Genomic DNA, 112,527 nt, shown 5'->3' with positions numbered 1-112,527 from the left:
ATCAGCACCGCCGTCGCCGCCGCCTGGATGACCACCGCGGCACTGCCGCCGAGGAAGGTCGAGATGAGGATGGCGAGGATCACCACGAGGGCGAGCTGCCAGGGCCCGGTGCCCAGGAAGTAGATGAGCACGTCCCCGATGAACACCCCGATCGCCACTCCGACGATCAACTCGACTGTCCGGCGCAGCCGCTGGCCGACCGAGGCGGCCAGGGTGCCGACCGCCGAGATCGGCGCGAAGACCGGTTCGGGATTACCGAGCAGTTCGTGCGCGGCCAGCCAGGCGAGCGCCGCCGCCAGCCCCGCCTGCACCGCGAGCATCGCCACGCTGCGCAGCCGGTGGAACCGGTCCCGCAGGGTGGCCCGGCCCCGGTTCCGCAGTTCGGCCACCGCCCCGGCGATCCGGGCGCTGTCGACGTCGATCAGCCCGTTCCGCAGCCGCTCCGAGCGGTGCCACAGCGCTCGGCGACGGTTACGGGCAACAGCCATGGGCCGGACTACCCGCGCCGGGACGGGTGAATCCTGCCCATCCCGCCACCGACGGGTGGCCGCGTTCGCGGTGTCGCCCGCCGCCGACGCCAGCGGCCGGCACCGGGGGACGACGTAGGGCAGACTGCGTCCGTGGAGACGCTGGTGCGACGGTGGCGGGCAGCGGCCCGCGCGGCGGGTGCCCCGGACACGGACGCGCTGACCCGGGCCGGGGAGGGGTTGCTCGCCCGGTGGCGGGAACCGCACCGGCACTACCACACCGTCGCGCACCTGACCGCCGTGCTGGACGTCATCGACGCGTACGCCGGGCACGCGGACCGGCCCGACCTGGTGCGACTCGCCGCCTGGTGCCACGACGCGGTCTACGATCCGCGTGCCACCGGGGACGCCAACGAGCGCGACAGCGCGGCGCTGGCCGGCACCCTGCTCACCACGCTGGGGACCCCCGCCGGGGCGGTGGCCGAGGTCCGCCGGCTGGTGCTGCTCACCGCCGGCCACGCGGTCGCCGACGACGACCGCGACGGGGCCCTGCTCTGCGATGCCGACCTGGCCGTCCTCGGAGCCGACCCGCAGCGGTACGACGACTACGCCGCCCGCGTCCGCCGGGAGTACGCGCACGTGCCCGAGCCGGCGTTCCGGGCCGGTCGGGCCGGGGTGCTGGCCGGGCTGCTCGCCCTGCCGACGCTGTTCCGGCTCCCCGCACCGGCCGCCCGGTGGGAGGCCCCGGCGCGGGCGAACCTGACCCGGGAGCTGGCCGTGCTGCGGTCCCTCGGATAGCCGTCGCACGCCCCGGCGGGGGGACCGGTTCCCGCGCCCCGCCACCGGCGACGGCGAGCGGGACTGCCACCGGCGACGGGAGCTGCGCCCGGCGAACCGGAACTGCCGCTCTGTGGTCACCTGGGCGGGGCGCGGCTACCCTCTCCTGCATGTCCGCCACCCCCCTCCTCGACGAACTGCGCGCCGCGCTCGGTGCGACCGCCGTGCTGACCGACCCGGACCTGCTGCGCATGCACCAGCGGGACGAGGCCGACCTCTGCGCGGCCGGCATGCCGCTGGTCGTGGTCCGCCCCCGCGACACCGCCGGGGTGGTCGCGGTGGTCCGCGCGGCGGCCCGGCACGGCGTACCGGTGGTGCCGCAGGGCGCGCGGACCGGGCTGGCCGGTGCGGCGAACGCGGTGGACGGCGCGGTGGTGCTGAGCACCTCGGCGATGGACGCGATCCTGGAGATCGATCCGGTCAGCCGGATCGCCGTGGTGCAGCCCGGCGTGGTCAACGCGATCCTGGCCGGCGCGGTGCGCCGGGAGGGGCTCTACTACCCGCCCGACCCGGGCTCGTGGGAGTCGTCGACCATCGGCGGCAACGTGGCCACCAACGCCGGCGGCATGTGCTGCGTCAAGTACGGCGTGACCACGGAGTACGTGCTCGGCCTGGAGGTGGTGCTCGCCTCCGGCGAGGTGCTGCGCACCGGGCGGCGGACCGCCAAGGGCGTCGCCGGTTACGACCTGACCCGGCTCTTCGTCGGCTCGGAGGGGACCCTCGGGATCGTCACCGAGGTGACCCTGGCGCTGCGCCCCGCCCCGGAGGAGTCGCTGACCCTGGTCGCGGTCTTCGACTCCACCACCGACGCGGGCACGGCGGTGGCCGGGATCGCCGCGCAGGGGTTGAGCCCCAGCCTGCTGGAACTGCTGGACCGGACCCACCTCGAGGCGATCGAGGCGTATCAGCCGATGGGGCTGCGCACCGACGCCGAGGCGCTGCTGCTCGCGGCGTCCGACACCGGGCCCCGGGCCGCCGAGGACCTGGCCCGGCTGGAGAAGGTCTGCGCGGCGGCCGGCGCGTCCGAGGTGTACGTCGCCACGGACGCCGTGGAGGCGGCGGCGCTGCTCCAGGCCCGCCGGTTGGCGCACCCGGCGATGGAGGCGTTCGCCGCCCGGACGTACCCGCAGGGCAACGGCGGGCTGGTGATCGACGACGTGGCGGTGCCGCGCGGCGCGCTCGCCGCACTGCTCGACGGGGTGGCCCGGATCGCCGCCGAGTGCGACGTGCCGATCGGGGTGGTGGGGCACGCCGGGGACGGCAACATGCACCCCAACATCGTGGTCGACCGGGCCGACCCGGCCAGCCTGGAACGGGGCCGCCGGGCCTTCGACGAGATCATGCGGCTCGGCCTGGAGCTGGGCGGCACCTGCACCGGCGAGCACGGGGTGGGCCTGCTCAAGCGGGAGTGGCTGGCCCGCGAGATCGGCCCGGTCGGCGTCCGGGTGCACCACGCGATCAAGGCGGCGCTGGACCCGGACGGCCTGTTCAACCCGGGCAAGGTGCTCTGACCGCCGGGGCCCGGGGCCCCCGGCGGGATCAGTACGGGGCGGGCAGCCCGCTCAGGTCGCTGTCCGTACCCCGGTCGGCGGCGAATCCCCGGACGTCGGGCGCGCCGAGCCGGGCCGCGTCGGCGGTGGCGTCGTCCGGCATCCGCTGCGACTGCCGTTCCGCCTCCACCCGGGCCCGGTAGTGGGCGACCTCGCGGGCCCGCACGTCGGCGTCCCAGCCCAGCACCGCGCCCATCAGCTCGGCCGTGTGCTCCGCCGACTCGAGTCCCCGGTGGCTCGTCTCGAAGGAGATCCGGGTACGCCGGGTGAGCACGTCCTCCAGGTGCAGCGCGCCCTCCGCCCGCGCCGCGTAGGTGACCTCGGCGGCCAGGTACTCGGGGGCACCGGCGAGCGGGGCGGCGAGCAGGGGGTCCGCCGCGATCAGGGCGAGCAGGTCCAGGGTGAGGCTGCCGTACCGCTCCAGCAGGTGCTCCACCACACCGACCGGCACCTCGTGCCGGCGGGCCAGGTCGGCCCGGTCCCGCCACATCGCCGCGTACCCGTCCGCGCCGAGCAGCGGCAGGTCGGCGGTGCGGGACGGACGGACGTTGCCGAGCCGGCGGGCCGCCCGGTCGACCACGTCCCCGGCCATCACCCGGTACGTCGTGTACTTCCCGCCGGCCACCAGGAGCAGCCCCAGCATCGGCTCGACCACCGCGTGCTCCCGGGAGAGCTTCGAGGTGGAGTCCGCCTCGCCGGAGAGCAGCGGGCGCAGCCCGGCGTAGACGCCCTCGATGTCGGCGGTGGTCAACGGCTTGTCCAGCACCAGGTTGACCTGTTCCAGCAGGTAGTCGATGTCCCGCGCGGAGGCGGCCGGGTGGGACCGGTCCAGCCGCCAGTCGGTGTCGGTGGTGCCGATGATCCAGTGCCCGCCCCACGGGATGACGAAGAGCACCGAGGTCGCCGTCCGCAGGATCAGCCCGGTCTCGCCGGTGATCGCCGACCGGGGCACCACCAGGTGCACCCCCTTGGAGGCGCGGACCCGCACCCCGGGACGGAGTCCCACGTCGTTCAGCATCCGGGACATGTCGTCGCTCCACACCCCGGTGGCCGCGATCACCGTCCGGGCGTGCACCTCGAACTCCGCGTCCGGTGAGCCGGGGGGTGCCTCCAGGTCGCGGACCCGCACCCCGGTCACCTCCCGGGCCTGCCGGATCAGGCCGACCGCGCGGGCGCTGGTCACCATGGTCGCGCCGAGGCTCGCCGCGGTGCGGGCCAGGGTGACCACCAGACGGGCGTCGTCCACCTGCCCGTCGAAGTAGCGGATCGCGCCGGCCAGCTTGTCCGGGCGGAGGCTGGGGAAGGCCCGCCGGGCGCCCTCCCGGGTCAGGTGCCGGTGCAGCGGCATCCCCCGGCCGCCGCCGAAGATGCCGGCGAAGGCGTCGTACGCGGCCACGCCGGTGCCGTAGTAGGCCCGCCGCCAGGCACGGGCCGGCAGGGCGCGCACCCCGCCGTCGTCGGGCAGCGGCACCAGGATCGGCACCGGACGGACCAGGTGCGGCGCGAGCCGGGTGGCGAGCAGCCCCCGCTCGGTGAGCGCCTCGTGCACCAGGCCGAACTCCAGCTGCTCCAGGTAGCGCAGACCACCGTGGATCAGCTTGCTGGAGCGGCTGGAGGTGCCGGCGGCGAAGTCCCGCGCCTCGACCAGGGCCACCTTGAGGCCCCGGGACGCGGCGTCCAGGGCGGTGCCCGCACCGGTCACCCCGCCCCCGATGACCAGGACGTCGAATCGCTCGGCCCGGAGCCGGCGCAGGTCGGCGGCCCGCCTGATCGGCGAGAGCTGACCGGCGACCGTACGGGAGATGTTGGGGTCACGCACCTGTTCACGGTAACGGGACCGGCGGTCGGCGGCACACCCCGAGCCTGCCTGCGTACCGTACGGGCATGCAGCCCGTGTACCCGTCCGGTCCTCCCGTACCCCCGCCGGCGGTGGCCCCGTCCGGCCCACTGGCGGTGGTCGGAGCCGTCCTTGCCGGTTGCTGGACGGTCGCGGTGGTGCTGTTCCCCCAGCTCGTCGGCTGGACCGCCGAGCAGGCGCTGCTCGCCAGCGGACTCCACCGGCCGGTCTGGCTCTGGCCGGTGGTCTCCCTGGTCACCGTCGTCGCGGTCGGGGTGCCCGCGCTGCTGCTGGCCCTGCTGCCGCGCTCCGGTGCGGTCCGCGCCAGCGGGCGGGCCTGGCTGGCCGGGGCCGTGGCGGCCGGGCTGCTCGGGCTGCTCCGGATGATCCCGGCGGTGCACCACGAGGCGTACCTCGCCGCGCTCGCCCTGGTCGCCGCCCTGGCCGCCGTGGTCGTCACCCGCCTGCCCCCCACCGACCCCCGCTCCCCCACCGACCGTCCGACGCACGGCGGCCCGACGACGGCAGGCCCGGTCGGGGGCACGCGACCGGCACGCGATGCCGGCGAGCGGGGCGCCACCGCCGGGGTCACCCCGCTCGCGGTCGCCGCCGGACTGGTCCTGCTCCTGCCCTGGCTCTGGTGGGGCGCGCTCGGCGGGCTGCTGGAGACGGTGCTCGCCGCACTGGCCGCCGCAGCGGTCGGTCTCCTCGCCGGAGCCCTGCTCGACGTCGGGTTCTGGGCCCGATTCGGTGCCGGCCGACCCACCCGCCCGGCGCTGCTGGTGCTGGTCGGCGGCCTGGTGGCCGGGGTGACGCTGCTGCTGCTCGCCGCCGGCACCGGGCACTCCGGTGCGCAGCTCGCCGCGCTGCTGACCCTCCCGCCGGCCGGTTTCGTGCTCGCGGCTCTCCAGGTCCCGACCGATCCGGGCGGACGGCCGACCGGCCGCGCTCCGGTGCGCTGGCTGGTCGGGCTGGGCGTGTTCGGGCCCCTGGCCTTCACCGATCCGGAGGAGGTCAGCCTGCTGCTGAGCACCACCCGGGACGTGCCGTTCTGGGTGCTGGTCACCGCCGGGGCCGGACTGGTCGTCGCGCTCGGGCTCTCCGTCGGGTACGGCGTACTGCTGCCGCGACGCGTGCCGGGGCGACGGTTCGCCACGGCGGCCGTGGCCGTCCTGCTGGTCGCGGGCGCCCTGGTGTACGCCGGCCCCGGCCAGCCGGGACTGCACGGCGAACGCCTGCTGGTGGTGTTGCGGCAGCAGGCCGACCTGCGCGACGTCCCGACCACGCCGGGGGCGGCCGGACGGGACGCCCGGGTCCGCGAGGTCTACCGCCGGCTGGTCGACACCGCCGACCGCACCCAGGCCGGCCTGCGCCGGGAGCTGGGCCGGCTGCGGCTGCCGCACACCCCGTACTACCTGGTCAACGCGATCGAGGTGGACGGCGGCCCGGCGGTACGGGCCTGGTTGTCGGGTCGCCCCGAGGTGGACCGGGTGCTGGTCAGCCAACGGTTGCGACCGCTGCCCGCGCCGGCCGGCACCACCCGGGGCGACGCGCCCCCGCCCGCCGGCCCCGAGTGGAACATCCGCATGATCGGAGCGGACCGGGTCTGGTCGGAGCTGGACGTGAACGGTTCCGGCATCACCGTCGGCAGTTCCGACTCCGGCGTGGACGCCGGCCACCCGACGCTGGCGGCCGGCTTCCGGGGCGGCGACGACTCCTGGTACGACCCGTGGGAGGGCAGTCGCTCCCCGCGCGACAGGGGCGGGCACGGCACCCACACGATGGGCAGCGCGGTGGGCCGGGACGGCATCGGGGTGGCGCCCGGCGCGACCTGGACCGGCTGCGTGAACCTCGACCGCAACCTCGGCAACCCGGCACGCTACCTGGACTGCCTCCAGTTCATGCTGGCCCCCTTCCCGCCCGGCGGTGACCCGTTCACCGACGGTCGGCCCGAGCGGGCCCCGCACGTGCTGACGAACTCGTGGGGCTGCCCGACGATCGAGGGCTGCGATCCCCGGGTGCTGCGCCCGGCCACCGCCGCCTTCGACGCGGCCGGGGTGTTCGTGGTGGCGGCGGCGGGCAACACCGGCCCGCACTGCGCCTCGATCGACGACCCGCCGGCCCCGTACCCGGACGTGTTCACCGTCGGCGCGGTGGACCGGGCCCGCCGGGTGACCGACTTCTCCAGCCGGGGGCCGGTGCCCGGGGTCACCAAACCGGACCTGGTCGCGCCCGGCGCGGCCGTGCGCTCGGCGATGCCCGGGGGCGGTTACTCCGTGCTGGACGGCACCTCGATGGCGACGCCGCAGGTGGCCGGCGTGGTGGCGCTGATGTGGTCGGCCGAGCCGACGCTCGTCGGCGACCTGGACCGCACCCGGAGCATCCTGCGGGAGACCGCCACCCCGGTCGAGACGTCGCCGCCACCGGGCGGGGAGACTCCGCCGTCGTGCGGCGGCACCGCCGACGTCGCCGGGGCCGGCCTGGTCGACGCCTACGCCGCGGTCCGCGCCGCCCGGGGGTGAGCAGGGGTTCCCCGGTCACCGCTCGGGCCCTCGGCGACCACCTCTACCCCGGCGACCAAGCCGGGTGTGGCCTAGGGTCGGCGACCATGGACGACGAGCGGATCAGCGTGACCGAGCTGACCACCGAGCGGCTGCCCGAGGTGGTCGACCTCTGCCGCCGGGGGCTGGACCTGACCGAGGACGCCGCCGAGGCCGACGCCATCGTCGACACCGTGTACCGGCGGGCCCGGGTGGACCGGCCGGTGGTCGGGCTGCTGGCCGTACGGGGGACGACGCCGGTCGGCGTGCTGGTCTGCTCCCTTCCCGAGCGGCCGGATCCGCCCGGTGCCGCGTACGGGTGCGTGGACCTGGTGGTGGTCGCGCCGCAGGAGCGGCGACGCGGCGTGGGGCGGACGCTGCTGGCGCACGCCGAACGGTGGCTCGCCGGGCGCGGCGCACGGGAGGTGCTGCTCGCCGGGAACCCGCCGTACTACGCCTGGCCCGGCATCGACGTGCGCTACACCCCGGCGGTCTGTGCCGCGCTGGCGCTCGGCTACCACCAGGACCGGACCGCCTGGAACATGACCGCCGACCTGTCGTACGACGGGTCGCCGGCGTTGCGTTCCACGGCGGAGGCGGAGCGGCGGCTGGCAGCAGCGGGCGTGACGGTACGCCGGGCGGAGCCGGGTGACCTGCCGGCGCTGACCGCGTTCGCCCGCGACACCTTCGGCGGCACCTGGGACGGCGAACTGGTCGGCTCGGTGGGGCGTACCGGAGCGGGGTGTGAGGTGGCGTGGCGCGACGGGGCGGTGGTCGGTTTCGCCGCCTGGGGGTCGTCCCGCCCGAGCTGGTTCGGACCGATGGGCACCGCTCCGGCGGCGGCCGGTTCGGGGATCGGTGGGGTACTGCTGCGGCGGTGCCTGCGGAGCCAGCGGGACGCCGGGATCGTACGTGCCCAGATCGGCTGGGTGGGCCCGGTGCCGTTCTACGCGGGCAGCGCCGGGGCCCGGATCGAGCGGGTCTTCCTGCTCCACCGGAAGGACATCAGCCCCACGGGTACCCAGACCGGGCAGGAACCTGAATAGTCCCGTTCCACCCCGGCCCCCGCCGTGGATCTCCTACCGTTTCGGCAGGAGGAGGCAGTCATGAGGATGGACGACGAACCCGTCGACGACACCGCGCCCCTCGCCTGGGCACCCGTCGGCGACCTGCCCGGCCAGTTGCCGATCGACTGGCTGGACTACGGCGACGCCGAACAACTGGTGGAGATGTCGACCGGCACCGAGCCGACAGCCAACGAACCGCTGGAGATGGTGGACTCGCCCGTCGGCACCGATCCGCCGGAGCATCGTCCGGGCCGGCGACGCCCCCTGCCGACCTGATCGGGCCGAATCCCGGATGGAGACGCCCGAAGGGGCGGACCGCTGACGCGGCCCGCCCCTTCGGCGTGTGTCGGAACCGGACTCAGAAGTCCATGTCCCCGCCACCCGGGCCAGCCGGGGCGGCCGGGGTCTTCTCCGGCTTGTCCGCCACGACGGCCTCGGTGGTGAGGAAGAGCGCCGCGATCGAGGCGGCGTTCTGCAGCGCCGACCGGGTCACCTTGGCCGGGTCGATGATGCCCGCGGCCAGCAGGTCGACGTACTCGCCGGTCGCGGCGTTGAGGCCGTGACCCGCGTCGAGGTTGCGGACCCGCTCGACGACGACGCCACCCTCGAGGCCGGCGTTGACGGCGATCTGCCGCAGCGGGGCGTCCAGCGCGATCTTGACGATCTGCGCGCCGGTCGCCTCGTCACCGACGAGGTCCAGCTTGTCGAAGGCGGTCTTGCCGGCCTGCACCAGCGCGACGCCACCACCCGGGACGATGCCCTCCTCGACGGCGGCCTTCGCGTTGCGGACGGCGTCCTCGATGCGGTGCTTGCGCTCCTTCAGCTCGACCTCGGTGGCCGCGCCGACCTTGATCACCGCAACGCCACCGGCCAGCTTGGCCAGCCGCTCCTGCAGCTTCTCGCGGTCGTAGTCGGAGTCGCTCTTGTCGATCTCGGCCCGGATCTGGTTGACCCGGCCCTGGATCTGCTCGGCGTCGCCGGCACCGTCGACGATGGTGGTCTCGTCCTTGGTCACGACGACCTTGCGGGCGCGGCCCAGCATCTCGACGCCGACGGCGTCCAGCTTGAGGCCGACCTCCTCGCTGATGACCTGGCCACCGGTGAGGATGGCGATGTCGCCCAGCATGGCCTTGCGGCGGTCACCGAAGCCCGGCGCCTTGACGGCGACCGACTTGAAGGTGCCCCGGACCTTGTTGACGACCAGGGTGGCGAGCGCCTCACCCTCGATGTCCTCGGCGATGATCAGCAGCGGCTTGCCGCCCTGCATGACCTTCTCCAGGATCGGGAGCAGGTCCTTCACCGAGGAGATCTTGCTGTTGACGATCAGGATGTACGGGTCGTCGAAGACGGCCTCCATACGCTCCGGGTCGGTCATGAAGTAGGCGGAGATGTAGCCCTTGTCGAAGCGCATACCCTCGGTGAGCTCGAGCTCCAGGCCGAAGGTGTTGCTCTCCTCGACGGTGATGACGCCTTCCTTGCCGACCTTGTCCATCGCCTCGGCGATGATCTCGCCGACGCTGGTGTCGCCGGCCGAGATGGAGGCGGTGGAGGCGATCTGCTCCTTGGTCTCCACGTCCTTGGCGAGCTTGGACAGCTCCTCCGAGACGTTCGCGACCGCAGCCTCGATGCCCCGCTTCAGGGCCATCGGGTTGGCACCGGCGGCCACGTTGCGCAGACCCTCGCGGACGAGGGCCTGGGCCAGGACGGTCGCCGTCGTCGTGCCGTCACCGGCGACGTCGTCGGTCTTCTTGGCGACCTCCTTGACCAGCTCAGCGCCGATCTTCTCGTACGGGTCCTCGAGCTCGATCTCCTTGGCGATGCTCACACCATCGTTGGTGATGGTGGGGGCACCCCACTTCTTCTCGAGCACGACGTTGCGGCCCTTGGGGCCGAGCGTCACCTTTACGGCGTCGGCGAGCTGGTTCATGCCCCGCTCGAGGCCGCGACGGGCCTCCTCGTCGAACGCGATCATCTTGGCCATACGGCGTTGTCCTCCTGGACACTCACGGGCCACCCGAGTGTGTGTCCCGGATGGGCCGCCTGGTGTACGCACCTTGGGACGTCGCCACCTGGCGACGACGACGTCTCCTCGGCCGGGCCGGATAGCCCGCGACGACCGGCCATGTGCCGCGCGACTCGATGCCGTGCGACCGTGGCCCTACCGTCCCGACCATTGGCACTCACGCCATGCGAGTGCCAATGACTTGTTTAGCACTCTCCCCTGCCGAGTGCAAGCACGATGCCCCCGCCCGACGTGCCCGCCGACCGACGCGGGCCACACCGAGGCGGTAATTGATCATGGAATGAACGGGAAGATCCGGCCTCTCCGGGACACGTCCGGTGCAGGAACCGGCGCGGCGGGGCAGGCGGTGCCGGGTGGTACGGCCACCAGCCGGCAGAGGCACCGCGCGGGGCGGCGCGGCAGGGAGACGCAGGCGCGCGGGGCGGCACGCAGAGCGGAGGTACCGCGCGGGGCGGCACGCAGACGCAGGCACGCGCGGCACGGAGAGCGGACGACCCCGGGCCCGGAGAGCCGGGATAGGTGGGCAGACCCGGGGGAGCATGCCGGGGTGTCCGCACGGGGGACGCCCCGACCTGCCGCTACTTGCGTCGGGCCGACGGCTCGACCGAGCCGTCGGGACGGACCGGTGGACGGGGCGCGCCCGGCTCCGACGGGTCGGATCCGGGCGGGCCGGAGGGGGGAGGGAGGGGAGGGAGGGGACGGGTCGACCGTGGGTCCACCGGCGGCTGTCCGCCGGAACGACCGCGGCCCACCCCGATCGCGGCGACCGCACCGTCGCGGCACCACCACGCGGTCGGCTCAGGCGATGACGCGCACCCGCTCGGCCTGCGGGCCCTTCTGCCCCTGAGCGATCTCGAACTCGACCCGCTGCCCGTCGTCCAGCGCCTTGTAGCCGTCCATCTCGATCGCGGAGAAGTGGACGAAGACGTCCTGCCCTCCGTCGACGGCGATGAAGCCGTAGCCCTTTTCGGCGTTGAACCACTTGACGGTGCCTTGCGCCACGGTGCACTTCCTCACTTCGCTGGGCGACACGCAACCCCCGACACCGGTCCGATCGGCATCGGGACCACCGCTTTCCTCACCGGCCCGGAGCGGCCGATGTTCGGTGACCGAAATCGCACGCTACACGAAGCGTCACCACAGTGCACGACCACAAAACAGGGCATAACAGACTGCTCTCCACCCGGGTGCACATCGGCGCCCATCATTGGGGTAGGCATTCGGACATGACGCGGAATCCGGCCGGTTCGACGGCAGGCGTACCCACCGTCCGCCGGGTCCGCCCGACCGACGCCGCCCGGATGCGGGCCCTGCGGCTGGAGATGCTCGCGGACGCGCCACTGGCCTTCCTGGAGACCCTCGCGGAGGCCGCCGCCCGTCCGCACGCCGAGTACGCCGCCCGGATCGCGTACACCTCGACCGGCTCGCACGCCGCGCAGTTCGTCGCCGACCCCGGTGACCGCATGGTGGGGCACGCCGGCGGGGTCGCCTCGCCGCACGAACCGGGCCTGACCGTGGTGTTCGGGGTGTACGTCACTCCCGCCTGGCGCGGCACCGGACTGCTCGCCGAGCTGATCGACGGCGTCGGTCGCTGGTCGCGGGCGTGTGGACGACCGGAGCTGATGCTGGAGGTGGTGATGGGCAACGACCGCGCCTACCGGTCGTACCTGCGGCTGGGCTTCACCGACACCGGGGTACGCGTGCCGCACCCTACGGTCCCGTCGATGCGGGAACTCCAGATGCGCCGCCCGGCCTGAGCCGCTGCCGGAAGTGCTCTCACACCCGCCCACGCGGGTGCCGGGAAACCCTCCCCGTCCGGCTGGGCGGTCGCCGGGGCCCTTCCTGCGCCAGGAGCGGCAGGAAGGGCCCCTACGACCGACCGGACCGGATCAGGCGGTGTGGCGGCGGCTCTGCACCACGCGGAACCGGTTCGCCACGTAGGCGCCGTCGGTGAGGGCGGCGTTGGCGGCCGGGTTGGCACCGCTGGCGTGGAAGTCGGAGTACGCCGCCGACTGGTTGACGAAGACCCCGCCGGTCAGGTTGCAGGACAGGTGCACCCCTACCTCGATCGCCGCCGCCTCGGCCGCGTCGAGCACCGCCGCGTCGGTGGAGTAGACGGCGGCGGTCAGGGCGCCCTTCTTCCCCACCGTGCTGCGGAGGATCTCCAGGCTCTGCGCGGTCGATCCGGTGGCGATGACGAACGAGATCGGGCCGAACCACTCCCGGCCGTAGGTCGCCGTGGCGTCCGCGCCGAGCTTGACGAGGGTCGGCGTACGGACCACCGCGTCCGGGTGCGCCGGGTGCTCCAGGGGACGCGACTCCAGCACGACGTCACCGAGCTTGGCCGCCTCGTCCAGCCGTTCCAGCACCCCGTCGTTGACGATCGCCCCGGTCAGCTCCACGGCGCGGGCCGGGTCGGCGGTGAGCTTGCCCACCGCTGCCGCGATCCCGGCGGCGACCTCGTCGAAGCTCTTGTGCCCCTGGTCGGTGGCGATGCCGTCGGCCGGGACGAGGATGTTCTGCGAGGTGGTGCACATCTGGCCGCTGTACAGGGTGAGCGTGAAGCCGAGGTTGCGGCACAGGCCGGCGAAGTCGTCGGTGGAGTCGATCACCACCGTGTTCAGGCCGGCCTTCTCGGTGTAGACCGAGGCCTGGCGGGCGTGCTGCTCCAGCCAGTCGCCGTACTCGGTGGAGCCGGTGAAGTCGACGATCCGCACGGCCGGGTGCAGGGCCAGGTCGGAGGCGAGCTTCTCGCCCGGGGCCTCGGCGGCGAGCAGCACCAGGTTCGGGTCGAAGCCGGCCTCGGCGAGCACCTCCCGGGCCACCTTGACGGTGATCGCCAGGGGCAGCACCGCGCGCGGGTGCGGCTTGACCAGCACCGGGTTGCCGGTGACCAGCGAGGCGAAGAGACCGGGGTACGAGTTCCAGGTCGGGAAGGTGTTGCAGCCGATCACCAGCGCCAGGCCCCGGGGCACCACGTGGAACGTCTTGGTCATCCGCAGCGGGTCGCCCTTGCCGGCGGGCTTCTCCCAGTGCGCCGTCGCCGGGTGCCGGGTCATCTCCGAGTACGCGTACGCGATCGCCTCCAGCGCCCGGTCGAGGGCGTGCGCCCCGCCGGCCTGGAACGCCATCACGAAGGCCTGCCCGCTGGTGTACTGCACCGCGTTGGCCAGTTCGAAGATGCGTCCGTGCAGCCGGGACAGGATCTCCAGGCAGACCCCCGCACGGGCCTGCGGGCCGGCGTCGCGCCAGGCGGGCAGGGCGGCGGAGGCGGCGGTCACCAGCTCGTCGACCCGGGCGTGCGGGTAGCGCACGCCCAGCGGCACCCCGAACGGACTCGCCTCGGTGGCGACCCGGTCGCCGGTGCCCGGCTGGTCGAGGGGGAAGTCGCCGTCCAGGTACGCCTCGAAGGCAGCCCGTCCCTCGGCCGCGGCGGTCTCGCCGTACACGCGGGGACTGGGGGACTCGGGGTAGGCGGACCAGTACCCGCGCTCCGCGATCGCGGTCAGCGCCCGGGTGAGGGTGTCGGCGTGCGTGGCGTACAGGGGATGCGGGGTCTCCGTCATGCCCGCCATCATGCCGCAGCGCGGGACCGGTCGGTAAGGGCCGGGGACCCGGCTGGCCGCGGGTGGTCCGGGGACGCATCCTGGAGCCGTGCGGCAGCGGACGCGGACCATGCTCACCTGGCTCAACGGCACCACGCCGGCCGGGCTGGCGCTGGCGGTGCTGGCCCGTACCACCCGGCGGCGCACCCCGGACGGGCTCGTCGTCGCCGGGGGCTACCGGTTGCCGCTGCCGAGACAGCAGTGCTTCACGGTCGGCTCGGTGGTGCTGACCCATCGGCCACCCGGTTGGCTGCTGCATCCGGACCGCGTCGGCCTGCTCGACCACGAGCGGCGGCACGCCGACCAGTACGCGCTGCTCGGGCCGCTCTTCTGGCCGGCGTACGGGCTCGCCTGCGCCTGGTCGTACGCGCTGACCGGTGGCTACGGCTGCGGCAACGTCTTCGAGCGGCGGGCCGGCCTGGCCGCCGGTGGATACCCCGAGCCGACCCTGCGACCGTGGGCGGCGACCCTGCTCCGCCGGCGAGCCGAGAACGGTTCCGGGCCCGCCGGGGGTCGCACGGTCAGAGGTCGAGCTGCCAGTAGGTCCAGGCGTCGACGGCGCGGAACCCCAGCTGCTCGTTGATCGCGATCATGTAGCTGTTGTCCGCGGCGTTCCAGGTGTCGATCTCGTGCAGCTCCGGCTCGTGCGCCAGCAGGTACCGGAGATTCTCGATCTTGACCAGCAGGCCGAGCCGGTGCCCCCGGTGCGCCGGATCCACGATGGTGATCTGCTGGTCGGCGTGGCGCGGGACGGACGGCACCACGATGATCATGGTCCAGGCGACCAGCCGGCCGCTCGCCTCGTGCACCACCCCGCAGTGGTAGGCGGCCCGCCCCCGGGCCGTCAACACCCGCTCGATGGCCCGCACCCGCTCGGCGTCCACGCGTTCCGGTTCGAGCACCAGGTCCCCGATGGGCGAGTCGAGCACGAGCCGGCTGTCGAGGTAGCCCACGTCGGCGACGTACTCCTCGGGGGTCACCCCCTGCCAGCTGACCGTGCGGTACCCGGTGGCCCGCTCGCGCGCGTCCGCCAGCAGCCTGTCGAGGAGGGCGTGGTCCACCCCGTCGACCACGAGCCGCCGGTGTACCTCGCCCAGCGCCGGCCGCGCCCCCAGCGCGGCGGCGAACCGCGCGCCGACGGCCGGGCGGTCCGGCCCCTCCGGCAGCGGCCCGACCAACGTCGCGATGATCCGCTTTCGACCCTGCCCGCGCAGCACCCGGACGGCGTGCTCGTACAGCGCCCGCCCGACGCCGCGCCGCCGGTACGCCGGGTGGACGACCAGTTCGAGGCTGGCGTTGTCGACGTTCTCCCACTGCGGCAGGTAGAGCACGAAATAGCCCACCGGGACGTCGTCGAGGGTGGCCAGCGCCATCCGGAGCGACCGGCCGGGCATCGGGTGCCGGAGCGCGCTCTCGAAGACCTGCCGGGACAGCGCCGGCATGTCCGGCAGGTCGACGGCCTGCCCGGCGGCGGCCACCCGGAACGCCGCGTCGATCGCGGCCTGTTCGGAGTCGTCGAACGACGCGATGACGATGCTCATGCCGACGAGAGTGCGCGCCGGAACGGAAACGGGCCAGCGAATTATTCGCTGGCCCGAGGAAGCTTTGGTCGGGAGGGACGGTCGCACAACGCCGCCGGCGTTGGGTCGTAAGGCTTGAAAAGTCTTCGGCGAACGCCCTCCCGCAGGAAGCATCCTGCAACTGACCGGTTACTGACGTCAAGTCCCTGACGGGTACTTTTTCGTACCCTGGGCGAACGGTCGGCTACCCGACGGATCGAACCGATCCCCCGTTCGGGCGAGTCGGTCGATCCGTCGGGGTGATCCGCAGGTCAGCCGAGCAGTCCGGCGTCGCGGGCGGCGCGCAGTGCCGGCTTGATCCGGTGGGTCGGGCCGACCTGTCCGGCGACGGCGTCGATGGTCTTCAGGCCCTCGCCGGTGTTGAAGACCACCGTCTCGGCGGTCGGGTCCAGCCGACCGGAGGCGACCAGCTTGCGCAGCACCGCGACGGTCACCCCACCGGCCGTCTCGGCGAAGACCCCGGTGGTACGCGCCAGCAGCCGGATCGCGGCCCGGATCTCCTCGTCGTCGGCGTCCTCCATCCACCCCCCGGTACGCCGCACCGCCTCCAGCGCGTAGAGGCCGGCCGCCGGGTCGCCGATGTTCAACGACTTGGCGATCCCGGTCGGCTTGACCGGGATGATGGTGTCGGTGTCGGCGTGCAGGGCGGTGGCGATCGGGTTGCAGCCGGCCGACTGCGCGCCGAAGACCTTCCAGCCACCGGCGGGGGCCTCCACCAGCCCGATCTCGACCAGCTCGCTGAAGGCCTTGTCGACCTTGGTGAGCAGCTCGCCGCTCGCCATCGGGATGACCACCTGCGCCGGGATCCGCCAGCCGAGCTGCTCGGCCACCTCGTACCCGAGGGTCTTCGACCCCTCGGCGTAGTACGGGCGGACGTTCACGTTGACGAACGCGGTGTCCTCGAACTCGTCGGTCTCGACCAGTTCGCCGCAGAGCCGGTTCACGTCGTCGTACGAGCCGTCGATGGCGACCAGCTCGCCGCCGTAGACGGCGGTGGTGATCACCTTGCCCTGCTCCAGGTCGCCGGGGATGAAGACGACCGAGGGCACCCCGGCACGGGCGGCGTGCGCGGCGACGGAGTTGGCCAGGTTGCCGGTGGAGGCGCAGGCGAAGCGGGTGAAGCCCAGCGCACGGGCGGCGGTCAGCGCCACCGAGACCACCCGGTCCTTGAACGAGTGGGTCGGGTTGGCGCTGTCGTCCTTGATCCAGAGCGGGCCGGTGATGCCCAGCTCGGCGGCGAGGTTCCCGGCGGCGACCAGCGGGGTCAGCCCGGGGTCGAGGGTGACCCGGGTGGCCGGGTCCTGGCCGGCGGGGAGGAGGGCGGCGTACCGCCAGAGGTTCTGCGGGCCGGCCTCGATCTGCTCCCGGGTGACCCGGGCCAGCGCGGCGGTGTCGTAGTCGACCTCCAGCGGGCCGAAGCACTCGTAGCAGGCGTGCTGGGCGGCGAGCGGGTACCGGGCCGAGCAGGCACGGCAGACCAGGGCACGGGCCGGGCTGGCGGTGGTGTCGATACCGGGGGCGACAGTCGTCGACGTCATGTCGAGGGGGTCCTCTCATCTTTCCCCGCGTCGCACCCTGCGGCGGGGACGGACTTGGCACCTGCCCCGTCGGACGCTCAGCTCTGAGCGCACGGGGTGGTTGCCGGGGCGTCGTCGGGCCGTATCCCTCAGCCCCTCTGGATGAGGTATTCAGTTGTGTCCTGCGAGCATACGCAGAGCCCAGGCCGCCTTCCTTCCCCCTTCCCACCCTGTGAACCAGCCCACCCGCGCGGGCGCGGGTAGGGTGCGGGCGTGCCGTGGTGGGTGGGGACGGTGGTGGCGGCCACCATCGGGTGCGGGGTGGCGGCGGCGTTCGTCCCGGCGGTGGCGTACCGCCTCGCGGTGCCGTACGGGCAGCCCGCCCGGCAGGGCTGCGCCGAATGCGGGGCCCCGCTGACCCCCGGGGTGCGCGGCTGGGTGACGACCCGGTACCGCTGTGGACACCGGCCGGGGGTGTCCCGCTGGCTGACCGCGTCGATCGCCGGATCGGCCGGTGGGCTGCTCGGGGCGGCGCTGGGGGCGGTGCCCGTCCTGCCGCTCTTCCTCGCCCTCGCGGTGCTCGGCGTGCTGCTCGGCGTCGTCGACGTCGCCTGCCGACGGCTGCCCGACCAGTTGGTCCTGCCGGCGCTGGCGGTCACTCCGGTGCTGCTCGGCGCGGTCGCCCTGCGGAGCGGGGCGTGGGACGACTGGTGGCGGGGGCTGCTCGCCTGCCTGGTGGTCGGTCTGGTCCTGACCGGGATGGTGCTGCTGCCCGGCGGTGGTCTCGGCTTCGGCGATGCGAAGGTGGGCGCGCTGCTCGGCTGGTACCTCGGCTGGCTGGGATGGGAGGCGGTGGTCCTGGGCGCGGTGCTGCCCTGGCTGGTGAACGCCCCCGTGCTGCTGGTGCTCCTCGCCACCCGACGGGTCGGTTGGCGCACGGCGCTGCCCTTCGGACCGTCCCTCCTGGCCGGCGCGCTGCTGGCGGTGCCGGTGGTCACCTGGTGGCCGACGGTCACGGCCACCTGAGCCGGCACCGGCATGCGGTCCGGAACCGACCGGAGGGCCGCCGCCCGACGATCAGTCGGCGAGCCGACGGGCCAGTTCGGCGGAGACCTTCTGCGCGAGGTCGGGTGGGATCGCGGAGGCGATGGCCTCCGGGGTCAGCGTGGCCAGCACCCCACGGACGATCTCCTCGCTGGGGTTACGGATCAGCAGGTCCCGGACGTTGAGGAAGGTCTCGTTGAGGACCTGGAGGGTGGAGTAGTTGGTCGGGATGCCGCCGCCGACGTACTGCCAGGGCAGGGCGCGCATGGTGCGGGCAACGGCGGGGTCCTGAAGGATGGCCAGGAACTGGGCGGGGGTCATGTCGTCCTCACTGTCGTCGATGGCCTGTTCGACCGTGGCCAGCAGGTGGTCCCAGGGGAAGTTCGCGCCGGGATCGGTGTGGGTGGTGCCACCCCAGGCCAGCCGCATGTCGTCGTGGCCGTAGAAGGCCCGCACCCGCGGGTTCGCGCGCATCTCGGCCACGGTGGCGCGGCGGGGTACGACGCCGTGCCGGCGACAGACCACGGCCAGCACGTCGGCGAGCCGTTCCCAGGCCACGTTGTCGAGCCACCACTGCCGCGACCTGACCGTGGTACCGGTGATCTCCACGGCGATGGCGTTCTCGTTGCCGGTGCCGGAGCCGGCGTGACCGGCACGGGCGTCGGTGTCCAGGGACTGGACGACGGAGTTCGAGTCGACGTAGAAGTGCGAACTGACTCCGTCGGTGCGCCGGGTGGCGTAGTTCGCCTCCTCCTCGGCGGTGGCGTCGTTGGCCGTGGCGTGGATCGCGATGCCGTACTTCAGACCGTCCTGGTCGCGGTAGACGTTGCGGCCCTGGACGAAGGGAATTCCGGGGACCTTCATGGGTTCTGCCTCCGGTCGGGGCGCTGAGCGGACCACACCGGACGTCAACGACCCGTCAACCAGGATCCGTCACCTCGTGCCGGGTCCGTGACCGATCCGGAGTGGACTGGCCTCCCGAGCCCACTAAGAGGTGCCGACAGATGCCCAGATCCCGATACGCCGCAGTGCTCGTCCTAGCGATCCTGGCCGGAACACTCACCTTCGCGCCCCCGGTGCGGGCCAACGGCAACTTCGTGTTCTTCCCCACCAACGACAGCTACGTGAGCGCGAGCGCGCCGACCAGCAACTTCGACAGCCAGCCGGTGCTGGCGGTGGCCGCCAACCCGACCCGGATCTCCTACCTCAAGTTCTCGGTCACCGGTCTTCTCGATCCCGTCATCCACGCCCGGCTGCGCATGCACGTGTCGACCATCCCCGACTCCGGCAGCCGCACCGGCGGCACGGTGCAGCGCAGTGGAACCGACTGGCTGGAGACGAGCCTGACCTACGCCAACCGGCCCGCCCTCACCGGCGCGCCGCTCGGCACGTACGGCCGGGTGGTCGCCGACACCTGGTACGACGTCGAGGTCACCTCGGCGGTGGTCAACAACGGGATCGTCAGCTTCGGGATCAGCTCCACCGACGCCAACGGCGCCTACTACGACGCCCGGGAGAGCGGCTCGGCCGTGCCGCAACTCCTCGTGGAGACCGGTATCCCGGGCACCGGCGAGAACGTCCTGCTGGCCGCCGGGGACATCGCCTCCTGCGACCGGGACACCGACGAGCAGACCGCGCGGATCCTCGACCGCGAGCCGGGCACGGTGGCCGCCCTCGGCGACCTGGTGTACGAACAGGGCAGCCCGGCCGAGTTCGCCAACTGCTACGCGCCGACCTGGGGACGGCACAAGGCCCGCACCAAACCCGCCGTCGGCAACCACGAGTACCTCACCCCCAACGCGGCCGGCTACTTCGGGTACTTCGGCGCCGCAGCCGGCCAACCGAACGAGGGCTGGTACTCGTACGACATGCAGGCCGGCGGATGGCACATCGTCGTGCTGAACTCCAACTGCAGCAAGGTCGGTGGGTGTCACGTCGGTTCGGCCCAGGAACGCTGGCTGCGGGCCGACCTGGCCGCCAACCCCGCCCGGTGCACCCTGGCGTACTGGCACCACCCGATCTTCAGCTCCGGCGACCGGGAACGGACGGAACTGCTTCCGCTCTTCCAGGCGCTCTACGAGGCGGACGTCGAGATCCTGCTCACCGGCCACGCCCACCAGTACGAGCGGTTCGCCCCGCAGTCCCCGAACCGGGTGGACGATCCCGTGCAGGGCATCCGCCAGTTCGTGGTCGGTACGGGCGGTCGGTCCCTCCAGCCCGACTTCGGGACCATCGTGCCGAACAGCGAGATCCGCAACGGCACCACCTACGGGGTGCTCAAGCTGACCCTGGTCCCCGGGATCTACCAGTGGCGTTTCCTGCCGGTGGCGAACCAGACCTTCACCGAGAGCGGCGCCGGCACCTGCCACTGACCGGCACCGCCCGACGCGGATCCCGGTGGGAAGGCGCTCCGACGCGACCTTCCCACCGGGGCCCGCATGTCCGGTCAGGTACCCGGAGCGCGGGCCCGGAGCAGGGCCGTGACGGCGTGGCCGAGCAGCAGCAGGCCGGTGCCGGCACCGACCACCAGGGCCACCGGCCCGGACGAGACGAGCCCGACGACCAGGCCGCCGAACGCGACCAGGCAGACCGCCAGCCCGAGCGGGCGGAGCAGCGGGTCGTCCAGCAGCGGGGCCAGCGGCAGGAAGTGCAGCCCCACGACCGCGCCGACCAGGACGGGGGTGAACTCCGACCAGCCCACCAGCCCGAGCAGCGCCGCGCCCAGGCCGGCGGCGGCGAACTCGGCGGCGACGACGAGCAGGTAACGCCGGTCGGCGGCCCGGTCGCGGGGCGGCACGTCGGCGCCCCGGGCGCGGGCGGCGACCACGCCACCGGTGACCGCGGTCAGCAGCGAGGCCACGCTCGCCACCACGAGCACGGTGTCCAGTGGCGGATCCGCCTTCGGCACGCTGAACCAGAGGGTCGCGAAGACCCCGAGGTAGAGCGCGGTCAGCCCGGCCTGTCGCCCGGTACGTGTTCGCCCTGTCATCTCCGTCGTCACTGTCCGATCCGTGTGCCCAGGTGGATGCCCCGAGAGGCGGTCCCGGCGATCCTACGGACGGTCGGTCCGGACGACGACGGGGTCGGCGTCAGCTCGTGATGTCCTTGCGGGTGAAGCGCCAGAAGGCGAGGCCCCAGAAGAGGGTGGCGTAGCAGATCGCCGAGACGCAGCCACGGACCACGTCGTCGGTCTGCACCGGCGTGGAGAGCAGGCCCAGCCAGGCGGTGCTGTAGTGGGTGGGCAGGAAGTCGCGCAGCACGCCGAGGGCGGTGATCTGGTCGAGGATGCTGGACAGGATCCAGAGCAGCACCGCACCGCCGACCGCACCGAGCGCCGCGTCGGTGACCACCGACAGCAGGAAGGCCAGACCGGCGACGACCAGCATGACCACGGCCAGGTAACCGAGGACGGCCAGCAGCCGCAGCAGCCCCTCGCCCGGGGCCAGTTCGGCGGAGACCAGGCTACGCAGCGGCGACCAGCCGTACCGGAGGGTGCCGACCAGCAGGGCGGTGCCGGCGAGCGTCAGCAGGGCGATCGCCGAGTAGGTGAGCGCGACCAGCAGCTTCACCGTCAGCAGTCGGGCCCGGGGCACCGGGATGGCCAGCAGGTAGCGCAGGCTCCCCCAGCTCGCCTCGCTGGCCACGGTGTCCCCGCAGAACAGCGCCACCACCACGACCAGCAGGAACGACGCCGACACGAAGATGGTGAAGAGGGTGAAGTTCAGCCCGCCGGTGGTGGCGAACTCGACCAGGCTGGCGAACTCGCCGCCGCCGTTGTCGTCGTCACCCGAGTCGAACTGAAACGCGATCAGGATGATCAGCGGGAGCAGCACCATGAACCCGAGCGCGAGCTGGGTACGCCGCCGCGACGCCTGCCGCCGGAACTCGGCCCGGAACGGCAGGGTCGCCGACGGGCGGTAGCCGGGGGCCGCGCCCACCGTGGCGGACGACTTCGTCGACACCGTTCCCCCGTTCTCCCGAGACTCCACCGCCGGCCTCCCGCCTCCCGGGGGCGCCGCCGCCGGCCTGTCGCTTTCCCGGGGCGCCATCACCGGTCCCCGCTTCCCCGGGAGTTCTCGCCGACCAGGGCGAGGAAGGCGTCCTCCAGGCGACGCCGGGGCACCACCCGGTCCACCCCGACCCCGGCCCGGACCAGCTCGGCCACCACCTCGCTGCGCGCGGTGCCGTTGGTGTCCACCACGAGCTGCCCCTCGGCGTCCGGCAGCACCCGTACGCCGTCGAGCCGGGCCAGCACCTCACGCGCGGTGTCGGGGTCGGTGACGTCGAACAACACGCTCGGCGACTCGCCGACGATCTCGTCGACCGGCCCGGAGGCGACGATCCGCCCCTTGTTGACCACCACCGCGTGAGTGCAGGTCTGCTCCACCTCGGCGAGGAGGTGGCTGGAGACCAGCACGGCCCGGCCGGCGGTGGCGTACCGCTGGAGCACCCGGCGCATCTCGGCGATCTGCGGTGGATCCAGGCCGTCGGTCGGTTCGTCGAGCACCAGCAGCTCGGGCAGGCCGAGCATGGCCTGGGCGATGGCGAGCCGCTGCCGCATGCCGTGGCTGTAGTTGTTGGTCCGGCGGTGCACCGACGCGCCGAGGCCGGCGATCTCCAGCGCCTCGGTGAAGTGCGCCTCCGCCTCCGGCCGCCCGGTGGCCCGCCAGTACGCCTTCAGGTTCTCCAGGCCGCTCAGGTGCGGCAGGAAGCCCGGCCCCTCGACCAGCGCGCCGATCCGGGAGAGCACCGGCGAGCCGGGCACCAGCCGGTGCCCGAAGACGTAGATCTCGCCGGCGGTGGGCTGGGTCAGCCCCATCAGCACCCGCAGCGTGGTGGTCTTGCCCGCACCGTTCGGGCCGAGCAGCCCGACCACCTGACCGGGGTGTACCTCGAAGTCGACGTTCGACACGGCGACGAAGCCGTCGGCGTACTCCTTGCGGAGCTGTCGGACGGCCAGCGGCGTGCCGGCGTACGCCGGGTGGACGGAGCTGTCCTGGCGGCGGTGCCGGCGGCGCAGCACGGCGACGAGCACGACGAGCCCGACCGCGATGGTGGCGAGCAGCCCGGCGAGCACCCACCGCCAGACGGTGGCCGTGGTGGGGATCGGCTCCCCGCTCACCGAGGGCAGCACGACCGGCCCGTCTCCCATCGCGACGGTGTGGACGGTCGGTTCGGCCGGCGTGGCGTACGCCTGGTCGCTGGTGGCGACGACGATCCGCAGCCGGTGGCCGGCCTCGATCCGCCGGACGATCGCCGGCAGGGTGACGGTGACCGGCCGGGCCTGTTCGATCGTGGCCGGCAGCCCGCTCAGCCGGACCGGGGCGACCAGGCCGCTGGGCAGGGTGGCGGTGCCGTCCGGGGCGACGTCGTAGAGCTTGACGAAGAGGACGGCCTCCCCGCCGGGGGAGGCGGCCCGGATGCTGACGGTGGGTGCGCCGACCACGTCGACCGCCCCGCCCAGCGGTGCGGACTCGAAGCGGGCGTGCTGGCCGGGCAGGTCACCGGCGACCCCGTCGAGCAGCGACGAGAAGGATCCGGCGAGCGGCAACGAGGAGATCGCCGCCGGGTTGCCGCCGGGCGGGTTGGCGATCGGCTGCGCCGGACCGGTCACGGTGACCTCGCGGCGCTCGTCACCCTCGACGCCGGGGTAGTCGGTGGTGCGGTAGCCGGTCGCCACCAGCCCCCGGTCGAGGGCGTCGAACCCGGCGATCCGCGACCAGGTGAAGTCGTCGCCCGGGGCGTCGCCGGTACCCGCGACGTAGTGGTCGAGCCACTGCACGGTCAGGAACTTCACCCGGTCCGAATCGGTGTCCGGGCCGTCGCCGCCGTCGTGCCCACCGGTGAACCAGGCGACCCGGACCGGGGTGCCGGCGGCGGCGATACCGCGCGCGTTGGCGTCGGCCTCGGCGATCGGGAAGAGGCTGTCCGCGGTGCCCTGCACCAGGAGGGTGGGGGATTCGATCCGGTCCAGCACGGTCGCCGGGCTGGAGCGGCGGAGCAGGTCGACGGCGGCCTGGTCACCCCGGCCGGTCGCGGCGATGCGCAGGTACGCGGCGCAGACGTCGGCGGCGAACCGGTTGCAGGCGGGATCCCCGGCGGCCGGCGGGGAGGTGGCCCCGGCCGGACCACCCGGGGCGGTCCCGACCGGCTCGTCGGGCTGACCGCCCTCGCGGGCACCGTCTCCGTTCTCCTCCTCGTCGCCGCCGGGAGGACCGGTCAGGCCGGCGGGGGCGGCGCCCGCGCCGCCGAAGAAGATCCCGGCCCAGCCCTTCTTGAAGACCCCGTCGGTCGCCGGGCGGCCGGTGCTCTCCGGCAGGAAGGCCCGGGGCAGGTCGTTCCAGGTGATCATGGGCACGATGGCGTCGACCCGCTGGTCCTGGGCGGCGAGGAGCAGCGCCAGCCCGCCGCCGTACGAACCGCCGACCACGCCGACCCTCGGGTCGCCGGCGGCGTCCGTGCGTACCTGCGGCCGGGCGGCGAGCCAGTCCAGCAGCCGCTGCGCGTCGCGTACCTCGTGGTCGGGGCTGTTCAGGTGGATCTGCCCGCCGCTGCGACCGAAGCCGCGCGCGGTCCAGGTGAGCACCGCGTAACCCCGGCCGGCGATCTCCTCGGCGTCGGCGCGGACCGTCTCCTTCGTACCGCCGAAGCCGTGCGCCAGCAGCACCGCCGGCACCCGGTTCCCGGCGGAGGCCCCCTCGGGCAGGTAGAAGGTGGTGTCCAGGTCGACCGGCTCGTCACCGGACGGCCCGGAGCGGACGGTCAGCAGCGCGGCCTCGGTCGTGTAGGCGGGACGCTCCGGCCACACCGCCCATCCGACGGCGGCGGCGACCAGCGCGGTAGCCACCGAGGCGGCGACGAGCCGGCGGCCGGTGGGGAGGGCACGCCGGAGCCGCGCGACCGTCAGGGTTGGCATGGGGATCACGGTACGGCGTTGATCCTGAGCGTTGGCTGAGATCCCCCGTACGGCCATCCGGCTCGGCCGATCGGCGAACCGGAGTGGTCGACCGCGCACGCCTCGGCGAAATCCGGCGTATTGAATTCGCATCACGTGAATTCAGAACCTTCCCCCGGAATCCCGTGAGACACCGTCATGTCACCGCGCGGATATCACCGACGGTTTCCCTCTCGCCACCCTCCGTCGCCGAGGCCGATTCCCACCCGGTCGGGGGCGGGAGCGCGCCCAACCTTCCGGGTAGATTTCCGGTTCGGTGCACCGGACCGGATCGGGCGTGTGCCCGACCCCACCCGCCGCGCCTCCTCGGACCCGCCGGGTCGGTGGTCCGCACCGCCACCGACCCGGCGACCCGGGCCCGTGTCGCACCGGCGATCCAGGCCCCGCGTTCCACCGGGTGTGCCGGACCGCACGTCCCGCCCGGCGACCCGGTACCGCGTCCCGTCGGCGAGCCGATACCGGCCGAACCGGGCCGACCTGGGCGCTGGCGGCTACCCTCGGGCGGGTGGCCGACCCCGAACTCACCCTGATCGCCAGCCTGCGACCGGCGGCACTCGACGCCCGTCGGGGCGTCGTCCGGCTGCACCCGGAGGTGCTCACCGCGCTGGCCCTACGGCCCGGCGACCCGGTCCGGCTGACCGGTCGGCGGCAGACCGCCGGCATCGCGGCGGTGGCCGAACCGGGTACCGGTACGGGTCTGCTCCACGCCGACGACCTCATCCTCGGCAACCTGGGCGTCCGGGACGGCGGCCAGGTCACGCTCAGCCCGCTGCCGCTCACCGCCGCCGGTCGGGTGACGTTGCGCGGCCCGGTGGAGATCGTCGCCGTCGTCTCCCCGGAGATGCTCCGGCTCGCCCTGCTGGGCAAGGTGGTCACCGCTGGGGACGACGTCTCGCTGCTGCCCCAGGACGTCAGCCCGGACGCCCCGGTCCGGCCGCTGGTCGAGGCCGCGCGCCGCAGCCTCGCCAACACCGTCGGGTACGCCTGGACCAGCGCCCTGCTCACCGTGGTCGCCGTCGACCCGACGCCCGGTTCGCTGGTCACCATGGACACGATCGTCGGCTGGGAGCACGGCGCGGTCACCCACGGCAACCCCACTCCGGTCGGCTCCCGCAGCACCGCCCCCGGTTCCCCCACCACCGGCCGCTCCGGCTCCGGTCCGTCGCACGGCCGCCCCGACGACGGCGCGGTCGCGACCGCCGAGGAGGCGGACCCGGCGCAGGCGCCGGACGTCGACGAGCTGCCCGGCCTGCGTACCCAGGCGGAGGAACTGACCGAGCTGTTCGACCTCGGGTTCCACCACCGGGAGGTGCTCGGCAAGCTGAACACCACGGTGTCGCTCGGGGTGCTGCTGAGCGGACCGGCCGGCTCCGGGAAGTCGGCGCTGGTCCGCGCGGTCGCCGCCGCCGTACGGGCCCGGGTCCACCCGGTCTGGGCGCCGGAGCTGGCGGCGTTGACCAATCAGGCCGCCGCCGACCGGCTCCGCGCCGCAGCTGCCGCCGCCCGCGCCGACGGGCCGGCGGTGCTCCTGGTCACCGACGTGGAGGCACTCGCCCCGGCGGACCAGCCCGGACCGCTGGCCACCGTCTTCCGGCAGGTCGTCGCGGAGACCGTACGGGCCGGGGCGGCGGTGGTCGGCACGACCAGCCGACCGGAGGCGGTCGACCCGGTGCTGCGCTCCCCCGACCTGCTCTCCCTGCCGATCACCGTGCCGCTGCCGGACGCGGCGCTGCGCCGGGAGCAGCTGACCGTACTGACCCGGCGGGTGCCGCTCGCCGGTGACGTACGACTGGACGAGGTCGCCGGCCGGACACCGGGCTTCGTCGCCGCCGACCTGGCCGCGCTGGTCCGTGAGGCGGGGGTACGGGCGGCGCTGCGGCAGAAGTCGACGGAGACCCCGACCGTGGCGATGGCCGACTTCACCGCCGCACGGGAGGTGGTCCGTCCGACCTCGATGGCCTCCGCCACGCTGGAACTGGCCGACGTCACCCTGGAGGACGTCGGCGACCTGGTCGAGGTGAAGGAGACCCTCACCGAGTCGGTGCTCTGGCCGCTGACCTACCCGGACACCTTCGCCCGGCTCGGCGTGCAGCCGCCGCGCGGTGTGCTGCTCTACGGGCCACCGGGCTGCGGCAAGACGTACCTGGTCACCGCGCTGGCCGGCTCGGGGCGGGCGAACGTGCTCTCGGTCAAGGGCGCGGAGCTGCTCTCCAAGTGGGTCGGGGAGAGCGAGCGCGCCGTCCGGGAACTGTTCCGCCGGGCCCGCGAGGCCGCCCCCACGCTGATCTTCCTGGACGAGGTGGACGCGCTCGCGCCCGTACGGGGGCAGGCCACCGACGGGGGCACCACCGACCGGGTGGTCGCCGCGCTGCTCACCGAGCTGGACGGCGTGGAGGCGCTGCGCAACGTGGTCGTGGTCGGCGCGACGAACCGCCCCGACCTGATCGACCCGGCCCTGCTGCGGCCCGGACGGCTGGAGCGGCTGGTCTACGTCCCGCCGCCGGACGCCGAAGCCCGGGTGGCGATCCTGAGGGCCTCCTCCCGGAACGTCCCCCTGGCCGACGACGTGGACCTCGCCGGGCTGGCCGAGTCGCTGGACGGTTTCTCGGCGGCGGACTGTGCCGCCCTGGTCCGGGAGGCGGCGCTCGCCGCGATGCGGGAGTCGCTGACCGCCTCCACGGTCACCGCCGCGCACGTCGAGCGGGCCCGGACCCGGGTCCGGCCCTCCCTCGACCCGGCGCAGGTCGCCTGGCTCGCCGCGTACGCCGCCGAACGGCAGGCCTGACCGGCCGGGCCGGCGGGATCAGCCGGGCCGGCGGGATCAGCCGGGCCGGCGGGATCAGCCGGGCCGGCGGAGCTGGCCGGTCCGGGCCGGCGGGATCAGCCGGGCCGGCGGAGCTGGCCGGTCCGGGCCGGCGGGGTCAGTTGGGCGGCCCGTCGGTCGGCAGCAGCGGGCCGAGCGGGCCGAGGTCCAGGTTCAGGTCCTCGGGACTCAGGCCGAAGTGGTCGCGCAGCCCGGCCATCTGCTCCTCCAACGCCATCAGGGTCACCCCGATCCGCTCGACCTGCTCGTCGGACAGGTCCCCCCGCTCGACCCGCCGCAGCGCCTGCCGCTCCATCAGCTGACGCAGCAGTTCGATCACGGTCAGCACCAGGCTGGCGAGTCCCCGCTCCACCGAGTCCCGGTCCACCGCCAGCCGCCGGTCCAGCGGCGTCACCCGGGGGGCCCGCCACTGCGGCTCACCGAGCGCGGCGGCCAACGCGGCGGCCTCGTCCCGAGGGGGCGGCCCGGCGACCCGGTCGCGCGGGGTCCGCGCGCCGGCCCCGTCCCGGGCGGTCATCCGGCACCGCCGGCAGGCTGCGGCGGGGTGAGCGCGCCGACCGAGGAGATCAGTGCGCGCAGCGAGACGTGGACCAGGTCGACGTCGGCGATGGAGATGGTGATGTCCCCACTGACCACCACCCCGGTCGCCAGGACCCGGTCGAGCAGGTCCACCAGGGCGACCGGACGGTAGGCCAGCGGGTCGTCGGCGCTGCTCGGTACGAGCGAGGTGGTGGCCACGTCAGCTCTCCGAGTGCCCGGCGATGAAGGAGTACGGCGGCCAGGGGCCGGTCAGCTCCAGCCGGAGCGCCGGGTACCGCGCGGCGAGCGCCGCGACGGCCGTACGGAACCCGCCGATCCCCTCGACCGGCACCAGGTACGCGCCGTTGAGGGCCATCGGGAAGCGCGCGCCGGAGAGCCGCTGGTCCTGCGGCGCGTGCCGGCGGGCCTCGGCCGCGTGACCGGCCAGTTCCGCGTGCACCGCCGCCGCGCGGTGCGCCGCGGCCTGTTGGCCGGTCTCCCGGGCCTGCAACTGCGCCCGACGCCGCCGCAGGTAGGCCGCTCCCGCACCGGTGCCGCCGACCGCCTCCGCCGTCGCTGGTGTCGCACCGCCGGCACCGGACGGCGGACCACCGGGCAGGAGGTACCCCTTGACGCCCCACTCCTGGTGGCCGGTGAGCCGGGCCAGGGTGGCGGTCAGGTCGGCCCGACGGTCGCGCAGCAGCCCGGCCAACCGGCGCTCGTCGGTGTGCACGGTGGCCAGCCGGGCCGGCAGCACCGGCCCGGTGCGGGCCAGCGCGTCCACCACCCGGTGATGCGCCCGAGCGGCGCGCTCCAGCCACACCAGGTCCTCCAGGTTGCGGCGCAGCGGCTGCTCGCCGTACTCGTCGAGGGGGACGGCGCTGAACACGGCGGCCAGGCCGGACCCGCGGACCACCCGGACCGGGGTGTCCGCCAGCCCGGCCACCGGGACCAGCGTGCCGGCGACGGACGCCGGGACGATGCCGTGCAGCCAGGTACCGGTGCCGGCGGGTGCCGGCGGGACGACCGGGTCAGGCCCCATCCCGATCCCCCAGACGCTCGCTGCGCGCGGCGATCCGCGGTCGCCGCTCGGCCTCGACCTCCTCCGGGTCACGCGGACCCGGCTCGACCGGCGGGCGGGCCCGGGAACTGAGCCACGGATCGTGCTCCCACCAGTCGATGCCGATCTGCCGGGCGGTGTCGACCGAGGCGATCACCAGGCGCAGCTTCAAGGTCAGCAGCTCGATGTCGAGCAGGCTGACCCGGATGTCACCGGCGATGACGATGCCCCGGTCGAGCACCCGTTCGAGGATGTCGCCGAGGTTCGCCGGATCGTGCCCGGCCGGAAGCACCTGCCCGGAGTTCTGCACCACCGAGGGGCCCTGTCCCATGGTCATCTCAGCCCACCTCGCCCTTGCCACGCTGGTAGCGGCGGACCCGCCGGAAGGAGAGCAGCTCGCCGTCGGCGTCCAGGTCCACCTCGTAGAGGCCGAGCAGGTCGGTCGACGCCGGGATGCGGTGGTCCTCCACCAGTTCCACCCCGACCCGCCAGCCCTCCCCGCTGGGCTGCACCGAGGTCACCCCGGACGGGTCCCGCCCGGTCAGCCGGCTGACCTGCCGCAGTCCCTCCCGGGCCGCCTCGCCGGCCGGGATCGCTTCGACCTCCTCCTCGTCGTACGGCTCGTCGTCGGTGTACCGGTCGTCGGCCGGCCCGGAGCGTCCCGATCCTCCGGGCCGGGACGCCGCCCGGCTCCCCTGCGTCCTCACCCTCGCCCACCCTCCTCGCGTCGGCCGGCCCCGGTGCCGCCACTCGGCCCGGCCGGGCCGACGAGCCGGTCGAGGACCTGCTGCTGCGCCCGGTTCCGCTGCTCGTCGGTCAGCTCGCCGGCCGCCGCGGCGGCGTCGATCCCCTCCAGCTCCCGGCGGACGTTGACCGGGTCGTACCGCTGGGCCTCCGCCTCCCGGGCCACCACCTTCAGCACCGCGGTCAGCCCACGGACCGGCGCGTACGGGAGGGTCAGCAACGACCACAGAAGCTCCACCGCTCACCCCGCCAGCTGGTGCGCGTCGACGAAGTCGTACGGGGCGAGCGGGCCGAGCAGCCGCATCCGGACCAGATCCCGGCGCTGGACGGCGAACTCCTCCGTCACCGCCACGAACTCGTCCGCCCGGTCGACGTCGACCAGGAAGGCCACGTGCAGCGCGTCCAGCTCGTGCCCGGGTGGGCGGACCGTGCTGGTCACCGCGACCGGACCGAGCACGTCGACCAGTTCGCGGGTCTCCGCCTCCCGGCGCAGTTCCACCGCCTGGCTGATCATCTCCCCGAGGCGGATGCGCTGCTCCCGGCTGGCCGCCTCCGGACGGCCCCGCACCCGCTCGGCGAGTTGCGCCACGTTCGGGTCCTCGGCGAGCAGTGCGCCGATCAGCTCCGGCTCCCGGAAACGGCCCCGCACGGTGTACTGCGTCCGTCCCTCGAACTCGTCGAGGGCGGCCCGGAACCGGTCCCGGTGCGCCTCCAGCAGGTCGTGCACCGCGTCGGCGCCGGTGACCACCGTGCCGAACCGCACCGGCACGACCGGGGCCACCACCGCCGTCCCGTCCAGTAGTTCCTGGTACGCGGTCAGGTCCACGGGACGACCCATCGGCTGATCGAGGTCCACCTCGCTGACCAGCGCGGCCAGCTCACCCTGGACCACCGCGGTCACCTCGCCCGGCGGGTCGCCCACCCCGACCGCGTCATCGGTCGGTTCCACGTCCGCGGGGACGATGCCGTAGACGAACGTCCCGCCCCGGCCGGCCATCTCAGTTTCCCCCGTCCGGGCGGGCGGCCCGGCGTCGACCGGAGGCGGCGCGCCGACCCCGGTCCGGACCGGCGTTCCCCCGGTCGGGATCCGTCCCGTTCTCGTCGCCGAGGACACCACGGGGTGCCCCGGTCGGTGCGGCGAGGTTCCGGACGGTTCCACCGAGGCCCGACGTGAGCCCCCTGGCCGCGTCGGTGACGGTCTCCACCGCCCCGCCGAGGCCCGGCCCCTCCCGTGGCGTGATGGCCAGCCGGTCGACCGCCTCGGCGAAGCGCAGGTACGTCTCGACGCTCGCGATCGTCACCCGCGCGTCGATGTCCAGCAGCGGGATGCCGAGCACCCCGACCGCCACCTGGGCGTCGATCACCACACCCTTGTCGAGGACCGTCTCGACCACGTCCGCCAGGCTCGACGTGGTACCCCGGTCCAGCACGGCACCACCGGCCGGTCCGCTGCTCACTCGTCCCGCTCCGTATGCCGGCGCCGGACCACGGGCCGGCGGCCGCCCTCCTCCGGCGTACGCCGGACGGTCGGGCGGGGCCGCCCCTCCTCGCGGGGTTGCGGGCGACCGCGTTCCGGACGCCGACGGTGCGGCCGTTCCTCCTCCTCCGGCTCCTCGTACTCCGGTTCCTCGTCGTACTCGTCGTACTCGTCCTCGTACTCCTCCTCGGCGGGACGACGACGGGGCACCGGGCGGCGCACCCGCCCGGCGGGACGACGACGTCCCCGGGGTGTCCCCTCCGGCTCCTCGTCCTCCTCGGGCTCCCGCCCCTGCGGCCCGGCCTCGGCCTGCTCCCGCTCCTCCCGCAGCGCCGTCTCGTGGTCCCGGACGACCTGCGAGTCACGAATCTCGCCGCGCCAGCCCTCCACCTGGTCCGGGTCGAGGACGGCGTTGGTCATCACGTGCCGCACGAAGTGCTTCAGTTCGAGACGCACCCGTCGGCCCTGGGCCCGCCAGAGGTTGCCGGTGTGCTCGAAGAAGCCCTGCGGGTGGTACTCGAGCACGACCAGGATCCGGGTGAGGTCCGGGGCCACCGCGTGGAAGCTGACCGTCCCGTCGACGGATCCCTTCTCCCCCTGGGAACGCCAGTGGATGTGCCGGTCCGGCACCTGCTGCACGATGGTCGACTCCCAGGTCCGGTGCGACCAGAAGACCTGCGCCTTCCAGGTCAGTTTCCCGTCGGACTCCTGGTCGACGTTCTCGACCTTCTTCATGAAGCTCGGGAAGTCGGCGAACTGCGTCCACTGGTCGTAGGCGACCCGCACCGGGACACCCACCTCGATCGTCTCGACGATGTTGGTGACCTTGAGCTTGTCCCTACCGCCCCGGTTCTTGCCGCTCCGGGCACCGATGGCCGCCATCACCTTCTCCTTACCGCCGGCCAGACCGGCACCGACCATCGCCCGGACCGGCGACCTGCCCTCGGCGAGTCCCTGCGCGCCCGTCGCCGCAGCGACCAGGCCCGGCCCACCTCCCTGTTTCGCGTACTCGCTGAGCCGGCCGGTCGCACCGGTGACCCGCTCGGTCACCACGGAAACGGCCCGCTCGCCGATCGCCCCGGCCAGGTCCCGGGCGTCACGGAGCAACTGGTCGCGCAGCTTGCCGCGCAGGTTCAGACCCGGGTTCGCGGGAACCGGCACGGTCACCACCCCCGCTGCCCGGCAGCGTCGCCGGAGCCGCTCCGGCCACCACCGCCACCCTTGTCCGCACGGTCACCACCACCGCCACCCTTGTCCGCACGGTCACCACCACCGCCACCCTTGTCCGCACGGTCATCAGCGCCGCCGTCACGAGCCGCGCGGTCACCCCCGCCGCCGTCTCGAGCCGTACGGTCGCCAGCCTCACCGCCGGCCGCGCGGTCCCCGCCGTCGCCGCCGGCCTTCCGGCGCAGGGCGTCGGCCCGGCCCCGGAGCTTGCCACTGACGGTGTCGATGCCGCTGCCGACGGCAGCGGTCGCCGCCGCACGACCGGCACCGACCAGTGGCCCCCCGAGGCGGCTCAGGCTGTGCAACTGGGGCGACGCCTGCACCCGGTCACCGAGCTTGCGCAGCCCGGCCGGGTCCCGGCTCATCCGTCCGGCGGCCACGGCGGCGGCCAGGGTCAACGCGGTACGCAGCCGGCGACGCCGGCCGAGGACGTAGCCGAGACCGACGGCGAGCCCGATTCGTGTCCCGCTCTTCATGGTGCACTCCTTACCTCCCCGGTACGTGCGGTGCGAAAGCCCGAATCGCGAGGTCGTGACAATTACCGGGGGCAGAACACGACACGGCGTCCAGTCGGGCAGTCCCGTTTCGACGGACCAGCCGGCAGTACCCGAGCCCTCGGCGACAAAACCTCGGGACACCATTGTCGAAGCGCATCGAGAAATGCAGGACTCGCCCGTCGGCGCAGCTCAAAGCGGACAGACCGGTAGCCGGAATCAGTTATTGCGCAGCATTTCCGAAACCGCGAAAGAAAAGAACTACGGCATCGGAGGCGCGGAATCCAGACAGATTCTGGCGTGTACGGTCTCGCCGTCCTCGTGCACCTTTGCGCCGCACCGCGCGAGCACGCCGAGCGCACCGGTGTTCTGGACGGTCGTCTCGGCGACCACGGTCCGCATGCCGTGTGCGGCGGCGACGTTGAGCAGCTCCCGCAGGGCCGCCGCGCCGACCCCCTGGCCACGGGCCGAACGCCCCAGCCACATCCCGGTCTCCACGGTGCCGGGCTCCGTCCGGCGGGCCATCCGGATCATGCCGACGACCTCGCCACCGAGCAGGATCGCGAACATGACGGTGCCGGTCGGACCGTCGAAGCCGCCGAAGTGGGCACGGTGGAACGCGCGGAACGCCTCCCGACGCGCCGCCGACCAGCCGGCCGGCGCCTCCACCGGCGGCATCACGTCACTCGGCTCCGCCTCGGCGGCGGCCACCGAGAGCAGCGGCTCCAGGTTCCGCTCGTCCACCGGCTCCAGCCGGACACCACCTGCCACGTGCCGCAGTCTGCCGGCCGCACCCGACCGGCGTCCACCCTTCCGCCGGGTGCCACCGGTCCGGCGGGCCGGTACCAGCCGGTCGGCGGGGGTGAGTGTTCCTGGTCACGCTCCGGGGTCGGTCGGCGCCACGAACTCACACAGGGCGACCGACGCGTCGTCGGCACGCTTGGTCCGCCGCAGCCGGTCCGGGTGTTCCCGCTCGGCGATCCGGACCTGCTCGATCAACGCCCCCGGCCCGTCCGTGCCGACCAGCTCCACCAGGCCGTCCCAGCCGAACAGGCCGAACTGCTCGACCGCACAGGACGCGCCGTCGCTGAGCAGCACCGCCCGCCGCAGCGCGTCCGGCCCGCGCAGCGGCACCGACCCGGTCACCGCGTGGTACGCCGCGTCCGGCTCACTGGCGGCCACCCAGTAGCCGTGCGTGCGGTTCATCCGTTCCCGCTGCACGGTCACCGCCCGGCGGAACCGGGTGACCGGATCGTCGGCACCGGCCGGCACGGTGTGCGCCACCGCGCGCAGTTCCGCCAGGGCGGTGTCCAGCCGGTCGTCGGAGACCACCGTCACCCGGCCGGTGTCCAGCACCAGCGGACTGTCGCAGAGCACCAGGTAGTCGGCCCGGTCCCCACCGTCGCGCAGCAGACAGACGGTGGCTGACGGCGTACCGGGGTGGTCCAGGTCGCAGACGCCGCCGTGGTCGGCCCGCACCGCCAGGATCGCCGCCGCCAGGTTGCTCATCAGGGTGGCGGCCGGACGGGTGGCCTCGGCGAGCCCGATCCGGGCCGCGAGGTGCCGGACGTACCAGGCCGGACCATGGACGCAACCGGTGTCGAAGCCGTCCGGCACGGTCGCACCGTCGAGCACGCCGACCAGGGGCCCGAAGCGGAAGACCAGATCCTCGTTCTCCAGCCGGCCGGGCGACGCCGTGGAAGCGGAGCTGACCTTCATCATCGGTGGCTCTCCCGTCGGTGGCCGGAGTGGTCCGTCATGGTGGCATACCGCCGGGAACGTCGGTCCGCAACGGGCGCACCGCCGGTGCGTACCGGGGTCGTCCGGTGTAGGGCTCCTCGGCGGTGTACGGCGCGTCGACCGCCGTCCCCTCCGGAAACGGCACGGGTTCCGGCAGCGGGGACGGCCCCCGGGCCGGCCCGGTCGGGCCCGACTGCGCCCCGGTCGGCTCCGGCACCGTGGACCCCCGCGCGGCGGCCTCCGGCACGGTGGGCTCCGGCACCATGGACCCCCGCGCGGTGGCCTCCGGCACGGTGGACGGCATGACGTCCCGCTCCGGCACCGTCCGGGCGTTCGTGTCCCGGTGCGCCAGGCGGGACCGGGCCAGCCAGCCCGCGAACGCCCCGGCCAGCGCGGCGGTCAGCAGCAGCGCCGGACGGTGGGCGTACCAACCTGCGGCCATGCGCGCTCCCTCGGTCGCCTCCGGGTCCCGCTCGGGCGGAACCAGGAGCCGCCTACCCGTCCCGCCCACCGACATGCCCCGGATTCCGTACCCACCGACGACGGCACCGGCTCTCCCACGACACGTCCGGCCGGCGGGGGTCAGGGATCCCTTCGGACCGGCGGCCGGTCAGCGGCGACGGTTCCGGGCCCGGGACGAACGCAGCCGACGCAGCCGACCGACCAGCAACGGATCGGCGGCGAGTGCGGCCGAATTGTCCAGCAGCGCGTTGAGAAGCTGGTAGTACCGGGTGGCGGAGAGGCCGAAGGTGTCCCGGATCGCCTGCTCCTTGGCACCGGCGTGCCGCCACCAGTGCCGCTCGAAGGCGAGGATCCCCCGCTCGCGTTCGGTCAGTCCGTCCGCAGGTTCCGACGCACCGGCGGCCCGCGCCGACGGCACAGCCTCCCCGCCGCGAGGCGGCGGCTGCGCTGCGCCGGCTTCCGGATCGGCGAACCCGGCCCGCGCCGCGCCGGCCTCCGCGCCGACCGGAACGGATCGCGCCGACGGCACCTCGGGCCCGTGCTCCGGGCCCGGCGGCGCGGACTCCACCTCCGGGGCGGAACGGGGTGGGGGCACCCCGCGCGAGGACGGCGACGACGCCGCATCCGGGCGGTCGGCACGCTCGGGGAACGCCTCGGCGGACGGCTGCATGACGCTCCTCGGGCAGGCGGCCGGCCGGGCGACGCCAACCGGGAACTCCCAGGGTAACGAGGTCGGGCCAGCCCCGCACGGCACGTCCGGCGCGCCCGGTGTGCCGGCAGGGGCCCGGCACCCGTCAGGCGGTGGCCGGGGGTCCCTGCCGGCAGGAACAGCGGCGGGTCAGGCGGTGGCCGGGGATCCCTGCCGGCAGGGACAGCGGCGGCTCAGGCGATGTCGCGGCTGCGCATCGACCAGAGGGCTGCGCCGAGGGCGAGCACCAGCCCGGTGACGAGCAGCACCGAGGAGTGCTGCCAGGTGATGGTCAGGATGTCGGGCTGGCAGTCGCCGGACGTCGAGAAGTTGCAGGCGTCGTAGTTCTCCAGCTTGACCTCCTTGCCGACCCAGGCCAGGCCGTACGTGGGGATCAGCCAGGCCTCGGGGAACCTCACGTCGGCCAGGGCGAGCACCACGCCGAGGCCGAACTGCCCGACGACGCCCACCGCGAGCACGCCGCCCAGGGCGAAGGCGGTGTGCCGGCCCAGCGAGGCCAGCGCGAACCCGATCACCGCCGCGACCACCACCAACGCGAAGCCGCGCAGGCTGGTGAGGGCGAACGACTGCCAGACCCCCGAGGTCATCTTCTCGGTGCTGCCCCGGAGACTGCCGACCGCCCAGAACGCCGCCGTCCAGGCGAGCAGACCGAGCACGGTGACCGTGACCACGCCGGTGAGCAGCGCGGCCAGCTTGGTGAGCAGCACGTTGAGCCGCTTCGGCCGCCACAGCAGCAGGTTCATCATGCCGCCGGTGCTCCACTCGGCACCGACGAAGGAGGCGCCGACCACGAAGGCGATCAACCCCAGGATGGCCGCGTACGTGATCAGGGTTTCCCCGAAGTTGTTCCGGAAGTCGAAGGTCGACGGGAGGTACCACTGGGCCTGGAACGCGTCGCGCGGCGGCGGGGTGATGACCGAGCAGTCGTCGGGGAACCGGCCCGGGTTGGTCTCCCCGGCCGCCTCCGCCCGCTCGCACTCGTTCCGTTCCCGCTCCGCGTACCGGACCTGCTCCTCGTACTGCGACTGGGCCTGGCGCTCGGCGGCGGCGCGCTGTTCGGGGCCGATCTGCTTGTTGGTGAAGAAGGTGCCGACCACCACGGCGAGGAGCACCAGCAGGCCGATCAGGGCCATGTACCGGGTGAAGCGGCGCTTGCCGAGGCGACGCAGCTCGGTGACGTACAGGCTCATGCGTTCCGACCTCCCTGGGTGTTGCCGCCGACCTTGCGGGACTGGTCGACCTGGCGGTGCTGGCCGGGAACGGGCGCGGTGGCGGTCAGCTCCAGGAAGACGCTCTCCAGGTCGGCGGTGACCGGAGCCAGTTCGCTGACGTACAGGCCGCTCTCGGCGAGCAGCCGGGTCACCGTGGCCGGCTTGTCCACGCCGGCGAGCATCAGGTGGTCGTCGTACCCGCTGACCTGCACGCCGGCCCGACGCAACGCCTCGGCGGCGAGCGGCAGGTCGGTGACCGCCTCCAGCCGGACCCGGACCGCGCCGCCGGAGTAGCGGGCGAGCACCTCGTCCACCGGTCCGAAGGCGACCCGGCGGCCCAGCGAGATGATGGTGACCGAGTCGCAGATGAGTTGGATCTCGCCGAGGATGTGGCTGGAGAGCACCACGGTCATCCCGGACGCGGCCAGGTCGCGCATGAGCGTGCGCATCTCCCGGATCCCGCCCGGGTCGAGGCCGTTGGCCGGCTCGTCGAGGATGAGCAGCTTCGGATCCTTGAGCAGCGCCGAAGCGACCGCGAGGCGCTGCTTCATGCCCAGCGAGTACGTCTTGACCCGATCACCGGCCCGGTCGCGGAGCCCGACCAGTTCCAGCACCTCGTCGACGCGGCCGGGCGCGACGGCCCCGGCCCCGGCGAGCAGCGAGAGAGTGTCCCGCGCCGAGAAGTGCGGGAAGAACTGCGGGCTCTCCACGATCGCGCCGACCTGCGCGGCCACCTCGGGCAGTGCGGCCGGCACCTCCCGGCCCAGCAGCGCCATCCGACCGGCGTTCGGCCGGATCAGGCCGAGCAGGGTACGGAGGGTGGTGGTCTTGCCGGACCCGTTCGGGCCGAGGAAGCCGTGCACCTGCCCGGCGTCGACCCGCATGTCGAAGCCGTCCAGCGCGTGTCGCTCGCCGCGCCTCCGGCTCTTGTACGTCTTGCGTAGACCTTCTATCTCCAGCACGGCGGGCACGTTGACCTCCCCCGCTCGGGTTTATGACGGGACAGACAATACTGTGCTATCCGCACTAGCGGGAGCCGAAACGCCGCCATTGTGCGAACAACCTGACCACGGCGTTCCCGACGGGCTCCGCGGCCCGTCGGGAACGCCTCGCGTCCTGGTCAGCGATCGACGGGGACCGGAGCCACGCGGCGGCGCCGGCCGAGCAGGGCCAGTCCGATCCCGGCGACGACGAGCACCAGCCCACCGCCGGCCATCGACGACACCGGTGACCCGGTGATCGGCAGAGTGCCCGAACCGTCCCCGTCACCCGCCCCCGAACCCGCCGGGTTCACCTGGACGACGATCGTCCGCGACACGCCGACCACGTCCGACGGGGCGGTCACCCGGTAGTGGTGGGCGCCCGTCCCCTTCGGCGTGACGGCGAGCGAGAAGCGGCTGGCGTCGCCGACGCTCCCCTCGGCCACGGTGCGCCAGGCGCCGTCGACCTTCTCCTGGAGCTGCACGTTGGTGACGCTCCACGGTGCGACCGTGCCGGTGAAGGTGACCTTCGTCCCCGGCGGGACAGCGGTCCGATCGGCGCTCGCGGTGACCACGGGCTTGACCCGGGGATGGCCGGACGTGGCGACGATGAAGGCCGGCGCCGTCACGATGTTCGACGGGCGGAGGATACCGACGCAGCGCAGGTGTCCGTCCCCCTTCGGGTACACCTTGGAGAAGGTGCCGTCGGCGGCGGTGGATCCGTTGGCCGGGGAGGGATGCTCGACGCACTGGTTGTCGTACCCGAAGAAGATCGGCTGGTGGGGGATCCCCTTGCCGGTGTCCTGGTAGTAGAACCGACCCTTGAGGGTCAGCCGACCGTCCCCGACCAGCGGGTCCGGCACGAACTGCATGCTCACCGCGGGCACGTGGGTGCCCTTCACGGTGAACTCCGCCGCCGGCCCGGAGCCCCGGGGGTCGACGTCGAGTTCACGCCCCTGGCCGTCGACGGCGCGCACCCGGCTCACCGCCCAGCGACCGCTCCAGGTGGACGGGACCTGGATCGTCGCGCTCCACACGCCGTCCTGCGCGGTACCGGAGGTCAGTCTCAGCTCCGCGCCGTCGGTGTACTTCGTCCCGCCGGACACCCGTTCCAGGATCACGAAGGGAGACGTCGCGCCGATGCCGTCCCCGATCTCGATGACCCCGGACTCGTCGGTGAGACGAACGGCGACGGTGACCGGCACCAGGTCGAGGCCGGAGACGGCGACGGCGTCGGGGGTGACGGTGACGTCCCCCAGCACCGGGGGTGCGGTGTCGGCCACGGCAGCCGGGGGCGGCGCGGCGAGTCCCGCCGGAGCGGCCGGTACGGCGGCGGCGAGCGCGCCCCCGGTGGTGAGTAGAAGTGCCGTCAGGCCAGTGGTCAGCCGCAGCATGAATGGACCTCCAGGAGAGGCGGTCGTGGCTGGAGCCACGTCGACACCCTTCCAGTCCACCGGCGGCCGGTCAGGGTTCGCGACTGTCGGCTACCCGACTCACGACGGTCGGGCGGGGGCCGGGGCCGCGGGCGTCGCGGGCGCCCTCGGGCGCAGATGACGGTGACCCCGGCGTCGCGGGCGCCCTCAGGCGCAGATGACGGTGACCCCGGCGTCGCGGGCGCCCTCAGGCGCAGATGACGGTGACCCCGGCGGCCCGGAAGGCCGCGACCACGGCGGGATCGGCCCCGGAGTCGGTGACCAGCGTCTCCACCCGGTCGACCGGGCAGATCCGGGCGAAGGCGTGACCGCCGAGCTTGGACGAGTCCGCGATGATCACGACCCGCCGGGCCCGCGCCACCATCAGGTTGTTCATCGCCGCCTCCCCCTCGTGGTGCGCGGCGGCGCCGAGCTGCGGGTCGATCGCGTCCACCCCGAGCAGGGCGACGTCCAGGGTGACCTCGCGCAGCAGCGCCCCGCCCAGCGGGCCGACCAGCTCGAACGACTTCGGCCGCACCACCCCGCCGGCCACCACGATCTTCATCCGGGACCGGACGAGCAGTTCGTTGGCGATGTTCAGGGCGTTGGTGACCACGGTGAGCTGGGCGCCCTCGGCGCTGGTGTTCAGGTCGGGCCGGACGGCGAGCGCCCGCGCGACCTCGGTGCTGGTGGTACCGCCGTTGAGGCCGACCACGGTGCCGGGCGAGACGAGCGCGGCGGCGGCGGCCCCGATCCGCTGCTTCTCGGCCGAGTGCTTGGCGGTCTTGTAGCGCAGCGGCAGGTCGTACGAGACTCCGTTGGCGACCGCCCCACCCCGGGTACGCGTGATCATCTGCTGCTGGGCGAGCTGGTCGAAGTCACGGCGGATGGTGGCCTGGGAGACGTCCAGCCGCCCGGCGGCCTCCTCGACGCTGACTCGACCGTCATCGGTCAGCATCTCCAGCAGGGCGTTCCATCGGGCGTACCGGTCCACCGGGGGAGCCTCCACTGACTGCACCGAGCGTGATTGATTGCGTGCACAGTAGTGCGCGAAACGCGGGCGCGCAAAGCAATGCCATGCGCGATCGCGCAAGTGGTTGCCACGAGCCCTCGGGTTCACGCAGAATGGCGCTCGAAACATGCCCCTAACGAGCCGTATTGCGCACAGTCTCCCCTGCGAGGAGTTCTCATGGCGTACGTGGACGCGGAGATCGCCAGCCAGCCGGACTGCTGGCGGGAGGCGGCCCAGCTGGCCCCCACCGTCACCGACCGGCTCCCCGGCCCCGGCGAGCGGGTGGCCGTCGTCGGCTGTGGCACCTCCTGGTTCATGAGCAGCGCGTACGCGGCCCGCCGCGAGGCCCTCGGACTGGGCGAGACGGACGCCTTCCAGGCCTCCGAGTTCCCGGTCGGCCGCCGCTACGACCGGCTCATCGCGATCACCCGCTCCGGCACCACCACCGAGGTCACCGACCTGCTCGCCGCGCTGCGTGGCCACCTGCCGACCACGGTGATCGTCGGCGACCCGGACTCCCCCGCGACCCGCCTCGCCGAGGCCGCGGTCACCCTGCCCTTCGCCGACGAACGGTCGGTGGTGCAGACCCGCTTCGCCACCACCGCCCTGGCCCTGCTCCGCGCCCACCTCGGCGACAACGTCCCCGCGCTGGCCGCCGACGCCGAGGTGGCCGTGCGGGCGCCGCTGCCGCTCGACCCGGCCCGGGTGGAACAGGCCACCTTCCTCGGCCGGGGCTGGACCGTCGGCCTGGCCCAGGAGGCCGCGCTCAAGTGCCGGGAGGCGGCCACCTTCTGGGCCGAGGCGTACCCGGCGATGGACTACCGGCACGGGCCGATCTCGATCGCCGCGCCCGGCCGGCTGGTCTGGGCCTTCGGCGAGATCCCGGACGGGCTCGCCGAGGACGTCGCCGCCACCGGCGCGGCCTTCGTGCACAGCCGCACCAACGGCTGCCGCACCGTGCTCGGGCGGTGGGCCGCCGGGCGCAACCCGGTGGACCCGATGGCCGACCTGATCCTGGCGCAACGCTTCGCGGTCGCGCTCGCCACCTGCCGGGGTCTCGACCCCGACGCGCCCCGGCACCTGTCCCGCTCCGTGGTGCTCGCGTGACGGCAGGCTCGCCCGTCACCGGCCAACCCGGTGACCAGGTGGTCGTCGCACTGGACGTCGGCGGGACCGGGATGAAGTGCGCCCTGGTCCGTCCGGACGGCACCGTCGTCCACGCGGAACGGCACCCGACCGGCGCCCAACGCGGTCCCGACGCGGTGGTGGACACCATCCTGGACGTCGCCGCCGGGCTCACCGACCGGGCCCGCGCCGACGGGCTCACCCCCCGGGCGCTCGGCGTCGCCGTACCCGGTGTCATCGACGAGCCCGCCGGGGTGGCGGTCTGGTCGGCGAACCTGGGCTTCCGGGACGTACCCCTGCGGAAACTGGCGACCGAACGGCTCGGCCTGCCCACGGCGCTCGGCCACGACGTGCGTGCCGGCGGGCTGGCCGAGGCCCGGCTCGGGGCCGGTCACGACACCCGGCACGTCCTCTTCGTCGCGGTCGGCACCGGTATCGCCGCCGCGCACGTGGTCGACGGGTCGGCCACCGTCGGCGCGCACGGCGCCGCCGGGGAGATCGGCCACATCCTGGTACGCCCGCACGGCCCCCGCTGCGGCTGCGGGCGCGTCGGCTGCCTGGAGGCGGTGGCCTCGGCCGCCGCGATCGGCCGTCGGTACGCCGAACTGTCCGGCGTGCCGGGGAGTACCGCCGCCGACGTGGCCGAGCGGGCCGTGGCCGGCGAGGAACTGGCCCGCGAGGTGTGGAGCAGCGCCGTCGAGGCGCTCGCCGACGGGCTCGCCACCGGCCAGGCGCTCTTCGACGTGCAGACCATCGTGCTCGGCGGCGGCCTGGTCCGGGCCGGGCGGCACCTGCTCGACCCGCTCCGTACCGCCCTGCGGGAACGGATGACCTTCCACCGGGAGCCGCAGCTGGTCGCCGCCACACTCGGCGACGAGGCCGGCTGTCTCGGTGCGGCCCTGCTCGCCCTCGATTCTCTGGAGGCCTGATGACCGAACGGGTGACCGGCCGGGTGGTGACCCCGACCGGCGTGATCCGCCAGGGGTGCGTGGAGGTCGGTGACGGCCGGATCCGCGCCGTCGCGGAGTACCCGACGGTGCGCGACGGCCACTGGATCGTCCCCGGCTTCGTGGACATGCACACCCACGGCGGTGGGGGGCACACCTTCACCACCGGTGACCCGGAGGCCGCCCGGCAGGCTGCCGCGTTCCACCTCCGGCACGGCACCACCACCCTGCTGGCCAGCCTGGTCAGCTCCCCGTTCGCGCTGATGCGGGAGGCCACCACGGCGTTCGCCCCGCTGGTGCGGGAGGGGGTGCTCGCCGGCATCCACTTCGAGGGGCCGTACCTGTCGACGGTCCGGTGCGGGGCGCAGAACCCGGAGTTCCTGCGCGACCCCTCCGGAGACGAACTGACCGAGCTGATCCGCCTCGGCGAGGGTGCGGTCCGGATGGTCACCCTGGCTCCGGAACGCGCCGGGGCGCTGGACGCGATCAAGCTGCTCACCGGCGCACGGGTGGTCGCGGCGATCGGGCACACCGACGCCAGCTACGACCAGACCCGGGCGGCGGTCGCCGCCGGAGCCAGCGTCGGCACCCACCTGTTCAACGGGATGCGTCCGGTGCACCACCGCGAGCCCGGACCGGCGGTGGCCCTGCTCTCCGCGCCGAACGTGGTCTGTGAGCTGGTCGCCGACGGCGTGCACCTGCACGCCGGGATGCTCACCTTCGCCACCTCGGTCGCCGGCCCCGAGCGGACCGCCCTGATCACCGACGCGATGGCCGCCGCGGGAATGGCCGACGGCGAGTACGAACTGGGCGGCCAGTCGGTCACCGTGGCCGACGGGGTGGCCCGGCTGACCCGGGACGGCGCGATCGCCGGGAGCACCCTCACCATGGACGCCGCGCTGCGGCACGCGGTGGCCGCCGGGATCGACATTGCCGACGCCTGCCGGATGGTGGCCACCACCCCGGCCCGTGCGCTCGGCCTGGGCGACCGCCTCGGCGCGTTGCAGGTCGGTCTCCAGGCCGATCTCGTCGTCCTCGACGACGACCTGACCGTGCTGCGGGTGCTGCGCGGCGGCCAGTGGTGGGACTGAGCACCCCGCCCGCCGGTGAGCCGGTCAGCCGGTGGTGACGTCGACGCCGAGCACGGCCTGCTCGTCGGGCCGGTGCACCAGCACGTCGTTCAGGAACGACTGGACCGCCGGCCCCATGCCGACGTCCCGACCGGCCCGCTCGGAGAGCAGCCACTTGTGCTCGACGATCTGGGTGAACAGCTCCTGCGGCTCAAGCTTGCGCCGCAGGTGGCCGGGAACCGCCCGGACCACCGGCTCGAACACCTCGGTCAGCCACCGGTGCGCGGCCTGCTGCTCGTCGGTCAGGTCGCTCTCCGCCCGGTAGGCGTCCAGGTCGTTGAGGAGCTTGCGGGCCTGGTTCTCCTCGGCGTCCAGGCCGGTCAGCCGGAGCAGCCGTCGGGTGTGGTAGCCGGCGTCGACGACCTTCGGGCGGACCAGGTAACGCCCGTTGTCGATCGTGGAGAGCGCCACCTCGGCGACGTCGAAGCCCATCTCGTTGAGGCGCCGGATCCGCCGCTCGATGTCGTGCCGGGCGTCCCGCTCGACCTGCTGCTCGTAGGTGATCTCGTGCCACAGCCGCTCGTACCGCTGCACGACCTCCTCGCAGACCGTCTCCGGGTCGATCGCCTCGTGCAGCAGCCCGGCGGCCTGGAGGTCCAGCGCCTCACCGAAGATGTTCACCCGGGCGATCTCCAGGTCCTCGCCCCGCTGACCGTTGGAGAGGGAGTGGTGCAGGGCTCCGGTCTCGGCGTCCACCAGGTACGCGGCGAACGCGCCCGCGTCCCGGCGGAACAGGGTGTTCGACAGTGAGCAGTCGCCCCAGAAGAAGCCGGTCAGGTGCATCCGGACGATCAGGGCGGCGAGCGCGTCGAGAAGCCGTTCCAGGGTTTCCGGGCGCAGGGTGTGCGAGAAGAGCGCCCGGTACGGCAGGGAGAACTGGAGGTGCCGGGTGATCAGCACCGGGTCCAGCGGCTGCCCGTCCGGAGCGTGCCGGTCGGCGACGATCGCCACCGCCTCCACGGCCGGGAAGTCGATCCGCTCCAGCGCCCGGAGCAGGTCGTACTCACGCTCGGCGACCCGCTCGCCGGTCTCCTTGACCGCGTAGACGTAACCACCGAGACGGACGAACCGGACGATGTGCCGGGAGATGCCCTGGGGCAGGGCCACCAGGTGCTCGGCAGGCCACTCCTCCAACGGGGTCGACCAGGGCAGGTCGAGCAGCGCCGGGTCGACGAGAGCCGAGGTGATCCGCACGGGACAAGCATGCCGTCTCCGCCCGCCCCACGCCTCCCTTCGTGGCTGGGCACACAGCCGTCGACGGCCCACCGCGCCGGTGAGCGGCTGCCGCCCGACGCCTGCCCGGCCGACAGGCACCCGCCCCGCGGCGACGCGTGCCCGGCCCGCTCCGGCCCGGCGGCGGCGGCCGGTAGCGTGATCGGCGTGCGGAAACCCACGACGGTACGACGGGACACGCGGCTGCGACCGGTCCGCCCCGCCGGCTGGTGGTTCGACGCGCTGCTGCTGGCCGGGCTGGTGGCGATCACCGTGGCACTCGCCCACCGTCACCTCTTCGGCGTCGACCGGGCGGTGGCCGACTGGGCCGAGGCGCACCGACCCACGGTGGCGTACGGCATCGCGGTGGTCTTCAACTACCTCGGGCAGGGCCTGCCGTTGACGCTGCTCACGGCGGGGATGGGGCTGCTGCTGGCGGTCCGGCTCCACTCGCTGCGTCCCCTCCTGCCCAGCGTGATGGCCTTCGCCCTGACGTACGTCACCATCGGCCCGCTGAAGGTGTGGACCGCCCGGCCCGCGCCGAGCGCCAGCGTCAAGGAGCCGTACCTGCCGCCCGAGCAGACGCTCCCCCTCTTCCAGGACGAACTGCCGCTGAAGTTCGCGCAGTCGTACCCGTCGGGGCACGTCGCGAACGCGATCCTCTGGTACGGCGTGCTGGCGTTGCTGCTCGCCCCGCTGCTGCGCAGCTACGGCCGGCACGTCCCACCCCGGCTGGTCACCGTGGTCCGGGTGGTTCCGCCGGTCGTGGTCATGTTCACCACCACCTACCTGGGCTGGCACTGGCTGACCGACTCGGTGGCCGGGTTGCTGCTCGGGCTGCTGCTGGACCGGATCCTGCACCGGGTGCCCTGGGACGACCTTCCGCTGCCGGGACGGCTGCGCGCCTGGGACCGCCCGTTCGTCCCACCGTCGAGCGCCCGCTGACGTCGCGGTACTAGGTTCGATGTGGTGGAACGGCTGGCACGCCGGTTGGGCGTACCCGATGCGGTGGTCATCGGCCTGGGCTCGATGCTCGGCGCGGGCGTCTTCGTGGTCTTCGCGCCCGCTGCGGCGGCGGCCGGCGGCACGGGCCTGCTGCTCGCGGTGGCCCTGGCCGGGTTCGTCGCGTTCTGCAACGCGACCAGCTCGGCCCGGCTGGCCGCGCGGTACCCCGAGTCCGGCGGCACCTACGTGTACGGACGGGAACGGCTCGGCCCGTACGCGGGTTTCCTCGCGGGCTGGGGGTTCGTGGTCGGCAAGACGGCGAGCTGCGCGGCGATGGCGCTGACCATCGGGGCGTACCTCTGGCCGGAGCAGGCGCGGCTCGTCGCCGTCACCGCGGTCGTCGCGGTGACCGGGGTGAACCTGCGCGGCGTGGGGAAGACCGCGACCGCGACGAAGATCCTGGTCGGCGTGGTGCTGGCAGTGCTGGCCCTGGTCGTGGTGACCGGCCTCGGCGCGGTCACGCCGGACCGGGTGGACGGTTCGGACGGCTCCGCGCGGGGCGTGCTCACCGCCGCCGGGCTGCTCTTCTTCGCCTTCGCCGGGTACGCCCGGATCGCCACCCTCGGCGAGGAGGTCCGTGATCCGGAGCGGACCATTCCCCGGGCGGTGCCGCTGGCGCTCGGCATCGTCCTGGCGATCTACCTGATCCTGGCGGTGGTCACGGTCGGCGTCCTCGGGGCCGACGCGCTGGCCTCCTCCGCCGCACCCCTGGTCGACGTGGTGACCGCCGCCGGCCTGCCCGGCCTGGCCTGGGTGGTCCGCGCCGGGGCGACCGTCGCGGTGGTCGGCGTCCTGCTCTCCCTGGTCGCCGGGGTCGGGCGGACGACGCTGGCGATGGCCCGCCGCCGTGACCTGCCGGGTCTGCTGGCCGCCGTGCACCCTCGGCACCGGGTGCCGCACCACGCCGAGCTGGCCGTCGCCGCCGTGGTGGTCGCGGTGGTGCTGCTCGGCGACGTACGCGGGGCGATCGGCTTCTCGTCCTGCACGGTGCTGGTCTACTACGCGATCACCAACGCCGCGGCGCTGACGCTGGAGCGGGAGCCGGACCGACGGTTGCCGGTGCGGGCGCTGGCGGTGGCGGGGCTGGTCGGCTGTCTGCTGCTCGCGGTCAACCTGCCGCTGAGCAGCGTCGCCGGTGGCTTCGGCGTGCTCGCCCTGGGCACGCTCTGGTACGCCGCCCGCCGCCGCCTCGTCGGGCGCCGGTCCGGTTGATCGAATCCGTTCCGCCGGAACGGGGCTGTCCAGGTGCGCCGTCACCGCCACGTCGCCGATCTGGAGGTGATCGTGGCTCAGGGCGCGGCGGGTTCGTCCGGCTCGGGGGACGACGGCTCGGGCCGGACAGGTGGCCCGGGTCGGCCGGCTGGTTCCGGTGGCGCGCCGGTCGGCGTCGACGGACCGTCGGACGAGGGCGGCCCACCGGGCGGTGTCGCGGTGCCGCCAGGGGCCGGGACACCACGGGCAGCGGGCGGGACGGAGCCCCGGGCCGGCGGAGCAGCACCGCGATCCGAAGGCGAGTCACCGGGGGCGGCGACCTCGCGGAGCAGGGCGTTCAGCCCGGCGCGCCGGGCCAGCACGGTCATCCGGTCCCCTGCCGTGATCACCAGGCGCGGGTCCGGGTTCCACTCGAAGCGCGGCTGGCCGGCGCGGGCGTGCGCGAGCAGCCGTACCCCGCCGGGGCGACCGACCGCCTCGAGAGCGCGACCGTCCAACGGAGATCCGGCGGCCACCGAGACCTCGGTGACCAGCAGCGCGTGCCGGCCGACCGGAATGGTGGCGATCATCGCGCGCTCCAGCAGCGCGGCGGTGAACACCGGCGCGGCCAGGTACGACACGCTGCGCGAGATGCCGATGCCGAAGGCCCGTTGCACGCGTTCGGCGAAGTCGCCGTCGAAGAGGCGCAGCACCACGCGCAGTTCGTCGTTGAGCGCGCGCCCGTTCAGCGCCGCCTGGAGGTTGGTGCCGTCGTCGGTGGAGACCACCACCAACGCCTGGCAGGTGCCCACCGAGGCAGCCCGCAGGGTCTCCTCCAGCGCCGCGTCACCCACGATCAGCGGTACGCCGAGCCGCCGCGCCAGGGACGCGCCGCGCGGCTCGGGATGCTTGTCGATGACCACGACCTCGACGCCGAAGTCGTGCAACTGGGCCATCACCCTCGTCCCGACGTTGCCGAGGCCGACGACGACCACGTGGCCGGAACGGTCCGGCTGGATGCGCCCGGAGTGCAGGGCCAGCCGGGCCCGGACGACGCCGTCGACCACCACGGCGGTGATCAGCGGGATCAGCGCCAGCCCGGCGACGCTGAGCACCACCTGCATGACCTGCTCGGCGAAGGGCTTGTTGACGTCCGGGTCCTGCCCGCTGAGCGTGGTGACCAGGGTGAGGTAGAGCGCGTCGATCCCGTTGAGGTGGGCGGCCCGGCCGTTGAGCCAGCCGAGCACCCCGATCAGCGCGAGCACCGCCAGCACGGCGATGCCGATCTTCCGGGTGGCGAAGCTGCGCACCGCGCGGAGCAGCACCACCACCGGCCGACGGCGGCGCCGGTCGCGCCGGGCCCGGGCCAGTCGGCGCGCGGCCAGTTCGGTGCCCGGCATCCGGCCGGTCGCCTCGGCGAGCACCACGTCCGCGTCCGACCCGTCGGCGGGGAGCACCCGCACCTCGCCCGGGTCGCGGGTGTCCGCCACCGCGCAGACCACGTCCTCCGGACGGACGTCGTCGCGGCGGGCCACGTAGAGGGTGCGGCCGGCGTGCCGGAAGTGGGTGGGGGCGACCTCGCCCAGCGCGGCGGCCACGAACGCCGGGGCGGCCATGGTGGCGTCGGAGAGGACCGCCGAGTCGGGAAAGATCTGCCGTACCCCGTTGGCCAGCCCGGTGTTGAACATCCGGACCACCAGCCGCAGCCTCGGCTCGACCTCCTGGGCGCAGAGCGCGGCGTGCATGTTGCCCACGTCGTCCTGGTGCAGCAGGGCGAGTCCGTCCGCGCCGGCCAGCCCGGCCCGGCGGAAGGCCGCCTCGTCGAGCCGGTCGGCCAGCACCACGTCGATGCCGTGCACGTCCCGGCCGTCCGGCCCGTCGGAACGACGCCGCTCGGGCACGATCAGGGTGACCCGGATCCGGCCGGTGGACACCTCGCCGGCGAGCAGCGCCCGCACCACCCAGTAGGCGAGCGGGTCGTGCCCGCAGACCACGTAGTGGGGGCGGGAGCCCGCGTTGGCCCGTAACCGCCGGCTGGCCCGCCAGGCACGATCGAGCAGGGGCTCCGCCATGTGCGGCATGGTAGCCAGTGCCACCCAGCCACCGCGGCCCGCGCCGTCGCCGTACCGCGAGGCCCCGGGGCCGGCCTGGTCGCGGTCAGGCATGCGCCGGCCCGGGGCGGGTAGAGCGGGACCGTGCAGACCTTCCTGCCGTACCCGGACTTCTCGGCGAGCGCGCGGGCGCTGGACCAGCGGCGCCTCGGCAAGCAGCGGGTCGAGGCGATCCAGGTGCTGCGTGGACTGACCCGCCCCGGGTACGGCTGGCGCAACCACCCGGCGGTGCGGATGTGGGCCGGGTACGAGGAGGCGCTGGTCCGCTACGGGCTGGACGTCTGCGCGGTGTGGTGCGCCCCGGGACGGGCGGACACCTGCGCGACCACGCTCACCGCCGACCTCACCGACGCCTGCGGCATCACCGGCGTACGCGCCCAGGCCGAGCTGGCCCGGGTCGGTGAACTCCCGCCCTGGCTGGGCCGGGCGGACCTGCACCGCAGCCACCAGTCCTCGCTGCTGCGCAAGGATCCCGAGCACTACCGCCCGATCTTCGGTGACGTCCCGCCCGACCTGGAGTACGTCTGGCCCGACTCGGACCGTCCACGCCGCTGCCTGCCGCCCGCCTGAGGTGCCGGCAGGGGCGCTCTGCCGGGCAGGGACACCCCGGCCGGCCTGGCGCGCACCCACCGGCAGCAACCCGGCAACTGGTGCAGACTGGGGCGCATGGCGCTGTCTCAGCGGGTCGGCCGGTTCATCGGCGTACGGGAACACCTGGTCGACCCCGGCGGTGGCGGCGCGGCCCGGTTGCCCCGCCCGGTCGACGTGGTGGTGGTCGGCGGCGGCATCGCCGGCATGTCGGCGGCGGTGGTGCTCGCCGAGCGGGGTGTACGGGTGACCGTGCTGGAGGCCGCGCCCACCCTCGGCGGACGGCTCGGCGCGTGGCCGGAAACCCTCGTCGACGGCAGCCGGCAGGTCGTCGAGCACGGCTTCCACGCGTTCTTCCGGCAGTACTACAACTGGCGGTCGATCCTGCGCCGGATCGACCCGGCACTCGGCTTCCTCACGGCGGTCCCCGGTTACCCGATCCTCAGTGCCAGCTGGCCGACCGAGGAGTTCGGCCGGCTCCCGCCCGCCCCGCCGGCGAACCTGCTCGCGCTGCTGGTGCGCAGTCCCAGCCTGCGCCTGCGGGATCTGCGCGGAATGGACCGCGAGGCGGCCCTGCCGCTGCTCACGTACGACCCGGAGCGTACCTACGCCGAACTGGACGGTCGGACCGCACAGGACCTGCTCGACTCGCTGCGGCTGCCGGACCGGGCACGGGCGATGCTCTTCGAGGTCTTCTCGCACTCGTTCTTCAACCACGAGGCGGAGATGTCGGCCGCCGAGATGGTCGCGCAGTTCCACTTCTACCTGCTCGGCAACGGCGAGGGGCTGGCGTTCGACGCCCCGGACGAGGACTACGCGACGGCGGTGTGGGAGCCGTTGGCCGGGTACGTGCGGCGGCACGGCGGTCGGGTGCTGACCGGGGTGCCGGCCACCGCGCTGGATCGCGACGCGGACGGCTGGCGGGTGGCGACCGCCGACGGGACGGCGTACCGGGGCGGGCACGTGGTGCTGGCCGTCGACCCGCCCGCACTCGCCGCGCTGGTCGGGAACTCACCCGGCCTCGCGGCGGTCGCTCCGGAGCTGGTGGCGCGGGCACCGGCGTTCGGCAGGCCCGGCCCGCCGTACGCGGTCGCACGGTACTGGCTGGACGGGGACGTGGCCGCCGGACGGGCGGTGTTCAGTGGGGTGTCCCGGCAGCCCACCCTGGACTCGGTGACCCTCTACCACCGGCTCGAGCACGGGTCCCGCCGCTGGGCCGCGAGCACCGCGGGGGCGGTGGTGGAGTTGCACGCGTACGCCTGCGAACCGGGGGTGGCCGCCGGGGTGCTGGCCGAGCGGATGCGCGGCGAGCTGGCGACGCTCTGGCCGGAGGTGGCCGGGCTGCGGGTACGCGACCTGCGGGCCCGGGTGGAGGCGCAGGCTCCGGCGTTCGCGCCGGGTGGCCATGCGACCCGCCCCGGGGTACGCACCGACGCGACCGGGCTGCACCTGGCCGGCGACGGCATCCGCACGGACTTCCCGAGCGCGTTGATGGAGCGGGCGGCGGCCACCGGGATCATCGCCGCGAACCACGTGCTGCGGGCCGAGGGCGGGGCCGCCGAACCGGTCCGGTCGGTCCGTCCGCGAGGTCTGCTGGCGCGGCGGCGGGGGGGGGGCGTCGACACCCGGTCGCGGCTGAGCAAACCGGGCGTTTCCCGACAATAGCACCTGTGTACGAATAGGCTGGTCGGCGGATCACCACGCCAGCGGGGGACACCGTGCAGCCACGCCACCAGCAGCTCCCGGCGGAGCCGGGCAACCCATCCGACGGGCCCGGCCGCGACGAGGGGCCCGGCCGCCCGGAGGGGCACGCCGACGAACGGGCGTGCGTGGTGACCGCGCTGCGGCTCGGCTGGTGGATGGCGGACGCGTACCACCACGCCCGCACCCCCGAACCGGACGACGGGCCCGCCGGCCGGCCACCGCCCCGGCCGAAGCTGTCCAACCTGACGGAGATGTCGGGGCGGCAGCGGATGCGGATGTACCTCGACGGCGTGGAGGTGGCGCTCCGCCAGATCGCCGTGCTGGCCCGGCACGACGGGGCCGGCCCGTCGACCGCCGCCGCCCGGTCCCTGATCCGGGATACCGGTGGGCACCGTCCCGGCGACGTCGACGCGATGCTGGTCGCGCTGGACGAGTTGAACGTGGACGTGCTGCGCTGGGCGATGGCCCGCGACCACCGGGTCGGGATCGCGTACCGGTTCGGGCGTTCCCTCGCCGACACCGTCCGCCGATGCGACGCCGAACAGCTGCCCCAGCGCTTCGGCGGCCGGCAGGACCAGCTGCGCCGCTGGCTGGAGGAGCTGGCCGGGGTGCTGCCGCCGTACGCGGCCCCGGTGGTGCGGCACTCGCTGGCGAGCTGGACGACCGCGGTCCGGGCGGCGGCGGCCGGTGATCCGGCCGAGGCGGAGCTGTCCGACCTCGCCGACCGCCTGCGCGACCAGGGCGACCTGTGGCGGAGCGTGCTCACCGGCGGGCTGCACCCCCGGGACCTGCTCGACGAGGAGCACTACGCGATCGTCGCCCGCAACCTGATCATCCGGGACCGGCGGCTGGTGGTGCGGGCGGCGCGGGGCCTCGGTTACCCGGTGCTCGTGCCGCTGCTGGTGGTCCTGCTGGCGGTGGTCGGGGTGAGCGCCACCGCCGCCGCCGGCTCCCCGGTCACCCGGGCGGCGGTCGCGCTGCTCGGCCTCGGCGCGGGGCTCGCCGCCTTCTGGCGGGTGCTCTCCGGCCCGGCGGCCCAGGTCGCCGGTGAGGTCAACCGGCCGTTGCTGCACGGTGAACTGGTCGTGCAGATGGCCCGCTGCGTGGAACGGCCGCTCGACACGGCCCGCGCGACCAGCCGCGCCCGCCGTGTCGGCGCCGGTTGACCGTCCGGCCCGGACCCGGAATCCGGCCGGCGCCACCCGGCTGTGCACGGCGCCGGCCGGGAGAGGCCGCGCACCGTGATCGAAATTCGTTGCCCGCCCCACCGGGCCGTCCTACCGTGGACACGCACGCCCCCACCGGTCAAGCCAGGAGTACACGATGTCGATGCCGCAGTTGCGCGTCGTCGCTCCGGCATGTCCCGGTGGGCGCCGACCGGAGACGTCCCGGGGCGGGCAGCCCGACTGACGCGCGTCCACCGCACGTCGGAGATGCCGCCCGTCCGCCGCCGGACCGGGCGGCTTTCTCGTCGCGCAGGTGGATCAGTTCAGTGGAGGGAGAATCCGGTGAACGCCGTACTCGTTGTCAACGCCGACCTCGGCCCGCTGCACCGGGTCACCGTCCAGCACGCGATCCGGATGCTCTGCCGCCGGGTCGCCGAGATCCACGAGGCCGAGCCGGACCAGCTCGTCGGCGTCTTCCCGCTCCCCCGGGTGGTGCGCCTCGTCCGGTACGTGGTGACCCGCTGGCGGTTCAGTGCCGGACCGCCCTGGTCCAGGGGTGCGGTGCTGCGGCGGGACGACCGGCGCTGCGCGTACTGCGCCGGGCCGGCCAGCACCGTCGACCACATCCTGCCCCGCTCGCGCGGGGGCCGGAACACCTGGCGGAACACCACAGCCGCCTGCTACGACTGCAACCAGCGCAAGGGTGACCGTACGCCGGTGGAGGCGGGCATGCCGCTGCGGCGCGAGCCGGTGGTGCCGACCTGGGCGACGCTGGCCCTGCGGTGACCCCTGACCGACCGGTGAACCCGGTCCGGTCGCCGGAGCCGGCTCAGCCGCCCGTCCGGCCGAGGAGTTCCTGCCGGCGGCGGCGCAGCAGTTCCCGCTCGACGGTGTTCTCGGTCCGGGCGATCGCCGTCCCGTAGGCGAGCACCGCGTCGGCGTCGCGGCCGAGCCGGCTCAGCAGGTCGGCACGGATAGCGTGGAACAGATGGTGCTGGCCGAGGTCGAGGGCGTCGACCAGGGCCAGCGCCGGTCCCGGCCCGTCGACCTCGGCCACCACGACCGCCCGGTGCAGCGCCACGACCGGGCTGGGCGCGACCACCGTCAGCTGGTCGTACAGCGCCAGGATCTGCCACCAGTCGGTGTCGGCCGCCGTCCGCGCGTCGCTGTGCACGGCGTTGACCGCCGCCTGGATCTGGTACGGACCGGGCCGGTTGCGCCGCAGGCAGCGCCGGACCAGGTCCTGTCCCTCGCGGACCAGGTCGGCGTCCCACCGGTCGCGGTCCTGCTCGGCGAGGCGGACCAGTTCCCCGTCCGGTCCGGTGCGCGCCGGCCGGCGCGCCTCGACCAGCAGCATCAGGGCGAGCAGGCCGGTCACCTCCGGCTCGTCCGGCATCAGCTCGGCGAGCAGCCGCCCCAACCGGATCGCCTCGGCGCAGAGTTCCGCGCGGACCAGCCGGTCCCCGGAACTGGCCGTGTATCCCTCGTTGAAGATCAGGTACAGCACGGCCAGCACGGCCCGGAGCCGTTCCGGCAGGTCCGCGTCCGCCGGCACCCGGTACGGGATCCCCGCGTCCCGGATCTTGGCCTTGGTGCGGACCAGCCGCTGCGCCATGGTCGACTCGGGCACCAGGAAGGCGCGGGCGATCTCGGCGGTGGTGAGCCCACCCAGCAGCCGCAGGGTCAGCGCGACCCGCGCGCCGGGGGCGAGCGCCGGATGGCAGCAGGTGAAGACGAGCCGGAGCCGGTCGTCGTGCACGGGCCCCTCCTCGGCTGGCTCGTCGGCGGCGTGGAGCAGGGCGGCCTGCGCGTACCGGTCGGCCCGGGTCGCCTCCCGCCGCAGCCGGTCGATCGCCCGGTTCCGGGCGGTGGTGATGATCCATCCCGCCGGGCTGGGCGGCGGGCCGTCGTCCGGCCAGCGCCGCGCCGCCTCGACGAAGGCGTCCTGGACCGCCTCCTCGGCGACGTCGAGGTCACCGAAGACGCGGGCCAGGACGGCGACCGCCCGGCCGTACTCGGCGCGGAAGATCCGCTCCAGGCCGGGCTGGGTCACGCGGGCCCGTCCTGGAAGGGCCGCACCTCGATCGGGAGCGTGGTGGCGCGGGCCAGCCGGCTGCCCCAGTCGAGCGCGGTGTCCAGGTCGGGGGCCCTGATGATGGTGAAGCCGCCGAGGTGTTCCTTGCCCTCGGCGTACGGGCCGTCGGTCGTCAGCAGTTCCCCGTCGGTGACCCGGACCACGGTGGCCGTGCTCGGCGGGTACAGCCCGCCGGCGAAGACCCAGACACCGGCCGCCCGCATCTCCGCGTCGACCGCGCCCACGTCCTGCATGATCTTCTCCAGCACCGCGGCCTCCGGCGCGGGGCCGTCCGGCTGGACCACGCTGAGCAGGTACTGCTTCATGAGGTGTCTCCTCGCCTACCGTCGCCGGCCCGGTGCCGACGCTCACCCCCTACACGAACGAGCGTGGGCGGAATCGACACCGCACGGAGAAAATCAGCCGGTCGGCGGGATCGTCCAGGTGAAGCGGGCCGGACGGCGCTCGTGGAACGCCGCCACCCCCTCCCGCGCCTCGCCGCTGGCCTGGCCCTGCCGGTGCCACCAGGCCGCCCGCCCGGCGTCGGCCCGACCGTCCACGATCTCCTTGGCGGCGACGACGCTGAGCTGGGAGCGGACGGCGACGGTGCCGGTCAGCTCGGTGATCCGGCCGGTCAACCGGTCGACGGGCAGCACCTCGTCGACCAGGCCGACCCGGGCGGCCCGCTCGGCGTCCACCAACTCGCCCGTGAAGATCAGGTACTTCGCGGTGGCCGGCCCGACCAGTGCGGCCAGCCGGCGGGTGGTCGGCGTCGGATAGACCACCCCGAGCTTGGCCGGCGGGACACCGAACCGGGCGTCGGCGGCGGCGATCCGCAGGTCACAGGCGACGGCGAGCTGGCAGCCGCCGCCCACGCAGGCACCGCGTACCGCCGCGACGGTCGGCTTGGCGAACGCGGCCAGCCGTTCCTCGGCGACCACCGCCACGCTGTGGTCGCCGGCCGCCAGCAGCTCGTCCACGTTCCCCAGGTCGGCACCGGCGCAGAAGGTCTCCCCCGCCCCGGTGAGCACCAGGACCCGGACCGCCGGGTCCGCCTCCAGCCGGTCGAGCAGCGGCGGCAGCTGCCGCCACATGTCCGGGGTCATCGCGTTCCGACGGGTCGGATTGCTGATCACCACGGTCGCCACCGGACCGGTCACCTCGACGGTCAGCCGTGCGTCCGACACCGTTCCTCCTCGTCCCGCCGGCCGGGCCGGGGCCGGTCCGCCGACCCTAACGGACCCCTGGTGGGCTCAGAACATCTGGCCGATCCGGATGCGGTTGCCGAACGGGTCCCGGATCCCGAAGTCGATGCCGTACGGGCGCTCGGTCGGCTCGTCGGTGACGTCCACGCCCTTGGCCACCAGGTCCTCGTAGGTCTTGTGCGCGTCGTCGGTGGTCATGAAGAGGTAACCGCCCAACGCCCCCTTGGTGAGCAGTTCCCGCACCTGCTCGGCGGTCGCCGGGTCCAGGGCCGGCGGGCCGGGCTTCTCCAGCAGGATCTCCCGCTGGCGGTCTCCGGGCAGGTTGACCGTGAGCCAGCGCATGAAGCCGAGGTCGGCGTCGGTGTGGACCTCCATGCCCAGCTTGCCGACGTAGAAGTCGAGGGCCTCGTCCTGGTCGAGGACGTAGATCTGGGAGCGGCTGATCGTGTTCATCGTCATGCCGAGCACGCTACGTCCCCACTCTGACCTGCTGCTTATCCAAAACTGCTGGGTCGGGTCCAGGCCTTGGTGAAGCAACTCGGCACGGCACCGGCCGGGGTCCGTCGCCGTCGGAAGGAGGTCGGCGACTCCCCGACGATCTCCCGGAAGGTGCGGCTGAAGGTGCCGAGGCTGGTGAAGCCGACCGCGTGGCAGATCTCCGTGACGTCCCGCTCCGACTCGAGCAGCAGCGACATCGCCCGCTCGACCCGACGACGCTGGAGGTAGCGGTGCGGGGTCTCGCCGAAGGTGGCCCGGAAGGTCCGGATGAAGTGCGCCTCGGAGACGTACGCGATCCGCGCCAGGGTGGGGACGTCCAGCGGCTCGGCGTACGAGCGGTCCATCGCGTCCCGGGCCCGCAGCATCGCCCGGTTGGACTGCTCGACCGCGCGGCTCACCGCACCAGCCTACGAGGGGGACCGGACGCCCGTCGACCGGGCCCGTTCCGCGAGGAACGGGCCCGGAACCGACGGAATTGGAGCCCCCGGCCGGGATCGAACCGGCGACATCTCGCTTACAAGGCGAGTGCTCTGGCCAGCTGAGCTACAGGGGCGCGGGCGTCCGTGGTCAGCATAGCGACTGGCGTCCGGATTTCCTCCCGCACCAGGCCCCTCAGCACCGGAAACGTGATCTGCTGCCGTCCTTCCGGTCGGGTTGTGATCCTACGGTGCACGCAACGCAGTCAATGTCCCGGCGATTGATGGTTGTGCGTGCCTGAGTGACCGGTATGCGAATGTCGTCGGTCCCATCCAGTGCCCACCGTCTTGGCAGCCGAGGAAATCACGTTTACCGTGCAGTGACGCGGACGACATTCCAGTGACCCCGGTGACCGGAATTCGCCCGACGGGCCGGTGCGGCTACGTACCGGTCGCTCCTTCACTCGGATCGTCCGGCACGTTCCTGCCGGTGAAAGGAAGCGCTTCACCATGGCCACGGTTACCTACGCCAAGGCGTCCCGCATCTACGCGGGCACCGAGCGTCCCGCCGTCAACGAGCTCGACCTGGAGATCGGCGACGGCGAGTTCCTCGTCCTGGTCGGCCCCTCCGGTTGCGGCAAGTCCACCAGCCTGCGCATGCTCGCCGGCCTGGAGGACGTCGACGGGGGCTCGATCTACATCGACCAGCGCGACGTCACCCACCTGCCGCCGAAGGCCCGCGACATCGCGATGGTCTTCCAGAACTACGCCCTCTACCCGCACATGTCGGTGTACGAGAACATGGCGTTCGCCCTGAAGCTCCGCAAGACCCCCAAGTCGGAGATCGACCGGCGGGTCAAGGAGGCGGCGGCCCTGCTCCAGCTGGAGGAGTACCTCAGCCGGAAGCCGAAGGCGCTCTCCGGTGGCCAGCGCCAGCGGGTCGCGATGGGCCGGGCCATCGTCCGCGAGCCCCAGGTCTTCCTCATGGACGAGCCGCTGTCGAACCTCGACGCCAAGCTCCGGGTGCAGACCCGTACCCAGATCGCGTCGCTCCAGGCCAAGCTCGGCGTCACCACGGTCTACGTCACCCACGACCAGGTCGAGGCGATGACCATGGGTCACCGGGTGGCCGTCATGCTCGACGGTGTCCTCCAGCAGGTGGACACCCCGCGGGCGCTCTACGACACCCCGGCGAACGTCTTCGTCGCCGGCTTCATGGGTTCCCCGGCCATGAACATCAAGACCGTGGCGCTGAGCGAGTCCGGCGCCGCCTTCGCCGACATGAACATCCCGCTCACCCGGGAGCAGGTCGAGGCGGCCCGCGCCGAGGGTGCCAACAACAAGGTCACCGTGGGCTTCCGTCCGGAGGACTGCGACCTGGTCAGCCCCACCGAGGGCGGCATGCCGGTCGTCGTCGAGCTGGTCGAGGACCTCGGTTCGGACGCCAACATCTACGGCCACGCCGCACTGGAGGGCGCGAACGAGCGGTTCGTCGTCCGGACCGACCGTCGGGCCATGCCGAACATGGGTGACACCGTGTTCGTCAAGCCGCGCACCGGCCGGATCCACGCCTTCAACGCCGCCAGCGGCAACCGGATCTGACGTACCGCGAAAGGGGCGGCCCGCTTCGGCGGACCGCCCCTTTCGGCGTTGGCTGTCGCGGCGGGTCAGGCTTCGCTGCGCCGCCGGGCGACCTCGGCGAGGGTGACCGCGGCGGCCACGCTCGCGTTCAGCGACTCGACGTCGGAGACCATCGGGATGCGTACGGTCAGGTCGCAGGTCTCGCCGACCAGCCGGGAGAGCCCACGCCCCTCGGAGCCGACCACGACGACCAGCGGGCCGACCGCGGCCTCCAGGTCGTAGAGGTCGGTCTCGCCGTCGGCGTCCAGGCCGACCACCGTGAACCCGGCGTCCTGGCATGCCTTCAGGGACCGGGTCAGGTTCGTCACCTGGGCCACCGGCACCCGCGCCGCCGCACCCGCGCTGGTCCGCCAGGCGGTCGCGGTGATCCCGGCGGCCCGCCGTTCCGGTACGAAGACACCCTGCGCGCCGAACGCGGCAGCCGACCGGATCACCGCGCCGAGGTTACGGGGGTCGGTGACCCCGTCCAGCGCCACCAGCAGCGGGGCGGTCTGCTCCAGCGCCGCCACGACCAGGTCCTCGAACGTCTCGTAGGCGAACGGCGGCACCTGGAGGCCGACGCCCTGGTGCAGCACTCCCCCGGTCATCCGGTCCAGTTCGGCCCGGCTGACCTCCAGGATGGCGATGCCCCGGTCGGCGGCGGTCCGGATGATCTCCTTGACCCGGTCGTCGCTGTCGATGCCCTGGGCGGTGTAGAGCGCGGTCGCCGGCACGCTGGTGCGCAGCGACTCCAGCACCGGGTTCCGTCCGACCAGCAGCTCCGGGCTGTCCTTGGCCGGATTGGACCGGCGACCGGGGGCCACCCGGGGGCCACTGCGGGAGGCCGGCTTACCGCCGCGGCCCTTCGCTGCCGGGACGCCCCGGCCGCCACCCCGGCCCCAGGTGGTGTCCTTGCTGCCGGGCTGGCCGATCTTCGGGGCACGCCCCTCCTCGGCGGCGGCCCGCCGCTCCTTGTCCTGCTTCCAGGCGGTGCGCTGGGGCAGCTTCTCGGTGCCCGAGTACGCCTTGTGCCAGGGACGTTCGTCGGCCGGCAGGGTCTTCCCCCGCCCGGCGAGGGCGTCCCGGTTCTTGCCGCCGGAGCCCTTCGGGGCTCCCGCCTTCGGGGCCAGTCGCCGGCCTCGGCGCTGTGAGTTGCCGGCCATCAGTCCTGCTCTCCAATAGTCCAACGGGGGCCCTGCGGGGTGTCCTCGACCACCACGCCGGCCTGCTTGAGCTGGTCGCGTACCGCGTCGGCGGCGGCCCAGTCCTTGCGGCCGCGCGCCTGGGCGCGCTGTTCCAGGGCCAACGCGACCAGGGAGTCCACCACGCTGCGCAGGTCGTCACCGCGACCGTCGCCGGTCCAGGCGACGTCCAGGGGGTCGACACCGAGGATATCCAGCATCGCGCGGACGGCGGCGAGCGCGGTGCGTACCGTCACATCGTCCCCGCCGGCCAGGGCGGTGTTCCCGTCACGAAGGACGTCGTGCAGCACGGCCAGCGCGGCGGAGGTGTTCAGGTCGTCGTCCATCGCGGCGCTGAACGCGGCCGGCAGGTCGCCGGGGGCCCCCGCGCCGACCCGCTCGACGGCCCGCTGCACGAAGCCCTCGATCCGCCGGTACGCGGTCGCCGACTCGCGCAGCGCGTCCTCGGTGTAGTCGATCCGGGACCGGTAGTGCGCCGCCGCGAAGTAGTAGCGCAGCTCGACCGGCCGCACCCCGAGCGAGGCGACGTAGGCCAGGTCGAGAGCGTTCCCGGCGGACTTGCCCATCTTCGCCCCACCCAGGCTGAGCAGGCCGTGGTGCACCCAGTACCGGGCGAACGGCAGGCCGGCGGCCTTGGACTGGGCGATCTCGTTCTCGTGGTGCGGGAAGGTCAGGTCCAGCCCGCCGCCGTGGATGTCGAACTCGGGGCCGAGGTAGCGCCAGCACATCGCCGAGCACTCGATGTGCCAGCCGGGACGGCCCCGCCCCCAGGGCGACGGCCAGTAGGCGTCAGCCGGCTCGTCCGGCTTCGCGCCCTTCCAGAGCGCGAAGTCCCGTGGGTCGCGCTTGCCCCGGTCGGGGGCGTCCCCGGCGGACTGCATGTCGCCGGGCGACTGGCCGGAGAGCGCGCCGTACTCCGGCCAGGACGCCACGTCGAAGTAGACGTCGCCGGAGCCGTCGGTGGCCGGGTAGGCGTGCCCGCGCTCGATCAGCGTGGCGATCAGCTCGTGCATCTCCGGCACGTGCCCGGTCGCCCGGGGCTCGTACGTCGGCGGCAGCACGTTCAACGACCGGTACGCGGCGGCCAGGACCAGCTCGTTGGCGTACGCGATGGCCCAGAAGGGCCGCTCCTGCTCGCACGACTTGACCAGCAGTTTGTCGTCGATGTCGGTCACGTTGCGGATGAAGGTGACCTCGAAGTCCTTCGCCAGCAGCCAGCGGCGCAGCACGTCGTAGTTGACGCCGGAACGAAGATGGCCGATGTGCGGGGGCGCCTGGAGGGTGAGACCACACAGGTAGACCCCCACCTTGCCGGCTTCCCTCGGGACGAAGTCCCGGACCGATCGGGTGGCGGTGTCATACAGGCGTAGCGTCACCGTACAAGGGTAACGGTCCCCACATCTTCGGGCTGTCCGGAGCAGGGTCGTACGCTGCCTGCTGTGGAGACGGCGGGACGACCCGGGTACGGGTCCACGGACCCGGACGGGGACGGGTTCCCTGCGCCGGACGGTCGTGCGACCTCCGGCCGCCCCGGGGACGGGTTCGCGGAGCCGGACGGTCGTGCGACCTCCGGCCGCCCCGGGGACACCGCGCAGACCCTGGACCGGGGACTGCGCCTGCTGCACCTGATCGCCGACGCGCAGGGCGGCCTGACCGTCACCGAGGCCGCGCACCGCCTGGGTATCGGCCGGGCTGCCGTCTACCGGCTGGTCAGCGCCCTGACCGGGCACGGCATGCTGCGCCGCGACCGCGCCGGGCGGCTGCGCCTCGGAGCCGGGGTGCTGCACCTGGCCCGGCGGGCCCAGCCGCTGCTCGCCGAGGGAGCGATGCCCGCCCTGCGCCGGTTGGCCGAGCAGGCCGGGGCGACCGCGCACCTGACCGTGGTGGAGGGGGACGAGGGTGTCGCCCTGGCCGTCGTCGAGCCGAGCTGGACGGCCTTCCACGTGGCGTACCGGACGGGTTCCCGGCACCCGCTGGAGCGCGGCGCGGCCGGGCGGGCCATCCTCGCCGGTCGGGCCGGGTCCGTCGGCCCGGTGACCACCGAGGGCGAGCTGCAACCCGGCGCGTACGGCGTGGCCGCGCCGGTGCTCGGCGTACCCGGGCTGGAGGCGAGCGTCGGTGTGGTGGCACTGGCCCCGCTGGACGCCGCGACGGTCGGCGGGCAGGTCCTCACCGCCGCCACCACCATCGCCCGCGCCCTCTCCTGACCCACCGGCCCGTCCCGCCCGCCCCGGTGGGGTCGAGGGCCGAGGGCCGCCGACCAGGGCCGAGGGCCGAGTTCACCTGGTTCCAGACAGCGGCCGACGGCAGCCGGGCGTGGCTGACCGGACCGGGGCAGTCGTCGCCGGCCGACGGCAGACGAGTACGCGGAGACGGAACTGCGGCACCCGGACGAGCCGGATGCCGCAGTTCCACCGATCGGTCGAGCGCGGGCCCTACGGGCGGGCGTTCGGCTTGAGCGGGGTCTTCACGGCGGCGTAGGCGTCGACGATGCCGTAGCCGTAGAAGCCGTTGAAGTTGAGGCCACCGGCGCAGTACGCGTCGTAGGTCTCGTCCCGGCCCTCGTTGCGGTACTGCTGGAGCCGGGGCTCCGGGCAGGCCCGCTCGGCGGCCGTGCGGTACAGGTGCTGCTCGACCAGGGCCGGGTCCATGCCGAAGCCGCCCCGACGCTCCGTCTTGCCGAACCTGCTGACGATCAGCGCGGTGACGCCGGCGGCGTGCGGCGCGGCCATCGAGGTGCCCTGGAGGTAGGTGTAGTAGCCACACTCACCATTGGTCTTGCACGCCTTGAAGACGAAGGTCTCGGCACCGGGGACGATGTTGCCGTCCGCGTCGACCGAGCCCTCCGCCTGGAGCACGTGCTTCGGGTACGCCGACAGGATCATGTTGGCGTCGGTACGGTACGAGTCGGTGCCGAAGCCGTCCCGGAACCAGCCACCCGGCGCGGCGACCGAGATCTGCTCGGTGCCCCAGTTCGAGAAGTCCGACTTCTTGTACGACGGGCCGAGCGAGGAGACACCGATGACGTGCGGGCCCTCGGCCGGCAGGTCCCAGCAGCTCTCGTTGTCGATCGGCCGCGGGTACGGCGCGACGGGGCCGTAGTCCGGGCTCGAGACGTCGGTACGCGGGGCACCGAGGTCCTCGTTGTTGTTACCGAGCGCGCCGACCAGGGTGACGCCCTTGCGGTGCGCGTAGGTCAGGGTCCGCTTCATCGCCGAGATGATGGCCCGCTGCTCGGCCTGCGCCTCCGGCGAGTCGGCCGGGTTGGCGGTGCAGTTGTACAGCCACGGGTCGACGTAGAACGACATGTTCACCACGTCGAGACCGTTGTTGGCCGCGTGCACCAGCGAGTTGACCACCGGCTCCAGGAAGAAGTAGCCGGAGTCCTGGCCGCCCTTGAGCTGCACCAGGCTCACGTTCGGGGCGACCCCGGAGATGCCGATGCCGTTGGCCGCCGCACCGATGGTGCCGGCGACGTGGGTGCCGTGCCCGTTGTCGTCGGTGCCGACCGGGTCGAGGCAGCTCGCCACCTCGCACGGGCCGTCGACCTCGGCGATGTCCGGGGCGAAGTTGCGCGACAGCGACCAGTCGAAGTTCGGGGCGATGTCCGGGTTGCTGGCGTCCACGCCGGTGTCCAGGACACCGACCTTGACCCGCCGGTCACCGGGCTCGATCTTGCGGGCCTTGTCGGCCCGGAGCATCTCCAGGCCCCAGAGCTTGTCGTCGAGCGGGTCCATCTTGGTCCCGCGCTTCTTGGCGGCGTCCTTCGTCGCCTTCTTCGTCGCGGCCAGCAGGTGCTCCTGCTCGACCCGGTCCAGCTTGGGCTTACGACCGATGGCCTTCTGCTGGGTCGCGCCGAGCAGGGCCCCGGCGGCAGTGGCCCGGGCGGCGAAGTCCGCCCGCTCACTGGTGACGCTGAAGATACCGACCTCGTCGGTACGGGAAACCACCGTGCCACCGGCGGTCCGGATGGCGGCGATCGCGGCGTCGGCGGAGACACCCTCCTCCGCGACGACGGTGAACGTCCGGGACACGGTCGGTTCGGCATTCGCCGGGCCGACCGGTCCGGTCACCGTGAGTGCCAGCGCCGTTGCGGTAGCGACGGCACCGGCGGTGAAGCGCTTGCTCACCACATCAGATCCTCTCGTTGAGGGACGTGGCAGACATCAGACCGCATCAACGCCAGTTCCGCCAGAGGTAGCGGCAGATCAGAGGCGTTCACAGCGGCTGTCGCACCGACCGGACGATGACGTCCAGCAGTTCAGCCATTGTGGACACCTCACCGTCCGGCACCACGCCGGGCCGGCAGGCCGCTCCGGTACGGTTCAGCCACACCGTCCGCAGGCCCGCGAGCTGCGGCGCGACCACGTCGTGATCGAGGGAGTCCCCGACGTAGAGCACCTCCGACGGGGGTACGCCGGCCGCCGCCACCACCGCCGCGTAGAACTCGGGTGCGGGCTTCTTCGGCAGCCCGTTCTCGTGGGCGTACAACTCGAAGGCGAACTCGCCGGCCAGGCCGCAGCGTTCGGTCCGGCTGTTGCCGTTGGTGGCGTAGCCGAGCACGAAGTGTCGGCGCAACTCGGCGAGCGCCGGGAGCACGTCCGGGAACGGCCTGGTCAGTGCGAACCGGTGGGCGAAGAACAGGTCGAGCATACGGTCGATTTCGGCGTCCAGCCCGGCCCGCGCCAGCGACAGGGCCAGTCCGGCGCGGCGGACCTCCTGCACCGGCGCGGCGCTGCCCACCGCCCAGGACGCCGCCCAGTCCGCTTCCAGGTCCGCCACCGAGAGCATGCCCGCGGCCGGGCTCAGCCGCCGCATCTCCTCGAGTACGGCCGTCAGACTGGTGGTCACCGCCGGTCTCAGGTCCAGCAGCGTCTCGTCCGCGTCGAACACGACCACACTCACCATGAAGAAAGGCCCTCGCTGTCGATCTGTCGGCAAAGCCTCCTTCCTAGCACCCGGGGCGGAGAACGTGGTATTCCACCTCCCCGTGTTCAGATCCCGGAATCGGGTCCTCCCAGGTGGGATGGAAGGTGCGGAGATGGCGCAGACCCGCCTTCTCCATGACCCGCCGGGACCGCACGTTGACCGCCATGGTCTCCGCCCAGACCCGGCGCAGCCCGAGCCCGCCGAAGGCGTACCGGACCAGGGCCCGGGATCCCTCCGTGGCGAGCCCGCTGCCCCAGGCGGACCGCCGGAGACGGTAACCCAGTTCGGCCTGCGTGCGGTCGGCTGCCGGATGCGGCGGCGGGTCGAGGGCGAACCAGCCGAGGAAGGCGCCGTGGACACGGTCGACCGCCGCCCAGCGGCCGAGACCCGGCCAGCGGTCGTACTGGTCGAGCAGGGTGGGCAGCAGTTCGTCGCGCACCACCGGCAGCGGCGTGGGACGGCCGCCGGTCAGGTAGCGCATGACCTCCGGGTCGCTGTCCAGCTCGACGAGGTGGCCGAGATCGGCCGGGGTCAGCCGGCGCAGCCGCAGGCGTGCGGTCTCCAACAGGATGCCGGTCCGCTCCGGGGTGGCGGTCATGCCGGCATGGTGCCGTGCCGGCGGGCAACCGGGCCACCCCATTTGGTCGCCGCCCGCCCGTCACCGTCCCCTCGGCGACGACCCGGGCGCGTCCGTCCTCCAGGACCAGCGACACCCGTGGGTCGGCGAGCCGACGTGGTGGCGACAGAGCCGGGCGCGCGGGTCAGGGGTGGGTCATCCGGAGCACGTCCAGGGCCTCGTCGAGCTGGTCCTCGCTGAGCTTGCCGCTGTCCACGTGCCCCCGGGCGAGCACGACCTCCCGGATGGAGATCTCCTTCGCCAGCGCCTCCTTGGCGATGGAGGCGGCCTCGTCGTACCCGAGGTGGCGGTTCAGCGGGGTGACGATCGAGGGCGAGCCCTCCGCGTACGCCAGGCAGACGTCGGCGTTCGCGCCCAGACCGGTCACGCAGCGGTCGGCGAAGAGGCGGCTCGACGCGGCCAGCAGCCGGATCGACTCCAGCAGGTTGCGGGCCATCACCGGGAGCATCACGTTCAGCTCGAAGTCGCCCTGGGAGCCGGCGAACGCGACCGTGGCGTCGTTGCCGATCACCTGGGCGCAGACCTGCCGGACCGCCTCGGCGACCACCGGGTTCACCTTGCCCGGCATGATCGACGAGCCGGGCTGGAGGTCGGGGATACGCAGCTCGCACAGGCCGGCGCGGGGGCCGGAGCCCATCCAGCGGATGTCGTTGGCGATCTTGTAGAAGCCGACCGCGACGGTGCGGAGCTGGCCGGAGGTCTCCACCAGCGCGTCCCGGGCGCCCTGCGCCTCGAAGTGGTTGCGGGCCTCGGTCACCGGCAGCCCGGTGGACTCCCGCAGCTTCTCGATCACCCGGCCGGCGAAGCCGAGCGGGGTGTTGATGCCGGTGCCCACCGCCGTGCCGCCCAGCGGCAGCTCGGCCAGGCGGGGCAGCGCCGCCTCCAGCCGTTCGATCCCGTACCGGATCTGCGCGGCGTAGCCGCCGAACTCCTGCCCGAGGGTGACCGGGGTGGCGTCCATCAGGTGGGTCCGCCCGGCCTTGACCACCGTCTCGAACTCCGCCGCCTTGGCCTCCAACGCCTCGGCCAGGTGGGTCAGCGCGGGGAGCAGGTCGTGGGTGACCGCTCCGGTGGCGGCCAGGTGGATCGAGGACGGGAAGACGTCGTTACTGGACTGCGAGGCGTTGACGGCGTCGTTCGGGTGCACCTCCCGGCCGAGTTCCCGGCTGGCCAGGGTGGCGATCACCTCGTTGGTGTTCATGTTGGACGAGGTCCCCGAGCCGGTCTGGAAGACGTCGATCGGGAACTGGTCGTCGTACCCGCCGTCGGCCACGTGCGCGGCGGCGGTGGCGATCGCGGCGGCCACCTCGGCGTCGAGCACCCCCAGTTCGGCGTTGACCTGGGCAGCCGCACCCTTGATCTGGGCCAGCGCGCGGATCTGGGTGCTCTCGATGCCCCGGCCGGAGATGGGGAAGTTCTGCACCGCGCGCTGGGTCTGCGCCCGCCACAGCGCGTCGGCGGGCACCTCCACCTCGCCCATCGAGTCGCGTTCGATCCGGTAGCCCGCTGCCTCTGGAGTCGTCACGCGTTCCATCCTGCCGCGCCCGGCAGCCACTCGCAGCGGGGCTCAGAAGAATGGGAACTCCTGAAACCAGGGGCTGACGTTCAAGCGTCAGCGGGTCCGGTGTCCCCGGCTTCCACACCGCCGGCTCGCAGGATCCGCCGGACCTGTTCGCGGCCGTAGCCGGTGATCTGGGCGATCTCACCAACCCGCGTGCCGTCGCGGTACGCCGTCACGATGGCGACGGCCAACCGCTCGCGCACCCTCGGAACATCAGTACGGGCCGAGGCGACCTCCGCGAGCCCATCCTGTACCCGCTGGAGCGCCGCAAGATTGCGGTCGGCCCCCGGCTCGCGTGGCAGCGCTCGCCGGGGGCCTTGATCGGACATGGGAGGTCCAACCCGATGAACAGTTTCCCAGGTGCGGTTCCACCGGACGTACCATCGCCGGCCCGGCTCCTGACGCTCAGTTCACCGGCAGGAGCCCGATGAACGACCGCGCGGAGACGGCGCTCCGGATCCTGGTAGTAGGACCGCGCGAACTACCCGGGAACGGATTGGTCGAGATCTGGGCGGACGCCGGAAGTGGTGGAAGCGGGCAGCAGATCACGGTTTCCGTCCGGGACCTCACGCTGGTCGGTATCGACGACGGATGCGGCAGGTCGGCGCTATACGAACTTCGGACGTGCGGCGAGGCCGACTAACAGCCTCGTGTGGGCTCGCCATCAGTGTCGGTTGGCTTGGGGTCGAGGGGTGCCGCCGTCGGGCCGAGCGTGACGGCCGGTTGCCGTGGTGGCCCATTCGCGGGCCAGGATGGCGAAGACGAGTTGGTCGGCCCACTCTCCCCTGAACAGATAGCTTTCGACGTGGCGCGCCTCCTGACGCATGCCGAGCCGGGCCATCAGACGGGCAGACGCAGCATTGCGGCCGTGACACCGGGCGTAGATCCGGTGCAGTCCGAACTCGGTGAACCCCCAATCCAACAGCGCCGTGGCGGCTTCCGTCGCCAGCCCTCGACCTCCGTGACCCGGATGGAAGACGTACCCGAGTTCAGCCGTGCGGTTGGTCTGGCTGCGCCAGACCAACTCCACCGTCCCGATGACCCCGGCGTCGGTGGCTACGGCCAAGGTCAAGCAGTCGCCCTCAGCGCGTAGCGCGTCCTCACCCGCCATGGCGATCACCGACGATCGCGACTCCTCGCGAGTACGCGGCTCGCTGAGCGTCCAGCGGAAGACGTCCGGTCGGCGCTGCCATGAACACACGTCGTCGAGATCATCCGGCGTGACCGGACGCAAGGTGAGCCGCGCAGTACGAATCGGGTACGTCGGTCGGAACATCCAGCGACCTTGAGAAGTCCGCGTGGCGGCCTGGCCCGTCAGGGTCAGCGGCGGCCGACGGTGAGGACCGGCTTGGTGACCTCGGCGAAGAAGTCGTTGCCCTTGTCGTCGACCACGATGAAGGCCGGGAAGTCCTCCACCTCGATCTTCCAGACCGCCTCCATGCCCAGCTCCTGGTACTCCAGGATCTCGACGTGCTTGATGCAGTCCTGGGCGAGCCGGGCGGCCGGACCGCCGATCGAGCCGAGGTAGAAGCCGCCGTGCTGGTGGCAGGAGCGGGTGACCTGGCCGGACCGGTTGCCCTTGGCGAGCATCACCATCGAGCCGCCGGCCGCCTGGAACTTCTCCACGTAGGCGTCCATCCGACCGGCGGTGGTCGGGCCGAACGAGCCGGAGGCGTACCCCTCGGGGGTCTTCGCCGGGCCGGCGTAGTAAACCGCGTGGTCGCGCAGGTACTGCGGCATCGGCTCGCCCGCGTCCAGCCGCTCGGCGATCTTGGCGTGCGCGATGTCGCGGGCGACGACCAGCGGGCCGGTCAGCGAGAGCCGGGTCTTGACCGGGTACTTCGACAGCTCGGCCCGGATCTCGGCCATCGGCCGGTTCAGGTCGACCCGGACGACCTCCTCGGTCTCCAGCGTCTCGTCGGTGACGTCGGGCAGGTAGCGCGCCGGGTCGGTCTCGAGGCGCTCCAGCCACACGCCCGACGGGGTGATCTTGGCGACCGCCTGCCGGTCGGCCGAGCAGGAGACCGCGATCGCCACCGGGCAGGACGCGCCGTGCCGGGGCAGCCGGACCACCCGCACGTCGTGGCAGAAGTAGCGACCGCCGAACTGCGCGCCGATGCCGAAGTTACGGGTCAGCTCCAGCACCTCGGCCTCCAGCTCCAGGTCGCGGAAGCCGTGCGCGCCCATCGAACCGGCGGTGGGCAGCGCGTCGAGGTACTTGGCGGAGGCGTACTTCGCGGTCTTCAGCGCGTACTCGGCCGAGGTGCCGCCGATCACGATGGCCAGGTGGTACGGCGGGCAGGCGGCGGTGCCGATCAACCGCAGCTTCTCCTCCAGGAACTGCATCATCCGCGTCGGGTTCAGCAGCGCCTTGGTCTCCTGGTAGAGGTACGACTTGTTGGCCGAGCCGCCGCCCTTGGCCATGAAGAGGAACTTGTACGCGTCCGGGTGGCCGTCCGGGTCCTCGGCGTAGATCTCCACCTGGGCCGGGAGGTTGCTGCCGGTGTTCCGCTCCTCCCACATGGTCAGCGGGGCGAGCTGGGAGTAGCGCAGGTTGAGCCTCGTGTACGCCTGGTAGACGCCCCGGGAGATGGCCTCGGCGTCGGTGCCGTCGGTGAGCACGTGCCGGCCGCGCTTGCCCATCACGATGGCGGTGCCGGTGTCCTGACACATCGGCAGCACCCCGCCGGCCGCGATGTTGGCGTTGCGCAGCAGGTCCAGGGCGACGAAGCGGTCGTTCGGCGAGGCCGCCGGATCGTCGATGATCGACCGGAGCTGGGCCAGGTGGGCCGGGCGCAGGTAGTGCGCGATGTCGTGCATCGCCTCGGCGGTCAGGGCGGTGAGCGCGGCCGGGTCCACGGTGAGGAACCGACGGCCACCCGGACCGTGGACGACGTCGACGCCCTCGTCGGTGACCAGCCGGTACTCGGTCTGGTCGGCACCGACCGGGAGCAAGGGGGCGTAGCTGAACGCGGCGGCACTGCTCATGAGCGGAAAGCCTAGGGCAGTCGGGCCGCGTCGTCGTACCCGCCGGGTGAGTCGTGCGACACCGCTCTCATTCGTCCCGCCCGCCGCCGCGCGTCCGCCCCGGCCGGCGGCCGTTCCCTCGTCGGCCCGGCCGGTCAACCGTCCTTGCCGCCGTCCGGCTCCGGACAGTTCTCACCCTTCGCCCCGCAGCTCGCGGCCGGGTCCGGGCCCCGCCCCGGGCCGTCGCCGGGATTCCGGCCGGCCCCGTCGTCGCCGGCCGGCGGTGCGCCGCCGGAGGCACCGGCGAACCGGACGTACCCGATCTCCCGCCCCTCGCCGATCACCATCCCGGCGGGACCGACCGCCAGCACGTTCGCCGAGGTCCGCAGGTTGACCAGTTCCCGCCCGGTACGCGGGTCGAGGGCGACCACCCGGGAGGGCCGGTCCTCGCTGAGCACCGCCGCGTACGGGGTGAGCGCCCCGGCTGCCTTCTCCGCCGACCGTCGGGTCCAGCGCGGACGGTCGACGCCGAGTTCCCGCCCGACGATCGAGCGCTTGTCGGCGGAGCGGGCCAGCAGGTGCCGGTCGTCCACGGCGACCAGCTTCTCCCCGGCCGCGCCGACCCAGAGCAGTCGCCCGTCGTACGCGTCGATGACCGTCTCCCGGGCGTCCGGGGCCACCCCGACCACCACGTTCCGCGCGCCCTGGGGGTCCTCCCGCTGCACGCACCCGGCGTTGTCGGCGGTACGCAGGTTGATCCCGGCCCGCCGCCACACCTCCCGCCCGGTGGTCGCGTCCCGCCCGGAGAGGGTGAAGTAGCAGGTGCCGTCCTCCGACTTCGCCTCGATCCGCAGCAGTCGCCCGCCGACGGTGACCAGGCGTTCCTCCCGGCCGGGCTCGACGTCGCGCACCACCCGGCCGGTGGCGGTGTCCAGCACGTGCACCCGGCCGTCGACCGGGAAGCCGAGCAGGGCGGGCACCGCCTCCGGACCGGCCACGTCGGGTTCGATCCGGTGCCCGGTCAGCCGCCGGGTGCCGAGCAGCTCCGGATTGTCGGCGAAGAAGCCGCTCTCCACGCCGGGCAGGAAGGCCGTCCAGAGCGGACGGCTGCCCCGCACGTCCCAGGCGCTGACCGTGCAGTCGGTGGCCTGGGCGCAGCGGGCGTCCAGCACCAGGTTCCGGTACGTCCAGACGGCCACCGCCTCGTTGTCCCGGCGGCGCACCGCGCCGGTCGCCGGGTCGAGCAGCTCGTACCCCTTGACCAGCAGCTTGCCGACCGCGACGACCGCGTCACGGCCGTCCCCGGCGACCGCCGCCCAGTCCGCCTTGCGCTCCCACAGCGGCGCGCCGGTGGCGAGGCTGAGCCCCTCCACCCGGGTGCGCTGCTCCACCACCACCGTGTCCCCGGCGACGGTGACGCTCTTCGGGGTGCCACCGATGCGGCGCTGCCAGGTCACGTCCGGCTCGGAGATGGGCCGGCTGCGGTTCACCGCGTCCCACACTCCCGGCCACGGGTTCCACACGCCGGTCGCGGTCAGCACCACGACCGCGATCAACGCGAGGATCACGTAGCAAATGACGCACCGGCCGCCCTGCTGAGCCACAACGGACACCGTAGCCAGGTCGGCGCGGCCCCGGTGCCCTCCGTACGGCCGTGTCGGTGAACTATTCCGGACGGTCGGCGAGCGGTTCCGGGGTGAGCACCCGCCACAGCGCCCCGGTGGCGGCGAGCGAGGCGGCCCCGGCGAGGGCCATCGCCACCGCCGGTCCGGTCAGCTCGGTCAACGCCCCGCCGCCGGCCGCGGCGAGGCCCTGGGCGGTCATCATCCCGGTACCGGTCAGTCCGAACGCCTGGCCGCGCCGGGCCGCCGGCACCGCGTCGAGGAACCGGCGGGCCAGCCCGAGCTGGTAGGCGAAGCCACCGGCGGCCACCGCGAAGAGCAGGGCCGCGACGACCAGACCGGGCCGGAACAGGAACCCCAGCACCGGTACGCCGAGCAGCAGCGCGAGCCACGGGCTGAGCCGCTCCCGGGCGGCCGGCGGCACGAACCGCCCGACCACCAGGTCCCCGACGAGCATGCCGAACGCGCCGGCCATCAGCAGCACGCCCGCGCTCGCCCCGGGCCCCAGCTCGGCGGCGTACGGCACGGCGACCGCCTCGGCGCCGACCAGCATCGACCCGGGCAGCCACTGGGCCAGCAGCAGGCCCCGGATCCGCCGGTCGGCGAGGAGTTCCCGGTTGCCCCGCCAGGTCTCCCGCACCGCGCCGAGGCGGGCCGGGCCGGGCGGAGCGGTCCCGTCGGTTCCGGCCGGGCCGGTCGGCGCACGCCGGTCGCGGCCGGGGCGGGCCCGCAGCCCGGCCCGAGCCAGCAGGGCCGAGATCGCGCAGGTGGCGGCGGTCAACCAGAGGGCCCCGTACGGCCCGACCAGGCCGAGCAGGAAACCACCGACGGCGAACCCGACGACCTGGGTGCCGCCGGACGCCACGGTGAGCAGGGAGCGCCCCAGCACGTACGCGTCACCGTGCAGGATCTCCGGCAGCAGGGCGGTCCGGGCGGCGCTGCTGACCGGGCCGAACAGGCCGACGACGAAGACCAGCCCGAGCATGCCGGCCGGGGAGAGCACCCCGGCGGCGAGCACCACCACGAGGGCCAGCCGGACCAGTTCGTAGCCGACGATCACGGCCCGGGGCGGCCACCGGTCGGCGAGGGCGAGCAGGAACACCCCGCCGAACGCGTGCGGCAGGAAACCGGTGACGTACGCGAGGGCGGCGATCAGGCCGGACCCGGTGCGCTCGTACACCAGCACGGAGAGGGCGAGCATCTTGACCGTCTCGCCGATCAGGAACACGCCGTAGCTGGCGAAGAGCACCCGGAACTCGGCGACGGCGAAGACGTCCCGGAAGGTGGCCGGGCGCTCCGCCGCGACCGGCGGCGCAATGGTGGTGCGGGTGAGCTTCACAGGGCGGATCCTGTCCGCACTGCGCCGGGCGCTCTATCCTTTCGCCTGAGGACGAAAGGTAGGCCGGGACGTGCGGATCCAGGTGACCCCGGCCGACATCGCGGCGAGCCGGTACGCCATCTCGCCGCTGGGCGAGGCGATGTCGGCGCTGCGGTTGTGCGCCGGTCAGCACAGTGTGCCGGGGCTCGCGCCCTGGGCGGCCCGGCACCGCCCGGCGTACCAACGGCTCCGTCGGGCGGTGCCGGCGGTCGACGCGCTGCTGGCCCTGCTGCGACGGGGTGGCTACAACGCCGACTTCATCCAGCCGCCCCCGGCCGGCATCGGCCGCAGCTTCGCCGACGAGCTGTCAGTGGTCCGGGCCACCCCGTTGGCGCAGGCCCGTACCGAACTGGCCCGCAACCTGGCGGGGCACCGCACCCCACCGGCGCACGTCGCGCGGATCCTGGACTCGCCGGAGGTGGTGCGGCAGGTGGCGGAGGCGATCGGGCTGGTCTGGGCCACGCTCGTGGAGCCGGACTGGCCCCGACTGCGCACCATCCTCGAACGGGACATCGTGCAACGTGCCGGCCGCCTGGTCACGTACGGCTGGGGTGCCGCGGTGACCGACCTGGATCCCCGGCTGAGCTGGGAGCCCGGCGGTGCGACCGGCAGCATCGTGGTCGCCGACCGGGACGCGGCCACCTACTCCCTCGGTGGTCAGGGGCTGCTCTTCGTGCCGACCGTCTTCGGCACGATGATCAACTATGTCGAGCCGCCATGGCCGTTCGCGCTGGTCTACCGGGCCTCCGGGGTGGCGGACCTGCTCGGCCCGCCCGCTCCGGACCGGCCGCCGGACGCCCTGGACCGGCTGCTCGGCCGCACCCGGGCGGCGGTGCTGCGGGCGCTGGCCGTGCCGGCCACCACCAGTCAGCTCGTCCGACAGCTCGACCTGACCCTGGGCGGGGTGGGCGGACACCTGGCGGTGCTGCGCGACGCCGGGCTGGTCACCCGCACCCGCACCGGGCGGGCGGTCCGGTACGCGCGCACCCCGCTCGGCGACGCCCTGGCCCGGGACGTCCCCGTCGACCCGGTGGGGTAGCCGGACCGGCGGCGCTCCGGACCACCGGCGGGACGCGACCGGGGCGACGGGCGGCTGCCCCGGGCCGGGTCAGGGCCGGTCGACGGCGGCCGAACGCACCAGCGGCAGCACCCGGTACGGGATCTGCTCGGCCAGCGCGATGATGGTCGACGCCCGGCGGATGCCCTCGTTCGAGACGATCTGGTCGATGACCCGCTGGAGGTCGGCGTTCGACCGGGCCACGATCCGGCAGAGCAGGTCACTGGAGCCGGTGATGGTGTGCGCCTCCAGCACCTCGGGGATCCGGGCGAGGTGGGCGGTCACCGGGTCGTGCCCCTGCCGCTGGCTGATCTCCAGCGTGACGAAGGAGGTCACCCCGAAGCCGATGGCCGCCGGGGAGACGTCCGGCCCGAAGCCGGCCACCACCCCCCGGTCGACCAGCTTGTCGAGGCGGGCCTGGACGGTCCCCCGGGCCACCCCCAGCCGGCGGGAGCACTCCAGCACGCCGATCCGGGGCTCGGCGGCGAGCAACTCGATGAGGCGCGCGTCGAGCTGGTCGAGCTGGACAACCTGACCACTGGTCACAGGTGGAAACCATACCGAATGCGCAAGCTGACCAGCCGTTCGGCTAACTGTTGCCCACCGGTCCGCCGGCCGCGATCCTCGCCACAGGGGCACCGCGCGGTGCGATGTCACACCGCCCCGCCGGAGCCCGACCCGAGCGGCACCGTACGGAGGGAGTCCACGATGACCCAGGCGATCGACCGACCCCTGTCGACCGAAGAGGTCGACGTCGACGCGCTCGTCGGCGCCGTCGACCACGACATCAGCCACGACCCGTTCCCGGTACGCGGGCTCGACCACCTCAGCTTCCTGGTGGGCAACGCCAAGCAGGCCGCGCACTACTACTCCACCGCCTTCGGGATGACCTGCGTGGCGTACCGGGGGCCGGAGCAGGGCTACCGGGACTACGCCGAGTACGTGCTCACCAGCGGTTCGGCCCGGTTCGTCCTGCGCGGCGCGGTCCGGCCCGACGCGCCGGACGCCGCCCTGGTCGCCCGGCACAGCGACGGCGTCTCCGACATCGCCCTGGAGGTCCCGGACGTCGACGCGGCGTACGCGCACGCCACCGCCCAGGGCGCGACCGGCCTGCTCGAGCCGCACGAGGTGACCGACGAGCACGGCACCGTCCGGATCGCCGCGATCGCCGCCTACGGCGACACCCGGCACACCCTGATCGACCGGTCCCGCTACACCGGCCCGTTCCTGCCCGGCTTCGTCGCCCGGGGCCCGATCGTCGACCGGCAGCCCATGATCGACGCCGGGGTCCAGCCGAAGCGCTTCTTCCAGGCGATCGACCACGTGGTCGGCAACGTCGAGCTGGGCCGGATGGACGAGTGGGTGGAGTTCTACCGGCGGGTGATGGGCTTCACCAACATGGCGGAGTTCATCGGCGACGACATCGCCACCGACTACTCGGCGCTGATGAGCAAGGTGGTCGCCAACGGGACCCGGAAGGTCAAGTTCCCGCTCAACGAGCCGGCCGTGGCCCGGAAGAAGTCGCAGATCGACGAGTACCTGGAGTTCTACCAGGGTCCGGGGGCCCAGCACATCGCGGTGGCCACCAACGACATCCTGGCCAGCGTCGACGCGATGCGGGCGGCGGGCGTCGAGTTCCTGGACACCCCGGACTCGTACTACGACGACCCGGAGCTGCGCGCCCGGATCGGCAACGTGCGGGTGCCGATCGAGGAGCTGAAGGCCCGCAAGATCCTCGTCGACCGGGACGAGGACGGCTACCTGCTCCAGATCTTCACCAAGCCCGTCCAGGACCGGCCGACGGTCTTCTTCGAGCTGATCGAGCGGCACGGCTCGCTCGGCTTCGGCAAGGGCAACTTCAAGGCCCTCTTCGAGGCGATCGAGCGCGAGCAGGACAGGCGCGGCAACCTCTGATCCGGGTCGGTGACCGGGCCGGTCGCCGTCGCTCCGGTGGACGGTGACCGGCCGAACCCGCGCCACAGGTGGCTGGCCGCTGGCGAAGGCGTCGTTAAGGTAGCTGCGTGAGTGTGCAACCCGGCTGGTACGTCGACCCTGCCGACCCCGAGACCCAGCGCTACTGGGATGGCGAGGGGTGGATCGGCGCGCCCATACCCGCCGACGCCACCCCGCCCGACGGGCCACCGCCGGCCGAACCGCCGGCACCCGCCCCGAGCCCGGCCACCCCGACCGCCGGCCCGACCACTCCGGCCCCGGGCCCGACCGCGCCGACCTCCGTCGCACCCCCGGCCGGTCCGGTCGCCGGCCCCACCGGGCCACCGACACCCCCCACGTCCCCGGCCACCGGCCCCTATCCGGCGGGGCCGTGGCCGCCCACCGGGTACGCTCCCCCGCCCGGCCACCACCCTCCGCCGCCGTACGGTGCCCCACCCGGTTACGCCCCGCCACCCGGCTGGCCGTACCCCGGGTACCCGGTCCGGCCGCCCGAGCCGCGCCCGCACGGCCTGGCCCTGGCCGGGTACGGTGCCCGCTTCCTCGCCCGGCTGATCGACTTCGGCATCGTCTTCGCCCTGAACGCGGTGGTGAACGGCTGGTTCGTCTGGCGGTTCATGCAGGAGATGTCGCCGGTCTGGCGGGAGTTCTGGGCCCGGGTGTCGAGCGGTTCGACGTCCACCGACCCGCTGCCCCAGCCGGGCGAGCAGGCCGGCAGCCTCCAGGTGGCGATCCTGCTGCTCGCGACCGCCCTCTGGTTCGCCTACGAGGTCCCGTCGATGGCCAGCGGGGGGCAGACCTTCGGCAAGCGGGTGATGGGCATCCGTGCCGTACCGCTCGCCGACGACCAGCCACTCGGCTTCGGCCGGTCGTTCCGGCGCTGGAACACCCTCGGCCTGCCCACCCTGCTCTGGTACTGCTGCGGTCTGGGTCTGCTCCTGCAACTTCTCGACGCACTGTCCCCTCTCTTCGACCATCCGCTGCGCCAGGCGCTGCACGACAAGCGCGCGCAGACCGTGGTCGTCCAGGTGCCTCGTCCCACCCCCACCCGTGCCGAAGGGCACGACAGCCCAGAGGGAGTTGCCGAATGACCGACACCGGCCGTCACGAGCCTCCGATCCGGCTCACCCGCGCCGACCTCGACGCGCTGCCCAACTACGTACCCGGCCGCAGCCCGGCCGACCTGGCCCGGGAACTGGGCATCCCGGAGGCCATCAAGCTGGCGAGCAACGAGGTGCCGTACGGCCCGCTGCCCGGCGTGGTGGAGGCGATCGCCGAGGCCGCCGCCGGGTCGCACCGCTACCCGGACATGGGCGTGGTGGCGCTGCACACCGCCCTCGCCGAGCGGTACGGCGTGACGCCGGACCGGATCGTCACCGGCTGCGGTTCGGTGGCGCTCGCCGAGCACCTGGTGCGGGCCACCTGCCTGCCCGGTGACGAGGTGGTCTATCCGTGGCGCTCCTTCGAGGCGTACCCGATCGTCGTGGCGACCAGCGGGGCGACCAGCGTGCCGGTGCCGAACCTGCCGGACCACGGGCACGACCTGGCCGCCCTGTTGGCGGCGGTGACCGACCGGACCCGGATGGTGGTGGTCTGCAACCCGAACAACCCGACCGGCACCTCCCTGCGCCGGCCCGAGCTGGAGCGCTTCCTCGACGCCGTGCCGGACGACGTGCTGGTGGTGCTCGACGAGGCGTACCGCGAGTTCGTCACCGACCCGGAGGTGCCGGACGGGCTCGGCTACGTCGACCGGCCGAACGTGGTGGTGCTGCGCACCCTCTCCAAGGCGTGGGGGCTGGCCGGGCTGCGGGTCGGCTTCCTGGTCGCCCAGCCGGCCGTGGCCGCCGCCGTGCGCAAGGTGGTCACCCCGTTCTCGATCAACCTGCTCGCCCAGGCCGCCGCGCGGGCCGCGCTGGCCCAGGCCGACGAGGTCGAGCGCCGGTGCGGTCTGATCGTCGCCGAACGGGACCGGGTCACCGAGGCGCTGCGCGCGTTCGTGCCGGACATCCCGACCAGCCAGGGCAACTTCGTCTGGCTGCCGTTGGGCGAGGGGGCGATCGCGTTCGCCAAGGCGTGCGAGGCGCGTGGTCTGATCGTCCGCCCGTTCCCCGGCGAGGGGGTCCGGATGACCATCGGCACTCCGGCGGAGAACGACGCCTTCCTGGCGGTGGTGGAGTCGGCACTCGGCCAGCAGGCCAGGTAATAAGTCCGTTTTAGGGCTAGTTGCACTTTTCCTCCCCTATCTTTCGAGGTAGCCGACGGCGTGACCGCGCCGAGACGGCATCGGCACTTCGAGTAGACGGGGAAACATCAGTGCGTACTGCCAGAATCTGCCTCATGGGAGCCGCTGCGGTCGTGGCGGTCGGCCTCGGCGCGACGCCGGCCGCCGCCGCGCCCACCGACTCCACGACCGTCACCTTCGAGATCCTCGCGGGCACCCTCGACATCGACGCCCCGGCCACCGCGGACCTGGGCGACGGGGCGCCCGGCGGCACGATCACCGGCCAGCTCGGCCCGGTCACCGTCACCGACTCGCGGGGCGCCACGGACGCCTCCTGGGTCGCCTCGGTGACCGCGTCGGTGTTCCAGACCGGCGGCGGCACCGCGCCCGAGACGGTCCTGCCGGAAGAGATCGACTACTGGTCCGGCCCGGCCACGGCGACCACCGGAACCGGCACGTTCACCCCCGGCCAGCCGACCGCGGGCGACGCCGAACCGCTGTCGAGCGTCACCCCGGTCATCGCGTTCACCCACACCGGAGGCACCGGCGGCAACACCGCCACCTGGAACCCCACCCTGACCGTCAACGTGCCGCTGGACAGCGTCGCGGGGGTCTACACCGGGACGGTGACGCATTCGGTGGCGTAGCCGCCGGGGCCGGTCGGCCGCTGCGGCCATGCTGGCACTGCTCTGTCTCGCCGGCCCGGGTCTGTCGACCCGGGCCGGCGCGGCCGAGCCGGACCCGGACGAGGGCAGCATCGGCATCCGGTTGCTGGAGGCTCCCACCAACCGCCGTGACGATCCCCGGGCACGGCGCTACGTCGTCGACCACCTGCCGCCGGGCGAGACGATCAAGCGGCAGCTCCTGGTGACCAACCGCACCGACGAGCGGCGACGGATCGACGTCTACCCGGCCGCGGCGACCCTCGAAGAGAGCAGGTTCGTCTTCGGTGAGGGACGCGCGGCCAACGAACTCACCTCCTGGATCAGCCTGGACCGCACCACGTTCGAGCTGGGTCCCCAGGCGGAGACCCGGGTCCGGGCGACCGTCCGGGTGCCCCCCGCCGCCTCGGCCGGCGAACGGTACGGGGTGATCTGGGCGTCCACCACCTCCCTGCCCCGGCCGGGGGGCCAGGTCACCCAGACCCACCGGGTCGGTGTCCGGATGTACCTCGACATCGGCCCCGGCGGCGAGCCGGCCTCCGACTTCACCATCGGTGACCTGATCCCGGCCCGGAGCCCGCAGGGCGAACCCTCGGTCGCCATCGGGGTCACGAACACCGGCGGCCGGGCCCTCGACCTGACCGGAAAGGTGGCCCTCACCGAGGGACCCGCCGGTACCCGGGCCGGCCCCTTCGACGTGGTGCAGGGCACGACCCTGGCGCCGGGACAGTCGGGGCAGGTCACCGCCCGGTTCCCGGCGGAACTGTCGAACGGGCCGTGGACGCTCCGGGTCGACCTGGAGAGTGGCCTGGTGAAGAAGGACGCCACCGGGCGGATCGAGTTCCCCGACCCCGGCGAGACCGGGAAACCGGCGACGTTCCTCTCCCGGCTGGCCACCTGGTGGACCGTGGCGATCGCGGCAGCGGGCGTGCTGGTCGTCGCCGGTCTGACGACGCTGGCCCGGCGGTCCCGCCGCCGGATCCTGGTCGGACGCTGAGTCCGGCGGTCCCGCCGACGGATCCTGGTCGGACGCTGAGTCCGGCGGCCCCGCCGACGGATCCGGCGGGGACGCTGAGTCCGGTCGCCGGGCCGGAGCCGACCCGGTCAGGCCGGACGTCGGTGGCGAACCGCCCACCAACCGACCAGCAGCAGGGCCAGGCCGAGCGTCAGCAGACCGACTTCCCGGCCCGGGCCCGATCCGGTCACCGGCAGCTCGCCGCCGGGATGGCCGGGCGCGGGCTGGGTCGGGGCGACGGAGGGCTGGGTCGGGGCCGCCGTGGGTTGGGCCGGCACCACCTCGAAGCTGACTCCGGTCCCCGCCGACGGCTCGGCCCGTACGGCCGACACGACGGACGTCCGGACTGCCGCGTCGGCCGGAGCGGGCAGCAGCAGTGCCGCTGCGACGACGAGCACACCACCCGCCGGCCATCTGGTCTTCGCGCCAACCATCCCCGGGCCCCCTTCCCTCGGCCGATTCACTAGAAAGCTACCCTTTTCGGGCAGATCGTGATGCGGCTTCAGGTTCCGGCCCCCCGGGGGATGTCAGAACGCGGCAAGCACCACCGGCTCGGCCATCGCGTAGTAGCGCTGGTCGCCCGCACTCCCGTCGACCGGGGTACGGAGGCGTTCCAGCGCCAGGTAACCATCGGCGGCCCAGCTCAACCCCGGTGTCCAGCCCGTGCCGTCCCGCCCGACGGTGAACCGGAAGCGGGACCGCTCGGCACCGCTGGCCGGATCCAGGGTGACCAGATCCTTCTCCCCGGTCAGCAGGTGCACCCGGCCGGGTTGAGCGGCGACCACCCGGGTCCCCGGGCCGAGGTCGGCACGGCGCCACAGTTCGTCGCCGGTCAGCGCCGACCGACCGGTCACCACACCCTCGGCGGAGACCCCGACGCCGGTCTCCCCCGCCAGCACCGTGCCGGCCCGGTCGAGGCCGGGCGCAGCGACCGGATCGCCGGTGCCGAGCAGCCAACCCCGGCCGCCGTCCGCCCTCGCCGTACCGGCGGCACCCGGCTCGGCGACCTGTAGAGCGGTGCAGGACGAGTGGGCGGTGGCGCAACCGGTCGGGGTGACGGACAGCTCCGACCCGGCACCCGGAGGAGTCCACCGCTGTGTCACCGCCCCGGTGGTGACGTCCCGGAACTCGACCGCCGGGCCGCCCGCACACCGGTCCAGGGTGGCGAGCCGGCCGGCGGCCGTGGTGCCGACGTCGGTACGGCAGTCGGCGGCGACGTCCACCCGCCACAGTCGCCGCCCGGTGGTGAGGTCGGTTCCCTGGATCCGGTCCGGTCCGACGACCACGACCACGGTCCGCCCGTCCGGGGTGGTCGCGGTGTGCAGCCCCTCCGGGGCCCAGACCGTCGCCGCCCCGGTCCGCCGGCCGGTGTAGCCGGCTCGGGCCGGGGGCGCGTCGGCCCGCCAGGCGACCCGGCCGGTCTCCGCGTCCAGGGCCACCAACTGCCCGTCCGACCAGCGGCCCACCACCGTGGTCCCGCCGGCCACCACGCCACTGAGCTGCGCCGGCCAACGCCGGTACGACCAGTACGGGGTGTTGCGCTGCCGGTCGTCGACCGGCACGTCCGCCCAGAGCTGGCGGGTGGTGGCGTATACCCGCAGCCGGCCGTCGACGACCAGCGGGGCGGTGGAGAACCGGCCGATCGGTCCGGTCTCCGGCACGACGGTCCCCGGTCGGACCCCGCGCGCCTCGGTGACCACCTCGGCCGGGGCGAGCACCCGGTACACCGTGACGGCGGCCAACCCGGCGACGAGCAACGCCGCGACCGTGACGACGATCCGCCGCCGGCCCTTCGGGATCCCCATGCCCCACCTCCGCCCGGCACCCTACCCAGCGAAGGGGGGCCCACCCCTGCCCAGGTGGTGCCCGACCGGCCCGACGCTCGGGTACGGCTGCGCGACCACCCGGCAGAGCGGAGGTGGGCCGACGGTCGGAGGTTCGCGTCCCGCCCCGGTCGACGGGTGACGCCGAACCCCTCGACCGTCGACGCCCCGGCGCTCAGGGCCGCAGCCGGTCCTCCCGCAGCGCGGCGACGAACGCCGACCACCCCGGCGGGCTGACCGCGAGCGTCGGGCCGGCGACGTCCTTGGAGTCGCGTACGCCGACCACACCGAGGGCGCCGACCAGGTTGTCCGCCACCTCCACGCAGAGCCCCTGGTCGTTGGAGCGGCTGCTCTTGCGCCAGACGGCGCCGACGAGATCGTTCATCTCGCTTACCTCCCTGTCCGGTGGGACGTCCCACGACTGCCGCCGCCCGGCGGGCGGCGGGATCCGAGACGATCAACGGAGGAGGAGGGGACGCCGGTCGGACCGGTTGTGCGACCGGCGGCCGGAGGTCAGTGGGCGGGGAGGATCGTGCCGGTGACCTCGCCGAGGGCGATGACGGTGCCGTCCGGGCCGGGCGCGGTGGCCGTCACGGTGACGGTGTCCCCGTCCTCCAGGAAGGTACGGGTGACGTCGCCGACCCGTACCGGCTCGGTGCCACCCCAGGTCAGCTCCAGGAACGAGCCGGCCTGGTCGCGCCCGGGACCGGAGACCGTGCCCGAGGCGTACAGGTCACCGGTCCGCAGCGACGCCCCGTTGACGGTCAGGTGCGCGAGCTGCTGGGCCGGTGTCCAGTACATGCCGGCGAAGGGCGGCTCGCTGACCCGCTCGCCGTTCCACTCCACGGCCAGCCGCAGGTCCAGCCCACGGTGCGGGGCGTCCCGCAGGTAGTCGAGCACCGCCGGGTCCTGCTCCGGGGCCGGCACGAAGGCGTCGGCGAGCGCGTCCAGCGGGGTGACCCAGGCGGAGACCGAGGTGGCGAAGGACTTGCCGAGGAACGGGCCGAGGGGTTGGTACTCCCACGCCTGGATGTCCCGGGCCGACCAGTCGTTGACCAGCACCACGCCGAAGACGTGGTCGGCGAGGTCGGCGACGGGGACCCGGTGGCCCAGCGGCGACCCGACGCCCACCACGAAGCCCACCTCGGCCTCGATGTCGAGGCGTACCGAGGGGCCGAAGACCGGACCGTCGGCGGTGGCACGCTGCCCGCACGGGCGGACCACCGGCGTACCGGAGACCACCACCGTGCCGGCCCGGCCGTGGTACCCGACCGGCAGGTGCTTCCAGTTCGGCAGCAACGGCGGCTGACCGGGGCGGAAGATCTGCCCGACGTTCGACGCGTGCTGCTCGGACGAGTAGAAGTCGACGTAGTCGGCGACCTCGAACGGCAGGGCCATCTCCACCTCGGCCAGCGGCACCAGCAACGGCTCCACCGCCGGCCGGTGCTGCGGGTCGGTGAGCAGCTCGACCAGGCGCTGCCGGACGGCCGTCCACTGCGGACGGCCGAGCGCCATGAAGTCGTTCAGCGTGCCCCGGCCGAACGCCCCGGCGGCCAGCACCAGCCCGGCTTCCTCCGCGCCGGCCAGGTCGAGCACGAGGTCGGCGATGCGCACGCCGATCCGGGGCTCCCGCCCGCCGTGCCGGAACGCCCCGTACGGCAGGTTCGTCACGCCGTACGGCGACCCTGCGGCACCTGTCACCCAGCTCATCTACGTCCAGCCTCCGTCCACCAGCCCCAGCCGGATCAGGTCGGTCAGGGGTTCCTGCACGCTGCACGAACCGAAGCCCACCCAGAGTGGGCGTGCCCCGTCGCGTCCGGGCTCCACCTGCTGAAGCAGCGGACGCGGGTCGGTCCTGGTCAACACCTCGGCCACCGCCTTCACCCCGGCGCCCTCGGCCGCCGCGCCCACGGCGGCCAGCACGTTGACGAAGCCGTGGTGGGTGAACCCGGTCTCCGGATCGAGGTGGCGGGTCGCGTGGTGCAGCCCGGCGGTGAGCTTGAACGGCACCGTCCGGTCGCGGCAGGCACAGATCACCGTGGCCAGCTCACCGGGGGTGGGGAAGAGTTCGGCGGCCAGTCCACCGGTGCGGAACTTGGCGGCGATCCGGACGCCGGCGGACCGCTGCTCGGCGAGTGAGTCGAGGGCGTTCATCAGGCCCCAGCTCAGCGGCAGCTCGGCGTACACGTCCAGGTCGGGGTGGCCGGCGGCGAAGGCGGTGAGTTCGGCGAGACCGGGCAGCGGGTCCTCGCCGCGCCGGGCCACCGCCGCCTCCACCTGCCGCACCCGCAGCCGGGGGTCGGCCGTCGCGCGGGCGTCGCCGAGCCGGTCGAGCGGGACGTCCCCGATCACGCCGACGTCCAGCCGGACTGCGCCCGCCGGCCGCGAGCCGGTCCCGGCGACGCCGGTCGGGTGGGGGCCGGTCCCGTCCGCTCCCGCCGGCCGGGAGCCGGTCCCGGCCGCCGGGTGGGGGCCGTGGTCGCCGGTCGGTGTCCACTCCGACGCGTCGAGGAGCCGGGCCAGATCGGGCAGGGCCGAGGCCGGCACGAGCAGCGGACCGACCAGGTCGGCGTACCAGGAGGCGCGGTGCCCCCGGTGGGCGGCGAGGGCGTCGGGCAGGGACGCGCTGCCGGGCGGGAAGACCGCGGCGTCGTCGACGAGTCCGGCGAGGAACCGGGGCACCTGCGTTGACACGAGACAAGAATCTACGGGACGCTACGAGGAACGGACAACAGCGTCCGATTATCGGACACACTCGGCCGGTGCCTGGGACTGATCAGGAGGCGAGATGCCGTACTACCGCAGCGTCGGAGAGGTGCCGCGCAAGCGCCACACCCAGTTCCGCCAGCCCGACGGCAGCCTGTACGCCGAGGAGCTGATGGGTCAGGAGGGCTTCTCCTCCGACTCGTCCCTGCTCTACCACCGGTACGCGCCCACCGCCATCGTCGCCGCCGAGGAGTTCACCCCGGCGACCGTGCGCCGGGTGCCGAACCTGCCGCTCAAGCCCCGCCACCTGCGTACCCACAAGCTCGACGGCGGTACCGCCGACCCGGTGCTGGGCCGGCGGTACCTGCTCGCCAACGACGACGTGCGGATCGCGTACGTGGTCGCCGACCGGCCGTCGCCGCTGTTCCGGGACGCCACCGGCGACCACTGCCTCTACGTCGAGTCCGGCTCGCTGCGGGTGGAGTCGCCGTTCGGCGTGCTCGACGCGGTGGCCGGTGACTACGTCGTCATCCCCACCTCGACGATTCACCGCCTGGTGCCCACCGGTGACGAGCCGGCCCGGCTGTTGGCGGTCGAGGCGGCCGGACACGTCGGCCCGCCCAAGCGGTACCTGTCGGTCCGGGGGCAGTTCCTGGAGCACGCGCCGTACTGCGAACGCGACGTCCGGGGACCGGACACGCCGCTGCTGGTCGACGGCGAGGAGGTGGAGGTCCTGGTCCGGCACCGATCCCGGGCCGCAGGCCCGAACGGCAGCGGCACGGCCTGGACGCGTCATGTCTACGCCCGTCACCCGTTCGACGTGGTCGGCTGGGACGGGCACCTCTACCCGTGGGCGTTCTCCATCCACGACTTCGAGCCGATCACCGGCCGGATCCACCAGCCCCCGCCGGTGCACCAGACCTTCCAGGGGCCGAACTTCGTGATCTGCTCGTTCGTGCCGCGTAAGGTCGACTACCACCCGGACGCGATCCCGGTGCCGTACAACCACCACAACGTCGACTCCGACGAGATGCTCTTCTACACCGGCGGCAACTACGAGGCCCGGCGCGGCTCCGGCATCGAGCAGGGGTCGATCTCGCTGCACCCGTCCGGCTTCACGCACGGTCCCCAGCCCGGCGCGGCGGAACGCTCGATCGGCGCCGACTACTTCGACGAACTCGCCGTCATGGTCGACACCTTCCGTCCGCTCGACCTCTGCGACGCGGCGGCCGAGTGCGAGGACCCGGGCTACGCCTGGACCTGGGCCCGCCGCCCCTGACCCCGGCACCACGGCCCGTCCGGCCGGCCGGCTTCGGCGCCTCGGCGCACCGGTCGGGGGAACCGGCGTCTCAGCGCACCGGCCGGGAGAACACGGCGATCTCGGCGACCGCCGTCGCCACGATCGCCAGCACCAGCGGCCAGGGAGTCCCGACCAGGGCGTAGAGCAGGATCAGGGCGGGCGCGGCGGCCACCGCGTACACCGCCAGGGCCAGCGTCCGGTCGGTGCGCAGCAGCCCGGGAAGGATGGCGCTGGTCAGGTTGGGCACCTTGGCGGCGTACCGCCACACCACCAGCGCGCCGCCGAGCGCGGCGAACGCGGCGAGGAACCGGGACTGAACGCCACTGCCCACGGCCAGGCAGGCGATCAGTACGGTCGCCACCAGGGACCAGCCGGCGCCGTAGAGCACCAGCCGGCGCAACCCGTCGGAGATGGTCCGGCCCGAGTCGACCCGGCCGGGGCTGATCGCCGCAGCGGCGGCCAGGTGCTCCAGCGCTTCGGCGTAGCGCCGCTGCTCCAGCCGGATGACGCCGATGTCGTGCTGCGCCTCGCCCAGTTCCGGGTCGAGGCGTAACGCCTCGGAGTACGCCCGCTCGGCCAGGTCGAACAGCTCCAGCCGGGCGGCGACCAGGCCGAGCACCAGGTGCGCCTGCGGCTCCTCGGGGGCCAGTTCCACCCCGCGCCAGGCCGCGTTCAGCGCCGGCTGACCGTTGCGCGCGCCGGCCAGGATCGCCGCCGCGCTGCGCTGGGCGTACGCGTCGTCCGCGCCGAGCGCCAGGATCTCGTCGGCGGTACGGGCTGCCTCGGCGTACCGCTGCAGGTCGGTCAGGGCCAGTCCCCGCGCGACCAGGGGTTCGACCCAGCCGGGGGCGGCTGCCGCGGCCGACTCGGCAGCGGCGAGCGCCTCGGCGGCCCGATCGGCCGCCAGGTGCACCCGGGCCAGCATGGCCAACGCCGGGGCGTGCGCCGGATCCCGGGCGAGCAGGTGGGCCAGCTCGCCCGCCGCCTCGTCGTAGCGGCCGAGTTCGGCGAGGAGCTGGGCGCGTTGGAGGTAGCTGTCCGGGGAGACGGTCTCCTCGGTCATGCCGGGCCGCCGCCGTGGCCGGCCGGGACGGGTGGGTCGAGCGGGTACACCAGGGCCACCGCGACGCCGGCGAGGCCCTCGCCCCGGCCGGTGAAACCGAGCCCGTCGGTGGTCGCGGCGGCCAACGACACCGGCGCGCCGACCGCCTCGGTGAGCACCCGTTGCGCCTCGTCCCGGCGCGGGCCGATCTTCGGGCGGTTCCCCACCACCTGCACCGAGACGTTGCCGATCTCGAAGCCGGCCGCGCGCACCCGACGGGCGCTCTCGGTGAGCAGGGCGATCCCGGGGGCACCCGCCCACTCCGGTTCGGCGACGCCGTAGTTGGCGCCCAGGTCGCCGAGGCCGGCGGCGGAGAGGAGTGCGTTGCAGGCGGCGTGGGCGACCACGTCGGCGTCGGAGTGACCGGCCAGTCCGACCTCGCCGGGCCAGTGCAGCCCGGCCAACCAGCAGGGGCGACCGGGATCGAAGGCGTGGATGTCGGTGCCGACGGCCACCCGGGGAACGATCATGGAGTCAGGGTACGCGTCAGACGCGTACGGTCAGCAGGTGCTCGGCCAGCGCCAGGTCGAACGGTCGGGTGATCTTCATGGCGTACTCGGAACCGGGCACGCAGACCACCGGGACGCCCTGCTTCTCGACCAGCCCGGCGTCGTCGGTCAGCGGGTCGACGGCGGTGGCGTGCGCGGCGGCCAGCACCGCTCGGCGGAACCCCTGGGGCGTCTGCACGGCCCGCAACACGGAGCGGTCCACGGTGCCCCGGACCACCTCGTCGGCGGAGACCTCCTTGATGGTGTCCACCACCGGCAGCACCGGGATGACCGCGTCGTGCCCGGAGCGGACCGCCGCGGCGACCGACTCGACGAGACCGGCGGGGACGAGGGCACGGGCCGCGTCGTGCACGAGGACGATCTCGGGCCCGGCCGGCACGGCGGCCAGCGCGGCGGCGACCGAGTCCTGCCGCTGCGCCCCGCCGGCGACGACGGTGACCGGGGCGACCGGGGCGAGCAGTTCCGCCACGGCGGCGACCTCCGCGACCGGGGCGGCCACCACGATCGTGTGCACCGATCCGGCGGCGGCGATCCGGCGTACCGCGTGCACGAGCAGGGGTTCACCGGCCAACGGCCGGAGCGCCTTGGGCGCGCCCGGACCGAGTCGGATCCCGGCACCGGCCGCAGGCACGAGGACCGCGACGTCACCGCACGGATTGAGCTGCGCGGTCACGTCGCGGTCCTCGTTTTTCTTTGCTACGGGGTGGGTACGACGATGCTGTGGGGACTAGGCCTCGGTCAGGACCTTGTCGAGCAGCGTCTCCGCCTCGTCCTTGGTGCTCTTCTCGGCCAGCGCGACCTCGCCGACGAGAATGTCCCGGGCCTTGGCCAGCATCCGCTTCTCGCCAGCGGAGAGGCCCCGCTCGCGCTCCCGCCGCCACAGGTCACGAACGACCTCGGCCACCTTCAACGGGTTACCGGAGGCCAGCTTCTCCAGGTTCGCCTTGTAACGCCGCGACCAGTTGGTCGGTTCCTCGGTGTGCGGAGCGCGGAGGACGTCGAAGACCTTGCCCAGACCCTCTTCGCCGACCACCTCACGCACGCCCACGATCTCGGCGTTCTCAGCGGGCACCCGGACCGTCAGGTCACCCTGCGCAACCCTCAGAACGAGGTACTGCTTAGGCTCACCCTTGATGACCCGAGTCTCGATTGCCTCGATGAGTGCGGCCCCGTGGTGGGGGTAAACAACGGTCTCGCCGACACTGAAAACCATAGGTTCGAAACCCCTTTCGCTGTGTCTAGGGTAACACGCTCAGGCACCGATGTCTCACCGCAGTCCTGACCGTAAGCGCAGCTCAGGGGCCATGTGAGAGGCATTTCTTCAGCTTGACATCCAGTCAAACCGATGATTTGAACACGCTCCGTAACAACTGGAACACGTCCCGGTGCGGGTGTCCGGGCCATCCGCCTCAGGGATGTCCCGCGAGGGGCGGGTCCAGGGGGATGCACTCGTTCGATGGTACCGGCCCTTACAAGGACGCGCCCGGGTGTAGCGCCGGGCGGCCCGGGTGGAGGACATTGGAGGCACCCCGCCTTCCCACCACCACCACGGCATCCGGAGGTCTCATGGGCATGCCCGAACCCCACGGCCCATGGTCCACCGACGGCCTGCCCGACCTGCCGCCCGAGTGGGGCCGGGTGGTCGTCCCGGACGACGCCTCCGCGCTCGCTCAGGAGGCCGCACAGGTCCGTCGTGAGCTGCGCGAGGCCCACCGGGACGCGCGACGGCGATCGTGGCGGGGCACCCTGACCCTGCCGGTCCTGATCCTGGTGGTGGCGGTGCTCGCCACCCTGGCCGGGCTGGTCACGGTCACCTGGCCCCGGGCCGGATCCTCCACCCCGTCCGCCCCGGCCACGGCGCGGGAGCCGCTGCCCGATCCGGTCGGGCGCCCGCTGCCGGCCCTGGACCTGGTCGACGAGGCCCAGGTGCCGGTGCCGCTGCGCAGCCTCCTACCGGCGGTGGTCCTGCTGGTCGACGCGTGCGCCTGCCCGCAGCGGGTGACCGAGGCGGTCCGCGCCGCCCCGCCAGGGGTGCAGGTGGTCACCGTGGTCGGCGGACGCACCGTGCCCACGTCCGCAGCCGGTAGCGCGCCCGGCGTCCGGCGCCTCGCCGACCCCGCCGACGGGCTGCGCGCCCTGATGCACGCCGACCCCGTCCCCGGCACGGTCGACGTCCTCCTGGTGAACCGCACCGGCACCGTCGTCCGGGTCGTCCCGGCGGTCGGCTCGGTGGAGGACTACCGGACGGACCTGACCCGCCTGACCGGCTGACCCACCCGACCGGCCGACGTCGTCCGCACGGGGAGCCGGCGAGGGCACGGCCCCCGGCAGGCGCCGGAGCGGGCACGGTGGGTCAGTCCAGGGCGACCAGCATGGCGCTGAGTTCCACCGCGCCCTCCTGCCGGTGGGTGATCCGCACCGACAGCGGGCTACCGGTCGCGGTCACCGCGATCGAGTGCAGGGTCCCGTCGCACCCGCTGACCCGCCGGCCGTTCCAGAGCCGCCCGCTGCCGATCCGGACCAGCAGGTCGCCGTCGCCGTCGCAGAGCACCAGCAACTGGTACCTGCTGCCCGGCTGCGCGGCGGACTGCCGGCGCAGCTCCCGGACGTTGTCGGTCATCAGCCGGTTCTCCCGCCAGAGGACGGTGCCCAGCCGGGACGCGCCGTCCCCGGGGCCGTCCGGGCTCGCTCCCGGCGCCCCACCCGACGGGGGGTCGACGGTGACCCGGCTGCCCGACAGGGGGCCGACCCGACCGGGGAACAGTTCGACGCTCCGCCCGGTCGACGGTTCGACCAGGAACGTCCGGCCGTCGCCGGGACCGGGCGGTGCGGACGGGATCGCGGTGACACCGGAGGCGGCTGCGGCACGCATGACGGCGTCGGCGCGGGGCGCCATGGCGGAGCCGGGCGTGGTCCCGGGGTCGGCGGCGGTCCACCAGCCCGCGCCCACCAGCAGCGCGGCGACGGTCAGTCCGGGCAGCCATCCGGACCGCCCCTCGGCCTGGGAGTCCATCAATGGAGCCTAGCCGTCGACCGGGACGCACCGCATCCGTCAGGGTTCCGCGCCGACCGGCCGGCGGCTCAGTCCCGACGCTCGAGCAGGGCGGAGTAGAGGGTCAGGCCGGGGCCGAAGGCGAGCATGACGACCCGCTGCGGCGGTACCGGTCGGCGGAGCAGCCGGTCGAGGATCAGCAGCACCGTCGGGGAGGAGCAGTTGCCGTGCTCGGCCAGGGTCTCCCGGGAGGCGGCCAGGGCCCGCTCCGGCAGCGCCAGTTCCCGCTCCACCACGTCGAGGATGCGCGGGCCGCCCGGGTGCACCGCCCAGCCGTCCACCCCGGACCGGTCGGTGCCGTGCCGGGCCAGCAGGCCGTCCACCAGCCCCCGGACGTGCCTCGAGAGCACCTGCGGGACCTTCGGGGAGAGTCCCATCCGGAACCCGGTGTCGGTGACCTCCCAGGTCATGTGGTCGGCGGTGGAGGTGTCGGTGACGGCGGCCACCTCGCGCAGCGCGTAACCCGGGCCGCCGGGCACGAGCACGGCGGCGACCGCGGCGTCCGAGAAGAGCGCGTGGGAGACGATCTGCTGGGTGTCCAGCCGGGACGTGGCGGGCTGGATGTGCAGGCTGGTCAGTTCGGCGCAGAGCAGCAGCGCCGGCCGGCTGCGGGCGGCGACGAAGTCACCGGCCGCACCGAGGCCGGGCAGCGCCGCGTAGCAGCCCATGTGCCCGACGAACATGCGCTGGGTGTCCGGTGCCATGCCGAGGTCGCGGGCGAGCATGATGTCCAGCCCCGGCGTGGCGTACCCGGTGCAGGAGCAGACCACGAAGAGCCCGATGTCACCCGCGGAGAGCCCGGCCGCGGTGAGCGCCCGGCCGACCGCCTCCTTGCCGAGCGGCAGCGCCTCGATCTGGTAGCGGCGCATCCGTCGCTCGGTCGGCCACTCCGAGACGTCCTCCAGCAGCGGGTTGACCGCCGCCTGTCGCCGGCTCACGCCGGAGTTCGCGAAGATCCGCCGGGCCAGCGCGCGGGTGACGCCGGAGTAGTGGCCGGCGAAGAAGCCCGTCCAGAGTTCGTCCTGAGCGGCGGACGACGGTTGCGCCGTACCGAGACCCGCGATCACCGGCACGGCCATGTTTCCCCACCTCTCGTCGCGCACCACCTGCTGAAGACCAACGAGGGAGCCGGTCGTCCGGTCCGTCCCGTCGGTCCCCGGCGTCCCCTTCTACCCTGCCCGGCGTCGGCTACCCCTGTCGGACACCTCTGCCCTGGTAGAGCACGGCGGTGGAGCGGGTGGGCACCACCCGGGGCCGCCGGCCGACCCGGGACGTGAACGGGGCCAGCGCCGGCACGGCCCGCCGGAGCAGCCAGCCGGCCAACCCGACGACCTGCGGACGGAGCCCGCGCACCCGCAGCGCCACGCCGTGCCGCGCGCACTCGCGCACCAGTTCACGGTCGTCGACGAAGAGGCGGGGGTCGTGGATCCCGCGCGGCACCGCCGGGAGGCGCTCACCGATCCGGACCGCCACCAGGCGACTCAGCGCGGTGGCGTTGAGCGTGTCCAGCACGAGCAGCCCGCCGGGACGCAGCAGCCGGCACGCCTCGGCCACCGCCCCACGCCAGTCCGGTACGTGCTCCAGCACCTCACCGGCGGCCACCACGTCCGCGCAGCCGTCCGCCAGCGGCACCGTCGTGACGTCGGCGTTGACCACCGTGACGCCGTGCGCGGCGGCCTGCTCCAGCGCGGAGCGGGTCAGGTCGACCCCCACGTGCCGGTAGCCCTTGCCGGCCAGGTGCGGCGCGAGCAGCCCGGCGCCGCAGCCCAGGTCGACCAGGACCGCGCCGGGCCGGCGGGCCGGCGGCACCAGCGCGGCGCGGGCCTCCGCCAGCCAGTGCAGCATCGCGAACGCCCCGTCCGGGCGCCACCACTCGCCGGCCAGGTCGTCGTACTGCCGGGGATCGTTCGGCGGCAGCGCGGACGGAGGGACGGACGACGACGCCAGACGGTCTCGCATGGGACGAGCGTGGCACGACCGGCCGGTAACGGCCAGACTTCCCCTTATGTGGCGAACCGTGTTAGGGCTGGTCAGAGCGTGTCACCCGGAACCGGCCGCCGCCGTGACCGTGGTGGCCGGGCTACTCGCCTGGGGCGTCGGGCACACCCCCGCCGGGATCGCCTCGGTGGTGGCCACCGTGCTGGCCAGTCAACTCGCGGTGGGCTGGTCCAACGACCGGTTCGACGCCGACCGGGACGAACTGGTCGGCCGCGCCGACAAGCCCGTGGTCTCCGGTACGGTCAGCCGCCGGACGCTCGGCACGGGCGCGGTGCTGGCCGCGCTGGCCGCCCCGCTGGTGGCGTCGACCACCAACCCGGTGGCGGCGCTGTGCGCGACGGTCGGCCTGGCCTCCGCCCTGCTCTACAACTGGCCGCTGAAGTCCACCCCGATCTCCGTGCTGCCGTACGCGATCTCGTTCGGTGCGCTGCCCGCGTTCGTGGTACTGGCCCTGCCGGGCGCGCCGGCCCCGCCGGTCTGGCAGGTCGCCGCCGGGGCGCTGCTCGGCGCGGGCGCGCACTTCGCCAACGTCCTGCCCGACCTGGCCGACGACGCCCGTACCGGAGTGCACGGCCTGCCGCACCGGCTCGGTGCCGCCGGCAGCGGGGTGGCCGCCGCCGGGCTGCTGCTCGCCGCCACCGTCGCCCTGGTCGTGGGACCGGCCGGGCCGCCGTCCTGGGCGGGCCTGTCGGCGGTCGGGGCCGCCGCCGTGGTCCCGCCCCTGAGCTGGTACGCCGGCCGGCGCGCGGCGCGCGTCGGAGCCCGGCCGGTCGGCGCGTTCCGGGGTGTGGTCCTGGTCGCCGTGATCGACGTGGCGCTGCTGGTGGCGAGCGGCCGGGTGCTCTGAGCGTGGTCGGGGGCCGGCTTTGCCGGGTCGCCGTGCACCACTCGATCAGGTCCAACTACGCTGGAGCGCGGTCTGCGCGGGTATGGCCACCACACCGGGCGTACGCCCGGCGGGGATCGCAACGAGGAGGACGCGACGTGACGCGCTCGATCAGGGGCTCCCGACGGGCGGCCGTGCTGCTGGCCGGTGCCGCGGCGACGGGCCTGCTGGTGTCCGGCTGTGGTACCGGGCAGATCTCCGAGACCGCCGTCAAGGAGGCCTCGGTCCAGGGCATCAACACCGGCACCCCGGACGGCGCCTACCTCGTCCGTGGCCTGGTCGTCGAATTCCCGGGCGGTGAGGGCTACCCGGCCGGCGGCGACGCTCCGCTGAGCGTGGTGCTCTACAACGACACGCGGGATCCGGTCACGGTCACCGTCAGCACCGACAGCGCACGGCAGATCGTGCTGTCCGGTGCCGGCACGTCCCCGTCCGCCAGCCCGAGCGAGTCGGCCCCGGCCAGCCCGTCCGCCCCGGCCAGCCCGAGCGAGTCCGCCCCGGCCAGCCCGTCCGCGTCCGGCTCGGCCAGCCCCGCCGATCCGGCCAGTCCGTCACCGTCCGACTCGGCGAACCCGGCGCCGAGCGACCAGGCCAGCCCGTCGCCGAGCGAGCCGGCCCCGGCCGGTGCGCCGGCCACCGTCGAGATCCCGCCGTTCGGCTACGCCCAGCTCAACCAGCAGGGCGGCCGGTTCCTCCAGCTGATCGGCCTCAACGAGCAACTGCGCCCGGGGCAGCAGGTCAACCTGGTCTTCGACTTCGGCAACGGCAAGCGGGTCAGCACGCCGGCCCCGGTCGGCGTGCCGCTGTCGCCGCAGGCTCCGCCGTCGCCCATCATCGAGCGGCACGGCGGCGGCGAGGACGAAGAGGGCGGCCACTGAGCCCCTCCCCCGTTCACCCAGAACACCGCCGGCGTGGCACGCACCACGCCGGCGGTGTTCTCGTCGTAGGGGTTGGCTAACGTCCTGGTGTGACGACCTCCCGAGCGACCCCGCGCGGCGCGACCGGTTCCGCCCGCACCCGGGCGGCCCGTGAGCCCCGCCCGGCGTACGAGTGCGACGCCTGCGGCCACCAACCGCCGAAGTGGGTGGGGCGCTGCCCGGAGTGCGGCGAGTGGGGCTCGGTGGTCGAGTGCACGCTCACCGGGCCGACGGTCTCCGGCCGGGTGGTCAGCTCCCGGGTACCGGCCGAGCCCGCCCGACCGATCGCCACCATCAGCGCCGCCCCCGCCAAGGCCCGCCCGACCGGGGTGGCCGAACTGGACCGGGTGCTCGGCGGCGGCCTGGTGCCCGGTGCGGTGGTGCTGCTCGCCGGGGAGCCCGGGGTCGGCAAGTCCACCCTGCTGCTCGACGTGGCCCAGCAGTGGGCCGCCGGGGCGGGCAGCCCGTCGCTGGTCGTCAGCGGCGAGGAGTCGGTCAGCCAGGTCCGGCTGCGGGCCGAGCGGATGGACGCCCTGCACGACCAGCTCTACCTGGCCGCCGAGAGCGACCTCGGCGCGGTGCTGGGGCACCTCGACGCGGTCAAACCCGGCCTGCTGGTGCTCGACTCGGTGCAGACCATCTCCACCCCCGGCAGCGACGGCGTGCCCGGCGGGGTGACCCAGGTGCGGGCGGTCACCGCCGCACTGGTCTCGGTGGCCAAGGAACGGGGCATCGCGACGGTCCTGGTCGGTCACGTCACCAAGGACGGCCAGGTCGCCGGCCCCCGGGTGCTGGAGCACCTGGTCGACGTGGTGCTCCACTTCGAGGGCGACAAGCACTCCTCGCTGCGGCTGGTCCGGGGCGTGAAGAACCGCTTCGGCGCGGCCGACGAGGTCGGCTGCTTCGAGATGCACGAGCGGGGTATCAGCAGCCTCGCCGACCCGTCCGGGCTGTTCCTGACCCGGTACGCCGAACCCGTGCCGGGCACCTGCGTGACGGTGGCGATGGAGGGGCGGCGCGCGCTGGTCACCGAGGTCCAGGCGCTGATCGGGGCGACGGTGGCCGGCTCGCCGAGGCGTACGGTCTCCGGGTTGGACGGCGCCCGGTTGGCGATGGTGCTCGCCGTCCTCCAGCGGCGCACCGAACGGCTGACCCTGCACGACCGGGAGGTGTTCGCGGCGACCGTCGGGGGCATCCGGGTGGTCGAACCGGCCGCCGACCTGGCGGTGGCGCTCGCGGTCGCCTCCGGCGGGCTCAACCTGGCCATCGCCCCGCATCTGGTGGCGATCGGCGAGGTGGGGCTGACCGGCGAGGTGCGCCGGGTCGGCGCGGTCCCCCGCCGGCTGGCCGAGGCGGCCCGGCTCGGGTTCCGGCTGGCCCTGGTGCCCAATGGCTGCGGTCCGGGCGCCTCGGGGGTCAGCGCCCCGGAGAACATGCAGGTGATCGAGGTCGCCGACGTCCGGGCGGCGTTGCAGTGCGCGGCCCGCGCCTCGGCCGAGTGACCACCGGCCGGGAGGCCGCCCGCCGGGGCGGCGGCGGGTCGTCGGGCGGGGTACGCCACGACGCTCCCGCAGGTGGAGAGGGGAAGTGGACACCGTGACACATCACAGTAACCACGGCAGCACCCATTGCATGCCAGTCCGTAGACTGTCGGCGTGCCGATCGACCGCGATGCCAGCAAGCCAGCCGGCGCGACGCCCCACGCCCGTAGCGGCCCCCTGGGCTCGCCGGCACGACCGATCAGCGTCAGCGTGACCGGCATCGCGAGCACCGTCGGTGCCGGAGGCGACCCGCTCCGGGCGAATCTCGCGCTGATGGCGCCCGGCACCGCGCTCCGCGACGGACTGGAGCGCATCCTGCGGGGCCGGACGGGCGCGTTGATCGTCCTGGGGTACGACCGGACCGTCGAGACGCTCTGCACCGGCGGCTTCCCGCTGGACGTGGAGTTCTCCGCCACCCGCATCCGGGAACTCTGCAAGATGGACGGCGCGGTGGTGCTCTCCAGCGACGGCACCCGCATCGTCCGGGCCGCCGTGCACCTGATGCCCGACCCGTCGATCCCGACGGAGGAGTCGGGCACCCGGCACCGCACCGCCGAGCGGGTGGCCCGGCAGACCGGCTACCCGGTCATCTCGGTCAGTCAGTCGATGCGGATCATCAGCCTCTACGTCAACGGCCAGCGGCACGTGCTGGACGACTCCGCCGCCATCCTCTCGCGCGCCAACCAGGCGCTGGCCACCCTGGAGCGCTACAAGCTACGGCTGGACGAGGTTTCTGGCACCCTCTCCGCCCTGGAGATCGAGGACCTGGTCACCGTCCGGGACGCGGTGGCGGTGGTGCAGCGTCTGGAGATGGTCCGCAGGATCGCCGACGAGATCGCCGGCTACGTCGTCGAGCTGGGTACCGACGGCCGGCTGCTCGCCCTCCAGCTCGACGAGCTGATGGCCGGGGTGGACGCCGACCGCACCCTGGTCATCCGGGACTACCTCCCCATCGGGCGTAAGTCCCGCACCCTGGACGAGGCCCTGGTCGAGCTGGACCTGCTCGGGGCGACCGAGCTGATCGACCTGGTCGCGGTGGCCAAGGCCATCGGCTACCCGGGCGCCTCGGACGCACTGGAGGCGGCGGTCAGCCCGCGCGGTTTCCGGCTGCTGGCCAAGGTGCCCCGGCTGCCGGTGGCCATCGTCGACCGGCTGGTGCTGCACTTCGGCAGCCTCCAGCGCCTGCTCGGGGCCACCGTGGAGGACCTCCAGGCCGTCGAGGGGGTCGGTGACGCCCGAGCCCGCGGCGTCCGGGAGGGGCTCTCCCGGCTGGCCGAGGCGTCGATCCTCGAACGCTACGTCTGAGCCTCGCCCCCTGCCCGTCAGGGTGGCCGGGCCGCTGTCACTCGCTCGTGGCGTGGGCGGTTCCCCTGCCACCACCCCGGGTGGCGGCAGGGGGCCACCCGCGCCGCAGGGGGCCGGGGCGGGTCAGTTGGTGACGGTGAGCTTCACCGGGGCACTGAGCTTGGTGTCGAGCCGGCCGAAGACCTGGTACGTCCCGGCGGGTGCCGGGTCACCGTTGGCCAGACCGTTGGCGCACCGCGTGGTGTCCTGCCCGTTCCAGGTCACCTGGTACGACCGCTCGAAGCCCGGACTGAAGGACTGCACGTCCGAGCCCTTGGCGGTGCCGCAGGTGTCCGAGGACCACACCTTCTCCGCGCCGGACTTGACGAAGAGTTCCTGAAGGTCGGCGCCGACGTCCCGGGTGCACGTCCGGTCCGAGGTGTTCTTGATCCTGAGTTGCAGGTCGACCGGGCCGCCGGAGCGGACCGAGGTGGGCGCCACCACCGGGGTCACCGAGATCTCGGCGTCGGTGCAGCCGTTGGCACCGCCGGCCGGTACGACAGGACCACTGGGGGCCGGCGGCGCGCCACTGGACGTCCCCGGACCGCCACCGCCCGGCCCGCCACCGCCCGGCACATCGGGCTCGGCGGACGCCGGCGGCTCGCCTGACTGAGGCGTCAGTACCGAACCGGTCGGAGCCGGGTCACCCGCCGACGGTGTCGGGGTGGGTGACCGCTCGGGGCTCGCGGTGTTGTCGCCCGACCCGCTGCACGAGTAGAGCACGACAATCAGGAACAGGATCCCCGCTCCAAGTACGACGGCACGACGCCGCCAGTACACGGCGGGCGGCAGGGGGCCAACCGTCAGACGCATGATGCCCCCACGGTAGCGGCGCAACGGTCGCCGACCGGGCACGACGCGCCGGAACGGGAACGCCTCACCGTGCCAACTCCTCACCGGTCAGAGGTAGACCTTGCGTTGGTAGATCGCGTGCGCGCCGGCCACCCGGTCGAGGAAGAGCAGGCCGGCACAGTGGTCGATCTCGTGTTGCAGGGCACGGGCCTCGAAGCCGTCGGTGGCGAGCCGCACCGGCCGGCCGGTGCCGGGCAGGACGCCCTCCACCACCAGCCGGCCGGCCCGCTTCACGTCGCCGGTGAGGTCGGGCACCGACATGCACCCCTCCCGGCCGGCCTTCCACCGGCTCGCCTCCACCACCCGGGCGTTGCAGAGCACGAACGTGCCGTGCACCGTCGCCGACTTCGGGTGACCGGTCACGTCGACCGCGAAGACCTGGGCCCCGATCCCGATCTGCGGGGCGGCCAGTCCGACGCAGCCCGGGGAGACCCGCATCGTCGCGACCAGGTCGGCGGCGAGGCGTACCACCTCGTCGGAGGTGGCGTCGACCTCGCCACCCGCCCGGCTGAGCACCGTGTGCGGCGCGGCGACCACCGGCCGCACCTCGCCCGGCACTCCGAGCGCCTCCGGTGTCCAGCCGTCCAGGCCGGTGATCTGCGTGGTCACAGCAGATCCGGATCGGCCGGCCGGAGTGTCACCTCGACACCCAGGTCGGCGGCGGTACGGGCGAGCGTCTCCCGGAGCCGGTCGGCCGCGCCCTCCGGCAGGTCGACCTCGGCGACCACCACGTAGAGCTCCCCGGTCAACCGGGTGGTGAGGTCGGTGACGTTGCCGCCGACGTCGGCCAGCGCCCGCGTCGTCGCGGCGACGATGCCGAGCCGGTCCGCGCCGTGCACCGCCATCACGTACGGCTCGCCGGGGGACGCCGTGGCACCGTCCGGGGTGACCGTCCGGACGCTCGCCAGGAGACGGCCGTCGGCGGCGAGCGGGGCGAGCGCGGCCTCGACCTCGGCGGCGGCCGGGCCGACGCAGACCAGGGTCATCGCGAAGTGACCGCGTAACCGGGTCATCGTCGAGTCGGTGAGGTTCGCGCCGAGCCCGGCGAGCACCTCCGCCACGTCGGCCACGATGCCGGGCCGGTCCCGGCCGATGACGGTGATCGCGAGCTCGTTCATCCCGGCATTCTCCCCGACCAGCGCAGCGGCCGGACGTCGACCGCCGGGACCGCCCACGCTGCGGGACATCCCGGACATGACATCATCGGCGGCGCGATGACAGAACAGAGTTTCGCCGACCGGGTCAGCCGGTGGTACGAGCAGAACGCCCGCGACCTGCCGTGGCGCGGTCCCGACGTGAGCCCCTGGGCGATCCTGGTCAGCGAGGTCATGTTGCAGCAGACCCCGGTGGTACGGGTGCTGCCGGCGTGGCAGGCGTGGCTGGCCCGGTGGCCGGTGCCGGCCGCCCTGGCCGCCGACAGTCCGGCCGAGGCGATCCGGATGTGGGGGCGGCTCGGCTACCCCCGCCGGGCGGTACGCCTGCACGAGTGCGCGGTGGCCCTGGTGGACCGGCACGGTGGCGGGGTGCCGGACCAGCTGGACCAGTTGCTCGCCCTGCCCGGCGTCGGGACGTACACCGCGCGGGCGGTGGCGGCCTTCGCGTTCGGGCAACGACACCCGGTGGTGGACACCAACGTCCGTCGGGTGGTGGCGCGGGCGGTGGCCGGGGAGCCGGACGCCGGCCCGACCACCCGCCCGTCCGACCTGGTGGCGACGGAGGAGCTGCTGCCGGTCGAGCCGGCTGCCGCCGCGTTGGCGAGCGCGGCGTTCATGGAACTGGGGGCGGTGGTCTGCACCGCCCGGTCACCGCGCTGTGCGGTCTGTCCGGTGGAGACGGTCTGCGCCTGGCGGGCCTCCGGTCAGCAGGCGCCGGCCGGTCCGACCCGCCGCCCACAGCGGTACGCCGGCACCGACCGGCAGGTGCGCGGGCTACTGCTCGCGGTGTTGCGGGAGGCGACCGGCCCGGTGCCCCGGCCCCGGCTGGACCAGGTCTGGTCCGACGACGTACAACGTTCCCGTGCGCTGGCCGGACTGGTCACCGACGGGTTGGTGGAACCGGCCGGTACGGCCGCCTACCGACTCGTCGGCGACGCCCCCGCAGCAACCGGCCAGCCCCTCACCTGAGCGCGGTTGCGGGGTCACCCGGCAACCACATCCAGCCGGCGACGCAGCCACCCGTACGAGCACCCGGCAGCCACCCGTACGAGCACGCGGTGCACCACTGCTGCGGCTGCCCTGGCGCGAGCAAGGGGCGAGGGCTCGGCGGCTTTCGCCACCGGGCCCTCGCCTCGGTTGTTCGTCGGCCCCGCAGGTGGTGAGACCTGCCGGAGGGTCGACCGGTTACGCCGCCTCGTCCGCGCCCGTCGCGGCAGTGCCGCCGAGATCCGCCGGGACGGCGTCCGGCACGTCGACCGGCCGTTCCGCACCCCGGAAGACGAGCTTGGACTTGTCGATGTTCTCCGGGTCGCCCTCGCAGTCCACCACCACGATCTGACCCGGGATCAGCTCGTTGAAGAGGATTCGCTCGGAGAGGTTGTCCTCGATGTCGCGCTGGATCGTGCGACGCAGCGGACGGGCCCCGAGCACCGGGTCGAAGCCCTTGGTGGCCAGGTACTTCTTGGCGCTGTCGGTCAGCTCCAGACCCATGTCCTTGTTGCGCAGCTGGTTCTCGATCCGGGCGATCATGATGTCCACGATCGAGAGGATCTCCAGCTGGCGCAGCTGGTGGAAGACGATGGTGTCGTCGATCCGGTTGAGGAACTCGGGCCGGAAGTGCTGCTTCAGCTCGTCGTTGACCTTCTGCTTCATCCGGTCGTAGTTGGACTCGGAGTCCTCCGACGCCTGGAAGCCCATGGACACCGCCTTGGCCACGTCCCGGGTACCGAGGTTGGTGGTCAGGATGATGACGGTGTTCTTGAAGTCCACGATCCGGCCCTGGCCGTCGGTGAGCCGACCGTCCTCCAGGATCTGGAGCAGCGTGTTGAACACGTCCGGGTGGGCCTTCTCGATCTCGTCGAAGAGGACCACCGAGAACGGCCGACGCCGGACCTTCTCGGTCAGCTGCCCGCCCTCGTCGTAGCCGACGTAGCCGGGAGGCGCACCGACCAGCCGGGAGACGGTGTACCGGTCGTGGAACTCGGACATGTCGAGCTGGATCAGCGCGTCCTCGCTGCCGAAGAGGAACTCGGCGAGCGCCTTGGAGAGCTCGGTCTTACCGACACCGGAGGGCCCGGCGAAGATGAACGAGCCGGACGGGCGCTTCGGGTCCTTCAGGCCGGCCCGGGTACGCCGGATCGCCTTCGAGACCGCCTTGACCGCGTCCTCCTGGCCGATGACGCGCTTGTGCAGCTCGTCCTCCATGCGCAGCAGGCGGGAGGTCTCCTCCTCGGTCAGCTTGTAGACCGGGATGCCGGTCCAGTTGCCGAGGACCTCGGCGATCTGCTCGTCGTCGACCTCGCTGACGACGTCCAGGTCGCCCGCCTTCCACTCCTTCTCGCGCTGGGCCTTCTGGCCGAGGAGCTGCTTCTCCTTGTCGCGGAGCTGGGCGGCGCGCTCGAAGTCCTGCGCGTCGATCGCGGACTCCTTGTCCCGGCGGACCTGGGCGATCCGCTCGTCGAAGTCGCGCAGGTCCGGCGGCGCGGTCATCCGGCGGATCCGCATCCGGGCACCGGCCTCGTCGATCAGGTCGATCGCCTTGTCCGGCAGGAAGCGGTCGGAGATGTACCGGTCGGCCAGGGTCGCGGCGGCCACCAGGGCGGCGTCGGTGATGCTCACCCGGTGGTGTGCCTCGTACCGGTCGCGCAGGCCCTTGAGGATCTCGATGGTGTGGGCCAGCGAGGGCTCACCGACCTGGATCGGCTGGAACCGCCGCTCGAGCGCGGCGTCCTTCTCCAGGTGCTTGCGGTACTCGTCGAGGGTGGTCGCGCCGATGGTCTGGAGTTCGCCCCGGGCCAGCATCGGCTTGAGGATGCTGGCGGCGTCGATCGCCCCCTCGGCGGCACCCGCACCCACCAGGGTGTGGATCTCGTCGATGAAGAGGATGATGTCGCCGCGGGTGCGGATCTCCTTGAGCACCTTCTTGAGGCGCTCCTCGAAGTCACCGCGGTAGCGGGAGCCGGCGACCAGGGCACCGAGGTCGAGGGTGTAGAGCTGCTTGTCCTTGAGCGTCTCGGGCACCTCGCCCTTGATGATCTTCTGGGACAGCCCCTCCACCACGGCGGTCTTGCCGACGCCGGGCTCACCGATCAGGACCGGGTTGTTCTTGGTACGGCGGGACAGCACCTGCATGACCCGCTCGATTTCCTTCTCGCGCCCGATGACCGGGTCGAGCTTGCCCTCCCGGGCGGCCTGGGTCAGGTTGCGGCCGAACTGGTCCAGCACGAGGCTGGTCGACGGCGCGGCCTCGCCGGTGGCGGTGCCCGCGGCGGCCGGCTCCTTGCCCTGGTAGCCGGAGAGGAGCTGGATCACCTGCTGGCGGACCCGGTTGAGGTCGGCGCCCAGCTTGACCAGCACCTGAGCGGCGACACCCTCACCCTCGCGGATCAGGCCGAGCAGGATGTGCTCGGTGCCGATGTAGTTGTGGCCGAGCTGGAGCGCCTCGCGCAGCGAAAGCTCCAGCACCTTCTTGGCCCGGGGCGTGAACGGGATGTGCCCGCTCGGCGCCTGCTGGCCCTGGCCGATGATCTCTTCGACCTGCTGACGGACGCCCTCCAGGGAGATGCCGAGGCTCTCCAGGGCCTTTGCCGCGACACCCTCACCCTCGTGGATCAGGCCCAGCAGGATGTGTTCCGTACCGATGTAGTTGTGGTTGAGCATCCGGGCCTCTTCTTGGGCCAGGACGACAACCCGTCGCGCTCGGTCGGTGAACCGCTCGAACATGCCCTCGTGCTCCTCACGTGCCGTGCGCACTCGATCTTGATGGTCAAGACTCTTGGCGGGGCCGGTGCGCGGACGACCGGGGTGGGCGTCCGTGCCTCCTTACTCTATCGCCGCGAACCGACTCCGCTGAGGTCGTGTGTCCCCGCTCGGCGCCGGGTTCGCGTCGTTTTACCCAACCGTCCGCGCTCAGGAGGTGTTCCGGGCGCCTGTCCTGTACGCGCAGAGCGAAATTCGCTGGGCCGGTGGACGGGGGTCGACGGGCCTCCGGGCCTCCGAACGGCCTTCCACAGGCTGTGGACAACTCCTCCACCGGTTGTGGACAACGTCCGTTCCGCCGGTTTCCTTCCCGGCGGCGCGCACGGCGTCACCCGACGGTCCCCTGAGCCGCCGCCGGCCGTGACGGGACGACCCCGGGTGGGCCGCCCGGTGACGAACGGCGGACCCGGTGACGAACGGTGACGAACGGCGGAGCCGGTGACGAACGATGGGAGTCGGTGACGGAGCGACGCCGGCCCGGAGCGGGTGCTCCGGGCCGGCGTCGGTGTCGCTCGGTCGAGGGCCGACGTCAGTGACCGGCCTTCGCGTGGAACTCGTCGACGATCTCCTGCGGGATGCGCCCCCGGTCGGAGATCTCCCGTCCCTCCCGCTTCGCCCAGTCCCGGATCGCCTTGTTCTGCGCCCGGTCCGCGGTGGCGCCGCCCCGGCCGCGCGCGGCCCGACCGCCGACCACCACGCCCCCTCGACCGACCTTCGAGCCGGCCGCGACGTAGGGGGCGAATAGCTCCCGCAATTTCTCGGCGTTCTTGTTGGAGAGGTCGATCTCGTACTGAACGCCGTCGAGCGCGAACTTGACGGTCTCGTCGGCGTCTCCGCCGTCCAGGTCATCGACCAGCTTGTGAATGATCTGCTTGGCCACGTGCCATTCCTTTCGAGCAGGTTCTCCTGCTAACAAGAGCACAATAGCGGGCACGATGCTGACCCCGTCAATAGGACGGCGGATTCACCCGACGAGTAGGCTCGCTACTCTGGGCGCACCAAGGGGAAGAGGATCGTTTCCCGAATTCCCAGGCCGGTCAGGGCCATCAACAGCCGGTCGATTCCCATTCCCATACCCCCGGCGGGCGGCATTCCGTACTCCATGGCCCGCAGGAAGTCCTCGTCGAGCCGCATGGCCTCGTCGTCACCACGGGCCCCCAGCGCCGCCTGGGCGACCAGCCGCTCCCGCTGCACCACCGGGTCCACCAGCTCGGAGTACGCGGTGGCCAGCTCGAAACCGAGGACGTAGAGGTCCCACTTCTCGGCCAGGCCGGGCTCGTGCCGGTGCCCCCGGGTCAGCGGGCTGGTCTCCTCGGGGTAGTCCCGCACGAAGGTGGGCTCCTGGAGGCCCGGCACCACCAGCTCCTCGAAGAGTTCCTCGGCGAGCTTGCCCGAACCCCACTTCGGGTCGACGGAAAGACCGACCTTCTCCGCGTACTGCACCAGACGGGCGTGCTCGGTGCGGACGGTGACCTCCTCGCCGAGCGCCTCGGAAAGCGCACCGAAGAGCGTCACCGAGCGCCACTCGCCGCCGAGGTCGAACTCCCGGCCGTCGGCGTGGGTCACCGTGGTGGACCCGGCCACCGCGGTCGCCGCCCGCTGCACCAGATTCCGGGTGAGCGCGGCCATCGTGTCGTAGTCGCCGTACGCCTCGTACGCCTCGAGCATCGCGAACTCGGGCGAGTGCGAAGAGTCGATGCCCTCATTACGGAAGTTACGGTTGATCTCGAAGACCCGGTCGACGCCGCCGACCACGGCCCGCTTGAGAAACAGTTCCGGGGCGATTCGTAGATAGAGATCCGTACCCAACGCATTGCTGTGCGTCACGAATGGGCGTGCCGCGGCCCCGCCGTGCAGGAGCTGGAGCATCGGGGTCTCGACCTCGATGAATCCCTCACCGTGCAGACAGTCGCGCAGGCTGCGCACCGCCGCCGCCCGCGTCCGCACCATCTGGCGGGCCTGCGGACGGACGATCAGGTCGACGTACCGTTGCCGGACCCGGGCCTCCTCGCTGAGCGGCTTGTGCGCCACCGGCAGCGGTCGCAGCGCCTTGGCGGTGACCGCCCACTGCTCGACCAGCACGGACAGTTCCCCCCGCCGGCTGGTGATCACCTCGCCGGTGACGCCGACGAGGTCGCCCAGGTCGACCTGGCGCTTCCAGTCCTCCAGCCGCTCGGGACCGACCCGGTCCAGCGAGAGCATCGCCTGCAACTCGGTGCCGTCGCCGTCCCGCAGCGTGGCGAAGCAGAGCTTGCCGGTGTTCCGTACGAAGATCACCCGGCCGGTGACCGCGACCCGGTCGCCGGTGGCGGTGTCGGTGGGCAGGTCGACGTACTTCTCCCGGACCGCGGCCAGGGTGCTGGTGCGGGGATAGCCGATCGGGTAGGGCTCCACACCGTCGGCGAGCATCCGGTCACGCTTCTCCCGGCGGACCTTCATCTGCTCGGGAAGGTCGTCGGCGGGATCGATCGGCACGGGGTTCTGCTCGGTCACGGCATGCGTCCTCAGCGGGAGAAATCGGGTGGGTCCAAGGCACGAGCCTACTCAAGCCCCTCCGGGGGCCGGCACTCGATAACCTGCCGGCATGGTCGATTCCACCCACGCGCTGTCGTTCGGCACGGCCGCCGCCGAGTACGACCGGTTCCGGCCCCGCTATCCGGAGGCGGCCCTGCGCTGGGCGCTCGCCGGCCTCGCCCCGTCCGCCCGGATCGTCGACCTGGGCGCCGGCACCGGCATCCTGACCCGGAGCCTGCTGGCGCTCGGGCACCCGGTGGACGCCGTGGAACCCGACCCCGGGATGCGGGCCCGGTTCGCCGCCACCACACCCGACGGCACCGCCCTGGCCGGCACGGCCGAAGCGATGCCGCTGCCCGACGGGCACGCCGACGCGGTGCTGGCCGGCCAGGCGTACCACTGGTTCGACCGCGAGCGCGCACACCCGGAGATCGCCCGGGTGCTGCGGCCCGGCGGCACCCTCGCGCTGGTCTGGAACCTGCGCGACGACCGGACGCCCTGGGTGACCGAGCTGAGCCGGATCGCCGAGATCGGCGACACCGTCGACAACCTGCTGGCGAGCGTCACCGACGTCGGCCCCCGGTTCGCCGCCCCGGAGTGGGCCGAGTTCCCGCACGCCACCGTGCTCACCCCGGACGAGCTGCTCGGCATGGTGCACACCCGCTCGCACTACCTGACCGCGACGCCGGAGCGCCGGCGACAGGTCGACCGGGAACTGCGCGACCTGCTCCGCTCCCATCCCGACCTGGCCGGCCGGGAGACCCTCGTCCTGCCGTACCGGACGTTGGTGCTCCGCGCCCGCCGGCACTGACCCCTCCCCGGCCGGCCCCGCCGCGGGACGCCCCGCAGGGCCGCCGGCACCGATCCCGCCCGGCCGGCTCCGCCACCGGACGCCGCAGGGCCGCCGAACGGTCCCGACGCCCTCAGTTGTTGCGCTCGTAGACCATGCGCAGACCGATCAGGGTGATCATCGGTTCGTGGTGGGTGATGGTGCGACACTCGTTGATCACCAGCGAGGCCAGCCCACCGGTGGCGATCACCGCCCTGACCTCGCCCAGCTCCTCGGTCATCCGCTCGACGATCCGGTCCACCTGGCCGGCGAAACCGAAGTAGAGGCCGGACTGGAGGCACTCGACGGTGTTCTTGCCGATCACCGACCGGGGCTTCGTGGCCTCGACCTTGCGCAGCTGGGCCGCGCGGGCGGCGAGGGCGTCGAAGGAGATCTCGATGCCCGGCGCGAACGCCCCGCCCAGGAACTCGCCCCGACCGCTGATCACGTCGAAGTTGGTGGTGGTGCCGAAGTCCACCACGATCGACGGCCCGCCGTAGAGGGTGTACGCGGCGAGCGTGTTGACCACCCGGTCCGACCCGACCTCCTTGGGATTGTCGATGGCGAGCTGCACCCCCGTCCGCACCCCCGGCTCGACGACCACGCTGGGCAGGTCGCCGTAGTAGCGGGCCAGCATGGTCCGGAGCGAGCGGAGCGCGGCCGGCACGGTGGAGCAGGCGGCGACTCCGGTGATCTCCACCGCGTCCCCCGCGAGCAGGCCCCGGAACATCAGGCCCAGCTCGTCCGCGGTCGAACGGGCGTCGGTCTTGATCCGCCAGGAGTGCACCAGCCGGTCCCCGTCGAAGGTCGCCAGCACGGTGTTGGTGTTTCCGATGTCGATGCAGAGCAGCACGCACGCAGCCTAGACAACGCCGGCAGCGATCACCCGGTGCGCAGGTCCAACGCGATGTCCAGGATCGGCGAGGAGTGGGTCAACGCGCCCACCGACAGGTAGTCCACACCGGTGGCGGCGTACTCGGCGGCGACGTCCAGGGTCAGCCCGCCGGTCGCCTCCAATTCGGCCCGGTCACCCACCGCCGCCACCACCTCGGTCAGCGTCGCCGGGGTCATGTTGTCCAGCAGCAGGAAGTCCGCGCCGGCCTCGACCGTCTCCACCGCCTCGGCCAGCGTGTCCACCTCCACCTGCACCGCCACCCCGGGGAACGCCTCGCGCACCCGCCGGTAGGCGGCGGCGATCCCGCCGGCCGCGAACTTGTGGTTGTCCTTGATCATCGCGACGTCGTGCAGGCCCATCCGCTTGTTGGTACCGCCGCCGGCCCGCACCGCGTACTTCTCCAGGGAGCGCAGCCCCGGAGTGGTCTTCCGGGTGTCCAGCACCATCGCCTTCGTACCGGCCAGCACGTCCGCCCAGGCCCGGGTGTGGGTGGCCACCCCGGAGAGCCGGCAGAGCAGGTTGAGCGCCGTCCGCTCGGCGGTGAGCAGCGACCGGGTCGGGCCGGTCACCGTGGCCAGCACGGCCCCCCGCGTCACCCGCGCGCCGTCGGCCGCCAGCAGGGACACCTCCACCGTACGGTGGTCGCCGGTCACCGGGCCGACCAGCTCGAACACGGCCGCCGCGACGGCCAGCCCGGCGACCACGCCGTCGGCGCGGGCCACCAGGTCGGCCGTGTCGGTCTGCTCGGCCGGGATGGTGGCGAGGCTGGTGACGTCCCGGAACTCCGGGCCGAGGTCCTCCCGCAGGGCGTTCTCGACGATCCGCCGCACCTCGGACGGGTCGAGCCCGGCCTCCCGCAGCGCCTGCTCCGTCCACTCCCTCATCGGGCCTCCTCGGTTCGTGACCGCCCGGCCCGCCGGACCGGTCCACTCCGCACGCTCACGCGGACTCCTCCCACCGCTGGGTCAGCCGGCCGCCGGCCCCGATCGCGCCGACCAGGTGGCCGCGCCAGCTGTCGTCGGCCGTCGGGAAGTCCTCCCGCCAGTGGCAACCCCGGGTCTCCCGACGGGCGTACGCGGCGGCGACCAGCGTCGACGCCACCGTGACCAGGTTCGTCGCCTCCCAGCTCGCCGTACGGGGCTCGCCCCGCCCCGCGCCGAGTTCGGTCAGCGTCCCCGCCGTCGCGGCCAGGGTCTCCGCCGAGCGGAGCACCCCCGCGCCCCGGGTCATCGCCCGTTGCAGCGCCGGGGTCACCTCCGCCGGCACCACCCAGCCACCCCCGCCCCGCCACGCGCCGGTCGGCGCGGGCTGCGCCTGCTCGGGCAGGCTCCGGGCGATGTCCTCGGCGATCCGCCGGGAGAAGACCAACCCCTCCAGCAGCGAGTTGCTGGCCAGCCGGTTCGCCCCGTGCACACCGGTGCAGGCCACCTCGCCGCAGGCGTACAGGCCGGGGATGGAGGTCTGGCCGCGCAGGTCCGTGCGGACGCCGCCGGACGCGTAGTGGGCCGCGGGCGCGACCGGGATGAGGTCGGTCGCCGGGTCCACCCCGATGGCCAGGCAGGAGGCCACGATGGTCGGGAAGCGGCGGGCCAGGTGCACGCCGCCCAGGTGCCGGGCGTCGAGGTAGACGTGGTCGGCGCCACTGGCCAGCAGCACCCGGTGGATGCCCTTGGCCACCACGTCCCGGGGAGCCAGCTCGGCCAGCTCGTGCTGCCCCACCATGAACCGCTTGCCGTCCGCGTCGACCAGGTGCGCGCCCTCGCCGCGCAGCGCCTCGGAGACCAGCGGCTGTTGGGCGTGCCCGGCCCCGGGAATCCGGGCCCGCTCGGGCACGATCAGCGCGGTCGGATGGAACTGCACGAACTCGACGTCGGTGACGGCCGCGCCGGCCCGCAGGGCCAGCGCGACACCGTCCCCGGTCGACACGGCCGGGTTGGTGGTCGCCGCGAAGATCTGCCCCATTCCGCCGGTGGCCAGGACCACCGCGCGGGCCAGCAGCGCGCCGACCCCGTCCTCGCTGCCCTCGCCGAGCACGTGCAGGGTGATCCCGCAGGCCCGGCCGAGCCCGCCGGGGCCGTCCCCGGGAGCCCGCAGCAGATCCAGCACCAGGGCGTGCTCGACCAGGCGGATCCACGGGTCGCGGCGGACCGCGGCGTGCAGCGCCCGCTGCACCTCCGCGCCGGTGGCGTCCCCGCCGGCGTGCACGATCCGGTCCGCCCGGTGCCCGCCCTCCCGGGTCAGCATCAGCGATCCGTCCGGGTGCCGGTCGAACTCCGCCCCGATCCGCATCAGCTCCCGCAGCCGGGTGGGCCCCTCCTCCACCAGCACCCGCACCGCCGCCGGGTCACAGAGCCCCACCCCGGCGACCTCGGTGTCGTACGCGTGCGCGTCCGGCGTGTCCGCCGGGTCGAGCACGGCGGCGATGCCCCCCTGCGCCCAGCGGGTCGAGCCCTCGTCGATGTTCACCTTGGTGACCACGGTGACGTGCAGCCCCGCCTCCCGCAGGTGCAGCGCGGCGGTCAGGCCGGCGACCCCGGACCCGACCACGATCACGTCGGTGGTCTCGACCCAGCCGGGCTCGGGCGCGGCCAGCAGCGGGGGAACGCCGGGCAGCGCGACGGTCGACAGCTCCATGGGCACAGTCAACCGCGTCGTCCCCGGTCGCGCAGCGGCGGGGCCGCACCGAGTGGCGCGGCCGACCCGCCGCCCCGGCCCGGGGTGGTCGGGGCGGTCAGCGGGTACGGATGGGCAGGGTCTTCGGACCGGCTCCCTTGAGCGAGCGGGTCACCGTGCGGTCGCTGAGCCAGAGGTAGCAGCGCACGCCCCGGTCACCGGCCTTCCAGCGCCCCTGGCCCGGCGGGCGTACCACCAGGTCGGTGCGGAACCGCAGGTAGCTGTCGGCCGGCAGGCCGGCGTAGCGGGCGAGGACCGACCAGCAGCCGGTGTGGACCGGGGCCCAGTCGGCGGGCTTCGCCGGGTACGGGGTGTCCGGCGCCTTCCACACCCCGACGAACTCCGCGTTGTGTGCCTTCGCACAGTCGGCCGGGGTGACCGCCTGCACGCCCAACTCGGGGCCGGTACGCGCGTTCTGGCAGCCCAGCCGGAGCGGGGAGGCCGCCTTGAGGGCGTCGCGCAGGCTGCCGGAGCGCAGGACCGTCCGGCCGCTCCGTTCGACGGTGTCGACCTCGGTGACGTCGCACCGGTACCAGCGGGCACCGCCCGCCCAGCCCACCGTGGACGGCAGCGCCACCCCGAGTCGTAGCCGACCGGCCCGCCACTCGTCACCGACGTACGCCGAGGTGCGGGTGTCACACTCGGCGAAGGCGGCCCGCATCGGCGACGAGTCGACCGCCGGCAGGGCGGTGACCGTGGGCGCAAAGGTGCCCACGTGCGCGGTCTCCACCCGGTGCGGGAGGCCGCAGTCCACCGGCTCGACGGTGGTGGGCCGGACCACGTCGGCGAAGTCGGCCACCTGGCAGACCCCGACCGGCGGCACGAACGGCCCGGGGGCGGCCAGGGCGGCCCAGTCGTCGACCAGGTCGCCGTCCAGCCCTGCGGTGTCGGCGCAGCCGGTCAGCAGGGTGGCCGTCAGCAACCCGGCGGCCAGGCTCCTCCTCGCACGGCGCATCGCGGCCTCCCCCAGCCAGCGGCCGTCGCCCGACGGCGCGCGGTAAGGGTAACCAGAAATGACCCTCCGGTAACAGAGCGGATGGGCGGGCCGGAACCGGACGCTCGGCCCGGTACCGCCCTCGCGACCGGCCGGCGGCGACGGGTCAGCGGACGGCGACCAGGTCCCCGCGTACCGGGTCGCCGACCATGCCGGGGGCCACCCCGGCCGGGTCGGCCCCCAGCTCGATGACCCGGTTGTCGGCGTCCACGTGCACCACCCGGGGCTGGTACGTCCGCGCCTCGGCGTCGTCCATCTGGCCGTACGAGATGAGGATGACCAGGTCACCGGGGTGCACCAGGTGCGCGGCGGCCCCGTTGATGCCGATCACGCCGCTGCCCCGCTCGCCGGGGATGACGTAGGTCTCCAGCCGCGCGCCGTTGGTGATGTCCACGATCGCCACCTGCTCGCCGGGGAGCAGGTCGGCGGCGTCGAGGAGGTCCTGGTCCACGGTCACCGAGCCGACGTAGTGCAGGTCGGCCTGGGTCACCGTGGCCCGGTGGATCTTCGACTTCAGCATCGTGCGGTACATCGGAGTCGCCTCTCGCGCATCGGGTGCCGGACCGGGCCGGCCGGGCCCGGGTGGCATGGTCATCGGGGGTCGAGCCGGATCGCCAGGTTGTCGATGAGCCGCGTCGTGCCGACCCGTGCCGCGATCAGCAGCCGGGCCGGACCGGTGACCGGACCGGGTTCCAGGTCCGGGTCGGCGAGGGCCAGGTAGTCCAGTTCCACGTCCGGCCCGTCGTGCTGGTAGAAGGCGGCGTTGGCGGCGGCCAGCACGTCGGCGGCGGTCGCGCCGTCGGAGGCGGCCAGCGAGCCCGCGTGCAGCGCCGCCGACAGGCTCCGCGCGGTGGCCCGCTCGGTCGGGGACAGGTAGCGGTTGCGGCTGGACAGGGCGAGCCCGTCCGGCTCGCGGACCGTCGGCACACCGACCACCCGGACCGGCACGTCGAGGTCGCGGACCATCCGCCGGACCAGGGTGAGCTGCTGGTAGTCCTTCTCGCCGAAGAAGGTGAGGTCGGCCCGGGTGAGCTGGAGGAGCTTCAGGACCACGGTGAGCACCCCGTGGAAGAAGCCGGGGCGGCTCTCCCCCTCCAGTTCGCCGCCGAGCCGGCCCGGGTCGAGGCGCACCCGGGATGCCCCGTCCGGGTACATCTCCGCCACCGACGGGGCGAAGACGAGGTCCGCCCCGGCCCGCCGGCACACGTCGAGATCCTCGTCGAGGGTGCGCGGGTACCGGTCGAAGTCCTCGTTCGGCCCGAACTGCAACGGGTTGACGAAGACCGTCACCAGCACGTGATCGGCCTGCTCCCGGGCCGCCCGCAGCAGCGACTCGTGCCCGGCGTGCAGGGCGCCCATGGTCATCACCACCCCGACCGTGCCGGTCAGGGCGGACCGCGCCGCCGCCAGCTCCGCGCGGGTGTGCACCACCGTGGTCACGCCGCCGCCTCCCCGGGTACGCCGGCCAGCACTCCGAGCAGCGGCTCCGCGTCCACCGGACGGAGCCGCCCGGCGGCGATCGCCCGGTCGGCGGTCCGCCGGGCCAGCGCGAGGTACGCCCCGACCGCGTCCGGTGCGGTCGCCGTCAACCGC

106 protein-coding genes, 1 tRNA gene, 2 pseudogenes and 1 riboswitch (2 of these 110 running past the window's edge) are annotated in these 112,527 nt (G+C 73.6%); of the genes and pseudogenes, 35 read left to right on the top strand and 74 right to left on the bottom strand.

The annotated features are described in order from the left end of the window. On the bottom strand, positions 1-422 hold the 5' end (the start) of the coding sequence (locus AB0F58_RS07500) for an FUSC family protein (protein WP_357140395.1). Its footprint begins 778 nt before the window's first position; 422 of the gene's 1,200 nt are visible here — the first part of the coding sequence; the start codon lies at positions 420-422; its stop codon lies beyond the left edge, outside the window. A gap of 198 nt (positions 423-620) precedes the next feature. On the opposite strand from AB0F58_RS07500, the gene AB0F58_RS07495 reads away from it, so the two are divergent. Both AB0F58_RS07495 and AB0F58_RS07490 read left to right on the top strand, forming a co-directional pair. Next, the gene (locus AB0F58_RS07495; RefSeq protein ID WP_357139385.1) at positions 621-1,265 is read left to right on the top strand and encodes a metal-dependent phosphohydrolase; all 645 of its coding nucleotides are present in this window, start codon (positions 621-623) and stop codon (positions 1,263-1,265) included. A gap of 149 nt (positions 1,266-1,414) precedes the next feature. After that, a complete protein-coding gene (locus AB0F58_RS07490) occupies positions 1,415-2,815 on the top strand; it encodes an FAD-linked oxidase C-terminal domain-containing protein (RefSeq protein WP_357139382.1) in 1,401 nt (466 codons plus the stop codon). Between the two features lie 28 nt (positions 2,816-2,843). Here the strand turns inward: AB0F58_RS07490 and AB0F58_RS07485 are convergent, their stop codons facing one another. Then, a complete protein-coding gene (locus AB0F58_RS07485) occupies positions 2,844-4,658 on the bottom strand; it encodes a glycerol-3-phosphate dehydrogenase/oxidase (protein WP_357140392.1) in 1,815 nt (604 codons plus the stop codon). An 80-nt stretch (positions 4,659-4,738) separates the two neighbouring features. Between AB0F58_RS07485 and AB0F58_RS07480 the strand changes: the two genes are divergently transcribed. From AB0F58_RS07480 to AB0F58_RS07470, 3 genes are all read left to right on the top strand, one after another. Then, on the top strand, positions 4,739-7,213 hold the full coding sequence (locus tag AB0F58_RS07480; RefSeq protein WP_357139379.1) for a S8 family serine peptidase: 2,475 nt from the start codon (positions 4,739-4,741) through the stop codon (positions 7,211-7,213). 86 nt (positions 7,214-7,299) lie between these two features. Beyond that, positions 7,300-8,277 carry a GNAT family N-acetyltransferase gene (locus AB0F58_RS07475; RefSeq protein WP_357139377.1) on the top strand — a complete coding sequence of 326 codons (978 nt, stop codon included), beginning with the start codon at positions 7,300-7,302 and terminating at the stop codon, positions 8,275-8,277. 60 nt (positions 8,278-8,337) lie between these two features. Next, positions 8,338-8,574: a hypothetical protein gene (locus AB0F58_RS07470; RefSeq protein ID WP_357139375.1), complete on the top strand. Its 237-nt coding sequence runs from the start codon at positions 8,338-8,340 to the stop codon at positions 8,572-8,574. An 82-nt stretch (positions 8,575-8,656) separates the two neighbouring features. On the opposite strand, the gene groL is transcribed toward AB0F58_RS07470, so the two are convergent. Further along, a complete protein-coding gene (gene groL / locus AB0F58_RS07465) occupies positions 8,657-10,279 on the bottom strand; it encodes a chaperonin GroEL (protein ID WP_357139373.1) in 1,623 nt (540 codons plus the stop codon). 840 nt (positions 10,280-11,119) lie between these two features. Next, entirely contained in the window at positions 11,120-11,323 is a 204-nt protein-coding gene (locus AB0F58_RS07460; protein WP_013288855.1) for a cold-shock protein, read from the bottom strand. Between the two features lie 224 nt (positions 11,324-11,547). On the opposite strand from AB0F58_RS07460, the gene AB0F58_RS07455 reads away from it, so the two are divergent. Beyond that, a complete protein-coding gene (locus AB0F58_RS07455) occupies positions 11,548-12,078 on the top strand; it encodes a GNAT family N-acetyltransferase (protein WP_357139370.1) in 531 nt (176 codons plus the stop codon). 132 nt (positions 12,079-12,210) lie between these two features. Here the strand turns inward: AB0F58_RS07455 and paaN are convergent, their stop codons facing one another. Next, entirely contained in the window at positions 12,211-13,887 is a 1,677-nt protein-coding gene (gene paaN, locus AB0F58_RS07450; protein WP_357139367.1) for a phenylacetic acid degradation protein PaaN, read from the bottom strand. An 88-nt stretch (positions 13,888-13,975) separates the two neighbouring features. Here paaN and AB0F58_RS07445 point away from each other — a divergent pair, with 88 nt between their 5' ends. Further along, a complete protein-coding gene (locus tag AB0F58_RS07445) occupies positions 13,976-14,509 on the top strand; it encodes a hypothetical protein (RefSeq protein WP_357139364.1) in 534 nt (177 codons plus the stop codon). On the opposite strand, the gene AB0F58_RS07440 is transcribed toward AB0F58_RS07445, so the two are convergent. Continuing rightward, on the bottom strand, positions 14,448-15,467 hold the full coding sequence (locus AB0F58_RS07440; protein ID WP_357139361.1) for a GNAT family N-acetyltransferase: 1,020 nt from the start codon (positions 15,465-15,467) through the stop codon (positions 14,448-14,450). The genes AB0F58_RS07445 and AB0F58_RS07440 overlap by 62 nt on opposite strands. Before the next feature lie 290 nt (positions 15,468-15,757). Further along, positions 15,758-17,044 carry a threonine synthase gene (gene thrC / locus AB0F58_RS07435; RefSeq protein WP_357139358.1) on the bottom strand — a complete coding sequence of 429 codons (1,287 nt, stop codon included), beginning with the start codon at positions 17,042-17,044 and terminating at the stop codon, positions 15,758-15,760. A 12-nt stretch (positions 17,045-17,056) separates the two neighbouring features. After that, positions 17,057-17,192: riboswitch (SAM riboswitch) on the bottom strand. A gap of 104 nt (positions 17,193-17,296) precedes the next feature. On the opposite strand from thrC, the gene AB0F58_RS07430 reads away from it, so the two are divergent. After that, a complete protein-coding gene (locus AB0F58_RS07430; protein WP_357139355.1) occupies positions 17,297-18,049 on the top strand; it encodes an A24 family peptidase in 753 nt (250 codons plus the stop codon). A gap of 51 nt (positions 18,050-18,100) precedes the next feature. Here the strand turns inward: AB0F58_RS07430 and AB0F58_RS07425 are convergent, their stop codons facing one another. Beyond that, on the bottom strand, positions 18,101-18,931 hold the full coding sequence (locus AB0F58_RS07425) for a peptidoglycan recognition family protein (protein ID WP_357139352.1): 831 nt from the start codon (positions 18,929-18,931) through the stop codon (positions 18,101-18,103). 140 nt (positions 18,932-19,071) lie between these two features. Here AB0F58_RS07425 and AB0F58_RS07420 point away from each other — a divergent pair, with 140 nt between their 5' ends. Next, positions 19,072-20,439 (top strand): DNRLRE domain-containing protein, encoded by a 1,368-nt coding sequence (locus AB0F58_RS07420; RefSeq protein ID WP_357139350.1) that lies wholly within the window; start codon positions 19,072-19,074, stop codon positions 20,437-20,439. Between the two features lie 74 nt (positions 20,440-20,513). Here AB0F58_RS07420 and AB0F58_RS07415 read toward each other — a convergent pair whose 3' ends face one another. From AB0F58_RS07415 to AB0F58_RS07405, 3 genes are all read right to left on the bottom strand, one after another. After that, entirely contained in the window at positions 20,514-21,056 is a 543-nt protein-coding gene (locus tag AB0F58_RS07415) for a hypothetical protein (protein WP_357139348.1), read from the bottom strand. A 100-nt stretch (positions 21,057-21,156) separates the two neighbouring features. Then, positions 21,157-22,056, bottom strand: coding sequence for an ABC transporter permease subunit (locus AB0F58_RS07410; protein WP_357139345.1), 900 nt, complete (start codon positions 22,054-22,056; stop codon positions 21,157-21,159). Positions 22,057-22,115: 59 nt separating this feature from the next. Beyond that, positions 22,116-24,983 (bottom strand): alpha/beta fold hydrolase, encoded by a 2,868-nt coding sequence (locus AB0F58_RS07405; RefSeq protein ID WP_357139343.1) that lies wholly within the window; start codon positions 24,981-24,983, stop codon positions 22,116-22,118. A 544-nt stretch (positions 24,984-25,527) separates the two neighbouring features. Between AB0F58_RS07405 and AB0F58_RS07400 the strand changes: the two genes are divergently transcribed. Continuing rightward, positions 25,528-27,807 carry an AAA family ATPase gene (locus AB0F58_RS07400; RefSeq protein ID WP_357139340.1) on the top strand — a complete coding sequence of 760 codons (2,280 nt, stop codon included), beginning with the start codon at positions 25,528-25,530 and terminating at the stop codon, positions 27,805-27,807. A gap of 136 nt (positions 27,808-27,943) precedes the next feature. Here the strand turns inward: AB0F58_RS07400 and AB0F58_RS07395 are convergent, their stop codons facing one another. From AB0F58_RS07395 to AB0F58_RS07310, 18 genes and pseudogenes are all read right to left on the bottom strand, one after another. After that, positions 27,944-28,363: a gas vesicle protein K gene (locus AB0F58_RS07395; protein WP_357139337.1), complete on the bottom strand. Its 420-nt coding sequence runs from the start codon at positions 28,361-28,363 to the stop codon at positions 27,944-27,946. Further along, a complete protein-coding gene (locus AB0F58_RS07390; RefSeq protein WP_357139334.1) occupies positions 28,360-28,584 on the bottom strand; it encodes a gas vesicle protein in 225 nt (74 codons plus the stop codon). The genes AB0F58_RS07395 and AB0F58_RS07390 overlap by 4 nt, the downstream gene beginning before the upstream one ends. 1 nt (position 28,585) lies before the next feature. Next, positions 28,586-29,407, bottom strand: a complete 822-nt coding sequence (locus AB0F58_RS07385; protein WP_357139331.1) for a GvpL/GvpF family gas vesicle protein — start codon at positions 29,405-29,407, stop codon at positions 28,586-28,588. Next, positions 29,397-29,762 (bottom strand): gas vesicle protein, encoded by a 366-nt coding sequence (locus AB0F58_RS07380; protein ID WP_357139328.1) that lies wholly within the window; start codon positions 29,760-29,762, stop codon positions 29,397-29,399. Before AB0F58_RS07380 ends, AB0F58_RS07385 begins: the two co-directional genes overlap by 11 nt. A gap of 1 nt (position 29,763) precedes the next feature. After that, the gene (locus AB0F58_RS07375) at positions 29,764-30,132 is read right to left on the bottom strand and encodes a gas vesicle protein (RefSeq protein ID WP_357139325.1); all 369 of its coding nucleotides are present in this window, start codon (positions 30,130-30,132) and stop codon (positions 29,764-29,766) included. Then, on the bottom strand, positions 30,129-30,407 hold the full coding sequence (locus AB0F58_RS07370; RefSeq protein WP_357139322.1) for a gas vesicle protein GvpG: 279 nt from the start codon (positions 30,405-30,407) through the stop codon (positions 30,129-30,131). The genes AB0F58_RS07375 and AB0F58_RS07370 overlap by 4 nt, the downstream gene beginning before the upstream one ends. Before the next feature lie 3 nt (positions 30,408-30,410). Further along, a complete protein-coding gene (locus tag AB0F58_RS07365) occupies positions 30,411-31,166 on the bottom strand; it encodes a GvpL/GvpF family gas vesicle protein (protein WP_357139319.1) in 756 nt (251 codons plus the stop codon). 256 nt (positions 31,167-31,422) lie between these two features. Then, positions 31,423-31,599: pseudogene (gvpJ, locus tag AB0F58_RS07360) on the bottom strand (gas vesicle protein GvpJ); the annotation flags it as partial. Between the two features lie 23 nt (positions 31,600-31,622). After that, the gene (locus AB0F58_RS07355; protein ID WP_357139316.1) at positions 31,623-32,807 is read right to left on the bottom strand and encodes an SRPBCC family protein; all 1,185 of its coding nucleotides are present in this window, start codon (positions 32,805-32,807) and stop codon (positions 31,623-31,625) included. A gap of 2 nt (positions 32,808-32,809) precedes the next feature. Continuing rightward, the gene (locus tag AB0F58_RS07350) at positions 32,810-33,349 is read right to left on the bottom strand and encodes a hypothetical protein (RefSeq protein WP_357139314.1); all 540 of its coding nucleotides are present in this window, start codon (positions 33,347-33,349) and stop codon (positions 32,810-32,812) included. A 279-nt stretch (positions 33,350-33,628) separates the two neighbouring features. Further along, positions 33,629-34,138, bottom strand: a complete 510-nt coding sequence (locus tag AB0F58_RS07345) for a GNAT family N-acetyltransferase (protein WP_357139312.1) — start codon at positions 34,136-34,138, stop codon at positions 33,629-33,631. 105 nt (positions 34,139-34,243) lie between these two features. Next, positions 34,244-35,089 (bottom strand): hypothetical protein, encoded by an 846-nt coding sequence (locus AB0F58_RS07340; RefSeq protein ID WP_357139309.1) that lies wholly within the window; start codon positions 35,087-35,089, stop codon positions 34,244-34,246. 34 nt (positions 35,090-35,123) lie between these two features. Further along, positions 35,124-35,549, bottom strand: a complete 426-nt coding sequence (locus tag AB0F58_RS07335; protein WP_357139306.1) for a hypothetical protein — start codon at positions 35,547-35,549, stop codon at positions 35,124-35,126. A 168-nt stretch (positions 35,550-35,717) separates the two neighbouring features. Next, complete coding sequence (locus AB0F58_RS07330) at positions 35,718-36,239, bottom strand: DUF3263 domain-containing protein (protein ID WP_357139304.1); 522 nt, start codon at positions 36,237-36,239, stop codon at positions 35,718-35,720. Positions 36,240-36,451: 212 nt separating this feature from the next. Continuing rightward, a complete protein-coding gene (locus tag AB0F58_RS07325) occupies positions 36,452-37,468 on the bottom strand; it encodes an ABC transporter permease subunit (RefSeq protein WP_357139301.1) in 1,017 nt (338 codons plus the stop codon). Next, complete coding sequence (locus AB0F58_RS07320; RefSeq protein ID WP_357139298.1) at positions 37,465-38,460, bottom strand: ABC transporter ATP-binding protein; 996 nt, start codon at positions 38,458-38,460, stop codon at positions 37,465-37,467. The genes AB0F58_RS07325 and AB0F58_RS07320 overlap by 4 nt, the downstream gene beginning before the upstream one ends. A gap of 149 nt (positions 38,461-38,609) precedes the next feature. Then, positions 38,610-39,863, bottom strand: coding sequence for a hypothetical protein (locus tag AB0F58_RS07315; RefSeq protein ID WP_357139295.1), 1,254 nt, complete (start codon positions 39,861-39,863; stop codon positions 38,610-38,612). 226 nt (positions 39,864-40,089) lie between these two features. Beyond that, entirely contained in the window at positions 40,090-40,875 is a 786-nt protein-coding gene (locus AB0F58_RS07310) for a DeoR/GlpR family DNA-binding transcription regulator (RefSeq protein WP_357140389.1), read from the bottom strand. Between the two features lie 195 nt (positions 40,876-41,070). Between AB0F58_RS07310 and AB0F58_RS07305 the strand changes: the two genes are divergently transcribed. From AB0F58_RS07305 to nagA, 3 genes are read left to right on the top strand one after another with little or no spacing between them, the layout of a single operon-like run. Then, complete coding sequence (locus tag AB0F58_RS07305) at positions 41,071-42,000, top strand: sugar isomerase (protein ID WP_357139291.1); 930 nt, start codon at positions 41,071-41,073, stop codon at positions 41,998-42,000. Then, positions 41,997-42,947, top strand: coding sequence for an ROK family protein (locus AB0F58_RS07300; protein WP_357139288.1), 951 nt, complete (start codon positions 41,997-41,999; stop codon positions 42,945-42,947). Before AB0F58_RS07305 ends, AB0F58_RS07300 begins: the two co-directional genes overlap by 4 nt. Further along, entirely contained in the window at positions 42,947-44,056 is a 1,110-nt protein-coding gene (gene nagA / locus AB0F58_RS07295) for an N-acetylglucosamine-6-phosphate deacetylase (RefSeq protein ID WP_357139285.1), read from the top strand. The genes AB0F58_RS07300 and nagA overlap by 1 nt, the downstream gene beginning before the upstream one ends. A 24-nt stretch (positions 44,057-44,080) precedes the next feature. On the opposite strand, the gene AB0F58_RS07290 is transcribed toward nagA, so the two are convergent. After that, positions 44,081-45,289 (bottom strand): DUF4032 domain-containing protein, encoded by a 1,209-nt coding sequence (locus tag AB0F58_RS07290; RefSeq protein WP_357139282.1) that lies wholly within the window; start codon positions 45,287-45,289, stop codon positions 44,081-44,083. Between the two features lie 177 nt (positions 45,290-45,466). Between AB0F58_RS07290 and AB0F58_RS07285 the strand changes: the two genes are divergently transcribed. Next, the gene (locus AB0F58_RS07285) at positions 45,467-46,252 is read left to right on the top strand and encodes a phosphatase PAP2 family protein (protein ID WP_357139279.1); all 786 of its coding nucleotides are present in this window, start codon (positions 45,467-45,469) and stop codon (positions 46,250-46,252) included. A 24-nt stretch (positions 46,253-46,276) separates the two neighbouring features. Beyond that, entirely contained in the window at positions 46,277-47,524 is a 1,248-nt protein-coding gene (locus AB0F58_RS07280; RefSeq protein WP_357139276.1) for an APC family permease, read from the top strand. Between the two features lie 77 nt (positions 47,525-47,601). Here AB0F58_RS07280 and AB0F58_RS07275 read toward each other — a convergent pair whose 3' ends face one another. Further along, complete coding sequence (locus tag AB0F58_RS07275; protein WP_357139274.1) at positions 47,602-49,575, bottom strand: NAD-binding protein; 1,974 nt, start codon at positions 49,573-49,575, stop codon at positions 47,602-47,604. 123 nt (positions 49,576-49,698) lie between these two features. Here AB0F58_RS07275 and AB0F58_RS07270 point away from each other — a divergent pair, with 123 nt between their 5' ends. The 4 genes from AB0F58_RS07270 to AB0F58_RS07255 all read left to right on the top strand — a co-directional run bounded on the left by AB0F58_RS07270 (position 49,699) and on the right by AB0F58_RS07255 (position 53,858). Continuing rightward, complete coding sequence (locus AB0F58_RS07270) at positions 49,699-50,184, top strand: MSMEG_6728 family protein (protein ID WP_357139271.1); 486 nt, start codon at positions 49,699-49,701, stop codon at positions 50,182-50,184. Between the two features lie 96 nt (positions 50,185-50,280). Continuing rightward, a complete protein-coding gene (locus tag AB0F58_RS07265) occupies positions 50,281-51,867 on the top strand; it encodes an FAD-dependent oxidoreductase (protein ID WP_357139268.1) in 1,587 nt (528 codons plus the stop codon). A 53-nt stretch (positions 51,868-51,920) separates the two neighbouring features. After that, a complete protein-coding gene (locus AB0F58_RS07260) occupies positions 51,921-53,072 on the top strand; it encodes a hypothetical protein (RefSeq protein WP_357139265.1) in 1,152 nt (383 codons plus the stop codon). A 342-nt stretch (positions 53,073-53,414) separates the two neighbouring features. After that, the gene (locus tag AB0F58_RS07255) at positions 53,415-53,858 is read left to right on the top strand and encodes an HNH endonuclease (protein ID WP_357139262.1); all 444 of its coding nucleotides are present in this window, start codon (positions 53,415-53,417) and stop codon (positions 53,856-53,858) included. A 43-nt stretch (positions 53,859-53,901) separates the two neighbouring features. Here the strand turns inward: AB0F58_RS07255 and AB0F58_RS07250 are convergent, their stop codons facing one another. From AB0F58_RS07250 to AB0F58_RS07225, 6 genes are all read right to left on the bottom strand, one after another. Further along, positions 53,902-55,125, bottom strand: coding sequence for an RNA polymerase sigma factor (locus AB0F58_RS07250; protein WP_357139258.1), 1,224 nt, complete (start codon positions 55,123-55,125; stop codon positions 53,902-53,904). Next, entirely contained in the window at positions 55,122-55,472 is a 351-nt protein-coding gene (locus tag AB0F58_RS07245) for a YciI family protein (RefSeq protein WP_357139256.1), read from the bottom strand. The genes AB0F58_RS07250 and AB0F58_RS07245 overlap by 4 nt, the downstream gene beginning before the upstream one ends. A 93-nt stretch (positions 55,473-55,565) precedes the next feature. After that, a complete protein-coding gene (locus AB0F58_RS07240; RefSeq protein WP_357139254.1) occupies positions 55,566-56,333 on the bottom strand; it encodes an enoyl-CoA hydratase/isomerase family protein in 768 nt (255 codons plus the stop codon). Positions 56,334-56,399: 66 nt separating this feature from the next. Further along, positions 56,400-56,810, bottom strand: a complete 411-nt coding sequence (locus AB0F58_RS07235; RefSeq protein WP_357139251.1) for a VOC family protein — start codon at positions 56,808-56,810, stop codon at positions 56,400-56,402. A 35-nt stretch (positions 56,811-56,845) separates the two neighbouring features. Beyond that, entirely contained in the window at positions 56,846-57,247 is a 402-nt protein-coding gene (locus tag AB0F58_RS07230) for an AraC family transcriptional regulator (RefSeq protein ID WP_357139249.1), read from the bottom strand. Positions 57,248-57,325: 78 nt separating this feature from the next. Beyond that, positions 57,326-57,402 (bottom strand) — tRNA-Thr (locus AB0F58_RS07225). Positions 57,403-57,775: 373 nt separating this feature from the next. Here AB0F58_RS07225 and ugpC point away from each other — a divergent pair. Next, positions 57,776-58,867 (top strand): sn-glycerol-3-phosphate ABC transporter ATP-binding protein UgpC, encoded by a 1,092-nt coding sequence (ugpC, locus tag AB0F58_RS07220; RefSeq protein ID WP_357139246.1) that lies wholly within the window; start codon positions 57,776-57,778, stop codon positions 58,865-58,867. A 65-nt stretch (positions 58,868-58,932) separates the two neighbouring features. On the opposite strand, the gene rlmB is transcribed toward ugpC, so the two are convergent. Together rlmB and cysS are read right to left on the bottom strand one after the other, a co-directional pair. Beyond that, positions 58,933-60,048 carry a 23S rRNA (guanosine(2251)-2'-O)-methyltransferase RlmB gene (gene rlmB / locus AB0F58_RS07215; RefSeq protein ID WP_357139244.1) on the bottom strand — a complete coding sequence of 372 codons (1,116 nt, stop codon included), beginning with the start codon at positions 60,046-60,048 and terminating at the stop codon, positions 58,933-58,935. Beyond that, entirely contained in the window at positions 60,048-61,463 is a 1,416-nt protein-coding gene (cysS, locus tag AB0F58_RS07210; RefSeq protein WP_357139241.1) for a cysteine--tRNA ligase, read from the bottom strand. Before cysS ends, rlmB begins: the two co-directional genes overlap by 1 nt. 222 nt (positions 61,464-61,685) lie before the next feature. Here cysS and AB0F58_RS07205 point away from each other — a divergent pair, with 222 nt between their 5' ends. Further along, a complete protein-coding gene (locus AB0F58_RS07205) occupies positions 61,686-62,294 on the top strand; it encodes a helix-turn-helix domain-containing protein (protein ID WP_357140386.1) in 609 nt (202 codons plus the stop codon). A gap of 228 nt (positions 62,295-62,522) precedes the next feature. Here the strand turns inward: AB0F58_RS07205 and AB0F58_RS07200 are convergent, their stop codons facing one another. From AB0F58_RS07200 to AB0F58_RS07160, 9 genes are all read right to left on the bottom strand, one after another. Continuing rightward, on the bottom strand, positions 62,523-64,217 hold the full coding sequence (locus tag AB0F58_RS07200) for a S8 family serine peptidase (protein WP_357139238.1): 1,695 nt from the start codon (positions 64,215-64,217) through the stop codon (positions 62,523-62,525). Between the two features lie 88 nt (positions 64,218-64,305). After that, a complete protein-coding gene (locus AB0F58_RS07195; protein WP_357139235.1) occupies positions 64,306-64,995 on the bottom strand; it encodes an HAD family hydrolase in 690 nt (229 codons plus the stop codon). 43 nt (positions 64,996-65,038) lie between these two features. Continuing rightward, the gene (locus AB0F58_RS07190; protein WP_357139233.1) at positions 65,039-65,614 is read right to left on the bottom strand and encodes a GNAT family N-acetyltransferase; all 576 of its coding nucleotides are present in this window, start codon (positions 65,612-65,614) and stop codon (positions 65,039-65,041) included. A 163-nt stretch (positions 65,615-65,777) separates the two neighbouring features. Beyond that, positions 65,778-67,187 carry a class II fumarate hydratase gene (locus AB0F58_RS07185; RefSeq protein WP_357139230.1) on the bottom strand — a complete coding sequence of 470 codons (1,410 nt, stop codon included), beginning with the start codon at positions 67,185-67,187 and terminating at the stop codon, positions 65,778-65,780. A 71-nt stretch (positions 67,188-67,258) separates the two neighbouring features. Beyond that, positions 67,259-67,417, bottom strand: coding sequence for a hypothetical protein (locus tag AB0F58_RS07180; RefSeq protein WP_357139228.1), 159 nt, complete (start codon positions 67,415-67,417; stop codon positions 67,259-67,261). Positions 67,418-67,878: 461 nt separating this feature from the next. Beyond that, entirely contained in the window at positions 67,879-68,490 is a 612-nt protein-coding gene (locus tag AB0F58_RS07175; RefSeq protein ID WP_357139226.1) for a GNAT family N-acetyltransferase, read from the bottom strand. 44 nt (positions 68,491-68,534) lie between these two features. Beyond that, positions 68,535-70,202, bottom strand: a complete 1,668-nt coding sequence (locus AB0F58_RS07170; protein WP_357139221.1) for a fumarate hydratase — start codon at positions 70,200-70,202, stop codon at positions 68,535-68,537. A gap of 134 nt (positions 70,203-70,336) precedes the next feature. Next, positions 70,337-71,734 (bottom strand): PQQ-binding-like beta-propeller repeat protein, encoded by a 1,398-nt coding sequence (locus tag AB0F58_RS07165; protein WP_357140383.1) that lies wholly within the window; start codon positions 71,732-71,734, stop codon positions 70,337-70,339. 112 nt (positions 71,735-71,846) lie between these two features. Then, entirely contained in the window at positions 71,847-73,142 is a 1,296-nt protein-coding gene (locus AB0F58_RS07160; RefSeq protein ID WP_357139218.1) for an MFS transporter, read from the bottom strand. A gap of 70 nt (positions 73,143-73,212) precedes the next feature. On the opposite strand from AB0F58_RS07160, the gene AB0F58_RS07155 reads away from it, so the two are divergent. Then, entirely contained in the window at positions 73,213-74,220 is a 1,008-nt protein-coding gene (locus tag AB0F58_RS07155) for a helix-turn-helix domain-containing protein (protein ID WP_357139215.1), read from the top strand. A gap of 69 nt (positions 74,221-74,289) precedes the next feature. Here AB0F58_RS07155 and AB0F58_RS07150 read toward each other — a convergent pair whose 3' ends face one another. Beyond that, positions 74,290-74,784: an Lrp/AsnC family transcriptional regulator gene (locus AB0F58_RS07150; RefSeq protein WP_357139212.1), complete on the bottom strand. Its 495-nt coding sequence runs from the start codon at positions 74,782-74,784 to the stop codon at positions 74,290-74,292. Between the two features lie 162 nt (positions 74,785-74,946). Here AB0F58_RS07150 and hppD point away from each other — a divergent pair, with 162 nt between their 5' ends. The 5 genes from hppD to AB0F58_RS07125 all read left to right on the top strand — a co-directional run bounded on the left by hppD (position 74,947) and on the right by AB0F58_RS07125 (position 80,068). After that, positions 74,947-76,152, top strand: coding sequence for a 4-hydroxyphenylpyruvate dioxygenase (gene hppD, locus AB0F58_RS07145; protein ID WP_357139209.1), 1,206 nt, complete (start codon positions 74,947-74,949; stop codon positions 76,150-76,152). A 107-nt stretch (positions 76,153-76,259) separates the two neighbouring features. Then, positions 76,260-77,279: an RDD family protein gene (locus AB0F58_RS07140; RefSeq protein WP_357139207.1), complete on the top strand. Its 1,020-nt coding sequence runs from the start codon at positions 76,260-76,262 to the stop codon at positions 77,277-77,279. Next, entirely contained in the window at positions 77,276-78,391 is a 1,116-nt protein-coding gene (gene hisC / locus AB0F58_RS07135) for a histidinol-phosphate transaminase (RefSeq protein WP_357139205.1), read from the top strand. Before AB0F58_RS07140 ends, hisC begins: the two co-directional genes overlap by 4 nt. A gap of 134 nt (positions 78,392-78,525) precedes the next feature. Further along, positions 78,526-79,056, top strand: coding sequence for a hypothetical protein (locus AB0F58_RS07130; RefSeq protein ID WP_357139202.1), 531 nt, complete (start codon positions 78,526-78,528; stop codon positions 79,054-79,056). 28 nt (positions 79,057-79,084) lie between these two features. Continuing rightward, positions 79,085-80,068 carry a hypothetical protein gene (locus tag AB0F58_RS07125; RefSeq protein ID WP_357139200.1) on the top strand — a complete coding sequence of 328 codons (984 nt, stop codon included), beginning with the start codon at positions 79,085-79,087 and terminating at the stop codon, positions 80,066-80,068. A gap of 107 nt (positions 80,069-80,175) precedes the next feature. Here the strand turns inward: AB0F58_RS07125 and AB0F58_RS07120 are convergent, their stop codons facing one another. The 5 genes and pseudogenes from AB0F58_RS07120 to AB0F58_RS07100 all read right to left on the bottom strand — a co-directional run. After that, complete coding sequence (locus tag AB0F58_RS07120; RefSeq protein ID WP_357139197.1) at positions 80,176-80,520, bottom strand: hypothetical protein; 345 nt, start codon at positions 80,518-80,520, stop codon at positions 80,176-80,178. Positions 80,521-80,613: 93 nt separating this feature from the next. After that, on the bottom strand, positions 80,614-81,891 hold the full coding sequence (locus AB0F58_RS07115) for a PQQ-binding-like beta-propeller repeat protein (RefSeq protein ID WP_357139194.1): 1,278 nt from the start codon (positions 81,889-81,891) through the stop codon (positions 80,614-80,616). A gap of 193 nt (positions 81,892-82,084) precedes the next feature. Beyond that, complete coding sequence (locus tag AB0F58_RS07110) at positions 82,085-82,294, bottom strand: DUF397 domain-containing protein (RefSeq protein ID WP_357139190.1); 210 nt, start codon at positions 82,292-82,294, stop codon at positions 82,085-82,087. A gap of 128 nt (positions 82,295-82,422) precedes the next feature. Then, the gene (fahA, locus tag AB0F58_RS07105; protein ID WP_357139186.1) at positions 82,423-83,619 is read right to left on the bottom strand and encodes a fumarylacetoacetase; all 1,197 of its coding nucleotides are present in this window, start codon (positions 83,617-83,619) and stop codon (positions 82,423-82,425) included. After that, positions 83,620-84,273: pseudogene (locus AB0F58_RS07100) on the bottom strand (hypothetical protein); the annotation flags it as partial. Between the two features lie 424 nt (positions 84,274-84,697). Here AB0F58_RS07100 and AB0F58_RS07095 point away from each other — a divergent pair. Beyond that, positions 84,698-85,894, top strand: coding sequence for a cupin domain-containing protein (locus AB0F58_RS07095; protein WP_357139183.1), 1,197 nt, complete (start codon positions 84,698-84,700; stop codon positions 85,892-85,894). Positions 85,895-85,964: 70 nt separating this feature from the next. Here the strand turns inward: AB0F58_RS07095 and AB0F58_RS07090 are convergent, their stop codons facing one another. Genes AB0F58_RS07090 through AB0F58_RS07075 form a run of 4 tightly spaced genes read right to left on the bottom strand, consistent with a single transcriptional unit; the run spans position 85,965 to position 88,739 of the window. Continuing rightward, complete coding sequence (locus AB0F58_RS07090; RefSeq protein WP_357139180.1) at positions 85,965-86,978, bottom strand: tetratricopeptide repeat protein; 1,014 nt, start codon at positions 86,976-86,978, stop codon at positions 85,965-85,967. Continuing rightward, positions 86,975-87,487, bottom strand: coding sequence for a 2-C-methyl-D-erythritol 2,4-cyclodiphosphate synthase (ispF, locus tag AB0F58_RS07085; RefSeq protein WP_357139178.1), 513 nt, complete (start codon positions 87,485-87,487; stop codon positions 86,975-86,977). The genes AB0F58_RS07090 and ispF overlap by 4 nt, the downstream gene beginning before the upstream one ends. Before the next feature lie 16 nt (positions 87,488-87,503). Beyond that, positions 87,504-88,199: a 2-C-methyl-D-erythritol 4-phosphate cytidylyltransferase gene (gene ispD, locus AB0F58_RS07080; protein ID WP_357139175.1), complete on the bottom strand. Its 696-nt coding sequence runs from the start codon at positions 88,197-88,199 to the stop codon at positions 87,504-87,506. A gap of 54 nt (positions 88,200-88,253) precedes the next feature. Further along, complete coding sequence (locus AB0F58_RS07075) at positions 88,254-88,739, bottom strand: CarD family transcriptional regulator (RefSeq protein WP_007073334.1); 486 nt, start codon at positions 88,737-88,739, stop codon at positions 88,254-88,256. A 353-nt stretch (positions 88,740-89,092) separates the two neighbouring features. On the opposite strand from AB0F58_RS07075, the gene AB0F58_RS07070 reads away from it, so the two are divergent. Next, the gene (locus tag AB0F58_RS07070; RefSeq protein WP_357139171.1) at positions 89,093-89,797 is read left to right on the top strand and encodes a hypothetical protein; all 705 of its coding nucleotides are present in this window, start codon (positions 89,093-89,095) and stop codon (positions 89,795-89,797) included. Between the two features lie 82 nt (positions 89,798-89,879). On the opposite strand, the gene AB0F58_RS07065 is transcribed toward AB0F58_RS07070, so the two are convergent. The 3 genes from AB0F58_RS07065 to AB0F58_RS07055 all read right to left on the bottom strand — a co-directional run bounded on the left by AB0F58_RS07065 (position 89,880) and on the right by AB0F58_RS07055 (position 92,537). Then, entirely contained in the window at positions 89,880-90,539 is a 660-nt protein-coding gene (locus tag AB0F58_RS07065; protein WP_357139168.1) for a hypothetical protein, read from the bottom strand. Between the two features lie 68 nt (positions 90,540-90,607). Further along, complete coding sequence (locus tag AB0F58_RS07060; protein WP_357139165.1) at positions 90,608-91,657, bottom strand: type III polyketide synthase; 1,050 nt, start codon at positions 91,655-91,657, stop codon at positions 90,608-90,610. 109 nt (positions 91,658-91,766) lie between these two features. Beyond that, a complete protein-coding gene (locus AB0F58_RS07055; RefSeq protein WP_357139163.1) occupies positions 91,767-92,537 on the bottom strand; it encodes a methyltransferase domain-containing protein in 771 nt (256 codons plus the stop codon). Positions 92,538-92,583: 46 nt separating this feature from the next. Between AB0F58_RS07055 and AB0F58_RS07050 the strand changes: the two genes are divergently transcribed. The 4 genes from AB0F58_RS07050 to disA all read left to right on the top strand — a co-directional run bounded on the left by AB0F58_RS07050 (position 92,584) and on the right by disA (position 97,225). Further along, positions 92,584-93,423 (top strand): UbiA family prenyltransferase, encoded by an 840-nt coding sequence (locus tag AB0F58_RS07050; RefSeq protein ID WP_357139161.1) that lies wholly within the window; start codon positions 92,584-92,586, stop codon positions 93,421-93,423. A gap of 137 nt (positions 93,424-93,560) precedes the next feature. Next, complete coding sequence (locus tag AB0F58_RS07045; RefSeq protein ID WP_357139158.1) at positions 93,561-94,340, top strand: hypothetical protein; 780 nt, start codon at positions 93,561-93,563, stop codon at positions 94,338-94,340. Positions 94,341-94,429: 89 nt separating this feature from the next. After that, positions 94,430-95,881 (top strand): DNA repair protein RadA, encoded by a 1,452-nt coding sequence (gene radA, locus AB0F58_RS07040; RefSeq protein WP_357139156.1) that lies wholly within the window; start codon positions 94,430-94,432, stop codon positions 95,879-95,881. Between the two features lie 153 nt (positions 95,882-96,034). Further along, positions 96,035-97,225 carry a DNA integrity scanning diadenylate cyclase DisA gene (gene disA / locus AB0F58_RS07035; protein WP_357139154.1) on the top strand — a complete coding sequence of 397 codons (1,191 nt, stop codon included), beginning with the start codon at positions 96,035-96,037 and terminating at the stop codon, positions 97,223-97,225. A 123-nt stretch (positions 97,226-97,348) separates the two neighbouring features. On the opposite strand, the gene AB0F58_RS07030 is transcribed toward disA, so the two are convergent. The 3 genes from AB0F58_RS07030 to AB0F58_RS07020 form a co-directional block, all read right to left on the bottom strand. After that, the gene (locus AB0F58_RS07030; RefSeq protein WP_357139151.1) at positions 97,349-98,077 is read right to left on the bottom strand and encodes a hypothetical protein; all 729 of its coding nucleotides are present in this window, start codon (positions 98,075-98,077) and stop codon (positions 97,349-97,351) included. 87 nt (positions 98,078-98,164) lie between these two features. After that, complete coding sequence (locus tag AB0F58_RS07025; protein ID WP_357139147.1) at positions 98,165-98,725, bottom strand: peptide deformylase; 561 nt, start codon at positions 98,723-98,725, stop codon at positions 98,165-98,167. Then, positions 98,722-99,234, bottom strand: a complete 513-nt coding sequence (locus AB0F58_RS07020) for an ACT domain-containing protein (RefSeq protein WP_357139144.1) — start codon at positions 99,232-99,234, stop codon at positions 98,722-98,724. The genes AB0F58_RS07025 and AB0F58_RS07020 overlap by 4 nt, the downstream gene beginning before the upstream one ends. A 96-nt stretch (positions 99,235-99,330) precedes the next feature. On the opposite strand from AB0F58_RS07020, the gene AB0F58_RS07015 reads away from it, so the two are divergent. Continuing rightward, positions 99,331-100,239 (top strand): A/G-specific adenine glycosylase, encoded by a 909-nt coding sequence (locus tag AB0F58_RS07015; protein ID WP_357139141.1) that lies wholly within the window; start codon positions 99,331-99,333, stop codon positions 100,237-100,239. Between the two features lie 216 nt (positions 100,240-100,455). Here AB0F58_RS07015 and AB0F58_RS07010 read toward each other — a convergent pair whose 3' ends face one another. The 3 genes from AB0F58_RS07010 to lysS form a co-directional block, all read right to left on the bottom strand. Next, on the bottom strand, positions 100,456-102,993 hold the full coding sequence (locus tag AB0F58_RS07010) for an ATP-dependent Clp protease ATP-binding subunit (protein ID WP_357140380.1): 2,538 nt from the start codon (positions 102,991-102,993) through the stop codon (positions 100,456-100,458). A 565-nt stretch (positions 102,994-103,558) separates the two neighbouring features. Further along, a complete protein-coding gene (locus AB0F58_RS07005; RefSeq protein WP_091452795.1) occupies positions 103,559-103,909 on the bottom strand; it encodes an Lsr2 family protein in 351 nt (116 codons plus the stop codon). A 104-nt stretch (positions 103,910-104,013) separates the two neighbouring features. Next, on the bottom strand, positions 104,014-105,522 hold the full coding sequence (lysS, locus tag AB0F58_RS07000) for a lysine--tRNA ligase (RefSeq protein WP_357139138.1): 1,509 nt from the start codon (positions 105,520-105,522) through the stop codon (positions 104,014-104,016). A gap of 91 nt (positions 105,523-105,613) precedes the next feature. Between lysS and AB0F58_RS06995 the strand changes: the two genes are divergently transcribed. Continuing rightward, on the top strand, positions 105,614-106,354 hold the full coding sequence (locus AB0F58_RS06995; RefSeq protein ID WP_357139135.1) for a class I SAM-dependent methyltransferase: 741 nt from the start codon (positions 105,614-105,616) through the stop codon (positions 106,352-106,354). A 112-nt stretch (positions 106,355-106,466) separates the two neighbouring features. Here AB0F58_RS06995 and AB0F58_RS06990 read toward each other — a convergent pair whose 3' ends face one another. From AB0F58_RS06990 to AB0F58_RS06960, 7 genes are all read right to left on the bottom strand, one after another. Then, entirely contained in the window at positions 106,467-107,225 is a 759-nt protein-coding gene (locus tag AB0F58_RS06990) for a type III pantothenate kinase (protein ID WP_357139133.1), read from the bottom strand. 29 nt (positions 107,226-107,254) lie between these two features. Beyond that, a complete protein-coding gene (gene nadC / locus AB0F58_RS06985) occupies positions 107,255-108,151 on the bottom strand; it encodes a carboxylating nicotinate-nucleotide diphosphorylase (protein WP_357139131.1) in 897 nt (298 codons plus the stop codon). A gap of 55 nt (positions 108,152-108,206) precedes the next feature. Continuing rightward, on the bottom strand, positions 108,207-109,901 hold the full coding sequence (locus tag AB0F58_RS06980) for an L-aspartate oxidase (protein ID WP_357139128.1): 1,695 nt from the start codon (positions 109,899-109,901) through the stop codon (positions 108,207-108,209). Positions 109,902-109,998: 97 nt separating this feature from the next. Continuing rightward, positions 109,999-110,895 (bottom strand): septum formation family protein, encoded by an 897-nt coding sequence (locus tag AB0F58_RS06975; RefSeq protein WP_357139126.1) that lies wholly within the window; start codon positions 110,893-110,895, stop codon positions 109,999-110,001. Positions 110,896-111,040: 145 nt separating this feature from the next. Continuing rightward, positions 111,041-111,466: an aspartate 1-decarboxylase gene (panD, locus tag AB0F58_RS06970; RefSeq protein WP_145821678.1), complete on the bottom strand. Its 426-nt coding sequence runs from the start codon at positions 111,464-111,466 to the stop codon at positions 111,041-111,043. Between the two features lie 59 nt (positions 111,467-111,525). Then, positions 111,526-112,374 (bottom strand): pantoate--beta-alanine ligase, encoded by an 849-nt coding sequence (gene panC / locus AB0F58_RS06965; protein WP_357139123.1) that lies wholly within the window; start codon positions 112,372-112,374, stop codon positions 111,526-111,528. Next, positions 112,371-112,527 carry the 3' end of a DUF2520 domain-containing protein gene (locus AB0F58_RS06960; RefSeq protein WP_357139120.1) on the bottom strand. Its footprint extends 806 nt past the window's final position, so only the last 157 of its 963 coding nucleotides appear in the window; the start codon falls outside the window, past its right edge — the gene reads right to left on this strand; it ends in the stop codon at positions 112,371-112,373. Before AB0F58_RS06960 ends, panC begins: the two co-directional genes overlap by 4 nt.

Origin of the sequence: Micromonospora sp. NPDC023956 (assembly GCF_040639195.1) — a bacterium.
Taxonomy (GTDB): Bacteria; Actinomycetota; Actinomycetes; order Mycobacteriales; family Micromonosporaceae; genus Micromonospora.
Note: the sequence above shows the minus strand (reverse complement) of the source record. Positions and strands in the feature narration are given on the sequence as shown.

What these genes read in the sequence shown, in the direction of transcription:
- AB0F58_RS07415 (WP_357139348.1), bottom strand. Translation starts at nt 21,056, where the DNA reads ATGACAGGGCGAACACGTACCGGGCGACAGGCCGGGCTGACCGCGCTC.
- AB0F58_RS07115 (WP_357139194.1), bottom strand. Translation starts at nt 81,891, where the DNA reads ATGGGGATCCCGAAGGGCCGGCGGCGGATCGTCGTCACGGTCGCGGCG.
- AB0F58_RS07055 (WP_357139163.1), bottom strand. Translation starts at nt 92,537, where the DNA reads ATGCGAGACCGTCTGGCGTCGTCGTCCGTCCCTCCGTCCGCGCTGCCG.
- AB0F58_RS07195 (WP_357139235.1), bottom strand. Translation starts at nt 64,995, where the DNA reads ATGGTGAGTGTGGTCGTGTTCGACGCGGACGAGACGCTGCTGGACCTG.
- AB0F58_RS07395 (WP_357139337.1), bottom strand. Translation starts at nt 28,363, where the DNA reads ATGACCGCCCGGGACGGGGCCGGCGCGCGGACCCCGCGCGACCGGGTC.
- AB0F58_RS07190 (WP_357139233.1), bottom strand. Translation starts at nt 65,614, where the DNA reads ATGACCGCCACCCCGGAGCGGACCGGCATCCTGTTGGAGACCGCACGC.
- AB0F58_RS07340 (WP_357139309.1), bottom strand. Translation starts at nt 35,089, where the DNA reads ATGATGAAGGTCAGCTCCGCTTCCACGGCGTCGCCCGGCCGGCTGGAG.
- AB0F58_RS07325 (WP_357139301.1), bottom strand. Translation starts at nt 37,468, where the DNA reads ATGAGCCTGTACGTCACCGAGCTGCGTCGCCTCGGCAAGCGCCGCTTC.
- AB0F58_RS07305 (WP_357139291.1), top strand. Translation starts at nt 41,071, where the DNA reads ATGGCGTACGTGGACGCGGAGATCGCCAGCCAGCCGGACTGCTGGCGG.
- AB0F58_RS07425 (WP_357139352.1), bottom strand. Translation starts at nt 18,931, where the DNA reads ATGAAGGTCCCCGGAATTCCCTTCGTCCAGGGCCGCAACGTCTACCGC.
- nagA (WP_357139285.1), top strand. Translation starts at nt 42,947, where the DNA reads ATGACCGAACGGGTGACCGGCCGGGTGGTGACCCCGACCGGCGTGATC.
- AB0F58_RS07110 (WP_357139190.1), bottom strand. Translation starts at nt 82,294, where the DNA reads ATGAACGATCTCGTCGGCGCCGTCTGGCGCAAGAGCAGCCGCTCCAAC.
- AB0F58_RS07120 (WP_357139197.1), bottom strand. Translation starts at nt 80,520, where the DNA reads ATGGTTGGCGCGAAGACCAGATGGCCGGCGGGTGGTGTGCTCGTCGTC.
- AB0F58_RS07130 (WP_357139202.1), top strand. Translation starts at nt 78,526, where the DNA reads ATGGGAGCCGCTGCGGTCGTGGCGGTCGGCCTCGGCGCGACGCCGGCC.
- hisC (WP_357139205.1), top strand. Translation starts at nt 77,276, where the DNA reads ATGACCGACACCGGCCGTCACGAGCCTCCGATCCGGCTCACCCGCGCC.
- AB0F58_RS07315 (WP_357139295.1), bottom strand. Translation starts at nt 39,863, where the DNA reads ATGCTGCGGCTGACCACTGGCCTGACGGCACTTCTACTCACCACCGGG.
- AB0F58_RS07125 (WP_357139200.1), top strand. Translation starts at nt 79,085, where the DNA reads ATGCTGGCACTGCTCTGTCTCGCCGGCCCGGGTCTGTCGACCCGGGCC.
- fahA (WP_357139186.1), bottom strand. Translation starts at nt 83,619, where the DNA reads ATGAGCTGGGTGACAGGTGCCGCAGGGTCGCCGTACGGCGTGACGAAC.
- AB0F58_RS07385 (WP_357139331.1), bottom strand. Translation starts at nt 29,407, where the DNA reads ATGGGGCCTGACCCGGTCGTCCCGCCGGCACCCGCCGGCACCGGTACC.
- AB0F58_RS07490 (WP_357139382.1), top strand. Translation starts at nt 1,415, where the DNA reads ATGTCCGCCACCCCCCTCCTCGACGAACTGCGCGCCGCGCTCGGTGCG.
- AB0F58_RS07235 (WP_357139251.1), bottom strand. Translation starts at nt 56,810, where the DNA reads ATGACGATGAACACGATCAGCCGCTCCCAGATCTACGTCCTCGACCAG.
- AB0F58_RS07470 (WP_357139375.1), top strand. Translation starts at nt 8,338, where the DNA reads ATGAGGATGGACGACGAACCCGTCGACGACACCGCGCCCCTCGCCTGG.
- ugpC (WP_357139246.1), top strand. Translation starts at nt 57,776, where the DNA reads ATGGCCACGGTTACCTACGCCAAGGCGTCCCGCATCTACGCGGGCACC.
- AB0F58_RS07265 (WP_357139268.1), top strand. Translation starts at nt 50,281, where the DNA reads ATGGCGCTGTCTCAGCGGGTCGGCCGGTTCATCGGCGTACGGGAACAC.
- AB0F58_RS07175 (WP_357139226.1), bottom strand. Translation starts at nt 68,490, where the DNA reads ATGTTCCGACCGACGTACCCGATTCGTACTGCGCGGCTCACCTTGCGT.
- nadC (WP_357139131.1), bottom strand. Translation starts at nt 108,151, where the DNA reads ATGAGGGAGTGGACGGAGCAGGCGCTGCGGGAGGCCGGGCTCGACCCG.
- AB0F58_RS07350 (WP_357139314.1), bottom strand. Translation starts at nt 33,349, where the DNA reads ATGAAGAGCGGGACACGAATCGGGCTCGCCGTCGGTCTCGGCTACGTC.
- AB0F58_RS06980 (WP_357139128.1), bottom strand. Translation starts at nt 109,901, where the DNA reads ATGGAGCTGTCGACCGTCGCGCTGCCCGGCGTTCCCCCGCTGCTGGCC.
- AB0F58_RS07455 (WP_357139370.1), top strand. Translation starts at nt 11,548, where the DNA reads ATGACGCGGAATCCGGCCGGTTCGACGGCAGGCGTACCCACCGTCCGC.
- AB0F58_RS07335 (WP_357139306.1), bottom strand. Translation starts at nt 35,549, where the DNA reads ATGGCCGCAGGTTGGTACGCCCACCGTCCGGCGCTGCTGCTGACCGCC.
- AB0F58_RS07245 (WP_357139256.1), bottom strand. Translation starts at nt 55,472, where the DNA reads ATGAAGCAGTACCTGCTCAGCGTGGTCCAGCCGGACGGCCCCGCGCCG.
- AB0F58_RS07420 (WP_357139350.1), top strand. Translation starts at nt 19,072, where the DNA reads ATGCCCAGATCCCGATACGCCGCAGTGCTCGTCCTAGCGATCCTGGCC.
- AB0F58_RS07275 (WP_357139274.1), bottom strand. Translation starts at nt 49,575, where the DNA reads ATGGCGGAGCCCCTGCTCGATCGTGCCTGGCGGGCCAGCCGGCGGTTA.
- AB0F58_RS07015 (WP_357139141.1), top strand. Translation starts at nt 99,331, where the DNA reads ATGACAGAACAGAGTTTCGCCGACCGGGTCAGCCGGTGGTACGAGCAG.
- AB0F58_RS07060 (WP_357139165.1), bottom strand. Translation starts at nt 91,657, where the DNA reads ATGGCCGTGCCGGTGATCGCGGGTCTCGGTACGGCGCAACCGTCGTCC.
- AB0F58_RS07475 (WP_357139377.1), top strand. Translation starts at nt 7,300, where the DNA reads ATGGACGACGAGCGGATCAGCGTGACCGAGCTGACCACCGAGCGGCTG.
- AB0F58_RS07030 (WP_357139151.1), bottom strand. Translation starts at nt 98,077, where the DNA reads ATGCGTCTGACGGTTGGCCCCCTGCCGCCCGCCGTGTACTGGCGGCGT.
- AB0F58_RS07065 (WP_357139168.1), bottom strand. Translation starts at nt 90,539, where the DNA reads ATGGACTCCCAGGCCGAGGGGCGGTCCGGATGGCTGCCCGGACTGACC.
- panD (WP_145821678.1), bottom strand. Translation starts at nt 111,466, where the DNA reads ATGTACCGCACGATGCTGAAGTCGAAGATCCACCGGGCCACGGTGACC.
- AB0F58_RS07170 (WP_357139221.1), bottom strand. Translation starts at nt 70,202, where the DNA reads ATGAGCAGTGCCGCCGCGTTCAGCTACGCCCCCTTGCTCCCGGTCGGT.
- groL (WP_357139373.1), bottom strand. Translation starts at nt 10,279, where the DNA reads ATGGCCAAGATGATCGCGTTCGACGAGGAGGCCCGTCGCGGCCTCGAG.
- AB0F58_RS07050 (WP_357139161.1), top strand. Translation starts at nt 92,584, where the DNA reads ATGTGGCGAACCGTGTTAGGGCTGGTCAGAGCGTGTCACCCGGAACCG.
- AB0F58_RS07075 (WP_007073334.1), bottom strand. Translation starts at nt 88,739, where the DNA reads ATGGTTTTCAGTGTCGGCGAGACCGTTGTTTACCCCCACCACGGGGCC.
- AB0F58_RS07365 (WP_357139319.1), bottom strand. Translation starts at nt 31,166, where the DNA reads ATGGCCGGCCGGGGCGGGACGTTCGTCTACGGCATCGTCCCCGCGGAC.
- ispF (WP_357139178.1), bottom strand. Translation starts at nt 87,487, where the DNA reads ATGATCGTTCCCCGGGTGGCCGTCGGCACCGACATCCACGCCTTCGAT.
- AB0F58_RS07380 (WP_357139328.1), bottom strand. Translation starts at nt 29,762, where the DNA reads ATGACCATGGGACAGGGCCCCTCGGTGGTGCAGAACTCCGGGCAGGTG.
- AB0F58_RS07070 (WP_357139171.1), top strand. Translation starts at nt 89,093, where the DNA reads ATGGGCATGCCCGAACCCCACGGCCCATGGTCCACCGACGGCCTGCCC.
- rlmB (WP_357139244.1), bottom strand. Translation starts at nt 60,048, where the DNA reads ATGGCCGGCAACTCACAGCGCCGAGGCCGGCGACTGGCCCCGAAGGCG.
- AB0F58_RS06995 (WP_357139135.1), top strand. Translation starts at nt 105,614, where the DNA reads ATGGTCGATTCCACCCACGCGCTGTCGTTCGGCACGGCCGCCGCCGAG.
- AB0F58_RS07405 (WP_357139343.1), bottom strand. Translation starts at nt 24,983, where the DNA reads ATGCCAACCCTGACGGTCGCGCGGCTCCGGCGTGCCCTCCCCACCGGC.
- AB0F58_RS07185 (WP_357139230.1), bottom strand. Translation starts at nt 67,187, where the DNA reads ATGGAACGCGTGACGACTCCAGAGGCAGCGGGCTACCGGATCGAACGC.
- hppD (WP_357139209.1), top strand. Translation starts at nt 74,947, where the DNA reads ATGACCCAGGCGATCGACCGACCCCTGTCGACCGAAGAGGTCGACGTC.
- AB0F58_RS07480 (WP_357139379.1), top strand. Translation starts at nt 4,739, where the DNA reads ATGCAGCCCGTGTACCCGTCCGGTCCTCCCGTACCCCCGCCGGCGGTG.
- AB0F58_RS07440 (WP_357139361.1), bottom strand. Translation starts at nt 15,467, where the DNA reads ATGAGCATCGTCATCGCGTCGTTCGACGACTCCGAACAGGCCGCGATC.
- AB0F58_RS07010 (WP_357140380.1), bottom strand. Translation starts at nt 102,993, where the DNA reads ATGTTCGAGCGGTTCACCGACCGAGCGCGACGGGTTGTCGTCCTGGCC.
- thrC (WP_357139358.1), bottom strand. Translation starts at nt 17,044, where the DNA reads ATGACGTCGACGACTGTCGCCCCCGGTATCGACACCACCGCCAGCCCG.
- AB0F58_RS07020 (WP_357139144.1), bottom strand. Translation starts at nt 99,234, where the DNA reads ATGAACGAGCTCGCGATCACCGTCATCGGCCGGGACCGGCCCGGCATC.
- AB0F58_RS07330 (WP_357139304.1), bottom strand. Translation starts at nt 36,239, where the DNA reads ATGCAGCCGTCCGCCGAGGCGTTCCCCGAGCGTGCCGACCGCCCGGAT.
- AB0F58_RS07095 (WP_357139183.1), top strand. Translation starts at nt 84,698, where the DNA reads ATGCCGTACTACCGCAGCGTCGGAGAGGTGCCGCGCAAGCGCCACACC.
- paaN (WP_357139367.1), bottom strand. Translation starts at nt 13,887, where the DNA reads ATGACGGAGACCCCGCATCCCCTGTACGCCACGCACGCCGACACCCTC.
- AB0F58_RS06975 (WP_357139126.1), bottom strand. Translation starts at nt 110,895, where the DNA reads ATGCGCCGTGCGAGGAGGAGCCTGGCCGCCGGGTTGCTGACGGCCACC.
- AB0F58_RS07090 (WP_357139180.1), bottom strand. Translation starts at nt 86,978, where the DNA reads ATGACCGAGGAGACCGTCTCCCCGGACAGCTACCTCCAACGCGCCCAG.